Genomic DNA, 112,561 nt, shown 5'->3' on the forward strand with positions numbered 1-112,561 from the left:
GTCAAAACCCGCCGGAAGCCGCGCGCGCACTTCCGGCCAATGATCCAAAATCTCAGGACGAATCTTCATCCAAAGCTTGAATCACAACCAGATTCCTTATGTCCAGCGCTAAACCTAGCGCATATGACCCTAGCCCTCTCCCCGTAAACGGGGCGAGGGGACGTGCCATACGACAGGTTGCGGGGAACGGAGAGGTTGCGACATGGTCCCTTCGCCCCGTTTACGGGGAGAGGGTGGCGGCAGCCGGATGAGGGGCGGCCATTCGAACCAGGCGGCAAGCTGGCCGACTTTGTCACCAGTCTGAAGCGCGTCGTGTGGCGATGCGCTTAGGCGCGGTCGCCGATCAGCGAGATCAGTTGAGCCTCGGCTGCTGCGGTCGAGGCCTCCGACGCACCGACGGCCCTGCCGCCTTGCATCGTCACTCGACCTTCGGCAAACAGCCGCAAGGCTTGCGGATAGATCCGGTGTTCGACGGTGAGCACACGCGCGGCAAGGCTTTCGGCCGTGTCGCCGGAAAGAACCGGGACGGCGGCCTGGCCGATCGTCGGTCCCTCGTCCATGCCTTCGGTGACGAAATGCACTGTGCAGCCGGCAATCCGCATGCCGGCGTCGATTGCCCGCTGATGGGTGTGCAGGCCGGGAAATAGTGGCAGCAGGGAAGGGTGGATGTTGAGCATCCGGCCTTCGTAACGCTGGATGAAGGTCGGCGTCAGCAGCCGCATGTAGCCTGCCAGGCAGAGAATGTCGGGCGAAAGCTCGTCGAGAGCCGAAAATATCGCCGCCTCATGCGCGTCCTTGCTGGCATAGTCCTTGCGGGAAAAGGCGAAGGTGGCGATGCCTTCGGCGGCGGCCTTGGCAAGCCCGCCGGCATCCGCCTTGTCGGAGATGACGCCGACGATCTCGGCCGGGTAGTCGGCTGCCTTTGCCGCCGCAACCAGCGCCATCATGTTGGAGCCGCCGCCGGATATGAAGACGACGGCGCGTTTGCGCGGCGAGCTCATATGGCAAGCATGCCCTTGTAGACCGTGCCGGCAGCGCCCTCGTCGCGGGCGATCATGCGGCCGAGCGTGACGACAGTCTCGCCCTCGGCTTCGAGTGCGGCGGAAACCGCCGCAACATTCTCACCGGCGACGACGGCGATCATGCCGACGCCGCAGTTGAAAGTGCGCAGCATTTCCCTGGATTCGACACCGCCCGTCTTGGCGAGCCATGAAAACACCGGCGGCACCTGGACGGCGGCAAGATCGATCTCGGCCGCCAGGTGCTTCGGCAGCACGCGCGGAATATTTTCCGGGAAGCCGCCGCCGGTTATGTGCGCCAGCGCCTTGATGGCACCGGTCTCGCGGATCGCCTTCAGAAGCGGCTTCACATAGATGCGGGTCGGCTCGAGCAGCGCTTCGCCGAGCTTCTTGCCTTCAGCGAACGGCGCCGGTGCATCCCAATCGAGACCGGACAATTCGACGATCTTGCGCACCAGCGAGAAACCGTTGGAATGGACGCCGGAGGAGGCAAGACCGAGGATTATGTCACCCTCGGCAACATCGCCTGATGGCAGGAGCTTGCCGCGTTCGGCAGCCCCGACGGCAAAACCCGCGAGGTCGTAGTCGCCGGAGGAATACATGCCGGGCATTTCGGCCGTCTCGCCGCCGATCAGCGCGCAGCCGGCCTCGCGGCAGCCGGCGGCAATGCCACCGACGATGGCCGCACCCTGGTCGGGGTCGAGCTTGCCGGTCGCGAAATAATCGAGGAAGAACAGCGGCTCGGCGCCCTGCACCACGAGATCGTTGACGCACATGGCGACGAGGTCGATGCCAACGGTGTCGTGATAGTCGGCATCGATCGCGATCTTCAGCTTGGTGCCGACGCCGTCATTGGCGGCGACGAGAACCGGATCGGTAAAGCCTGCCGCCTTGAGATCGAAAAGCCCGCCGAAGCCGCCGATCTCGCCGTCGGCGCCGGGACGGCGGGTCGAGCGCACCGCCGGCTTGATCTTCTCGACGAGGAGGTTGCCGGCATCGATGTCGACGCCCGCATCGCTATATGTCAGGCCGTTTTTCCCAGACTGGCTCATGCTGGTCTCCGATGGCTATTTCAGGCGGCAAACGTGCCGCGTCATCTGCCGGTCGCAATTGCATGACAGGGGCGTTTATGCAAGCGTTGCATGGCAAAAGCCCCCAATTTCCCGCGTCTTTCCTGAGCCTTTGGGGGATTCGCCGCGGCAGGGTTGACCATCTTTGCGCCTGCAGCCTATGTGCTGAATGGCCGCTTCGGATCGGATGCGGCGCCAGGCGGCGGCGAGCGACCAACGGGGAAGGCAATGCCACAGCAAGTCAGTGGAAACATTCTCAAGCGTCAGATATTCTTCTGGCTGGCGGTGCTCGTCTTTTTCATCGTCTTTCTTTATGTCTTCAGCTCGATCCTGCTGCCTTTCATTGCCGGCATGGCGATTGCCTATTTCCTCGATCCGGTGGCCGACCGGCTGGAGCGCCTGGGTCTGAGCCGCATGATGGCGACCATCGGCATTCTCGTCGCCTTCGTTATCGTCTTCGCGCTGGCGCTGATGATCCTCATTCCAGTGCTGATCAGCCAGTTCAACGATTTCGCTCAGCGTCTGCCGGGTTATATCAGCCAATTACAGCAGTTCATCGCGCAGGCGCAAAATTCGCTGCTGCCGGACTGGGTCGAGAACCAGATGGGCACGATCAAGGACAATCTCTCGGGCATCCTGTCGGAGGGCATTGGCTTCCTCACCGGGCTCTTTGCGCAGATCTGGAATTCCGGCAAGGCGATCGTCGACGTCATATCGCTGCTCGTGGTCACCCCCGTCGTCGCCTTCTACATCCTTCTCGATTGGGACCGCATGGTTGCCAAGGTCGACCAATGGGTCCCGCGCGATTACGTCCGCGATGTCCGTCAGATCGCCAAGGAGATCGACCAGGCGATTGCCGGTTTCATCCGCGGCCAGGGCTCGCTCTGCCTCATCCTCGGCATCTATTATGCCGCCGGCCTCTCCCTCGTCGGGCTGAATTTCGGCCTGCTGATCGGTCTCTTCGCCGGCATGATCAGCTTCATTCCCTATGTCGGCTCGATGGTTGGGCTCGTGCTGGCCGTCGGCGTCGCGCTTGTGCAGTTCTGGCCCGATTATCCCTGGATCGGCTTGGTGCTCGTCGTCTTCTTCAGCGGTCAGTTCCTGGAAGGCAACATTCTGCAGCCGAAGCTCGTCGGCTCCAGTGTCGGCCTGCATCCGGTCTGGCTGATGTTTGCGCTCTTTGCCTTTGGCGCGCTCTTCGGTTTCGTCGGGCTTCTGGTCGCCGTGCCGGCTGCCGCTGCCGTCGGCGTCCTTGTTCGTTTCGCGCTTTCACGCTACCTTCAGAGCGATCTTTATTTTGGCGGGTCGCCCAGCGGCCGCGCCCGGAAGACGAAATCAGTTCCCAATGAATGACGTGAAGAACGCTGATCCGAAGCGCAAGGCCGGAGAGCAGCTGCCGCTGGTCTTTTCGCACGATGCCGCAAGCGGGCGCGACGACCTCCTGATCTCGGAGCGTCTCGCCGCCGCCGTTTCGATCGTCGACGCCTGGCCGGCATGGCCATCGCCGGTCGTCGTGCTCGCCGGCCCGGTCGGCTCGGGAAAATCGCATCTCGCCCGCATCTGGCGGGAATTGAGCGACGCCGTCGACATCCATCCCGAGCTTGGCTCGGATGCCGCGGTTGCCGCCGCCGCCGGGCCGGTGCTGTTCGAGGACGCCGACCGCCTCGGTTTCGACGACAACGCGCTCTTTCACGTTATCAACAGCGTGCGCGAAAACGGCACCAGCCTGTTGATCACCAGCCGTCTCTGGCCGATGTCGTGGCCGGTTTTGCTGCCCGATCTGCGCTCGCGCCTGAAAGCAGCGACCGTCGTCGAGATCGGCGAACCCGATGAGGCGCTGTTGTCGCAGGTGATCGTCAAGCTCTTCGCCGACCGGCAGCTTTATATAGATGACAAACTCGTGCTCTATATCGTGAACCGGATGGAGCGGTCGCTGAACGCGGCCCAGACGATCGTCGAAAGGCTTGACCGGCTGGCCCTGTCGCGGGGCACGAAAATCACCCGGTCTCTTGCTGCCGAAGTATTGAATGAATTGGGAAATTCGGAACCGGCCGATTGACTGTCACAGTTCCGTCGTCAAACTGATATAATTGCCTTTGGCGATTGAAAACGGGGTAAGCGGACCATGGACAGCGCAGTCGCAGAACATCAGGAACTCACTCCGGAAATCAACGACAACACCCCTCCGCTGGAAGAGCTGCTCAAGAGCCCCGAGCGCTTCATCAATCGAGAATTCTCCTGGCTGCAGTTCAATCGCCGTGTCCTGGAAGAGACTTTGAATACCGAGCATCCGCTGCTCGAGCGCGTCCGTTTCCTGTCGATTTCCGCCGCCAACCTCGATGAATTCTTCATGGTGCGTGTCGCCGGCCTCGAGGGCCAGGTGCGCCAGAATATCGCCATCCGCAGCCCCGACGGCAAGACGCCGGCCGAGCAGCTCGATTCGATCCTGCAGGAGATCGACCATCTGCAGATGGAGCAGCAGGCCTCGCTCGCGGTGCTGCAACAATATCTCGCCAAGGAAGACATCTTGATCGTGCGCCCCGGCGCCTTGAGCGATGGCGACCGCCAGTGGCTGGCCGCCGAATTCGAACAGGCGATCTTCCCTGTTTTGACGCCGCTATCGATCGATCCGGCCCATCCGTTCCCCTTCATCCCGAATCTCGGCTTCTCGATCGGTCTGCAGCTGGTCAGCAAGAACGGCCGCGAGCCGATGACGGCACTGCTGCGCCTGCCGGTGGCGCTCGACCGCTTCGTCCGCCTGCCGGATGATGGAAACACGATCCGCTACATCACGCTGGAAGATGTCGCCAACATCTTCATCCACCGGCTCTACCCGGGTTACGAGGTGCAGGGCTCCGGTACGTTCCGCGTCATCCGCGACAGCGATATCGAAGTCGAGGAAGAGGCCGAGGATCTCGTCCGCTTCTTCGAAACGGCGCTGAAGCGCCGCCGTCGCGGCAAGGTCATCCGCATCGAGACCGACTCGGAAATGCCGGCCTCGCTGCGCCAGTTCGTCGTCCAGGCGCTGAGTATCCCCGATAATCGCGTCGCCGTTCTGCCGGGTCTTCTGGCGCTGAACACGCTGTCGGAGATCACCAAGGCGCCGCGCGACGATCTGCGTTTTGCCCCCTACAATGCGCGATTTCCCGAGCGCGTCCGCGAGCACGCCGGCGACTGCTTCGCCGCCATCCGCGAAAAGGACATGGTTGTCCATCACCCCTACGAATCTTTCGACGTGGTGGTCCAGTTTCTTCTCCAGGCTGCGCGCGATCCTGACGTCCTGGCGATAAAGCAGACGCTTTACCGCACCTCCAACGACAGCCCGATCGTTCGCGCGCTGATCGATGCCGCCGAAGCCGGCAAGTCGGTGACGGCGCTGGTCGAGCTCAAGGCCCGCTTCGACGAAGAGGCGAACATCCGTTGGGCGCGCGACCTCGAACGTGCCGGCGTCCAGGTCGTCTTCGGTTTCATCGAGCTCAAGACCCACGCCAAGATGTCGCTGGTCGTCCGGCGCGAGGATGGCAAACTGCGCACCTATTGCCATCTTGGCACCGGCAACTATCACCCGATCACCGCGAAGATCTATACCGATCTATCCTACTTCACCTGCAATCCCGTCATCGCCCACGACATGGCGAACATCTTCAACTTCATCACCGGCTACGGTGAGCCGGAACAGGGTATGCAGCTCGCCATCTCGCCCTATACGATGCGCTCGCGCATCCTGCGTCACATCGAGGAAGAGGTCCAGCATGCCAGGAACGGCGCGCCGGCAGCGATCTGGATGAAGATGAATTCGCTTGTCGATCCTGACATCATCGATGCGCTCTATCGCGCCAGCCATGCCGGCGTCGAGATCGATCTCGTCGTGCGCGGCATCTGCTGCCTGCGTCCGCAGGTGCCCGGCCTTTCGGAAAAGATCCGCGTCAAGTCGATTGTCGGCCGCTTCCTCGAACACAGCCGCATCTTCTGCTTCGGCAACGGCCACGGCCTGCCGTCCGACAAGGCGCTGGTTTACATCGGCTCGGCCGACATGATGCCGCGAAACCTCGATCGCCGTGTGGAAACCATGGTTCCATTGACGAATCCGACGGTTCACGAGCAGGTCTTGTCACAGATTATGCTCGGCAACGTGATTGACAATCAACAAAGCTACGAGATATTGCCCGACGGTACGTCGCGACGCATGGAAGTGCGCAGGGGCGAAGAACCGTTCAATGCGCAGCAATATTTCATGACCAATCCGAGCCTGTCAGGCCGTGGTGAAGCTCTGAAGTCCAGTGCGCCGAAGCTGATCGCCGGCCTGCTCGAAGGCCGCAACAACAAGTAAAACTGGACCTAAATGGTTGAATCTGAAGCCCAGGGGCGCCTTCCGGGGATCGCCCCGGTCTCCGTCGTCGATATTGGATCGAATTCCATTCGTCTTGTCGTCTACGAAGGCATGTCCCGTTCGCCGACCGTCCTCTTCAACGAAAAGGTCCTCTGCGGCCTCGGCAAGGGTGTCGCCCTTACCGGCAAGATGGACGAAGACAGCGTCGGCCGGGCTCTGGCGGCGCTGCACCGTTTCAAGGCTCTGTCAGATCAGGCCCGCGCCGCCACCATGTATGTGCTGGCGACGGCGGCCGCGCGCGAGGCGAGCAACGGTCCTGATTTCATCCATCAGGCGGAAACCATCCTCAACCGCAAGGTCCGCGTGCTCTCGGGCGAGGAGGAGGCAAAATTCGCCTCGCTCGGCATCATCAGCGGTTTCTATAATCCTGACGGCATTGCCGGCGATCTCGGCGGCGGCTCGCTGGAGTTGATCGATATCAAGGGCAAAGAGGTCGGCAAGGGCATCACGCTGCCGCTCGGCGGCCTGCGCCTGTCGGAATATGCCGGCGGCTCGCTTTCCAAGGCCCAGACCTTTGCCCGCAAGCAGCTGAAGACGGCAAAACTGTTGTCGAAAGGCGAGGGGCGCACCTTCTACGCCGTCGGCGGCACCTGGCGAAACATTGCCAAGCTGCACATGGAGATCACCCATTATCCGCTTCATATGATGCAGGGTTATGAGGTGTCGTTCGAAGGAATGATGCAGTTCCTCGATCAGGTGGTGACCGCGCGCGACTCCAGGGAGCCGGCGCTGCAGGCCGTTTCCAAGCACCGCCGGTCACTGCTGCCCTTCGGCGCCGTCGCCATGAAGGAAGTGCTGAGCGCGATGATGCCGTCGGTGATTTCCTTCTCGGCGCAGGGTGTGCGCGAGGGATATCTTTATTCGCTGCTGTCGGAGGCCGAGCGCCGCCTGGATCCGCTGCTTGCCGCCGCCGGCGAATTGGCGATCCTGCGTGCCCGTTCGCCGGAGCATGCCCGCGAGCTGGCAGAATGGACCGGCCGCATGATGCCCCTCTTCGGCATCCAGGAAACCGAAGAGGAAAGCCGGTACCGCCAGGCCGCCTGTCTGCTTGCCGACATCAGCTGGCGCGCCCATCCTGACTATCGCGGCCTGCAGGCGCTGAACGTCATCGCCCACTCTTCCTTCGTCGGCATCAGTCATCCCGGCCGCGCCTTCATCGCGCTTTCCAACTATTACCGTTTCGAAGGACTGCATGACGACGGCGCCACGGGCCCGCTGGCGCAGATCGCCACGCCGCAGCTCATCGAGCGCGCCAAGCTGCTCGGCGGCATGCTGCGCGTCGTCTACCTGTTCTCGGCCTCGATGCCCGGCATCGTCAAGAACCTGACCTTCCGCAAATCATCGAGCCCGGACCTCGACCTCGAATTCGTCGTGCCTCCCGAATATCGCGATTTCGCCGGCGAACGCCTGGACGGCCGCCTGCAGCAGCTGTCGAGGCTGACGAACAAGCGGTTGGCATTTCGGTTCGAATAGGTTTGATTTGCGACCGTTGTGCCGGACCAGCCCCCTCTGCCCTGCCGGGCATCTCCCCCACAGGTGGGGAGAGCACAAGTGGCATGACCTTCCCGCATCTTGAACGTCAAGCCGAGCTGAGCCGCTGTTGTTTTGGCGAGTCGTTGCGCCCAGCCAATCTCCCCAGCTGTGGGGGAGATGCCCGGCAGGACAGAGGGGAGCACACACGGCACAGCGTCAACAAAAAGGCGGCGCCCACGCACCGCCCTCTATCTCATATCAACCCAAACTACTTCGCGTTCAGGAACTCGCCGACTTCGAGCAGGCTGAACTCGTTATTGTCGGCCTTGTCGACGGCGCGGCCGGCCGAGAAGGGCAGGTTGTTGTCGTTGCCGATGATGATGTGCGTGGCGTCGACGCGGTCGACGTTTTCGATCGTCACGAACGGCATGTCGTAGACGGCGTCCTTGCCGCCGGCCTTCTTCTTGTTGTCGGGGTCCTGGATGTTCAGCAGGTCGATATAGCCGATCTTGCGGACGGCCTTGCCGACATTGGCGTCGTTGAATTCGATCTTGTAGACCCGCTTCAGCACGGCCGGAGCTTCGAAGCAGTCCGGCTTCGGCTGCTTCGGGTCGGCGCAAGCCTTGTCCGTTGTGCCGGCACCGTTATCGCGCTCGATGACGAGAGCGGTCGTCTCGTCGAGCATGTTGAAGTCGCCGATCGAGACACCCTTGTCTTCGAACGGATAGAGCCAACTGCGGCCGGTCCACTTCTTGGAAGCGACATCGAACTCGATGACGCGGATGGCGGTGTGGCCGTCGATGGTTTCCACCGTGCCGTCATCCTTATAGATGGCGCCTTCGAGCAGGCCGTAGAGCTTGGCGCCGTCCTTCGACATGGCGAGGCCTTCGAAGCCGCCGGAGCGCTTCAGGTTGAAGACCGGCATCTTTGCGGCCGGGTTTGATGGAACCGAGAGAAGCGGATTGTCAGGCGAAAGAACCGGCTTGCCGTCGAGCGTCGTCGGGATGACGTCGGTGAGGCGGCCTGATGTGTCGAACTTCAGGATGTAGGGACCGAATTCGTCGCCGAGCCAGAAGCCGTCGGCAACCGGCTGGATCGATTCGATGTCGAAGTCGGCGCCGGTGAGATAACGCGTGTCGCTGCCTTCAAGCACGATCGGGAACGGGGCGATCTTATTGGGGTCGGAAAGGAAGAGGTTCTTGACGACTTCAGCCTTGTTGCCGGCCCAGTCGAACTTCATCTGGTGCAGGAAGAGCATGGAATCCGACGAGTTGGACTTCGAGCCGAAGCCGTTGTCGGAGAGTGTCCAGAAGGTGCCGTCGGCCATCGTCTTGACGCCCGAAAAACCCTGGATCGGCTGGCCGTCGAAGGGAAGCTTCAGATCGGTGATGCGGGTGCCGTCCTTGCCGGGAACGGTGCCGAGCGCCTCGGTGCGCTTGCGGTCCGGCGTCGTAAACTTGCCGGAATGCTTGAGGAATTCGGGGGCATCGGCCGGTGCCGGAACGACGGTGTTGGCAGGCAGGATCGCCTGGCCGGCGAGCTTGGCCGGGAACTGCTGCTGGTCGGCCGATGCGGAGCCTGCGACCAAGATGAAAAGCGATACGGAAGCAAAAAGGACGTTCTTCATAATATCCCCGTGGAACGGATTGCAAAGGCCTTCCGCTTAGCAGGGCTTCAGTGTCAGCGAATTGACGGTTGGGTGAAGCTTTGGTGACGTACTACAGCGCCGCGCGTCTTTCTCAGACGCGCAAAGGACGCTGTAACATTTTGAATTTACGCATCAGCCGTGCAGAACGACCGCCGGCGTGTTCAGCACGGTGACCGCGCGCGAGGTAAGCGCCATGACGCCGAGCGCCTGGCCGCGTCCCTTCACAGCATGGGTGCCGAGATCCTCGCAGGTGATGTCGTCGGGAAAATTCATGCGCCGGGCAAGCTCGCTGGAGATCAGAACCGATCGGTTCAGACTGCGGCAGAGCGTCTCCAGCCGGGCGGTGGTGTTCACCGTATCGCCGAAATAGCTGATCTTGTGATGGTCGACGCCGATTTCGGCGGTGATGATCTCGCCGCCGTGAAGGGCGGCGCGGAGCTTTGGCACCTGCCCGTAATTTTTCCGCCAGCCGGCGGCATTGGCTTCGATGTCGGCAAGGATATCGAAGATGCAGCGCACACAACGTGCATCCTTGACGCCGCGGGCAAGCGGCCAGGTGATGATCGCCGCATCGCCGACATAGTCGTTGATCATGCCCTTGTGGCGCCTGACGGGCTCGGCGAAGGCCGCAAACAGGGAGTTCAGCAGTTGTTGCGCCCTGAGGTCGCCATGCTTCTCGGCAAAAGCCGTCGAATCGACGAGGTCGATGAACAGGAAGACGCGCTCTTCCTTGACCGGATTGCGGTAGCGGCTGATGAGCATGCTGAGGAAGACTTCACGACCAAGCAGTTCTCGCACGCGCAAGACGAAGATCAGCATCGTGCAGACCGCAAGCGCATACAGGAACACCTCGAACGGCATGATGACGAGGTCGAGGAGCGACGCCGGCTTCAGCATGCCGAGCGACCAGAGCAACAGGCCGGCGCAGGCAAAGCCGATGCTCATCAGGATTTCGTAGATCACCAGTTCGGTGATGATGAAGGCGAAGGTCGGCAGCTTTTGGATGCGTCTATAGAGCGCCCGAAATAGCACCTTGCGCTCGAAGGCGAGAATCGGCATGCCGATGAACAGCGCGAAGATCGCCCCAATAACCGGCGTCTGATTGGAGTAGAACATCAGATCATAGACGACGCCGCTGGCCGCGAGGACGATCGCGATGAGGATCCAATTCTGTGTCGGAGATATTTCCTGCATGCCGCCTCTGCGCCGTGAGTTTTCCCGGCCATTGTTTCAGGCCGGAAAAAACCGTCAAGCGAATTCGAAATTGCAGCGCCGCGCGTCTTTTAGAGGCGGCGGCGCTTGTTCCGAAGCCAATTCGCCGACTTTGTTGGGCCACGTGATTGCCTCTGCAACACCTTGTCAATCTCAGGTCTCCGCCGTATTGCTATCAATAGTTGTGGGCGCCTTCCTGCACAGGAGTATCATGTACAGATTGATAGTTTTCTCAGTGATCACGATCGCGGCTGGCTCCGCACATGCGAGCGGGGTTCCGTTTTTCACCAGTCCTGATGTGCCCGATTATTCCGCAAAGATGATCGTGCGTGATACCTATAATGACGAAGGGGGCCGCCAACGGGTCGTCCAACATCACAACGGCTGGACGCATGTTGAAGAGGACAGACGCGAAGAAACGAACATTTATTACGGACACTTCTTCAAGAATGTTGTTCTGACGGCAACCAGGAAGAATGGTGAGATCTCGTCAATCGAGGTCAGGCAGGTCGAGCCGTCTCAGGACTATAACGGCATCACGGAGGTCAAGGAAACCGATGATGTCGAGGCCATCGGCGGTGAGCAGTGTCGTTGGCGGGAGATTATTCGGAAAATGGATAAGGACGGGTCCGGGCCCGTTTGTTTAACTTGCCTGACCGGCGACGGAATAGAGGTCGCGACGAAAGTACTTTTCTCCAGTCGAGAGGTGATGTCCGAGACGCGGTTGGTTGAACTGCAGCGCGGGCCTGTGTCGGGGGCGGCGGTACGACCACCTATGCAGCTTTTTGAAGCCGGTACCTGGCTCAAACCATTGCCAAGCTATGACGATTACACTCCAAATGCTGGAGACTTTGAGGCGAAGCTGGTCAGCCACAGATCCGAAGAGAGGCTGTTGCGTCATTATCCCTGGTGGCTCCGACAGCGTGACGGCGAGGATGGATCAATCCTGATCACCGTCTGGAACGAACTCGAAGACCAAGGGCTCCAATATTCCGAATCCAAGGGTGAGCGCAGGTTCGAAGCTATCCGCTCCTCCTCGAATCCCGGGCCGTTCTCCAAGAGATTCGACATTGTGTCTGGGATGGTCGACATGAGAAAACAGGATCGGCTGCTTGGCGAAGACTGCGCATGGTATAACCGGACACCGGATTCCGCTGATGCAGGTCTGATGCAATGTCTGACTTCGGACGGTATACCGCTGATTGATGAACACTGGTCCGGCTGGGGTGACGGCGAGATATTCAAAATAGTGGCGTTAACGCGCCGGTCTGTGAGCATGGATGAAATGCAACCACCTCGTGATTACCTCGAGCCTGCTGCCTGGGGATTTATCAGGCCCCAATACTAGAGAGATAAAGGTAGTAGCCTAAACAAGGCAATGGCTTAGCCGTGAATGGCTAAGCTTTGATATGCAGTCGTCTCAGAGGCTGACGGTCTCGACCTTCCGCCCGACGAAGCGCAGGGCGATCGCGCCCTGGATCAGCTGCAGTGCCGGCTCGCCGAAAAGATCGCGCCGCCAGCCGTGCAGGGCAGCGACTTCCGCCTTCTCGCCCTCGGCGGCGATCTTGTCGAGATCCTCGCTGTTGGCGATCACCTTCGGCGCCACGCCGTGTTTTTCCGAAATCAGCTTCAGCAGCACCTTCAACAATTCGACGGCAGCAGCGGCCCCTTCGGGCGCCTGCGCCTGGCGCGGCACATGCGGCATATCGGCCTTCGGAAGATCAAGAGCGGTGTTGACGGCCTCAATGACCGCAGCGCCGGAGACCGAGCGCTCCCAGCCCTTCGGAATGGTGCGCAGCCGGCCGAGCGCCTCGGTATCCTTGGGCTGCTGCTGGGCGATTTCGTAGATCGCATCGTCCTTCAGCACCCGCGAACGCGGCACGTTGCGGGCCCGCGCCTCGCGTTCGCGCCAGGCGGCGACATATTTGAGGATCGCCAGCTCCTGCGGCTTGCGCAGGCGCATCTTCAGCCGCTGCCATGCATCGTCGGGATGCATGTCGTAGGTTTCGCGCGACTCGAGAATGTCCATTTCCTCGGAGAGCCAGGAGGTGCGGCCTTCGCGATCAAGTTCCGCCTTCAGCGACAGGTATACGTCGCGCAGGTGGGTGACGTCGGCCAGCGCATAATCCAGCTGTTTGTCCGACAGCGGCCGGCGGCTCCAGTCGGTGAAGCGCGACGACTTGTCGATATGCACGTTCTTGATACGGCTGACCAGCTGGTCATAGGAGACGCTGTCGCCGAAGCCGCAGACCATGGCGGCGACCTGCGTGTCGAAGATCGGATGCGGTATGAGATTGCCGCGATTGAAGATGATTTCGATGTCTTGGCGGGCCGCATGAAAGACCTTCAGCACCTTCGTATCGGCCATCAGCTCGAAGAAGGGGGCGAGATCGATGCCCTTGGCCAGCGGATCGACGAGAACTTCCGTCGTCGGGCTTGCCATCTGAATCAGGCAGAGCTCCGGCCAGAAGGTCGTTTCGCGCAGGAATTCGGTGTCGATGGTAATGAAGTCGGACTTGGCCAGCTCTTTGCAGGCGGCCGCCAAATCGGCGGTGGTTTCGATCATATCATTTCATTCGCAAGGAAAAGGTCGGTTAAACCTTCCTTCTCCTTTCGGTTCGATATGTCAATACAACAGCATACGCTTCGAGCATTGCTGGCTAAGAATCACGTCCAAACTGAGGCAAGGCGCGAAGCACAGCCCAACCGCGGTGAAAGCGCACTGCCTCAGCTTACCCTGAGATAGCTCGTCATCCCCGTCTTCTGATGCTCGATGATATGGCAATGCAGCAGCCAGTCGCCGGGATTGTCGGCGACGAAGGCAAGCTGCACCTTCTCGTCCGGCTGGATGAGATAGGTATCTGACACCAGCGGCATTACCTGCTGCGTCGAGGAGGAGATCACCGTGAAGCTCATCCCGTGCAGATGGATCGGATGCGCATGCGGCGTGGTATTTTCGAGATTGAAGACATAGCTCTTGCCGAGCTTCAATTCCGCAAGCGGCGCTGTCGGATCGGGCGTGTCGCCTGGCCACGGCACCTTGTTGATTGCCCAGAAACTGTAGCCGAGCGTGCCGCAGATGCTTTCGACGCTAGCATTCTCGGCAGTGGCGCTCAGTATCAGCGGGATCTGCTCGGCGGCGGTTAGATCGGCCTTCTGGACGGGGTTGTCGACAAGCGGCCCGAGATCGCCGATGGCGCGCTTCAATGATGATCCGACCGCGCGCAGGCTGGCGATCGTCTTCGGCGTCGTGCCGCGGATATCTTCCAGCGTCGCGATCGCGCCTTCGCCGTCGGGCATGCGCACGGCAAGATCGAGCCGCTGGCCCGGTCCGATCTGCAGCAGGTCGAGGGAAAAACGCTTCGGCACCGGATTGCCGTCGATCGCAATCACGGTGGCGTCGGCGCCTTCCATCTTCAGGGAGAAGATCCGCGTCACGTCGGTGACCGCGATGCGCAGCCGAACCAGCCCGCCGGCTGGCGCGTCGTATCGCGGTTCCTGATGCCAGTTGGCGGTGCGCACCGTGCCGTAGGTGCCGGTCTTGGCCGCATCGCGCGGGCGGAAGGGGGCGATGAATTGGCCGTCGCCGCCGAGCCGCCAGTCGCGCAGGTTCAGCACCACCTCCGCATCGAACTCCGGATCGGCCGGGTTCTCGACGACGATGACGCCGGTCATGCCGTGTCCCATCTGCGTCAGCGTGTTGCAATGCGGATGATACCAGAAGGTGCCGGCGTCGGGCGGCGTGAAGGCATAATCGAAGCTGTCGCCGGTATAGACGTAGGGCTGCGTCATGAAGGGCACGCCGTCCATTCGGTTGTCGATGCGAAGCCCGTGCCAATGGATCGTTGTCGGCTCGTCGAGCCCGTTGGTCAGCCGCGCCGCATAGGGCCGGCCCTTGGTCATTCTGAGAACCGGCGGCATGCCGTCATTGCCCCAGCTCATGATATCTTTGGTCGGGCCCGCTTCCGTCAGCATGGCCTCGGTTTTCAAGGCTTTCAGCAGCTGCGGCTCCGGTGCCGCCTCCGCAAGCCCGAATCTGCCGGCGATGCCGATGCCCACTCCATAAGCGCCGGCGACGGCGGACGCCTTCAGGAGATTGCGGCGGGTGAGAAGAGGCATGGGATGCTCCGCGGTGACGATGCCGACCCTTTTAAAGTTGACTGGAGCCTTCAGCAATACGCGAAGCGAAGCCAAACTGCCGCAGTGCTCTCCGCCGCAGCCTCGCCATAAACGCCTGCCAAACGTCCGGCCGCGTGCGCCAAGCCTTGACAAATCGGAGCGTCCATGCGCTTTTCCGCCCGATTTTCTTGTCGGCGCTTGAGGGTTCTTGGAACCCTTGCTGCCGTCTCAGCATAGCCCAGGATTTGAGATCATGCATCGCTATCGCAGCCACACATGTGCCGCCCTCCGCAAGTCGGATGTCGGCTCGACCGTCCGTATTTCCGGCTGGGTCCACCGCGTTCGCGACCATGGCGGCGTTCTCTTCATCGACCTTCGCGACCATTACGGCATCACCCAGGTCGTTGCCGATCCCGACAGCCCGGCCTTCAAGATGGCGGAAACCGTGCGTGGCGAATGGGTCATCCGTATCGACGGCCTCGTCAAGGCCCGCACCGAAGATACCGTCAACAAGACCATGGCAACAGGCGAGATCGAGCTCTACGCGCAGGAGATCGAAATCCTCTCCGCCGCCAAGGAATTGCCGCTGCCGGTCTTCGGCGAGCCGGACTATCCCGAAGACGTCCGCCTCAAATATCGCTTCCTCGACCTCCGCCGCGAAACGCTGCATCGGAACATCGTCAAGCGCACCCAGGTCATCTCGGCCATGCGCCGCGAAATGGGCAATGTCGGCTTCACCGAATATACGACGCCGATCCTGACGGCCTCCTCGCCGGAAGGCGCGCGCGACTTCCTGGTGCCGAGCCGCATCCATCCCGGCACCTTCTACGCGCTGCCGCAGGCACCGCAGCAGTATAAGCAACTGCTGATGGTGGCGGGCTTCGACCGCTACTTCCAGATCGCGCCGTGCTTCCGCGACGAAGACCCGCGCGCCGACCGCCTGCCGGGCGAATTCTACCAGCTCGACCTCGAAATGAGCTTCGTCACCCAGGAAGACGTCTGGAACACGATGGGTCCGTTGATGACCAACATTTTCGAGGAATTCGCCGACGGCAAGCCGGTCACCAAGGAATGGCCGCGCATCCCCTATGACGAGGCGATCCGTAAATATGGTTCGGACAAGCCGGACCTGCGCAATCCCATCGTCATGGAAGCTGTGACCGAACATTTCGCCGGCTCCGGCTTCAAGGTCTTCGCCGGCATGATCGCCTCGAACCCGAAGGTCGAGATCTGGGCGATCCCGGCAAAGACCGGCGGTTCCAGAGCGTTCTGCGATCGTATGAATGCCTGGGCGCAGTCGACTGGTCAGCCTGGTCTCGGTTACATCTTCTGGCGCAAGGAAGGTGACAAGCTCGAGGGCGCCGGCCCGCTTGCAAAGAACATCGGTGAGGAGCGCACCGACGCGATCCGTACCCAGCTCGGCCTCGATGACGGTGACGCCTGCTTCTTCGTTGCCGGCGATCCGGCCAAGTTCTACAAGTTTGCCGGTGAAGCCCGCACCAAGGCCGGCGAAGAGCTGAACCTTGTCGATCGCGACCGTTTCGAACTCTGCTGGATCGTCGACTTCCCGTTCTTCGAATGGAGCGAGGAAGAAAAGAAGGTCGATTTCGCCCACAACCCGTTCTCTATGCCTCAGGGCGGCCTCGATGCGCTTGAGAATCAGGATCCGCTGACCATCAAGGCGTTCCAGTATGACGCCGTCTGCAACGGCTTCGAAATCGCCTCGGGCTCAATCCGCAACCAGTCGCCGGAAACCATGGTCGCTGCCTTCGAGAAAGTGGGCCTCAGCCAGCAGGATGTCGAAGACCGTTTCGGCGGCCTCTATCGCGCCTTCCAGTATGGTGCGCCCCCACATGGCGGTGCTGCCTTCGGTATCGACCGTATCATCATGCTGCTCGTCGGCGCGAAGAACCTGCGGGAAATCTCGCTGTTCCCGATGAACCAGCAAGCCCAGGACCTGCTGATGGGGGCGCCGAGCCCGGCAACCCCGACACAACTGCGCGAGCTCTCGATCCGGCCGATCCCGCCGGTCAAGAAGGACTGAGATCGCCTGATCCCGAGTGCAAACGCCCGACAATCGCCGGGCTTTTCTTTTGGTTCGGTCGCTCAGGCGCCATCATCCAGGGAATGTCGGTGCAGGCGAGGGACGGAGCATCCCGCGGGCAATTGCTTGATATCGCAGCCATTGCCATTTCTGAAGTCGCCCGCCACCGCGCCTGAATACGAAAAGGCCCGGCAGAAGGACTGCCGGGCCTTTGATCGCAAGATCGAAGCGATCAGTCGTTGGCGGTCACCTTGACGCCAAGCACCTGCGGCAGCGTATTCGGAGCGCCCATGGCGGCGCCCACGATCGTCGGGAACGGCACCGGCTTTTCAGGAGCGGCCTTGACGGTCAGGCTCTTCGGGTCGTCGAGGAAGGTGTTGACGGCAGCCGAAACGGCGTTCTGCAGTTCCGGGATATTGAGCTGCGCCAGCATGATCGGCGTCATCGCCTTCAGCGAATCCGCCATCTGCTTGCCCGATATGTTCTGCTGCGAACCGGCATAATCGAGCGCGCGCTTGGTGATCGAGGCATCTTCGAAGCGCACTTGCGCCGCCTCGAAGGACAGCTGCTGCATCAGGCCGAGCATGGCAAGGCCAAGCGCCTGCTGCGACTGTTCCTTGTTCGCACCGGCTTCGGATTGCTTCATCGCATCCTGCATCGATTTCATGAAGGCCATCGTGTAGCCGGAGAATTTGAAGCCGAGGTTCAGCTTGCCGATGTTGGTGAAGTCGAACGCCAACTCAGAAATGTCGATCGTGCCGGGGGCGAGTTCCCAGGCGCCCTTCATGGTGATGTCGCCCTGGATGTGCTGCAGGGCGAGCTTCTCGATCGCGTCCTTGCTCTGCGGATCTTCGGCTTTGCTGAGATCGGCCTTCATGCTTTTGAAGGCGCCGTCAAAATCGAAGCCGGATTCGTCTTCACGCAGTGTCAGATTGACGTCGCTTTCGAGCAGCGAGAACATTTCCTCGCCGTCCTTGACCACCTTCAGTGGGCCGGTATGGGCGGTCTCGTAAAGCATCATGGTATCGAGCGTATCGCCGCCCGCCGTTGCCGGGACCGAGATGCCGCCAAGCGTCAGTCCTTCCGCCGTCACCGTGACGCCGTCTTCCGTCTTGTTGATGTCGGGGAAGGCGGCTTCTTCGATGTAATAGCCGCCATCCTCGTCTTCTTCGACGCCCGATAGGGTGACCTCGCCGATGGGCAGGCTTTCGCCGTTGGCCGGTTTGACGCTGACATTCTTCAATGTCACGGTCGTGCCATCGATATCGACGCCGTCGGCCGAAATCGTTCCGCCCTGCGCGGCATAGGCAGCGTTGATCTTTTTCAGCAGGTCGGCGCTGTCGAGAGCGAAAGCCGAGCCGGCAAGTGAGAAAAAGGCGGCGCCCGACAGCATCAGCCGCGTTGTCCGGTAAAAATTCATGGGGTGATTCCTCTGGTGGCGTGGTGGCGGTTGGAAATCTGCAGTGACGCTACTACGGATTGGGCCCACTTTATATTTGCGGATCTCTAAATTTCTATTGAGAGGAACGGCAAACGAAGTCCAAATTGCGGCGGAGCGTTTGTCTCATCCTTTGATGTCAGTCCCAAGACTTCATCCACAGCTGCAACGGCCCGGTTTCCTTGCCCGCCGGCCGCTTCTGAGCTAGTCAGAACCTATGGGACAAGAGATTTTGCCGCCTTCAGGCGGAGACGACGATCACATCCAACCGGTCGACCTCAAGGCGGCGCTCGAGCAGCGTTACCTTGCCTATGCGCTGTCGACCATCATGCACCGCGCCCTGCCTGATGTGCGCGACGGGCTGAAGCCTGTCCATCGCCGCATCGTCTATGCGATGAACGAGATGGGGCTGAGGCCGAACTCGGCCTTCAGAAAATGCGCCAAGATCGTCGGCGAAGTGATGGGTAATTACCATCCGCACGGCGACCAGTCGATCTACGATGCGCTTGCCCGTCTCGCCCAGGACTTCTCGCAGCGCTACACGCTGGTCAACGGCCAGGGCAATTTCGGCAATATCGACGGCGATAGCCCCGCCGCCATGCGTTACACCGAATCGAAGATGACGGCGGTCTCCGAACTGCTGCTCGAAGGCATCGACCAGGATGCCGTCGATTTCCGCGACACTTACGACGAATCGAATTCCGAGCCGGTTGTCCTTCCCGGCGCCTTCCCGAACCTGCTCGCCAACGGCTCCTCCGGCATTGCCGTCGGCATGGCGACCTCGATCCCGTCGCACAATGCCCACGAGCTTTGCGATGCCGCCCTGCATCTGATCAAGCATCCCGATGCGACCGTCGAAAAGCTCGTCGAATTCATTCCCGGCCCGGATTTCCCCACCGGCGGCATCATTATCGACAGCCGCGACAGCATCATCGAGAGCTACCGCACGGGGCGCGGCGGTTTCCGCGTGCGGGCGAAATGGCAGACGGAAGATCTCGGCCGCGGCGGCTATCACATCGTCATCACCGAAATTCCCTTCCAGGTGCAGAAATCGCGGCTGATCGAGAAGATCGCCGAGCTGCTGATCGCCCGCAAGCTGCCGCTGCTGGAAGATATCCGCGACGAATCGGCCGAAGATATTCGTGTCGTGCTGGTGCCGAAGACCCGCAGCGTCGATCCGACGATCCTGATGGAATCGATGTTCAAGCTGACGGAACTGGAAAGCCGCTTCCCGCTCAACATGAACGTGCTCTCCATGGGCCGCATCCCGCGGGTCATGGCGCTGAACGAGGTGTTGAAGGAGTGGCTGGACCACCGCCGCGAAGTTCTGCAGCGCCGTTCGCGCTTCCGTCTGGCGGCGATCGATAGGCGCCTCGAAATCCTCAGCGGCCTGCTGGTCGCCTACCTCAACATCGATGAGGTCATCCGCATCATCCGCGAGGAGGACGAGCCGAAGCCGGTCATGATGGCGCGCTGGGATCTCACCGACAATCAGGTCGAGGCGATCCTCAATATGCGGTTGCGCGCCTTGCGCAAGCTCGAAGAGTTCGAGATCCGCAAGGAATTCGACGAACTCACCAAGGAGAAAGGCGAGATCGAAGCGTTGCTTTCCTCCGACGACAAGCAGTGGCAGACGGTCGCCTGGGAAATCGGCGAAGTGAAGAAGAAATTCGCCAAGGCGACCGAGGTCGGCCGCCGCCGCACCCAGTTTGCCGACGCGCCCGAGACCGACGAGGAGGCAATCCAGCAGGCGATGATCGAGAAGGAACCGATCACCGTCGTCATTTCCGAGAAGGGCTGGATCCGTGCGCTCAAGGGCCATATCGCCGATACGGCGACGCTGACCTTCAAGGAAGGTGACGGCTTGAAGATCGCCTTCCCGGCGCAGACGACGGACAAGATCCTGATCGTCACCACCGGTGGCAAGGCCTTCACGCTCGGCGGCGACAAGCTGCCGGGCGGTCGCGGTCACGGCGAGCCGCTGCGCATCATCGTCGATATGGACAACGACCAGGCGGTGCTGACCGCTTTCGTCCATGAGCCCTCGCGCAAGCAGCTGATCGTCTCGACCGCCGGCAACGGTTTCGTCGTACCGGAGGCCGAGCTGGTCGCCAATACGCGCAAGGGCAAGCAGATCATGAACGTCGCGCTGCCCGAGGAAACGCAGCTGCTCGTGCCCGTCAGCGGCGACCATGTCGCCGTCGTCGGCGAAAACCGCAAGCTGCTGGTCTTCCCGCTGGCGCAGGTGCCGGAAATGTCGCGCGGCAAGGGCGTGCGTCTGCAGCGTTACAAGGATGGCGGCATTTCCGACGTCCGCTGCTTCGCGATATCGGACGGTCTCGTCTGGGAAGACAGCGCCGGCCGCACGTTCACGAAGAACAAGGACGAGCTCGCCGAATGGCTGGCCGACCGCGCCACCGCCGGCCGCACCGTGCCGAAGGGCTTCCCGCGCAGCGGCAAATTCGCCGGCTGAGGCCTAAAAATTCCGCGCCCGACTCTTGGCGGGCGCGGCAATGCCTCTATTTCTCTCCTGTTACCAAAAATACAAACAGGCCGGCTCCGAGGGCGGACGGAATGGCCGCGGCCCGTGCGCTTGGGGAAGTGCGCGCGCCTTAACGGAGGAAAATCGATGCCCGCCAGCACCATCAAATTGCATGTCACGCACACCTATAAAGCGCCGCCTGCCGTTGTCTATGACGCCTGGCTCAACCCCGAAATAGCCCGCCGCTTCCTGTTTGCTACTGACGAGGGTCATGTCATCCGCGCCGATATCGATCCCCATGTCGGCGGCCGTTTCTTCGTCGTCGACCGCCGCCCGACCGGCGACGCCTTTCACCAGGGCGTCTTCCTGGAGCTGAAGCGCCCGCGACGCATGGTCTTCAGCCTTTCCGTCGAGGAGCACGATCACAATTGCGACCGCGTCGAGATCGACATCGAACCTCTCGGCAGCGGCAGCCGTCTGACGCTGACCCATGAAATGTGCGCCGAATGGGCCGAACACGAGGAAAAGACCCGGAAGGGCTGGGCGCATGTGGTCGAGGGGCTTGGCAGGGAACTGGAGCAGCAGCAGTTCAAGGCGACGGGCTGAGCGGTATGCTGAAATCCCGCAGGAAGCGGGTCGCACCTTCTTCGTCGATCTCGCCGGCGGCGACGTCTAATACAAATGCAATGACCTGGGCGTTGTCGGCATTGATGACGTAGTGGTTGATGTAGAGAAACGTAAACGCCGCGAGATAGCCGGTACGCTTGTTTCCATCCGCGAATGGATGGTTTTTAACAATGGCATAGAGATAGGCTGCGGCGAGTACGAAGATGTCGCCGTATGCAGCCTTGTTAAGCGGGCGTGCCAAGCTGGTTTCCAATGCATTGGCATCCCGCAGGCCAGCCAGACCGCCATGCTCTGCGATTTGCTCATCGTGCACATTTTCGATCGCTTGGCGGCTTAGCCACTTAAGCCGTGTCATTTCGCAAGTTCGCGGAGCGCCACCCGATATTTTTCCATGCCGATGCGTGCTGCCCGCATTTGCTCGGCAAGATCCGCCGATTCTGGTACAAGCTGGATATTACCCTCGATCTCTCGCAGTTCGAGGCTGTCGCCGCTGCTCAGGCCCAACCGCTGCAGCACCTCTTTAGGGATGATTACACCCTCGGAATTTCCGATCTTGCGGATCGTGACGTTCATCATTCTGTCCTCTGTGGTAACGGCGTTATAACGCGGCGCCAACCAGGCGACAATGTCCTATCCTGCCATTTGCCTGATGCTTTTCCTCCGCACCATCCAGGCCGAGTGCGCCGCGATCGCCGTCACCAGGATACCGCCGCCGACCAAGGTCATCAGCGTCGGCGTTTCCGCAAAGATCAGCCACACCCAGATCGGTGCGAGCACGGTTTCGAGCAGGTAGAACATGCCCACCTCCGGCGCCGAGAGGTAACGCGGCCCGGTTGCCAGGCACCAGAAGGCAAGCGGCATCATCACCGCGCCGTTGAAGAGGATCCAGACAGGATGCTCGATCGAAAAACCGCCTGCCGGCATGACCGAGATCAGGCCGACCGCCGCCGGCAGAACCGTCGAAAGCAGCGAGACGAAGCCCATCTCCCGGCGTGAGGCGCGGCTGACGGTGATGGCGGCGGCGATGATGAACGCGGTAAGCAGCGCCATGATATCGCCGAAGAGATGGCCGCCCGAAAGCCCGTCCCGCACGATCAGGCCGACGCCGAAAATCATCGCCGCCATGGCGATCAGCGTTGCTGGCGCCGGCCGCTCCTTGAGGAAAATCCAGGAAAGCAGCGCGGCGAACATCGGATTGAAGGCGACGATGAAAACGACATTGGCCGTCGACGTGTTGAAAACGGCGAGAATGAAGATCACCGTCGTCAGCCCGTAGAGCAGACCGGTAAAGAGGCCCGGCCAGCCCGGCACCAGCATTGGCCATCGCCCCTTGGCAATCCTGAGCGCGGTTGCGACCAGAAGCGTCACGCCAAGGGTCGCTATGCTTCTTACCGCAAGGATCGACCACAGCTCGCCGTCGGCGAGCCTCATCAGCGGGATATCCACGGAAAGCGCCAGCCCGCCGATTGTCGTCAGCAGCAGGCCCTTCCGATGGTCGGAAAGAGCGGTGGGGAACATTCAGTCGTGGGTGCTCTCGGGCATGGACGAGGGATCGAAGCGTTCCCAGCCGCGCGGGGTCAGGTGCTCCTGCGGCTGAAAGCGCGTCTTGTAATCCATTTTCCGCGACCCTTGAACCCAGTAGCCGAGGTAGACATGCGGCAGTCCCAGCGCTTTCGTGCGCCTGACATGATCGAGAATCATGAAGGTGCCGAGCGAACGGCGCTCGAGGGCCGGATTGAAATAGGAATAGACCATCGACAGCCCGTCGCTCATCGTGTCGGTCAGCGCAGCGCCAAGCAGCTCGCCCTTCGGGCGCTGCTCCAGTCCTGAGCCTTCCTCACGCAGGCGATATTCGATGATTCTCGTATTCACATGCGTGTCTTCCACCATGATTGCATAGTCGAGCACGGTCATGTCGGACATGCCGCCCTGCTGGTGGCGAAAATCGAGATAGCGCCGGAAGAGCGAATATTGCTCGCTGGAAGGCTGGGCCGCGAATTCGGTGGCGATGACGTCGGAATTGGCGGCAAGCACCCGTTTCATCGATTTGGTCGGTTCGAATTCCTGGGCGAGAATTCGCACGGAAACGCACGCGCGACAGGATTCGCAGGCCGGGCGATAAGCGATGTTCTGCGAGCGGCGGAAACCGCCCTGTGTCAGGATGTCGTTCATCTCGGCGGCGCGCGGGCCGACCAGATGGGTGAACACCTTGCGTTCCATCTCATGCGGCAGGTACGGACACGCAGCCGGAGCCGTCAGATAAAACTGCGGGGATGGCGTCGTCTGCGTATTCATTTGTCGCGGAAATTTCCCTGTCGAGACCGTGCCGTTTCCTGACAGCATGACCTAAGAATAAAAAACGTCAACAGCGGGGCGCGTTTCGCCCTTCATATCAGTCTTCTAATTTCAGATATGGAGCGCCTGCACCCATCGGCAAAGGGAGGCGGAGACTTTATTTGGTCTCCGCCCGGGGTCACAGTTAGGGTCTCAGGCCGTGCGCACCGTCGCCGTGCCCACAAGCAGGTCGTGAACGAGACGGCTGCGTTCAATGAACAGGCCGGCAAGCAGGATGAGCGGCGTCAGCACCGAGTTGAGGATCCAGAACAGTGCGAGATGCACGATTGCCGTCATGAAATCCATCGGCCGTCCGTCGACGCGCACGATCGCAATTCCCATGGCCCGCATGCCGAGCGAGGCCTGGCTCGGCCCGCCCACCGTCAGGCCGAAGTAGATGCCGGCGACGATGACGAAGAGAGCAGGGTAGAGAAAGAAGCCGAGCCCCAGCGTGACGATCGACACGAAGAACAGCACGATCGCCGCGGGAATGCAGAGCAGCGCCACGATGACGTAGTCGAGGATGAAGGCGAAGACCCGGCGGCTCAACACGCCGCTATAGGCGCGCCAGTCCTCCGGTGCGGCATAGAGCGGATTGGGGTTGTAGCTCATCTCAATCTCCTCAGGAAAAGCGATGCCGCTGATATGGTATCGGCAGGGCCAAATGCAATAATCTGCCCCAAAATCACCGCTTTGCGAGAATTTTCGCCACTTCGACCGCGAAATAGGTGAGAACACCGTCGCACCCCGCCCGCTTGAACGACAGCAGCGTTTCGAGCATCGCCCGCTCGCCGTCGATCCAGCCATTCATCGCCGCCGCCTTGATCTGCGTATATTCGCCGGACACCTGGTAGGCGAAGGTCGGCAGGCCAAAGGCCTCCTTCATCCGCCAGCAGATATCGAGATAGGGCAAGCCCGGCTTGACCATCAGCATGTCGGCGCCTTCCTCGACGTCGAGGGCCGCGTCGCGGATTGCCTCGGTGCCGTTGGCGGGGTCGATATAATAGGTCTTCTTGTCGCCTTTCAGCAGCCCGCCCGTCGAGATCGCCTCGCGATAGGGACCGTAGAAGGCGGAGGCGAATTTCGTCGCATAGCTCATGATGCCGACACTCTGGTGACCGGCTGCATCGAGCGCCATGCGGATCGCGCCGATGCGTCCGTCCATCATCTCCGACGGCGCGATGATGTCGGCGCCCGCATCCGCTTGCATCACGGCGGCGCGTGCCACCTGGTCGACCGTCTCGTCGTTGACGATCTCGCCGCCTCTGAGGATGCCGTCATGGCCGTGGCTGGTGAAGGGGTCGAGCGCGACGTCGGTGATGATGCCGATATTGGGCACCGCCTTCTTGATCGCCGCTGTCGCCCGATTGATCAAGTTGTTGGCTTCGAGGCTGTTCGAGCCGGTCTCGTCACGCAGTTCCATCTCGATATTCGGAAAGGTGGCAAGCGCCGGAATGCCGAGGCCGGCCGCTTCCCGCGCGGCTTCGACAGCCTTGTCGATGCTCATGCGGTTGACGCCGGGCATGGCCGCGATCGGATCGACGATGCCGGAACCCGGCACGATGAAGATCGGCCAGATCAGGTCGTCGACCGTCAGCCGGTTCTCCTGCACCAGCCGGCGTGTCCAATCCGCCTTGCGGTTGCGCCGCATGCGGCGATGACCGGTGATGTCGTCGACGAGATGCGTCCTGTCCTGCATGATATCTGTCCTTGGCCCATTCCATTTATCGGAGCGCTCATTATCATGGCGCCTGGAAAATCCAAACCGGACGATTGGCCGCGGCGGAAAAACCTATTCATGTCGCCCGGAAGCGTGCAGCGGTTCCGGGATAGCGACATGCATAAAAACAAGGTGCTTTTATCGCATAACCCCAAAAATCGGAGTGGATTTTCGGGGGTATGCGCCAACGCAATGTTATAGAGCGCCTTTGGCGCGTCTTGTCAGGCGCGCGGCGCTTTTGCGAAGATGCAACCCCGAACCGATGTCTGCGCTATGGAAACCGAATCCCCGACGATACCGAAACACACACTGGCGGATATCCTCTTCATTCTCTTCCTGAGACTGGTTGCCGTATCCTGCTTCTGGTTCGGCCTGCAATATTGGGCGATGCTCGTCGGTTATTCGCTGGTCGGCGCCGGCCGCTTCGATCTTTTGAGCCTGCCATGGAAGGTGGCGAGCACCAGCCTCGCCGTGCTCTTCCCCGTCGCCTCCCTCGGCCTCTGGCTCACCGTCTCCTGGGGACCGGTCATCTGGGTGCTGGCCGCCGGCGGACAAATCCTCATGTATGGCCTGCTGCCGGATATTTTCGGCCCCAACCAGCTGATCATCCTGCTGCATGTCATGGTCGCCGTCGTCTACTTGATTTTCCGCCTGCTGCTGTGGCTGGAAAAGCGCCGGCACCGCCGCCAGGTAAGTGTTGATTTACCCTGAGACAACGTGGGGTTACCGGTAAGGCTCCGTTAAGCCTGCGGTTTAAGTCGAATTTTATATGTATTCGATAGGGTCTCACTCAAGGCGGGAAGAGAACACACCGCCAAACAAACAGTGAGGCAGTCAATATGAACACGAAAATCAAGCCGCAGGCGGTATCGACCTTCCGTGACCAGCAGGACCACGACATCCGTGATCTTTACATGGAATCCCTTCATCTCGTTGAACGTCTGCACCGTCGTCTTCTCGACGTCATCAAGGACGAATTCGACCGTCAGGGTCGCAGCGACGTCAACGCCATCCAGGCGCTGCTGCTTTTCAACATCGGCAATTCCGAGCTGACCGCTGGCGAGCTGCGCTCGCGTGGCTACTATCTCGGCTCCAACGTTTCCTACAACGTCAAGAAGCTGGTCGATCTCGGCTTCATCAACCATCAGCGCTCGCGTATCGACCGTCGCTCGGTCCGCATCAGTCTGACCGAAACCGGCCAGGACATCGCCGAAACGGTGGCCAAGCTCTACGAACGCCACATCGCCTCGATCGACAAAGTCGGCGGCATCGGCACCGACGAGTTCACCCAGATGAACAAGCTGCTCCAGCGCCTGGACCGTTTCTGGAACGACCAGATCTTGTACCGCCTATAAGACCCCTGACCTCCTTCCAGGGTTGCAGAAAATCGGACGTGTTCCCTGCACGTCCGATTTGCCGTTTATATCCGCGTGGCATCTTTGCAACGCATGGCAGACAAGCACAAAGGCCTGTATTCAAGCCGTTTTTTAGCCGTTATTAACCGGCACGCTTACCCGTCATATGGTTCGTTGCGTCGTGTTTCCGGTAGCCGGCAGTCCTTCTACCCAGCCGGCAACACGAATTGGCCATATTGGTGTGGCAGCGGAAGGCTTAACAACCGGCGCTTTCAATTGACCGATCAGGAATGTTCAGGCTGCCGCATCGCGATCTTGTGATGGGGCAAGCGGAATTTTTTTGATGCGCCGGGATGACTGGGATCTGCGTTGAAGCGCAGTGATATCGCAAAGAGCCGCAGATCTCTTTATAGCGGCATTCAGTGGTTGGGACTATGTCGAAGAAAAACGGAATTGAAGCTCTCTCGCGCCGCGCTTTCCTGGCGTCCGCGGCAACGATTGGCGCCGGCGCGCTTGCCGCGCCGGCATTCGCGCAATCGGCGCTCGATACGCTGATCAATGCGCCGCGCCGCGGCAACTGGGACGACCAGTTCGACGCCAAGGCGGCGTCGCGCACGGCGACCGCCATGGTTTCCAACACGCCGATTCTCGGACCCCAATCGGTCGCAAGCGCGCAGCAGGCGATTATGCAGTATCAGCAGATTGCCGCAGCCGGTGGCTGGCCTGAGGTCAATCCCGGTGACCAGCGTCTGCAACTCGGCGTCAACTCTCCCGCCGTCCAGGCGCTGCGCCAGCGCCTGGCGATCACCGGTGATCTGCCGCGCGAGGCCGGCCTGTCCAATGCCTTCGATTCCTACGTCGATGGTGCGGTCAAGCGCTTCCAGGCCCGCCACGGTCTGCCGTCCGATGGTGTTCTCGGCGAATTCACGCTGAAGGCGATGAACATTCCTGCCGATGTCCGCCTGCAGCAGCTGAACACCAATCTGATTCGCCTGCAGACCTTCCCCGAAGACATGGGCCGCCGTCACCTGATGGTCAACATCCCGGCCGCCTATGTGGAGGCTGTCGAAGACGGCAGTGTCGCGACGCGCCACACCGCGGTTGTCGGCCGTCTCAGCCGCCCGACGCATCTCGTCAATTCGAAGATTTACGAGGTCATCCTCAATCCTTATTGGACGGCGCCGCGCTCGATCGTCGAGAAAGACATCATGCCGCTGATGCGCAAGGATCCGACCTATCTCGAAAAGAACGCCATCCGCCTGATCGACGGCAAGGGCAATGAAGTCGCCCCCGAGACCGTCGATTGGAACGGCGAAGCACCGAACCTGATGTTCCGTCAGGACCCCGGCAAGATCAACGCCATGGCGTCGACAAAGATCAATTTCTACAACAAGAACGGCGAGTATATGCACGACACGCCGCAGCAGGGCCTGTTCAACAAGCTGATGCGCTTCGAATCGTCGGGCTGCGTCCGCGTCCAGAACGTCCGCGACCTGTCGAACTGGCTATTGCGCGAGACCCCCGGCTGGAACCGCCAGCAGATGGAGCAGGTGATCGCAACCGGCGTCAACACACCGGTCAAGCTCGCCACGGAAGTTCCGGTCTATTTCGTCTACATCTCCGCCTGGGGCATGCCCGACGGCATCGTCCAGTTCCGCGACGACATCTATCAGATGGACGGCAACGCCGAGCTGGCGCTTGACACCACGGCTGGCATGGAACAGCCGGTCCAGTAAGCGGCGACTCTGCATCGTGATTTGAGAACCGCGCTTTCGGGCGCGGTTTTTTATGTCCGAGGAGACGCTCCTCGATGCGGTCGCCAAGTATCGGCGCGGCGCGGCCGCAAAAGAGCGTGAGCGCGCGCTTTGCTCAGCAAATGTCGTTCTCCGTATTGCTCTCGCCACAGCGGAAGGCTAATACCTCAGCGCATTCCAGTTGAGGAGCCCGCCCATGACCAATGCTTCCACCGAATCCTTCTTCAATCGCTCGCTTGCGGACGTCGATCCGGACATTTTCGGCGCGATCGGAAAGGAACTCGGTCGCCAACGGCACGAGATCGAACTGATCGCTTCTGAGAACATCGTCTCCCGCGCCGTGCTGGAAGCCCAGGGCTCCATCATGACCAACAAATATGCCGAGGGTTATCCCGGCAAGCGTTATTACGGCGGCTGCCAGTTCGTCGATATCGCCGAGGAACTGGCAATCGAGCGCGCCAAGAAGCTGTTCGGCGTCAATTTCGCCAACGTCCAGCCGAATTCCGGTTCGCAGATGAACCAGGCCGTGTTTCTGGCGCTGCTACAGCCCGGCGACACCTTCATGGGTCTCGACCTGAATTCGGGCGGCCACCTCACGCATGGTTCGCCGGTCAACATGTCCGGCAAGTGGTTCAACGTCGTCTCCTACGGCGTGCGCGAAGGCGACAACCTGCTCGACATGGATGAAGTCGCCCGCAAGGCCGAGGAAACCAAGCCGAAGCTCATTATCGCCGGCGGCACTGCCTATTCTCGCATCTGGGACTGGAAGCGCTTCCGCGAGATCGCCGACTCGGTTGGCGCCTACCTCATGGTCGACATGGCCCACATCGCCGGCCTTGTTGCCGGTGGCGTTCATCCGTCGCCATTCCCGCATTGCCATGTCGCGACGACGACGACCCACAAGTCGCTGCGCGGCCCGCGCGGCGGCGTCATCCTCACCAATGACGAGGATCTGGCGAAGAAGTTCAATTCGGCCGTCTTCCCGGGTCTTCAGGGCGGCCCGCTGATGCACATCATCGCTGCCAAGGCTGTTGCCTTCGGCGAGGCGCTGCAGCCGGAATTCAAGGATTATGCCGCCCAGGTCGTCAAGAACGCCAAGGCGCTGGCCGAAACGCTGATATCGGGTGGCCTCGACGTCGTCTCCGGCGGCACCGACAACCACCTGATGCTGGTCGACCTTCGCAAGAAGAACGCCACCGGCAAGCGCGCCGAGGCAGCGCTTGGCCGCGCCTACGTCACCTGCAACAAGAACGGCATTCCCTTCGATCCGGAAAAGCCCTTCGTCACCTCGGGCGTGCGCCTCGGCGCACCGGCCGGCACGACCCGCGGCTTCAAGGAAGCCGAATTCCGCGAGATCGGCAATCTGATCGTCGAGGTCCTCGACGGCCTGAAGGTCGCCAATTCCGATGAAGGCAACGCTGCCGTCGAAGCCGCGGTGCGCGGCAAGGTGGTCAATCTCACCGACCGCTTCCCCATGTATGATTACTTGGGATAAGGAGTAGGGATGCGCTGCCCCTATTGCGGTTCGGAAGATACTCAGGTCAAGGATTCGCGCCCGGCGGAGGACAACACGTCCATCCGCCGGCGGCGCATCTGTCCGGATTGCGGCGGCCGCTTCACGACGTTCGAGCGCGTGCAGTTGCGCGAGCTGATGGTCATCAAGAAGACCGGCCGCAAAGTGCCCTTCGACCGCGACAAGCTGGTGCGCTCCTTCGAAGTGGCGTTGCGCAAGCGCCCCGTCGAGCGGGACCGCATAGAGCGCGCCGTCTCAGGCATCGTCCGCCGGCTTGAAAGCTCCGGCGAGACCGAGATCTCCTCCGAGCAGATCGGCCTGCAGGTGCTGGAAGCCATGAAGAGCCTCGATGATGTCGGCTTCGTGCGCTACGCCTCGGTCTACCGGGATTTCTCGCTTGCCGAGGATTTCGAGAAGGTCATTTCCGAGATCAACGCCAAGATTGCCCGCGACCCGCTGGACAGGTGAGCCATGAGCATCACGCCGCATGACGAACGTTTCATGGCGGCGGCGATCCGCCTGTCGCGCTGGCATCTCGGCCGCACGGCCACCAACCCCTCCGTCGGCTGCCTGATCGTCAAGGATGGCGTCATCGTCGGCCGTGCCGTGACGGCGCTCAGTGGCCGCCCGCATGCCGAGACGCAGGCACTCGGCGAAGCAGGCGTGCTTGCCCGCGGCGCGACCGCCTATGTGACGCTTGAGCCCTGCTCGCATCATGGTAAGACGCCGCCGTGTTCCGAGGCGCTGATCGACTATGGCGTTGCCCGCGTCGTCATCAGCGTCACCGATCCCGATCCGCGGGTTTCAGGCCGCGGCATCGCCATGCTGCGTGAAGCCGGCATAGAGGTGGATGCCGGCGTGCTGGAGGCGGAGGGCCGGCAGTCGCTCGCCGCCTATCTTACCCGCCAGACGAAGAACCGGCCCTATGTGACCGTCAAACTTGCCGTTTCTGCCGATGGCATGATCGGCCGCGAGGGGGAGGGGCAGGTGGCGATAACAGGCCCGGAGGCCCGCGCCCAGGTGCAGGCGCTGCGCGCCGAAACCGATGCCATCCTGGTCGGCATCGGTACCGCGATTGCGGATGATCCGCTGCTGACTGTGCGTTTGCCAGGTCTTCAATCGCAATCGCCGATCCGCATCGTGCTCGATCCCTCGCTGGCATTGCCGTTGACCAGCAAGCTTGTGGAGACAGCGCGGGAAGTGCCTGTTATGGTGGTGGCGAGTGAGGAAGTGTGGCCGTTGTCATCGGATGCGGAGGGATTACCCCCCTCTGCCCTGCCGGGCATCTCCCCCACAGGGGGGGAGATCGGCAAGAGGCGCGATCCGAATTCCCCAGTTTCCGATGGTGATGGTTTCGCCTTGAGGCAAGACGTAGGGCAAGGGGCTAACCCCGACCCGATCTCCCCCCTCGTGGGGGAGATGCCCGGCAGGGCAGAGGGGGGTGCCTCACCCCCCGACATGGACTCCCGGCGCGCAGCCCTTGAGGCCGCCGGCGTTGAGGTCGTTCATTGCAATCCCTATCATCCGGAAGTCTTGCTGCCGGCACTCGCGACGCGCGGTATTTCCTCGCTTCTGGTCGAGGGTGGTGCAAAGACGGCGCGGCTTTTCCTCGAGGCTGGCCTCGTTGACCGCATCCAGCTTTATCAGGCGCCTGTCGTCATCGGCGAGCGCGGTATTGAATCGCCGCTGACGAGATCCGACATACCATCGGGTTTTGCCCATACGGGCACGCTGATGTTCGGCGGCGATCGCCTGGACGAATACGAAAGAGGGCTTTGATGTTCACTGGAATAGTCACCGATGTCGGCACGGTTGAATCCGTTTCTCCCCTGAAGGAAGGCATCCGCCTGCGGGTCGCGACCGCCTATGATCCCTCAACCATCGACATGGGTGCCTCGATCTCCCATGCCGGCATCTGCCTCACCGTCACCGGCCTGCCGCAGCAAGGCAGCAATGGCCGCTGGTTCGAGGTTGAGGCCTGGGAAGAGGCGCTGCGGCTGACGACGATCGCCACCTGGCAGGAAGGCAGCCGCATCAATCTCGAACGGTCGCTGAAGATCGGTGATGAACTCGGTGGCCACATCGTTTCCGGCCATGTCGACGGCAAGGCGGAAATCCTCTCGGTGACAGCAGAGGGCGACGCCACCCGCTACCGCCTGCGCGCGCCCGAACATCTGGCGAAATTCGTCGCCCCCAAGGGTTCGATCGCACTCGACGGTACTTCGTTGACGGTCAATGCGGTCGACGGCACGGATTTCGACGTGCTGCTCATCCGCCACACGCTCGAAGTCACCACCTGGGGCGAGCGCAAGGCCGGTGATTTCGTCAATTTCGAAGTCGACACCATGGCGCGCTACGCCGCCCGGCTGGCGGAATTCCCTGCTGGATAACGCCGCCAACCGGAATTGGACGCGGCGCTCTAACACGTAAATCGAATGATCTCGCCGTTGTACTGCGCCGGCCGGATAGCTCACCAATCCGGGGACAGCTTCGTCAGATACTGGCCGTAGGCGCTCTTGCCGAGCTTCTCGGCGAGCTTGGCGAGGTCGTCCTGCGAGATGTAGCCCATGCGCCAGGCGACTTCTTCAGGGCAGGCGATCTTGAAGCCCTGGCGTTTCTCCAGCGTGCTGACGAAGCCTGCGGCATCGAGCAGGCTGTCCGGCGTGCCGGTATCGAGCCAGGCATAGCCCCGGCCCATCAGCTCTACAAAAAGCTGGCCGCGCTCGAGATAGGTGCGGTTGACGTCGGTGATTTCCAATTCGCCGCGCGGTGATGGCTTCAGGTTGGCGGCGATATCGACCACCTGCTGGTCGTAGAAATAGAGGCCGGTCACCGCCCAGTTCGATTTTGGCTCCTTCGGTTTCTCCTCGATCGACAGCGCATTCATTTTTTCGTCAAAGCCGACAACGCCATAGCGTTCCGGATCGGTGACGTGATAGGCGAATACCGTCGCGCCTTCCCGCCGACTCGTGCCGGATTTCATGATTTCCGGCAGTCCGTGCCCGTAGAAGATGTTGTCGCCGAGAACGAGTGCCGAGCTGTCGCCGTGCAAGAAGTCGGCGCCGATGATGAAGGCCTGGGCGAGGCCGTCCGGGCTCGGCTGTACGGCATAGGTCAGCGAAATTCCCCATTGCGAGCCGTCGCCGAGAAGGCGCTTGAAGGCTTCGATGTCGTGAGGCGTAGTGATGATCAGCAACTCCCTGATGCCGGCGAGCATCAGCGTCGTCAGCGGATAGTAGATCATCGGCTTGTCGTAGACCGGCATCAACTGTTTCGAGACGGCCTGCGTGATCGGATGCAGACGCGTGCCCGTGCCGCCGGCGAGAATAATCCCCTTCATGCCCATCTCCCTAAAGACCTTTATTCAAGAGGTCTTGCATGACAATCTTCATAGACTGCTTCCACTCCGGCAGCCGGATACCATATGTTCTGGCGAGCTTGTCACCGTTGAGACGTGAATTGGCGGGACGCTTGGCCGGTGTCGGATAGTCCGCGGTCGGGATGCGCTCGACGCCGACGTTTCTGCCGCCGGATTGGGAAAGCTCCGTGAATATCTCTTCGGCGAAATCAGCCCAGCTTGCTTCGCCGCTGCCGGTCAGGTGAAAAGTGCCGCGGAGCGATGGCTCAGGGTCCGCTACAACTCGGGTTGCGATCGCAACAATCGCATCGGCGATGTCGAGTGCCGAGGTCGGGCATCCTGTCTGATCGGCGACAACGCGAAGATGATCGCGCGTCTCGGAAAGCCGCAGCATTGTTTTCAGGAAATTGGTGCCAAAGGGCGAATAGACCCAGGCGGTGCGCAAGATGACGTGGTTCGGGTTCGCCGCCGCGACGGCCTTCTCGCCTGCGAGCTTCGAACGCCCATAGACGGAGATCGGCGCCGTCGCATCCTCTTCGGAATAGGCAGAGGTCTTGTCGCCGCTGAAGACGTAGTCGGTCGAAATGTGGATGACCGGGGCCCCGATCCGCGCGGCAGCCTCGGCAACCGCCCCGGCGCCTGCTGCGTTGACGGAAAAAGCAAGCTCGGGTTCGCTCTCGGCCTTGTCGACCGCCGTATAGGCGGCGGCGGAGACGATCACATCCGGCCGCAGAGCCGAGAAGGCGGCTGCGATGCTTGCAGGATCCGCGAGGTCCATTTCCGGGCGCCCGACCGCGCTGATTTCGACGCCCATTTCGGCGCCACGTCTGAGCAGCGACTGAACGACCTGGCCCTGTTTGCCGGTGACGGCAATGCGCATCGCTTATCGTCCCTTGAAAACGCCGAGGCGTTCGCCGGAGTAGACGTTTTCGCGCAGCGGCCTCCACCACCATTCGTTTTCCAAGTACCAGTGCACGGTCTTCTCGATGCCAGTTTCGAAGGTCTCTTGCGCCTTCCAGCCGAGTTCGCTTTCGAGTTTGGAGGCATCGATCGCATAGCGTGCGTCGTGTCCGGGACGATCGGTGACGTTGTTGATCAGACGTTTATGCGGTCTCTTGTCACTGTAGACGTCGTCGAGAATAGCGCAGATGCGATGAACGACATCGATGTTCCTGCGCTCATTGCGACCGCCCACATTGTATTTTTCGCCGGGGCGCCCTCTGGATGCGATCGTGAACAGCGCGCGGGCGTGGTCTTCGACATAGAGCCAGTCGCGGACGTTCGCGCCATTGCCGTAGACCGGAAGAGGCTTGCTCTCCAGTGCGTTCAGGATCATCAGCGGAATGAGCTTTTCGGGGAAATGGAACGGGCCGTAGTTGTTGGAGCAATTGGAGACGACGACGGGCATGCCGTAGGTTCGGTGCCAAGCGATCGCCAGATGGTCGCTCGCGGCCTTGGAGGCGGAATAGGGCGAGGAGGGATCGTAAGGCGTCGTTTCCTCGAAGAGGCCCTCGTCGCCGAGCGAGCCGTAGACCTCATCGGTCGACACCTGCAGAAAGCGAAAGGCACTCTTGCGGCGATCCTCAAGCCCATCCCAATAGTGCCGTGCGGCATCCAGCAGACTGAATGTGCCGATGATGTTGGTCTGAATGAAATCGTCCGCGCCCGAGATCGAGCGGTCGACATGGCTCTCGGCCGCGAGATGCATGACGGTATCAGGGCGGAAGGACGCGAATGCTTCCTGCATCCTGGCGCGGTCGCATATGTCGGCGTGCAGGAATTGATAGTTCGGCGCCGATTCGACGGATTTCAGCGATGCCAGGTTGCCGGCATAGGTCAGCGCGTCGACATTCAGCACCTCGGCGCCGATCCCGCTGACGAGATGGCGCACCAATGCCGATCCGATGAAGCCCGCTCCGCCCGTGACCAGTATGCGCATAGTGAATCAATCCCTGGTTACTGTGCTGAATTGGAAAAATGGCTTGGCAGATCGGCGAGCCACGGCAGCGTCTTGTCCTTGTCGGACAACACAATGTCTCCCTCATCGAAGGGCCAGCGGATGCCGATCGCCGGATCGTTCCACGCGATGCCCCGATCATGCTGCGGGCTGTAGGGTGCGGTTACCTTGTAGCTGATGACGCTGTTCGGCTCGATGGTTGCAAATCCGTGAGCGAAACCGGCCGGTATCCAGAGCTGCATGCCGTTTTCCGGCGAGAGCTCCTGAGAGAGCCATTTGCCGAAGCTCGGCGATCCCTCGCGAATATCGACGACGACATCCATGATCCGGCCGGCAAGGCAGCGTACCAGCTTGCCCTGTGCGAAGGGCGGTATCTGGAAATGCAGCCCCCGAACGGTGCCCGCCTGTGCCGAAAGCGATTCATTGTCCTGGATGAATGTGACGTCTGCCACATTTTCCCGGAACCAAGCATCCTTGAATACCTCGGAGAAGTAGCCGCGGTGATCGCCGAAGCGTGGCGGCGTGATCGCAATGATGCCCTCGATGACCGTGGTCTCAATACGCATGATTTACCTTTTCTGCGGCCTTCATCAAGCGTCCGCCCTCATGACGCTCATCAGCATGTCCGCCTGCGAGCGGCTCTGCATAGCCGCAAGGCCCTTCGCGGCAATGGCATGGCGCTCGTCGGCATCTGCGACCAGCTTGTAGCAGCGCTCGATCATGTCGCCATAGGGCTCAATTGCCAAGCCGCCGATGAAGGGCTGAAGGTCCGGATCGCGGATGTTGCCTTCCGTCAGCACGCAAACGCGATTGGCGAGCAGATAGGAAATGCGCACGATCTCGAAGACGCCGCTCGCATAATGATGGATGTTGATCACGATCTTGGCGCGCGCAATCGCCGCATCGCGTTCCGTGCCATAGATGTTGAAGAGATGCGCGACCTCGAGCCCGCCGTCCTTCAGCGTCTTCAGGATATGGTGGCGGCGTTCGTTCATCGAGCCGTAGAAGAGCACGTCGATATCTTTGACGGCGGCGTGCTGTATCTGGCTGAGGCAGCGGCTATAGCCGATTTCGAGCACGCCGGCGTGATCAATGCCCTTGGCGGCGAGATTTTCCCGGTTGCGCGGGCTGTAGTCGAGAACCGGAAACGACTTCAGGATCGAGGTGTAGCGCGAATTGATCCAGATGCTTTCTTCGGACACCTGCTCGAGATTGATGACGACACTGTCCTTCGGCAGATGGCTGACGATTTCGGCCGGGAGAAGATTGCCGCCATAGATGATCGGCGCACGACCGGCGAATGCGTTCATGTCCCGGGTGATCGGTGCCGTGCCGCCGAGTTCCTCGAAGGCGCCCTGTAGGCCAAGCGCGACTTCGTCGAAGGCGTGGCTGTGATTGTAGTTGTCGGGCGTCACGATCCAGATGCAATGACGGTCCCTGTGTGCCTGCCATCCGCCGGCAAAGGGCTGCAAAAGGTTGCGGAGCGGCTGCTCGATCTTCGGCGCGGCTGGTATCGCGGGCCTTTCCGTCCGCACCGGCTGCTGCGATACCGGGGAAGCGTCTGAGGCCTGCTGGGCATAGGTGCGCATCAATTCGCGGCCGCCGATAAATTGGCCGCGCGGCATCCAGCCGGGCGGATCATCAGCCCCCCAGATCAGGTGCGGCTGCTTGATGAGCGGCTGGCGGCCTTGCTGCCACGAGGTCAGGAGAGCCTCGTCACGGCTCTGCAGAAAAGCTTCCTTGGCGGCGAAGAGGCCATGCAGCATTCGGCCGAGGCGGACACCGAACTTCCATTCGAAATCGGCAACGGTCGGTACGAAGGCGGCGATCTTCAGTCCGGAGGCGATAGCCTGCTGGACATAAAGTCCGAGCAGACGCTCGATCACGAAGGGGCGCATCTGCGCGCTGGCATCGCGGGAATAGTGAGCCGAACCGGCATAGGCGGCGCCCGCTGCCGTGCCGGTGCGGGCTTGGTTTTCCAGCGATTCGAGAATGCGTTCGCAAAAGGCGAAATACCCCGACCAGAATTTGCGGTTGCCGCAGAAATAGTTGCAGAACATGAAGGCAGTCTTGTCCTGCGGCGGCGCGATCGGATAGCCGAGCTCCTGGATATGCAGAAAGATCGGCTCCATGCCGGGGTGACCGCCAAGCAGTGAATGCTCCCAGACGTTGCTGTAGATCGCCGCGTGGCCGATCAGCGGGTTGTAAAGATAGGCGTCAGCACCTTCTGCCCTGGCCTTTTCCGCCTCCGTGACAAAAGATGGAAAGCTCGTCACCGACTTCATCTCGAATTTGCTGGAGAGCAGCCCCCAAAACACGTCTTCACCGAGGCCGATCGCCTCGTGATGCTGATGCAGGGTGAGGAAGAGTTCATATTCGCGGGTCGTAGCCTGCGTATTGAACGAGATGTCGAGCGGCATGGCAGCCGCATCGAGCTGGCTGCGCTGCGAAAGATCGAGATAAGGCTGATAGACAATGACGGATCCCGTGCCGGCAGCCTTCTCCGTGAGAAGCGCTAGGTCGGGAAGACCGGCCGGCAAAGAAGAAATGGGCTGATTGATCGTCAAGGTATGTCCTTTGCGAAGAGCGGCCGTCTGCATGGGGAATCCGCAGAACGGCAATTCGAGCCTGTTTGATGCCTACTATTTGAGATGAAGCTTGCGCCACACTGTTCGCAGAACTTTCGCTGGTCAGCATGGAGCGGGTGTGGGCGCTCGACTTCCGTGCTCAGTTTTCTCTAGCCAGCTTTATTGGCTCAGCCGCTTCTGCTGCCAGTATCGCAAAGAGCTGCGATGGCACATTTGGAATTGGGCCGCCTCGGATTATACGCCGCTTTTGTAGACCCCATCATTCGACACGGTAGCCAATTCTCATTCCCTACCGCGAAAACTGGATGATCTCGCCGTTGTACTGCGTGCGCGCCGTCTCGCGGAATCCGAGCTTGGTTGCGACCCGTAGCGACGCCTGGTTCTCGGGACTGATGATGCAGCTCATTTGTTTTTCGGGAAAATGCGTTTCCGCCCAGCTGATCAGGACTTTCAGCGCCTCAGTGGCATAACCGCGGCCGTGCGCCGAGGGCATCAGCGCCCAGCCGACCTCCATCGTCCCCTCGATCGACGGTTCCAGCTCGCGCCGGGATTCCTGGAAGCCCGCTTCACCGATGAACCGGCCGCTCTCCTTTTCGACGATCGCGAAAAAGCCGAAGCCCATGTGATGCCACATGCCGGCGACGCGCAGCATGCGGCTCCAGCTCTGCTCGCGCGTCGACGGCACGCCGGTGATGAAGCGCACGACATCCTCGTCCGCCCATAGTGCCGCATGTGCGTCGAAATCGTCGAGGCGGTGAGGGCGAAGCGTCAGCCGCTCCGTTTCGAGGATTGGAATGTCGGTCACATCGGTCCTTATAAAAAAACACGTCCTCAGGCGCCGGGCTCGCTGTCCCAATAGTCGAGATCGCCTTCCGGCCGTCCGATATGACGAAAGCGCTTGTTTTCTGCACCGTCCCTATTCGTCTTGGCAAGGAATTTTCCGGAATCGGGATATTCGACGATCTCGGTCTTCGCCATCGTCGAAATGCCGAGATAGACGAGTGTGACCATGCCGGTATTGATGATCTGGTGCGCCGTTTCAGGCCCGCCGGCCGGCGCGCCGAGTACGTCGCCCGCCTTGATCGCATGGCGCGCATCGCCGAAGCGGTATTCGCCGGTACCCGCGATCACATAGAAGAGCTCGTCTTCGACGTGGTGGTTGTGGAAGGGGCAGCCCGATTTGCCCGGCGGCACCTCGTTGTAGCTGACGCCGAGGCCGACAAGGCCGATAAGCGTGCTGAAAGAGGTGTCGGTGCTTTCATAGAGCTCGCCCTGTTTCCAGTGGTCGAGCTTGAGATCGGCGGTATTGATCACCGCCTTCGATTCCGTCATGACGTCCTCCTGTTTCAGCAAGAGAAGCCGTCATCCCAGGAGAATTCAATGATTATCTGGGCCTATCTCCGATATCCCCAGCATGGGCGGAGAGGAGACCGCGCCCATGCTTTGAGAGCCGTGCGTCGAATGGAAACGCGAGGGACGCTCGATCACTCAACCCACGCATACCCCCGACGATCGATTCCGGCCTCGGGTGGTATGCGCTGGCGCGTCAGCGGACGTAGAAGGTCAAGCTTCCGTCGGCTGCCTGCTCGGCGTTGACGATGTTGCGGACGTCGACGCCTTCGTTGTTAAGCCTGTGGGCAAGCGACCTGTTGGCGTCGATCGAGGCCTGGATGCCGTGGACGGCCTGGCTGGAACGTTCCGGTGCCGAGCGCGGACCGGTCGTCTCGTCATCGAGATTGCGCCAGTTATGGACCTGCTCGACATTGAAGTCATTGCCCTGGAAGGTCCTGAGTGTCCGCTCGATGCCCTGGGCCGTGTTCATCCCAAGGCTTTCGGCCCGGCTGACGCCGGCAAATGCGAGAGAGGAGAGGGCTGCAGCGATAGTAATGGTGACAACGCGGTTCATGATGGTATCCTTTCATCTGCTTAGACGGTCGGCTGTCGTTGCAGGGGATCGTCTGCGTCACGACATGGAATTGGCGCTCTCCGTTTCGCTATTCAATGGGTTAAGCCACTGAAAACCCATTAAGAATTGTTCATGAAAGCCGCCTTCGAATTGTCGCTTTCCAGGCGTTGAAGAAAGCTGATTTCAGAGGCTTGCCCAGCTGTGCATCTGTGGTGCTGCTATCCCCTTGCAGATATTTCCTCTTTCCTATTGCGGCATCGGGCGAAATTGCTTGCCATTCGGACGAAGGCATGTTTTGACCGCGGGCTGCCGAGTGGGTAAATGTCCCGCCAACCGAAGGTGAACCATGCCGAGAGAGACCGCTCCCCATATTTTGATCGTTGAGGCCCGCTTCTACGACGACATGGCCGACGCCCTGCTCGAAGGCGCGACTTTCGCATTGACAGAGGCCGGCGCCACCTTCGAGGTCGTCACCGTTCCCGGCGCACTGGAAATTCCGGCGGCGATTGCCATGTCGCTCGATGGAGACGACAATGGCGGAACGCATTATGACGGCTACGTCGCCCTCGGTATGGTCATTCGCGGCGAGACCTATCACTTCGATATCGTGTCGAACGAATCCTCGCGCGCCTTGATGGATCTGGCGATCAGCGAGTCCCTTGCCATCGGCAATGGTATCCTGACCGTCGAAAACGACGAACAGGCTTGGGCGCGCGTGCGCCGTTCGGAAAAGGACAAGGGCGGATTTGCCGCTCGTGCAGCTTTGACCATGATCGAGCTGAAGCAGAAACTGGGTGCATAACGAATGAACGACGACAAGACGGAACGGCCGGTCAAGACTGCGAACCAGCGGGGCGCTGCCCGTCTTGCTGCCGTTCAGGCCCTGTATCAAATGGATGTCGGCGGCACCGGCGTTCTGGAGATCGTGGCTGAATACGAGGCGCATCGGCTTGGTCAGGAAATCGATGGCGCGACCTATCTGAAGGCCGATGCCGCCTGGTTCCGTTCCATCGTCTCCGGTGTCGTGCGCGATCAGGTTCGCCTGGATCCGCTGATTGCCGCAGCCCTGCAGGATGATTGGGCCTTGTCGCGCCTCGACAGCACCGTGCGCGCCATCCTGCGCGCCGGTGTCTTCGAGATCACCGACCGCAAGGACGTTCCGGTGGCGGTCATCGTCACCGAATATGTCGAGATCGCCCAGGCCTTTTTCGATGACGATGAGCCGAAGCTCGTCAACGCCGTGCTCGACCGCATCGCAAAGCAGGTCCGCGGCGAGGCGAAGAAATAAGTCTTTAGCCGCCAAACAATCCCCCCTGCGTCTTTCTTCGCACCGCAATGGTTTTCGCCCGTTGCGGTCTTGACGCCACGTGATCGACCACGCAATCTCCGCACCGCTTAGCTGTGGCATTTCTGTGGAGCGGAAGGCGATTCGGCGGCGTATCTGCCGGAGAAGGAGTGAGCTCCGGCCTTTGGGAGGAAAGAGCGAAATGACGATTCTTTTATGCGTAATCGCATGCGGTCTGCTCTCGGTGGTTTATGCCGCCTGGGCAACCCGGTCGGTGCTTGCCGCCGATCAGGGCAATAGCCGCATGCAGGAGATCGCGGGCTATATCCGCGAAGGCGCTCAAGCCTATCTGACGCGCCAGTACAGAACCATTGCCATTGTCGGCGTTGTCGTTTTCATCTTAGCCTGGCTGCTTCTTTCCGCCGAGGCCGCGATCGGCTTCCTGATCGGCGCCCTGCTTTCCGGTGCTGCCGGTTTCATCGGCATGCACGTCTCCGTCCGCGCCAATGTGCGCACCGCCCAGGCGGCTTCCGTCAGCCTTTCCGCCGGCCTCGACATCGCCTTCAAGTCGGGTGCGATCACCGGCATGCTGGTGGCCGGCTTGGCGCTGCTCGGCGTCTCCATCTACTATACGGTCTTGACCGTCGGGCTCGGCCAAGAGAGCGGCTCGCGCGAAGTCATCGATGCGCTGGTGGCGCTCGGCTTCGGCGCGTCGCTGATTTCGATCTTCGCCCGCCTCGGTGGCGGCATCTTCACCAAGGGCGCCGATGTCGGCGGCGATCTCGTCGGCAAGGTGGAGGCCGGCATTCCCGAAGACGATCCGCGCAACCCCGCAACCATCGCCGATAACGTCGGCGACAACGTCGGCGACTGTGCCGGCATGGCCGCCGACCTTTTCGAGACCTATGCGGTTTCGGTCGTCGCCACCATGGTTCTCGCCTCGATCTTCTTCGCCGGCGCGCCGATCCTCCAGTCTGCGATGGTCTATCCGCTGGCGATCTGCGGTGCCTGCATCATCACCTCGATCATCGGCACCTTCTTCGTCAAGCTTGGCGCGAACGGCTCGATCATGGGCGCTCTCTACAAAGGCCTCATCGTCACCGGATTGCTGTCGATCGTCGGCCTTGGTGCTGCTACCTCGCTCACCATCGGCTGGGGATCGATCGGCTCCGTCGCAGGCGCCGACATATCAGGCGCGCACCTCTTCTTCTGCGGCATCATCGGCCTCGTCGTCACCGCGCTGATCGTGGTGATCACTGAATATTATACCGGCACGGGCAAGCGCCCGGTTGTCTCGATCGCCCAGGCCTCGGTCACCGGTCATGGCACCAATGTCATCCAGGGCCTGGCCGTCTCACTGGAATCGACGGCACTGCCGGCGATCGTCATCGTTGGCGGTATTCTCGCCACCTACCAGCTCGGCGGCCTGTTCGGCACCGGCATTGCGGTCACGGCGATGCTCGGCATCGCCGGAATGATCGTCGCGCTCGACGCGTTCGGACCCGTGACGGACAATGCCGGCGGTATCGCTGAAATGTCGCATCTGCCGCCGGAGGTGCGCAAATCCACCGATGCGCTCGATGCCGTCGGCAACACGACCAAGGCCGTTACCAAGGGCTATGCCATCGGTTCCGCCGGTCTCGGCGCACTGGTTCTCTTCGCAGCCTACTCCTACGACCTCAAATATTTTGCGGCGAACGGCGACAAGTTCCCTTATTTTGCCGGCATCGGCGAAATTTCCTTCGATCTTTCCAACCCTTACGTGGTGGCTGGATTGATTTTCGGAGGTCTCATTCCCTACCTCTTCGGCGGCATCGCCATGACCGCCGTCGGCCGGGCGGCCGGCGCGATCGTCGAGGAAGTGCGTCGTCAGTTCAAGGAAAAACCCGGCATCATGCAGGGCACGGAAAAGCCGGATTACGGCAGGGCGGTCGACCTTCTGACCAAGGCCGCCATCCGCGAGATGATCGTGCCGTCGCTGTTGCCGGTGCTGGCGCCCATCGTCGTCTATTTCGGCGTGCTGCTCATCTCCGGCTCCAAGGCCTCCGCCTTTGCCGCCCTCGGCGCATCGCTGCTCGGCGTCATTATCAACGGCCTCTTCGTCGCCATCTCGATGACGTCGGGCGGCGGTGCCTGGGACAACGCCAAGAAGAGCTTCGAGGACGGTTTCGTCGACAAGGACGGCTTGCGCCACATGAAGGGTTCGGATGCGCACAAGGCTTCCGTCACCGGCGATACCGTCGGCGATCCCTACAAGGATACTGCCGGCCCGGCCGTCAACCCGGCGATCAAGATCACCAACATCGTCGCGCTGCTGCTGCTCGCCGTTCTCGCCGGATGAGGCATGCCGCCCGGCTCGGCCCGGCAAACCGGAACAGCGACCATCAAAAAACCCCGCCGGAACGATCCGGCGGGGTTTTCGTATAAGGCTTATCCTATCAGCGCAGGCTGCTCGGATTCTGCGGCGTGCCGCCGGCACCACCGCCGAACAGGCTGCGGGCAGCACTCGCGGCGCTGCCGCCGGAAAGCATCTGCTGCAGGAAGGTGAGTTCCTTGCCGCCGGTCGGCGTGACCCGCCCGATCGTGTCGAACACCTTGCCGTCCTGCAGCGTATAGTTGGCGCGGCGGCTGACGACGCCGTCCTTGTCGAAATAGATGGCCAGAACGCTCTGATCGACGACCTTCAGTTTCTGGAAGGCGACGGCACGCGTGCGCCGCTGCGAGATGTAATAGAAGACTTCGCCGTCGAAGGTCGCCGTCGTCGACGGGGTGCCGAGCGAAAGCAGCACCTGCTCGCGGCTGGAGCCTTCCGGAACGAGGTTCAGCGACTGCTGGTCGGCGACGTAGCCGCCATTGAGCACGGTGCTGGTCTGGCAACCGGAAAGAGCTGATGTGGAGGCGATTATGAAGGCAATGGCCGCACTGCTGAAGAATTTCACGTCAGACTTGAAATACCGTTTATTCAACGACATCTACTCCCTTGAGTGTCGATAGCAGCCATTTGGGGCCTTGCACGCTTTCCTCCTGCAAAACCATTGTGGCCATTCCGGGTCGAATGTCCCGAATTCGCTTCGCTGACGCATCGAAGGCGTCGTCCCGAAACTGGCCATGATCGGCATTGCAATTCGCGCCTGCTTCGGTAAACCAGCTTTCGAAATCATGCAACAAGGCCAGGCGCCAGCCGGCATGAAGAATGAGGCATTTCCGGAAAAAACAATGATCTTCGGGCTCTTCCGCAAGAAAAACAACAATCAGGCGATCGTCGATCGGCAATATGCGGCGTTAGCGGCGGCTGCGCGCATGCCGGAACTCTACGAGTGGCTCAATGTGCCGGATACGGTCATGGGCCGTTTCGAGATGCTGTCGATCGCCATGATTCTGTTTTTTCGCCGCACACGTGCTTCGACCACCAGCGGCCAGGAGATCGCCCAGGAGATCGTCGATGCTTTCTTCCAGGATATCGACTATTCGATCCGCGAACTCGGCATCGGCGACAACAGCGTGCCGAAGCGTATGAAGAAGCTCGCCGGTATGTTTTACGGCCGGCTTGAAGCCTATTCGAAGGCGATGGACACAGGCGATGCCGAAGCGCTCGCTCTCGCTCTTCAGCGCAATATCTACCCCGAAACCTCGGCGCCTGCCGATATGTCCGGCCTCGCCGGATGGATGATGGCCGCAGAATCGCATCTGTCCGCCGTCCCCGAAGAGGTGATCGCTACCGGTTCGGCGACGCTCCCGCCGGTCGCCTACCCACCGGTCACCTGAAGGAGGAAACGATGAAGAACGATCGGGACGGTGTTCCCTTCTCCTATCACGTCAAGGTCGGCCACATCTCGGCCAACCCCGTCGAGGTCCATGTCGAGGCCGACACCAGCGAACTGAAGGCGCTTGCCGAGACCTGGAACGTCGTCTCCGTGGATGATTTGCGCGCCGATCTGCAGATTGCCCGCTGGAAGCGCGACGGCGTGCGCATCAAGGGCCGCGTGCAGGCGAAGATCGTCCAGTCCTGCGTCGTGACGCTGGAACCGGTCGAATCCGCCATCGACGAGAGCTTCGAGCAGATCTTCGTGCCGGAGGGCTCCAAGCTTGCCCGCCAGGCGGGCAACGACGCCGGCGAGATGTTGCTCGATCCGGATGGCCCCGATCTGCCCGAGACCTTCGTCGGCGATACGATCGACGCCGGCGAGGTGGTTGCCGAATTCGCCGCTCTCGCGATCGATCCCTATCCGCGCAAGGAGGGCATCGAATTCGCCGGCCATGTCGAGGACAGCGGCGAGGACGACAAAAAGCCCTCCGCTTTCGCAGCCCTCAAGGACTGGAAAAAGGACTGAAGCCCCTCTGGCATTTGACACAATTCAGTTGTAAGCGACGCCAAAACCGGTATTTTGGCCGAAATTTCGCCCTCGGCGAAAAGAAGGATCAGGGACGCGTGATCAGAATATCTCTCGACCTCATGGGTGGCGACTTTGGTCCCCAGGTTGTCATCCCCGGGGCCGCCAAGGCGCTGGATCGGCATCCTGATATGTCCTTCGTTCTCTATGGTCTCAAGGAACAGTGCGATCCGGTTCTCGCCAAGTTTCCGAAGCTCAAGGAAAAGTCGCTCTTTCACGACTGCGAGCTTGCCGTCGCCATGGATGAGAAGCCGAGCCAGGCGCTGCGCCGTGGCCGTTATATCTCCACCATGTGGCGTTCGATCGAGGCGGTGAAGACGGGTGACGCCGATGTCGCGGTCTCGGCAGGCAATACCGGGGCGCTGATGGCAATGGCGAAGTTCTGTCTGCGCACCATGGCCAATATCGAGCGTCCGGCGATTGCTGCGATCTGGCCGACGCTGAAGGGTGAGAGCATCGTGCTCGATGTCGGCGCGACGATCGGCGCCGATGCACAGCAGCTGATGGATTTTGCCCTGATGGGCGGCGCCATGGCGCGTGCGCTTTTCGAGGTCGAACGTCCGACGGTCGGCCTTCTGAACGTCGGCGTCGAGGAGATGAAAGGCCAGGAGGAAGTCAAGGAGGCCGGCCGGCTGTTGCGCGAGGCGAACATCGATTCGCTCGAATATTCCGGCTTCGTCGAGGGCAACGACCTTGGCAAGGGCACGGTCGACGTCGTCGTCACCGAAGGATTTTCCGGCAATATCGCCCTCAAGACGGCCGAAGGCACCGCCAAGCAGATCGGCGAATATCTGCGTGCCGCCATGTCGCGCACGCTGCTGGCCCGCATCGGCTATCTCTTTGCCAAAAGCGCCTTCGATATGCTTCGCGAGAAGCTCGATCCGAGCAAGGTCAATGGCGGCGTGTTTCTCGGCCTGAACGGCATCGTCATCAAGAGCCATGGCGGGGCGAATGCCGAAGGCATCGCAGCCGCCATCGAAGTCGGCTACGACATGGCCAAGAACGGCCTCAATCAGAAAATAGAAAACGATCTTAAGAAATACCATGCCAAGCGGCTGCCCCCGATGGGCCCGGAAGCGGCATGAGCGATAGGGTTCAATCAAAGATGATCCGTTCAGTGGTTCGCGGGTTCGGAGCCGCACTTCCGAAGCGCGTGATGACCAATCGTGACATGGAGGCCATCGTCGACACATCCGACGAATGGATCGTCCAGCGCACCGGCATCCGCCAGCGTTATGTCGCCGGCGATGACGAAACGACAGCGTCGCTGGGTGAGGCCGCCGCACGCGCAGCCCTTGCCAATGGCGGCCTGACGCCTGCCGATATCGATCTTGTCATCTGTGCCACCTCGACGCCGGATAACACCTTTCCGGCAACGTCGGTCAACATCCAGAACCGCCTCGGCATGAGCCACGGCTTCGCCTTCGACGTCCAGGCCGTCTGCACCGGCTTCGTCTACGCGGTGACGACCGCCGATGCCTATATCCGTGGCGGGCTTGCCAAGCGCGTTCTCGTCATCGGCGCCGAAACTTTTTCGCGCATTCTCGACTGGAACGATCGCACCACCTGCGTGCTTTTCGGCGACGGCGCCGGCGCGATCATACTCGAAGCGACCGAAGGCGAGGGCACAGTTGCCGATCGCGGTGTGCTGACCACGCATCTGCGCTCCGACGGCTCGCACAAGGAAAAGCTCTATGTCGATGGCGGACCGTCGACGACGGGCACTGTCGGAAAGCTGCGCATGGAAGGCCGCGAGGTCTTCAAATACGCCGTGGGCATGATCACCGATGTCATTCAGGCGGCTTTCGATGCGACCGGAACCACCGCCGATGATCTCGACTGGTTGGTACCGCATCAGGCCAATCGCCGCATCATCGACGGTTCGGCGAAAAAGCTGAACATCGATGCGGCGAAGGTCGTCATCACCGTCGACCTGCACGGCAATACGTCGGCCGCCTCGATCCCGCTGGCACTTGCCACCGCTGCCGGCGACGGCCGCATCAAGAAGGGCGACCTGGTGATGCTCGAAGCGATGGGCGGCGGTTTTACCTGGGGTGCGGTTCTGCTGCGCTGGTAGGCACGAATCCTAAAAAACTGGCGGCGAACAAGAGCTTGACCGTAAGGCGCAAGACAAATACTCTTCGTGCGATTTCACAAAATATTTTGTATGGGCGGGGAAACCATGACCGGAAAAACAGTGACGCGAGCAGACCTGGCGGAATCCGTTTTCCGAAAGGTTGGGCTTTCCCGGACCGAATCTGCCGAACTGGTCGAAACTGTCATTGACGAGATCTGCAACGCCATAGTGCGTGGTGAAACCGTCAAGCTTTCCTCCTTCGCCACCTTCCAGGTGCGCGACAAGAATGAACGAATCGGCCGCAACCCAAAGACTGGCGAGGAGGTTCCGATTTCCCCCCGCCGGGTCATGACCTTCAAAGCGTCGAACGTGCTGAAGACGCGGATCCTCAAGGCGCATGTCGCTCGCAAGATCAAGCTGAAGCCGCTGAATCCGTCTCCTTGATAATCGGCTTCCCGTTTCGAAACGGTTTTTTTCTCTCTCGCACTGACCATCCTTGTGCGCAACGTCGAGACATGACTTGAATTGTCGGCGCCAAACCGTTGAAATATGATGAGTCGCCGTAGGATCGAGCCGCGAGGTCGCGTAGCAGTATGACGTTGGACAAGAGCCCCGATGCCTTTCGCACCATCAGCGAAGTCGCAGACGATCTTGATCTGCCGCAGCATGTGCTGCGCTTCTGGGAGACGCGTTTTCCCCAGATAAAGCCGATGAAGCGCGGCGGCGGCCGTCGCTACTACCGGCCGGAGGATGTGGATCTCCTCAAGGGCATCCGGCATCTGCTCTATGATCACGGCTATACGATCAAGGGTGTGCAGAAGCTTCTGAAGACCAACGGCAACAAGTTTGTCATATCGGTCGGCCACGGCGATCTCGCCAGCGTCGAGGCGCTTGCGTCGGGCGTGCAGGAGGTGGGTGCCGGGGAACCGCGCGTCGGCATGGCTGATGAAGACCAGATTGTCGGCCGCGCCAAACCGCCGATCACCCGCAGGTTCTTCAACTTCGTCGCTGGAGACGACGAGCAGGAAGTCTCGATCGGCAAATCGAGCGTTGGCAAGGAAGACCGAGCGCTGCTGCAGGAGGCGCTCTACGACCTTCTGGAATGCAAGCGTCTGCTTGATCAGGTGCGTTGAACAGGAACTCAGGTTTCAGCAAGCCGCTTCATCGCCTGTTCGAGTTCGCTGAGCTGGAAGGGTTTTTGCAGCACGGGCAGCATGCTTGGGCCGCTGCCATCAGGCGGCGCGCCATATCCCGTTGCATAGAGATAGGGTTTTCCGCGTTCGTCGAGCAGCTTTGCGACCGGCAGCGAGCTCTGCCCGGCAAGCGAGACGTCGAGGATGGCAGCGTCGAACTCCGTATCCCTGGCGGTTGCAAGCGCCCGTTCCAGATCGGGCGCGCTTGCGCAGACCCGGTAACCCAAATCGGCGAGCATGTCCTCAAGCAGCATGGCAATCAGCGTGTCGTCTTCGACGATGAATATGTCTTTCATGATCCCGTCCACCCATTGCCCCCTTGCTAAAGCATGTCGCGCAAAAGTGTGCCGCGGTTTTGCGCTAACGACATGCGTAAAAACAAAGACCTAAAGCGCGAGGAGCAAATCTGAAAGATCGCGACGCGCCTTAGGCACGGAGATTTATGTGGACTGCCTGCACGGCTCGTCAAGACGTTGTGCCCGCCAGTACGAGAAACAGCATATTGCCGGTTGAAATTCGATGTGCAAAAGCTGGGATGCCGTTTTCCGCAACGGCTCCTGCATAATTCCTTAAACCGGCATCGATTCGAGGAATAAAATTATGCAGCAATTCAAAGCGTTACAGCGTCATTTGCGCGTCTGAAAAGATATGGCGGCGCCGTAAGAAGGGGTGTCGAATGGATTTGCTGAGTGCCACGGATTGGCTGCGTCACAGGCCGGGTTATACATATCCGCTGGCCATTGCCTTCGTTGGCCTGACGTTTCTTCTAAGGCTTGCCGCCAGCGACACTCTCTCCGGCTTTCCCTTCCTAAGCTTTCTTCCGGCGATATTGCTCGCCAGTTTCATAGGTGGCGTGGGGCCGGGCCTTGTCGCCGCCTTGGTTGCCGGTTTCATAGTCCAGCAGTTTTTCGTCGAGCCGCACAATGTCTTCTGGCCGGTCAGCGCCAGCCAATGGGTCGGCCTTTCCACTTATTTCATCAATGCCGCGATCATCGTCGGCCTGATGGAGATGATCATTATCGCACATGAGCGACAGAGCCGCCTTCGCAGCGAACTCAACAGCTTCAACACGCGCCTCGAAGAGACAGTGGTTCAGCGCACTGCTGAGCTCAGGCATGAGATGGAAGAGAATGCTGCCGCTCAGGCGCAGGTCCGCCAGTTGCAGAAGATGGAGACGATCGGCCAGCTGACCGGCGGCGTCGCCCATGATTTTAACAACATGCTGGCGATCATCATCGGCAACCTCGATCTCGCGCAGCGGCGGCTGAGCGGCAGCGAGGATCCCCGCCTGCCATACTCCATCCAGAATGCCAAAGACGGTGCGCAGAGGGCGGCGGTACTGACCGCGCGTCTTCTTGCTTTCTCGCGCCAGCAGCCGCTCGCCCCGGAGGTGATCGACCTCAACAAGCTGGTCGGCGGCATGTCTGAGCTCTTGCGGCGCACGCTCGGCGAGCAGATCCGGATCGAGACCGTGCTTGCCGGGGGTCTCTGGCCGAGCTTTGCCGATTTGAGCCAGCTCGAAAATGCCATCTTGAACCTTGCCGTCAACGCCCGCGATGCTATGCCGGGCGGCGGAAATCTGACGATCGAGACAGCCAATACCGAACTCGACGAGCGATATTCACGCATGCATTCGGAGGTCGAGGCAGGCCAATATGTGATGGTCAGCATGACGGACACCGGCACCGGCATGTCGCCGGAGGTGATCGAGCGCGCCTTCGACCCGTTCTATACGACCAAGGGACCCGGCAAAGGCACCGGTCTCGGTCTCAGCCAAGTCTATGGCTACATCAAGCAGAGCGGCGGCCACATCAAGATCTATTCGGAGATCGACAGGGGCACGACGGTGAAGATCTATCTTCCCCGTCGTGTCGCCATGACGGACGCCCGGTCGGGCGCGGCCGGCGCCCAGCCGATTCCTCACGGCAGTGTCAATGATACGATCCTGGTGGTGGAGGACGATGAGAACGTCCGCACCATGACCGCCGAAAGCCTGCATGAACTCGGTTACACCGTGTTGCAGGCGGCAAGCGGCATAGAGGCGCTTCTGTTGCTCGAAGAAAATCCGGCAGTCGACTTGATCTTCACTGATATCGTCATGCCGCAGATGAGCGGACGTCAGCTTGCCGATGTCGTCCAGGAGAAATGGCCGACGATCCGGATCCTTTACACGACGGGTTACACCCGTAATGCCATCGTCCACAATGGTGTGCTCGATCACGGCGTTTCCCTGCTCGCCAAGCCCTTCAGTCTGGAGCAGCTCGCCCATAAGATCCGCGAACTTCTGAATATACCGGCGAGGGTGGGAGACGAGCGGACGTGAAGCCGGAATACGGCCGCACGTCCACAATTCCCGATCGCGCTATTCCAGGACCTGGATAATGCGGTGCGTCTTCGGCTCGACAATCACGCGCCGCTCATTGACGACGGCATAGCCGTAGCCGTCGATATTTGGGACGGTGTGCACTTCGACGGTATCGGGCAGCGTCGTGCCGACCGCGATATCGCCGTCATAGGCGACGGACGGTGTGTTTTGCTCCATCACGTAGGTGCGCACCTCGCCGGGCAATACGACGGAGCCGGTCGCGGCGGGATCGGTGACGATGACAGTGCTCTGCGCGAAGGCGGCGGAGCTGATGGTCAGTATGGCGGCCGCAGCCAGCATGGTCTTGCGCATGGGATTTACTCCTTTTTCTACCCCAGACATCAAGGCAACGCCGGCCATGCGGCATGGTTCCCCGCGAGCTTTTCGCCGCAGCGGAAGACAGGCGCAATGAGAGTAATTAAGTTGTTACTAAATTAATTTGTGCGTCATACGGTTGAGCTGTCTGAACAAAGTTCGAAAAGACTCCAGCCGATGATGTTAGAGCCCGCTTGTTTACTTTTCGCTAACCATGTTGGACGTTTATTCTGAACGGACGACCAACCGGTCGTTGATTCGACGATCCGTCGCGTTTCGGCTTGCGAATGGATCTCTAGAGAGACGATTGCGGCGGCTCGAGACATGCGCTTGCGGAAGACCATATTGCTGTTGGCCGTGGCGGGCGTGATGGCCGGCTGCACATCGACAGGCGGCGTACGCCAGCTTTCCGGGCCAGAGACGGTGGCGCCTGAAAAGGCGCTGGTCCTGCCGCCGCCGGGCGGCCCGTCGATCGTCAGCGTCATCGAGCGCAAGCGCGGCAACGGCGTCGAGCAGACGATCTCGCTGTTTACCTCATCCTCCGTGCCCGGCCAGAATTTCCTGAAGGTCCAGTTCTTAGGCGCTTCCGGAGCCAATCCCGGTACCGGCAATGCCGGCTTCAGCATGATCAACGAGAGCGGTATCAGCCGCGAGGTGGCCCGTTCGGCGCCCGGCGTGCGGATGGCGACGTCGGCGACCTTCTTGCAGAACGCCTATGGCCCCTTCGGTTATGCCTCCGGCCGCAGCCGTGCCGGCGACACCTGCGTCTATGCCTGGCAGCAGATCCGCTCCAGCACCGCTGCCAATACCCAGGCGCGCAATTTCGGCATGATCCAGCTGCGCCTGCGCCTTTGCGATGCCAGAGCGAGCGAGCGCCAGTTGCTCGGCATCGTCTATGGCTACACCGTCACCGGCACCTTCGAGGGCGAGGTCTGGAACGCTTACGGCAATCCGCCGCCCGCCGACGCAGCACTCGGGCGCACCGGAGAGCCGATCTATCCGGACGAGGGTGGTTACCGCGCCAGCCCGATGCCGATCGGTTACGAGCCGGCGCCTGCCTTCGTCAGCCGGCCGCGGGCCGCTGCCGTTGGCAGCGCTGCGACCTCGCAACCGGCTCAAGGCGCCGCATCGGTGCCTGCACCCATCGGCCCGCGCGTGCCGCTGCCGGGCGAGGCGCCGCAGACGAGCGCAAGGCCGAATGCGGCCGCTGCGCCAATCGAACAATCGGTAAGGGCAATCGGCGTCACCGTGCCTTCGCCGGACTGCATAGGCGACGCGGCCATGACGGCCGCCTGCCGGAGATAATGAGCATGCCCGCGGGCGCCCGTTGGTGCCCCGGTTGAGCAATTTCGAAGGAACGTCGATGCGCAAAGCCCGCAGTGTCATCATATGGGCCGTGGTTTCGCTCTGCATGATCGTGCTGATCACGCTGCCGGTCAACCTGCAGACCCAGCTCATCACCAGCATCACGGTCGTGACCGTCATGGCGCTGATCAAAGTTTTGAAGGGTGAGGGGACGTGGCGCCTGGTGGCGCTCGCCTTCGGCACGTCGATCGTGCTGCGCTATGTCTACTGGCGCACCACCAATACGCTGCCGCCTCTGAATCAGTTGGAAAACTTCATTCCCGGCCTGCTGCTCTATCTGGCCGAAATGTATAGCGTCGCGATGCTGGCGCTCAGCCTGTTCATCGTCGCCACCCCGCTGCCGTCGCGCCCCTCGCGTGCCGCCAATCCCGGGCGCCTTCCTCATGTCGACGTCTTCGTGCCATCCTACAATGAGGATGCCGGTCTTCTCGGAAACACGCTGGCCGCCGCCAAGGCCATGGACTATCCGGCCGAGAAACTGCATGTCTGGCTGCTCGACGACGGCGGCACCCTGCAGAAGCGCAATTCCGGCAAGCTGCTCGAAGCCCAGGCGGCGGCTGCCCGACATATCGAGCTGAAGCAGCTCTGCGACGATCTCGATGTCCACTACCTCACGCGCGACCGTAACGAGCACGCCAAGGCGGGCAATCTCAACAACGGCATGAAACATTCGACCGGCGAACTTATCGCCGTCTTCGATGCCGACCACGCGCCGGCCCGCGATTTCCTGCTCGAGACCGTCGGTTACTTCGAAGACGATCCGAAGCTCTTCCTCGTCCAGACCCCGCACTTCTTCATCAATCCCGATCCGCTGGAGCGCAACCTTCGCACCTTCGACAAGATGCCGAGCGAGAATGAGATGTTCTACGGCATCATCCAGCGCGGCCTCGATAAATGGAACGCGGCCTTCTTTTGCGGCTCGGCTGCGGTTTTGAGCCGTAAGGCGCTCGAATCCCAGAATGGGTTTTCCGGAATCAGCATCACCGAGGATTGCGAGACGGCGCTGGCGCTCCATGGCAGCGGCTGGAACAGCATCTATGTCGACAAGCCGCTGATCGCCGGCCTGCAGCCAGCCACCTTCGCAAGCTTCATCGGCCAGCGCAGTCGCTGGGCGCAGGGCATGATGCAGATCCTGCGCTTCCGCTTTCCGCTTCTGAAGCGCGGCCTGACGATCCCGCAGCGCTTCTGCTACATGTCCTCCACGCTGTTCTGGCTCTTCCCGTTCCCGCGCACGATCTTTCTGTTTGCGCCGCTCTTCTATCTGTTCTTCGATCTGGAAATCTTCACCGCCTCGGGCGGCGAGTTCCTCGCCTATACGCTTGCCTATATGCTCGTGAATCTGATGATGCAGAACTACCTCTATGGGTCATTCCGCTGGCCCTGGATTTCCGAGCTCTACGAATATGTCCAGACCGTACATCTGCTGCCGGCTGTCGTCTCCGTCATGCTCAATCCGAGGAAGCCGACCTTCAAGGTCACCGCCAAGGACGAATCGATCGCCGTCAGCCGTCTGTCGGAGATCAGCCGCCCGTTCTTCGTCATCTTTGCGGTGCAGATCGTCGCGCTCGTCATCACCATCTACAAGATCTATGCCGAGCCCTATAAGGCCGACGTCACGCTCGTCGTCGGCGGATGGAATGTCATCAACCTGATCATGGCCGGCTGCGCGCTTGGAGTCGTATCGGAGCGCGGCGAGCGCGCCTCCTCCCGTCGCGTCCGCGTCAACCGGCGCTGCGAATTCGGCGCCAACGGCAAGTGGTACACGGCCTCGATCGAGGACGTCTCCGTGCATGGCGCGAGGCTGCACATCTTCAACAAGCATCTCGACGAGATGCTGGTCGGCGCCGTCGGCGAAATCCGCTTCCGGCCCTATAGCGGCGCGGATCTGGAAACCCTGCCGCTCATCGTCCGCAACATCGAGCCGTCGGGCGACATCAGCAATGTCGGCTGCCAATACGTGCCGAAAAGCGCGCTCGACCATCGCCTGATCGCCGATCTGATGTTTGCCAATTCCGACCAGTGGACCCAGTTTCAGGCCTCGCGCCGCCGCAATCCGGGCCTGATCCGCGGCACCATCTGGTTTCTCGGCATGGCGTTCTACCAGACGAGCCGAGGCCTCGTTTACTTCTTCCGCAGCATGCGGCCGGAGCGGGAAGCCCAGCAGCAGGCGGCAAAGGTCAACGCCGGATGAGAAGGATCGTCGTCGCCTCGCTTTTCCTGCTGAATGCCTCCGCCTTCGCCCAGGCGCAGACGGCGCCCTTCGACATGTCCGGCGAGCGGCCGCCCGGTGCGTCCGTTACCCCGAGGTTGACGCCGCCCACACAGGCCGCGCCGCCTGCGGTCATTGCGCCCGTTCCCCTCACGCCTCCAGTTCCCGTCGTACCCGCGCCTGCAACCCCGGGTGCTCCCTCTCCTGCAACCCCGGCTGCTCCCCCTCCTGTTGCTTCGCCGGTTGCCACTCAGGCGCAGCCGGCGATGCCTGCGCCCCGGCCTGCCGCAGCCGCAAACAGCGTTGCGCCGCTGCATACAGGCGATGTCCGTCGCTTTGTCGTGCCCTTTTCGAAACTCGGCCTTGGCGGCGAATACGATCGCCGGTCATGGACTGTTTATCTGACACCGGAGCAGGCGAGGGCCAAGGCAAGCTTCACCTTCGCCTACCAGAATTCGATCGTCGTTGCGCCCGAGGCCTCCGCGCTGACCGTCTATCTCAACAATCGCCCGATCGGCCAGCAGCGCGTCGGCTCGCCGGATGGCTCTTCGGCCGTCACCTTCGAGGTTCCGCCCGGTTTGCTGCAGCCGGGCGCCAACCTCGTCACCTTCGAAGCCGATCAGCGGCATCGCACCGATTGCAGCATCCAATCCACTTATGAACTGTGGTCGAATATCGATCCGGCCGGAACCTATCTGAGCTTTGCCGGCAGGGACGCCGCCCAGCTATCGAGCGCCGATGCAATCCGCGCCATCGGCGTCAACGGCGCCGGCAAGACGGAGTTCGACTTCGTTGTCCCGGCACTGGAGCAGCCGGGAACCACCAAGCCGCTGCTACGGCTGGCGCAGGGCCTGTCGGTGCTGAGCAGTATGCCGAACCAGATTTTTGCCTTCAGCACCGCGTCGCTTCCGGCCGCCGGGCCTGGTAAGCTCAGCGTGCTCGTCGGCACCGCGGCAGAACTGCGGCCGCTCTTTCCCGACCTGCCACCCGGCGCCGAAAGTGCGGCACTCGCCGCTTTCGTCACCAACCCGCGCAGCGGCTCGCCGATCCTTCTGATCAGCGGCCCCTCCTGGCAGGCGGTCTCCTCGGCGATCGACACCATCGTTTCACCGACAGACCGGTCCTCGGATGTTCGCCGCGACGTGCTGACCACCGAGCGCTGGAGTGCGCCGAACGCGCCGCTGGTCTTTTCCGATACAAACATCGCCTTGTCTCAGCTCGGTGTGAAGACCACCGAATTCTCCGGCCGGCGGTTGCGGACGAGTTTCAATATCGCTGTGCCGGCCGATTTTTATGCCAATGCCTATGGCGAGGCGAAGGTGCTGCTCGACGCCGCCTATACCGATAACGTGATGCCCGGCAGCCACATCGATATCTACGTCAACGACAACATCGCCTCCACCGTCCCGATCACCACGACATCAGGCGGCATTCTGCGTCATCTGCCGATCCGCGTGACGATGCGGCACTTCAAGCCAGGTCTCAATTCGGTGGCGATCGAAGCGATCCTGATGACCAAGGACGATGCCGTCTGCGCGCCGGGCGCGGCTACCGGCACCACCCCGCGTTTTGCCCTGTTCGATACCTCCGAGCTGCAGATTCCGGATTTCGCCCGCGTCGGTCAGCGTCCGAATCTGGCGGCAATGGCCGGCACTGCCTATCCCTATGGTCGGGTCACGGAACCGACGCCGCTCTTCATCGACCGCGTCGATGCCGATACGCTTTCGGCCGCCGCCACGCTGCTCGGCCAGATGGCGATCACCGCCGGCCATCCGATCGTCGTCGAAACCGTCGCCTCGCCGAATGCGATCGGCGATCGTGACGCAATCTTCATCGGCTCCATCTCGCAGATGCCGACAACGGCGCTGTCACAGACCAACATCTCCACGGCGAGCCAAGCCTCGTGGCGTTCGGTGGTGGATACGCAGGTGGGCGTCGTCGATACCGGTACGGCCTTCGAGGAATGGAATTCCAAGGTCAGCGGCGGTGTCTTGCGCAGCCGGATCACGGCTATCCGCGAGTGGCTGTCGCGCAATTTCGATATCTCCCGCAGTTCGCTGCAATTCATCCCGGGCGCCGAGCAGATTTTCACGCCGGCCAACGCCGACACGCTGCTGGTTGCCCAGGGCTCCAGCCCCGCAGGGTCCGGCGCCTGGACCGTGGTGGCGGCGCCGTCGGCAAAGGACCTGCGCGAAGGGCTCGAGGTTTTGACCGCGCAACTGAACTGGCCGCAGATATCGGGCCACATCACCACCTATTCGAGCAAGACAGGCAAGATCGAAACCCTGCCCGTTACCCGTTTCGATTTCGTGCCGTCCACCCCCTGGTCGATCGCCAATTACCGTCTGATCGCCGCCAACTGGCTATCGACGAATATCCTCTCCTACTCCTTCCTGCTGGTCGTCTTCGTGCTGCTGATCGGGATCACCACCTCGAGCATGCTCAGAAAACTGGGCCGGTCCAAATGAGGCAGTGGCGCGCGCTCCTGATGGCGGCAACGATCGCGCTTGCCCCGGCGGGCCCGCCCGCTGTTGCGCAGCAAGCGATGATCAATGCCGGCGCATGGTCGGCCTACAAGGCGAAGTTTCTCGATGCGACCGGCCGCATCATCGATAACGGCAACGGCAATATCAGCCACAGCGAAGGGCAGGGCTATGGCATGCTGCTCGCCTATCTCTCAGCCAGCCCCGCCGATTTCGAACAGATCTGGTATTTTACCCGCACGGAGCTGCTGCTGCGCGACGATGGCCTGGCCGTGTGGAAATGGGATCCGAACGGCAAGCCGCACGTCACCGACGCTAACAACGCCTCGGACGGCGACATGCTGATCGCCTATGCGCTGGCGCTTGCCGGCACGGCGTGGAAACGCAACGACTATATCCTCGCCGCCTCCCGAATGGCGCAGGCGTTGCTTGCCGAAACCGTCGTGCGCTCTGCCGGCCACACACTCCTGTTGCCGGGGAGCCAGGGTTTTGCCGCTACCGACCGTGAGGATGGCCCCGTCGTCAACCCGTCCTACTGGATTTACGAGGCGATCCCGGTGATGGCGGTGCTCGCTCCGTCGGACGCCTGGCAAAAACTGTCGGATGGTGGCCTAACGCTGTTGAAGACGATGCAGTTCGGCCCGCGCAAACTTCCCGCCGAATGGGTGAGTCTCAGCGGTCAGCCGCAGCCGGCGCAGGGTTTCGACGCCGAATTTGGCTATAACGCCATCCGCATCCCGCTCTATCTTGTTCGTGGCGGCGTCACCGACAAGGCGCTCTTGACCCGTCTGCAGCAGGGGATGTCGCAAGACGGCGTTCCCGCCACCATCGATCTGACCACCGGCCGGACGAAGACCGTGTTGCCGGACCCAGGTTATCGAATTGTTAATGATGTTGTGGCCTGTGTGGTCGATGGGACCAAGTTGCCGGTCTCGGCCCTGCAATTTGCGCCCGCACTCTATTATCCGTCCACGCTTCAACTGCTGGGGCTGGCCTATATTGGGGAGAAGCATCCGGAGTGTCTGTGAAGTCTTCTCTCGTGGCGGTTTCAGCGGCAGTCGTGGTGGCAACCCTCGTCACCGGATTGAAAGATCGTGTCGCTCTGCAGGAAAAGTTCGGCCTTGAGTCTGCCGGCAAGCCGGCACCGGAGCTGATGATGATGGGCCGCATCAAGCCGACTGATGCTTCCGCCGGCAATCCTGAATTCAATGCGCAGCTGGTGGCCGACAAGATCGAGGCGATCACATCTCCGTCGCCGCCAGCACCGGGCGTGCGCGAGCCGGATGCCGCAGCACCGCAACCGGCGGCACCGCCCGCGACACCTCAGACGGTCGCCCAGCCGGCGCCGGTCACGCCGCCCATCGTTTCCGCGCCGCCAGCACCGCAACAGGCGGCCGCGCCTGCGCAGCCTGCCGTCGATGAAAGTGCGCTTCGTTATTTCGCCAGCCGCGGCGACAAGGTGCGCCTGCAGGCCGAAATCTCCCGCCTTCAGGCGCTCTACCCAAACTGGGTTCCGCCGGCCGATCCGCTCGCCGTGCCGCAGAATGGCGACAAAAGGCTTGAGGCCATGTGGCAGCTCTATTCCGATGGCCGCTATGCGGAGTTGCGCAAGGCCGTCGCCGACCGCCAGGCAGCCGATGCCGGATGGCAGCCGCCGGCCGATCTGCTCGACCGGCTCGACGTCGCCGAGGCCCGTGCCCGTCTCGTCAATGCCTCGGACCTCAAGCAACATGCGACGGTCGTCGATATCGCTGCTGCAACACCGAGCCTGCTCACCTGTAGCGAGATCGATGTCCTCTGGCGTGTCGCCGAAGCCTTCATCCGGACGGAGAGGGTGCAGCGCGGCCAGGATGCCTACGCTTATATCCTGAAGAACTGCACCAATCCCGCCGAGCGGCAGGCGACGGTCGAAAAAGCCTCGACGCTGCTTGGCTACCAGCCGATGCAGGCATTGCTCACGCTGGAGAGGCCTGCTGCCGACGGCAGCAAGGAATTCGATGCGATCCGCGGCAATCTCACCCGACGCTTCGTGGCCGAGGGCAATGACGATCTGAAGCTTGTTATCGCACCCGACTACATCGCCCGTCTCGAAAAACTCGCCGAGACCGAGGGGCTCGCCTCCGACGCGCTGCTGCTCGGCTGGTATCAGCTTCGCCGCAACAACGATGCCGATGCCGAGCAGTGGTTCCGCGCTGCCCGAGCCAAGCAAGATTCGGCGGCCGCTTCGCAGGGGCTGGCGCTGGCGCTGATTGCCCGCAAGGCGCCTGAGGAAGCCGAGGACGTGATGTTCCGCTGGCGCGCCGATTCCGAGGATGCGACATCAACCTATCTCGCCGCCACCGCCAACCTGATGGCGTTACAGCCGCCGGCCGATCTGGCCGAAGACGTGCTGCACCGCATCGCCACCGAGGTCATCGCCCGGAAATATGTGCCGACGGCGCAGCAGTTCGGCTGGTATGCCCGCTCCCTCAACCAGTTCCAGACCGCCGCGCGTTGGTTCGAGACGGCGCTTGCCTGGAAACCTGATGACGAACCGTCCGCCTATGGCCTTGTCGTCACCCGCGAGCAACTGAGCGACCGCAAGGGCGTGCTCGACCTTCAGCGCGCCTGGGCCGGCCGGTCGAGCCGGATCACCAATCTCGAAGACACGTCCTCCCTAATGCCGAATGCCGTCACGCCGCCGCCGGAGAAGGGCGGGCTTGCCGCACAGCAACCGGCGCAGCCGACGCAGCGTCCCCCGACCGAGCCGCTTCCGGCCGATCGCCGCATCACCCTGCAGCCGGGGTCGGAAGTGGTCGTTCGCGCGGCGAGGCCGGCGATGGAGACGGTGACCGTCCCGCGCGGTCCGCGCCAGACGCGCGGCTGCTCGACGACAATCGATGCGGCGCAGCTTGAGCCGGCCGATGCGCTGTCGCGCGGCTGGTGCCTGATGGATATCAACCGGCCGATGGAGGCAATCTCGGCGTTCGAGGCGGCATTGCAGAGCCCCGCGCGCAAGGTCCGCGAAGACGCAGCCTACGGCCAGAGCCTTGCCTATCTCCGCGCCGGCCTTTCCACCAATGCCGCCGTCGCGGCCAGCAAGGCGCCGCAGAACCGGCAGCGCGCCGCCGAACTCCAGGTGGCGATCCTCGCCGACCGTGCGCTTTCAGCCTTCGACGCCGGGCGTTACCGCGAAACCCTCATCTATCTCGATCAGCGCGCCCAGCTGCAGCAGGAACGCATCGACCTGATGGTTCTGCGCGGCTACTGCTACCTCAATCTCAAAATGTACGGCGATGCGACCCGCATCTTTGAGGCCGCTGCGGCGACCGGCAGCCGCGATGCTGCCCGCGGTCTTGCAGACGTTAGAAACGTCACGCATCCCGACGTCAACGACTGACGTTGACGCCGCCGCCGCTCTCCGCTACTCGCCTGCGCAGGGGCGCGCCTTGGCCTCATGCCCAAAGGAAACATCCGTGTCCGCTCTCCATAACATCCTCGACAGGTCCTATGACGCCTTCCTTTTCGACATGGACGGAACGCTGCTGAATTCCATCGCCGTCGTCGAACGCGTCTGGAGCGAATGGGCAAGACGCCACGGCTTCGAGCCGGAGGTCTTCCTGAAGACGATCCATGGCATCCGCGCCTCCGACGTGATCCGCGGGCTCGGCCTGCCCGGCGTCGATCCCGCCCATGAGGCGGATCTGCTGCTCGTCGAGGAGATGGAGGATGTCTCCGGCATCGTCGAGATCCCCGGCGCCGTCCGCTTCCTCTCCGCCATTGCTGAGGGCAGATGGGCAATCGTCACTTCGGCGCCAATCGAGCTCGCCAGGCGCCGCATGGCCGCCGCCGGCATCCCGATGCCGAGGGTCATCGTCAGCGGCCAAGAGGTCAAATCAGGCAAGCCCAGCCCCGAAGGTTATCTGCTCGGCGCAAGCCGCCTCGGCGTCGATCCGAAAAAATGCCTGGTCTTCGAAGATGCCGTCGCCGGCATTCTCGCCGGCGAAGCCGCCGGCGCCGATGTTACCGTCATCACCGAAACCCATGCCACGCCCTTCGAAACACCACATTTTTCGATCGTCAACTACCAGACATGGCAGCCCCGCCAGACCGCCGAAGGCCAGTTGGCGCTGGCTGCGATCTGACCATTCGGGCAAACCGCTGCCTTTTTGTTGGAGGCAAGATTTTTCCGCTCGCCTTGCACGCGCTGAAAAACTAAAGCGCAGCCCAGTAGCGCACTTGACTGGGGGAACGACACCCTTAGTCCCGGCTCTTCTTTCTTTCGAGGCTGACAGAGAGCCAGCCATTGAACTGTGATATCTCGACTTTATTGCGGGTTTCAGGTGCAGTCTGTGAAAAGACGTAACGCAGCTGGGCTGCAAGCGGTCGACGGTCCCAATTTGGGGGCCGGAGGACGGCCAAGAATGGGCGCTGAAGCTGAAAAGGGGCCTGCCCGGCGGCTGAATGTTGGACCGCCGGGCCGGGTCCTGCTACTTGACGACATTCACATTTATGATGGTCTCGTCGACCCTCCCATTTCCGGAGGGAGATCTGACAACGACTTTGTCGCTGCCGATGTAGCCTGGTTCCGAAATATAGTAACCAACCTCGCCTTGGACCTTGACCGTTCGGCATTTCGCAAGCTCTCCCTTTTCGTAGGGAAAGACCGGCTCGCGGACGAGCTGGAAACGCCCGTGCTTGGGTTGTTCGATGACGTGAGTAGGCAGATAATCGACAAAGCTGCAGTCTTTGTTGACATGCCAGGTCTGGCCCAACTTCGTCTTCTCACCGGTGAGCACCGTTTTGGATACGGACTTCTGCCGAAAGCTGTCGGAGGTTGTGGTGCAGCCACAAAGTGCAATCATCGCCCCTGCAATTAAATAGGAAAAAATACTTTTCACTTTATACCTCAATTTTTGCGTGAAGAAACATTGAATTTCTCGGGAAGTCAAGCAGAGTACAGGCTCTGAATTGAACCTTGTTTCGCATCCAGGAACTATTGGGACGAAGGCAATGCTATAAATGCGGAACACCGCTCAACGGTCTCCCGGGGCGGTCCGACGCTGCTTATGGTGTCGCCATTCCCCATTTTGACGGAGAGGAAGCCGAAAGTATGCAGCAGCTCAGTCAAAAACAAGAGGTGGCGTATGCGGCAGTGCAGGAATATGCCGCGCAGATGGAGATTACGACCCGCGTGCTGCAGAAGTGCGCGCGTTAACCGTAAGCTGCGTCATGCTCCCACAAGGGACTGCGGGAGGCGAAGGATGAGGCCGTGCTCAGCGAGCGAGCATATCGTTGTTCTCTAGCATCCTGACTAGCTCTTGTTGGAATTCGTCTTGATTCATTCGTGCCACTAGAAGACGGAGACCTGTTGCTGACGTGCGCCGCCCAGAGAACGCAGCGGCAACATCGCGTGGGGCTTCGGTGGGACTCTTTGCACCGAACCGTGCATAACTGCCCCTTCCGTTCCATTTTTATTCTCGCGACCCTCATTTTCCCCTTGCGCTCTCAAAGCCGATTTCATAAAGCAATCAAGCCGTTTCGGCAGGTCGGGGCGTAGCGCAGCCCGGTAGCGCACTTGACTGGGGGTCAAGGGGTCGCTGGTTCGAGTCCAGTCGCCCCGACCATTTATCCCCTTGAAGTCCCAGTCAGAATGTCACTTTCTTCGTCCCGCTGGCGGCGGAAAACGGAACGAGACATTGGCAGAAATGCTAAAACGGTCGCCGAACGTGCAGAACGAAAATGTCATTTGTTCATGTTGCGGGCGAGGCTATAGCGCCGCCATTGCAAAGAACGGTGAGCCTTCGACCGCCTTCAGTGCGGTTTCTGAGCGATCGCTATCATCGATTTTGCCAGCAGCGGAATTCTCCCGACATATTCGAAATCGACGTCTTCAAAGCCTGTTTCGACCAGAAGCGTGCTGAGCGTTTCGGGAGACCAGAATTTGATATGGCCATGGTCCTTCAGAGGCATAAAATGGTCGTCCATCTTTCCGCTCACGGCCAGAGCCAGATTTTTCCAGTAGCCGTGGAAAGGCGTCGATACGACCGCGATGCCGCCAGGCTTCACCAGATCGTAAATGGTCGTCGAGAAGGCCTTGGGATCATAGACATGTTCCACCACTTCAAGGCTGATCACCGCGTCGAAGGTCCCATACCGGCTGGAAAGATCCTCGTAGCCGGAACCGATTTCCAGTGGAAGATCGGGGTGGGCCGTTCTCGCTTTCGCGATGCCGTCCTTCGACGGATCGACACCGACGACGTCATAGCCTTTTTCTGCAAGCACAGCTGCAGCACCGCCGGTGCCGCAACCGAGGTCGAAGACAGCCGTTTCATTTGCCTCCTGGAAACTGTTCTCGAGAACATCGACAACGGCCGGCAAAATATAGGAATGGGCGGTCGCCGGCTTGGCGTGTACATAGGTAGTAGCGTCTAGTTCGATAGACATTTTACCTCCTGAAAAGCTGAAGAAGTGAGCTGCCAATGGTACGGCGGACTTTGACCGGAGTGTGGTGCCGTTGTGGTATTAAGGTGATTAAGGCCGAAGGTATTCGCGGGAGGCCAGCCGCCGATTGGCTGTATCGACCATGCGCGACATCCTCCAGTGTGCCCAACGCTCGCCCTAGAGAAGATCCCGAAGCTGATTGACAGGGTGCCAAGAAGATGCTGAAAGCGGGCGCGTCCGGGTCTACCGTATTCTCGTCAGTCAATGGGCCGTTGCATCGGCTCTGGGCGCTTCGACCATTTAAACTAAATAAAGCGATGAAATACCATTTGAAGGTGCGTCGCAAATAAATCCTTTAGTTCTTTTTGGTGCTCCCTTAGTTGGGATAGACGGTATTTGTCGATTTTTGTTAAGGTTATACAAAGATTAGAAGTAAATAAACTAATTTTGAATTGAAACAAATCCGAAACCTCTTCGCATTCTCGCGAACTTGTGTAGATTAACATTATCCCTGTCACAGATAGCCTAGTGCGAGCGCATGGCAGATATGAAGCACAATCTAACTTGCAGACAGAGTCTCGCCAACGCGTTCCAGGCTCTGTCGGACGAGGCCGTCAAAGCCGGCTGGTCAGAGGGCGATGTCGCCCTCGCGCTCGCCGAACTCGCCGAGGAGCGGGTGATCGAAGTGACCGCCAAGGTGATCATGGAAGGTTTCATCCATCCCCAGCGCATCGCCGCCGGCGGTCGTAACGGCTAACCGATCTTAAACCAGCAATCCTGCGGTTTTCGCTGCCGTGACGAAGGAAGCCTGCGCTGCGCGCGGGCTGCGCAGTCCGTCGAGCGCATCCAGGCAGTGCTGGCGCGCAATGCGATAGTCGCGCCCACGCTTGCTCGGCCACCTTTTCAGATATTCGACTGCCTCCCAGACAGTCGAAACGATCAGGCTGCTGTTTGGAGAAAGGACCCGGACGGGGGAGGGAAAGCGTTTTTCACTCACGTCTGCACTCACTGATTCCTGCCACAAAACGCGCTCACAACGCGCGGGACAAAATTTTGTTCCATAATTTTGTCCTGCTGAAATTTGCGCGGTTGCTAAAGTTCAGGCCCTCGCGCATAATGGCTTTATGACGGTTGCGGAGGGCGGCCGGCGATGCAAGCGTGGATGCGTTTGCCCTCGGAGGATATGCGGCGTGATGTTACGATCATCAATTCATCCGCATGATTTACCGCTATTTTCGGAAGATCTCGATCTGCTTTCGCAGGTGCTCGACAAGGTCTGCGACGAACGCGGCCTCGTCAAAACGACGCCGGAGGCCGAGCGGATCGGTGCGGTCATCATTCAGCTCTACAGGCAGGGCGTGAAGGATGGCGGCAAACTCGCGGATCTTGCAAAAACTTATCTTTGACGATTAGTTCTGCTCGATCGAGACACCGTTCTTGCCGATGACCCCCGATATATTATGGGACAGCGAAACGCCCGGGCGCCCGATTAGCTCCGTCAATCGTCGTTGGCGGCGTTGAGGTTTTCGGGCCGGATGCCGTCATCGCTGAAGGTGCGGGCGCGTAAGCGGATGCCGGGTCCGCCTTCATCCTGATTACCGCTCGACAGGAAGATGATGCCGTTCGCCTCGAGCGTGCTGCGCACATCGAACAGCGCATGCGGCTCGCCGGCGAATTCCCCGTTTTCCAGCGCTCTCACAGTCTCGACCGGCAGGCCGCTGGCGGCCGCGAGCTCTTCGATGCTCATTCCGATCATGGCGCGCGCGCCGCGTATCTGCGTTGCTGTTATCATGGTCGAAAATCTAGCGCATTTCCAGCGCTTCTCAAGTGGCCGCGCTCTCACGTTGGGCGGTTTCGGTGCCGAAGGCACGCGCTCTTCACACTTCCCTCAATTTTACACCAAAAAGATCGTCATGCATGCGTTCGACCGCGATCCCCATTCCTCCCATCAGGGCGGCCCGGTTCCCAAAGCGACTGATCTCGATGCGCGGCGGATAAGGCGTACAGCGCGGCAGGAAACCACGGATGGCGTTTACGAGTTCCGGTCTTGCTCCGATGCTGCCACCGGTTATCACCAGTTCAGGATCGAGAGCCGCTCCGATTGCCGCAATGGCGACCGCGACCAGCCTTGCCGTCTCTTCGATTGCAGCCGCGGCGCTTGTCTCTCCTGCACTAAACGCGGCGAAGAGATCGGCCACGGTGGATGCGTTGCGCCCGCCGAAACCGACGTAGCGGCGCAACATCGCGGCGCTGCCGACCGCACTCTCAAAGGTTCCAAGCGTAAATCCGCCAGGATCAAAAACGTCTCCGCCGATCGGAAGATAGGCGATTTCGCCGGCCGCCCCACGCGCGCCGCGCAACAGAGTTCCGTTGGCGATGATGCCCATGCCGACGCCCGTTCCGAGAGCAACGAAAGCAAAATTGCTGGTTTCGATACCGTGTCCCCGCCATCTCTCCCCTTGCGCGGCCAGGTTGACATCATTTTCAACGATTACGGGTATGCCCATTCGTTCGCTGAAGACTTGCCGCAGATTGATTGCGTCGATGCCGGGGATGCTTGGCGCTACGTTGATATGTCCGGTGGCCGGATCGAGCACACCGGGACTGCCTAGAACGATGAGGCGCAGTTTGTCGGCACTCGTCCCGGCCGCAGACGCGAGTTCCACGATAAGATCGCTGAACTGATTGACGAGATGCATTCCGCCGCGCGGGTCGGTGGATACTTTGGTTTCAGCAACCACATTCCCCAACAGATCGCAAATAGCCGCAGCAATCTTGGTGCTCCCGAGATCTATAGAGACGGCCAGTCCCGCCCTGGCATTGATTTCATAGGTGATCGCATTCCGGCCCGGGCGGCCATCAGTCTGCCCGACTGGTTTCAGCCAGCCGTCATCCTCAAGGTCGCGCACGACATCGGAAATCGTCTGCTTTGACAAGCCGGTTAGCTTGGCAATATCGGCGCGAGAGATCGACCCGTTCGCGAACACGGTTCGGATGACGGCATTGGTTGAAATTTTTCGTGCGATCGGAGTCTGTGCGACAGAAGATGTCATTGCCATCCGGCTAGCTCAGTCCAATTAGTTCGGAGCACATACTTAATGGGGCGATATCGAGGTCATAACTATCGCGACTAACCGGTATTCAATACATCGAAGCAGGCAATTTGTCTATGTCCTTGACAAATGGGAGGCCAGCTGTAGGCTTTGGATTAACGTGCGATGAAAATGCGCGATGAAATAAAGAGGGTCGAGTAGAAGTATGCGCCATACGTATCGTCTGGTTAGCCGTGCGCCCGTCAAGATAGCTCGAAGAGGAACTGGCCTAGGCCTACCTGGCTATTTCCTTATTTGCGTTCCGCCGACTCCTTGAACCTAGCTGCCGAGGATTTGCTCATGATGAAGCCCTCGATTGATAGAGCCGAGAAACCTGTTTTACTGCCGATAACGGCGCCACGCCTTCCGGCGGACGTTCATCCAGACGGGTCCGCTGATCTCGCCTTGTGCGGGGCAAGCAGCTTTGGCCGTGTGAGATTTTCGCCAATCACGGGTTCTCATACTTACGAGCCAGGGCCTTTCCGTGCCTCGGAGAAACCAGGAAATGCTTCAACCCAATCCCTGATCGATCCGCATAGCAAAGGCGACGGAGCCGTCTCGCTCGAATTCGGAAAAGCCAAGGTGACGGTAAAAACCCTTGGCGCGTTCGTTGTTTGGATCGACCCCGAGATGCACGGCTCCGACCCCGTGATTCCGAAGCGCTTGAAGCTCCGTGTCGATCATCCTGCGCCCCCAACCGCTTGCCTGAAGTCCGGGAAGAATGTTGATGTGAAGATGCGCCGGGTACTGGCCTTGAAGCCACGCCGTTCCGCTGCGCGGATTTTGAATTCGTTCCATCACGTCGGCGTCGCGCGGACGGGTGGGTGCCAGTCCCGCAATCTGCTGGCGGACGAACGGCCACCAGTTTGTTTGCAAGTCTTTGTCGAACCCGCCGGTGTCCGGCACCCCTACAACGTAGCCGACCGGCCGGCCGTCCTGAACGAGAACAAAGGCAAAGTCTTTGGCGAATTTGAGGTAGGGTACCGACCAGATGTAGCCGGGCAGATGCGGGTCGCTATAAAGCGCGCTGGCATCCTGACCGCCATTCGCGGTTTTCAGGCAGATGTCGAAAAGAGCGTCGATATCCGCTTCAATCGCGGGGCGGATGAAGCAGCTGGTGTCCATCACTTTGCCACCTCCTGCGTGGCGCTTGGTCATTTTAGGTCGCGAGAGGAGCCGATGCATTGACGATTACCTCAGATTCGCCAACCAGGCAAAGCTCTGGGGGAAGAAAACGTTCGGCCGGTGCTTAGCACAAGGCCTGGGCGGAGAGTGGAGAATAAACCAGATGAGGTGGAGCAGATGAACAGAACCGTGAAATCGATCAGCATACTGCCGGCATACCGATTGAAAGCAGCTGTCGCGCTTGCTGGCGCGGCGCTTTTGAGTTTTGGCCTTTCGGCAGCCGCGCGTGCTGACGACCTGGCTGTGTGGGACGACCAAACCTATGAAGGCCAGAGTGCGGTCATAGAGCAACTTAACAAGGAGTTCGAAGCTGCCCATCCCGGCGTCACGATCAAACGCACCGCCCGCACCTTTGATGACATGAAGTTGACGTTGAAGCTCGCGGTTTCGGCAGGTGATGGCCCGGTCATCACGAAGGTCAACCAGGGTGCTGGTGACATGGGGGCGATGGTCAAGGAGGGATTGCTCCTGCCGGTCGACGACTACATCAAACAATATGGCTGGGATAAGCTCCAGTCGGATTCCGTGCTTGCTCGAGACCGCTGGGAAGATGGAAAATTTGGGGTCGGTAAGACCTACGGCATATCAGGCCTCGGCGAGATCGTTGGCCTCTACTACAATAAAAAGATCCTCGGCGATGCGGGAGTAGCGCTGCCGCAAACCTTCGAGGAGCTTCTAACCGATCTCGACAAGCTGAAGGAAAAGGGCATTGCGCCCTTCATGATGGGCTCGGCAAAGCAGCATCTGGCCTTGCACATGATCGGCGCCATCGACCAAGCGCATATCGACGCGAGCAATCGCGCCGAGCTTGACGACCTGATTTACGGCCGTGGCGGCTCCTGGAACACCAAGGGAAACATCGAATCCGCCAAACTCGTGCAGCAGTGGGCACAGGGCGGTTATTTTTTCCCCGGTTTCGAAGGCATCTCAGGTGACGACGCCGTCCAGCTTTTCATTTCCGGGCAGGGCGCGTTCCTGATCTCCGGGACCTGGTATTTCGGTGACATGCAGCACAATCCGGATATCGGCTTTATGGCCATTCCCGCCCCGAAAGGCATTTCCAAGCCCATGAGTGTCGGGGGCGTGGATCTTGCCTGGGCGATAACGAGCCTTGCCAAAACTAAGCCGACACAGGACCTAGCCGGCGCATATATCGACTATATGGTCTCAGAAAAGGCTGCTGAAACCTGGGCCAATGCTGGCTATCTCCCGGCAACTTCGCTCGCGGCTGACGCAAAGCCAAAGCTCACGCCGCTCCTCAGCTCCGGCATCGAAATGTGGAAGACACTCAACGCAAATGACGCTCTCGGCCATTACCCCGATTGGTCGAGCCCAACGATGCTGAAGACAATAGACGACAACACGCCGCTTCTCCTGTCCGGCAATATCACGCCCGAAGCCTTTGTCGATGCTATGGACAAGGATTATCAGGCCTACCTGAAGGATAAGAAATAAAGATTGCGACGCAGGTCACGACCGTCCCCTGCGGTCGTGACCTCAGTCTCGTCGATCGAGATAAATGAACATTGCGATCGGCTTGCTGCGCGATGACCACAGCTTTGGCTTTATGGAGTACTGGATGAAACGCTCCGCACTTGATGGCTCGCAACATACGAATTTTATTTATTTATTGCCTGGATTGCTGTTCTACGCGGCTTTTGTCTTTGGACCGATCCTCGCGGCTTTGGGTTTGAGCCTGACCAGCTGGGACGGCTTGGCCATGCCCAAATGGGTTGGTTTGGGCAATTACGCCGATCTCTTTTCTGACAGTCGTTTTTATACTGCCTTGCGTAACAATGCCGAGCTTATGATCTTCTACTGTGTCCTGCCGCTCGTGCTCGGTATCGCTCTTGCTGCTTGCGTCTGGAATCTGAAGCAACGCGAACAACTCGCCCTGCGCACATTCTTGTTCCTGCCTTATATCATGCCGACTGCCGTGTTGGGCATCATCTGGGCATGGCTCTACAATCCTGCATTCGGCCCATTCAATCAGTTTCTCAGAGCAGTCGGGTTGGGCGCCTTCGCACTCCCGTGGCTGGGAGATTTCAATTTTGTTCTTCCCGCGGTCGGGATCGTTGCCACTTGGTATTTCTTTGGTTTTTGCATGGTCATTTTCCTGACCGGAATCCAGCGCATCGACCCGTCTCTTTTCGACGCTGCCAATGTCGATGGTGCTTCGGCGCGAAAAACTTTTTTCTGGATAACGCTGCCGCTTCTATTGCCTGAAATAAGGGTGGTTTTGCTTTTGACGGTCATAGCGTCGATCAAAAGCTTCGACCTGATTTTTACAATGACCCGGGGCGGACCCGCCAACGCTACGCTCGTGCCGAACATATACATGTATCAGCTCGGCTTCGAGCTCAATCGGTTCGGCGCCGCGGCGGCCATCGCCATTGTCGGCGCGATACTCACATTCGTCATCAACTATGCAATTCACCGATTTGTGGGATCGCAGCATAAGGGATTGGCTTGATGAGCCGTTCATTTAACATTTCCTCCGGTCCGCTATTCCTCCGCATTGTCCTCTGGCTTCTTGCTTTCGTCACGATCATCCCCTTCCTGCTCCTGCTTCTAACCTCAATAAAGAGCAAGGCCGACGTTCTGCAGGGTGCATTCGCGTTGCCGGCATATCCACATTTCGAAAATTACGTCGATGCTTGGAATGCCGGACATTTCAACATTTACTTCTGGAATTCGATCATCGTTGTCATACCCGTCGTTGCTGCAAGCGTCATTTTAGGCCTGCTGACCGGCTTTGCCTTCGCATACCTGTCATTTCCGCTGCGGCGTACGCTGTTCGCCATCCTGACGCTCGGCATGATGGTGCCGGCGGAAGCCTTCATCATTCCGCTGTATTATGAAATGCGGTATCTCGGACTGATCAATACCTATGCGGCTCTGATTGTGCCGCAGATCGCGATGTCGATACCATTCTCAACGATCTTCCTCGCCAGCGCGATGCAGCAACTGCCGGAAGAAGTTCTCGAAGCGGCGGTTCTCGATGGCGCCGGACGCTTCTATATCCTGCGCAAGATCGTTATCCCGCTCATGGTGCCGGCAATGTCGACGCTGGCGCTGTTTCTGTTCATATGGACCTGGAACGAGTTTCTCATTCCCTTCATTCTGGTCAACGACGACGCCTATCGGACGCTGCCCCTCGGCATGCTGTTTTTCCAGGGGCGTTACACCGTCAATACGCCCGTTCTCACCGCCAGCGCGGTGATCGTGATTTTCCCGCTCATCCTGACTTATCTGGTTTTCCAGCGACGGTTCATTGCCGGCTTGACGGCAGGAGCGACGAAATAAACAGCCATATGCGAGGGTGTCGTTTCGGAGCCGCACGCCTACTTGGACAGCAAGACGTCACGCTGCCCTTCGTCTTTGTTCCCGCTTGTGGCGCACTTCCAGCGCCGCGCAGCCCCAGACCGTGCCAAGCAGCAGATAGACATGACGCCAGTGGTCGATATCGATGACGTTGCCGATTGTCGCATGGCCGAGAACCGAGATCCAGGCGATCATCAGGAAGGGCTGCCACGGCCGGTCGAGCAGCAGGTTTCGGAAGCCGAGAGCCAGCGTCCAGAGAAGCATGCCGACATAGCTGACGAAGCCGAGCCAGCCATAAGAAGTGAGCGATTTCAGCCAGATATTATGCTCGTCCTCGGGAAACATCGTGCCGAACACCAGCGGCCCGATGCCGAGCGGGCGCTCCATCATCATGGTGAAGCCGATCCGGTGGCGCTCGAAGCGGCCGAGATGTTCGCCGTCATATTGCTGCACCAGCTGGGCGCGCGCCGAAAACAGTTCGGCGACCTTGGGGATCTGCAGCGCCACCAGCAGCGAGGCGACCAACATGATGATCGCCGCCAGCGACAGGACCAGGACTCGCAGGCGAAAGGCGCCGCTGCGCTCCTTCAGCAGCATGATGAAGATCAGCAGCACCACGCCAAGCGCGAAGAGCCCCCAGGCGGCGCGGGAAAAGGAGAGGAAAATGCCGAGCGCAAGCACGAGCAGGGCGGCAGCCTTCAGCGGCGATTTCTTCAGGTCGCCGACCAGGATACCGTGGACGAGATAGAGCGATGGCGGCACCAGGAAGGGACCGAAGACGTTGGGATCCTGGAAGGCGCCCTTGGCGCGGTCGTAGAGCGTGAAGATTTCCGCGCCCGGAAAGGCATGGAAATAGCCGAGTATGCCGAGCGCGGAGGTGGCGACGGCGGCAAAGGTCCAGGCGTTGAAGATTAGCGGCAGCCGCTTGTGGCTGTCCTCGATGATTGCCGCGTAGAAGACCGCCGTCAGCGCCAGGAAGGTCGACACCGCGATATACATCGGCGCCGTTGCCAGGTCCTTCATCTGCGTCAGCGACAGCATGCCGCCGATATTGAAGGTCAGCAACAGGGCAAGCAGCGGTGCCACGCCGCGCGAAATCCGGAGGCCCAGGATGAACCAGAGGCCGATCAGCCCGGCCATCCAGAGTTCATAGGGCGCCGGCTCGTCGATCACGAAACCGGAGAGGAAGACGCCGAAGGCGACAAAAGCCGAGCCGATCAGGCGCAGCGTCATCCGCTGCGGTTGGGCGACACGGGGATAGGTCGCCTCGATCGCGCTCAATAGGCGTTTTCCGTGTTGAGCAGCCGGATCGGCGTCAGGAACAGGATCTTGAGATCGAACCAGAGCGACCAGTTCTCGATGTAATAGAGGTCGTAGGCCGTGCGGAACTTGATCTTCTCGTCATTGTCCACTTCGCCGCGCCAGCCGTTGATCTGGGCCCAGCCGGTGACGCCGGGCTTGACGCGGTGGCGGGCGAAATAACCCTCGACGACATCGCCGAAGGCGCGGTCGCGCGCCTGGGCGAGAACGGCATGCGGACGCGGGCCGACGAGCGAGAGATCGCCCCTCAGTACGTTGAAAAGCTGCGGTAGTTCATCGATCGAGGTCTTGCGGATGAAGCGGCCGACGCGGGTGACGCGCGGATCGCCCTTGGTCACCGCGGCCTTGCCCGTGGGATCGGCCATGTTGGAGTACATCGAGCGGAATTTGAAGACATTGATGATTTCGTTGTTGAAGCCGTGGCGCTTCTGCATGAAGAAGACCGGGCCTGTGGAGGTCGCCTTGATGGCGATCGCGGTTGCGACCATGATCGGCCAGAGCAGCGCCAGTGCAACGATCGTGAAGAAGATGTCGAAGCCGCGCTTGGCGACGGAATCCCAGTCGCGGATAGGCTTCTTGAATATATCGAGCATCGGCACAGAGCCGACATGCGAATAGGCGCGCGGCCGGAAGCGCAGCCGGTTGGCATGCGCGGCAAGGCGGATATCGACCGGCAGGACCCAGAGCTTCTTCAAAAGGTCGTAGATACGGGCCTCGGCCGACAGCGGCAGGGCGATGATCAGCATGTCGATGCGTGTCAGCCGTACGAATTCGACGAGTTCGGCGACAGTGCCGAGTTTCGGATAACCGGCGACCATGATCGGCGAGCGCTTCTCGCCGCGGTCGTCGAAGATGCCGCAGATGCGGATGTCGTTGTCGGCCTGCTGTTCGAGGACGCGGATCAGGTCCTTGGCCGGCTCGCCGCCACCGACGATGACGGCGCGGCGTTCCATGATGCCGTTGCGTGCCCAGTTTCGGATGGCGTAGGCGACGACAAAGCGTTCGGCTGCAAGGAAGAGCGCGCCTGCGACGAACCAAGGGATGTAGGCGTCGACCATCGCCCACGTGGTGCCGCGAATGAGCCCGAACAGGCCGACGCTCAGGAGAAGCGCGATCGTCCAAGCGGCGACGATGCGCGGCATCAACCGCAGCTTCGCCCGAAGTGCGGGAATGGTGTAGGTGTCGGCAAGCTGCAGGCCGATAACGGTCAAGGCCGAAGCGATCACCGCCATGCCCGCCAGCACCAGCGTGGAATCGTTGCCCTCGCCGGGCCAGAAATAGTGAATGGTCAGGGCAATCGCAAAGAGTGCCAGGAATTCCAGCAGCCGCAATTGCCCGATGATGATCGCGGGCGAATGAGTTCCGTCGCGGAACTGTTCGGCGATCTGGCGGGCATAGGGATTAATTTCGGTCGGCTCGGAGGAATTCTCCTGAACCGCGTCGCCGCGAACCTCGATGTCGGAGACCTGCTTGCGCAGTGCTTCCACGTCGAATTGATCGCCTTTTTCCAGCTTGTTCATGGGGCCAGTTTGTTCATGGGGCATTGTCGCTCGTTGTCACCCTGCGAAATACCAGAAAGCCCCTAAGAAATATTTACGAGGCGGCGGGCATAGCTTGGCCGGCAGCCGGGTTGACGAGCTCATGGTACAATTTCAGGACATCACGCGCCATGACGGCGGACGAAAACACCGCCTTCACCGCTTCGGGCTTCGGCATCGTCCTGGCGTGCCAGTCGGGTGTGCTCAGCGTTTCCGCCATGACGCGGGCGAGATCGTCGGAATTGCCGGGCTCCACCAGCGCTGCGCTGTCGGCGCCGAGCACCTCGGGAATGCCGCCGACACGGCTTGCGATGATCGTCTTGCCGGCGCCGAGCCCTTCGAGCACGATATAGGGCATGGCTTCGGCGCGCGAGGGAACGACGAGGTTCTGCGCCATGGAGAAGGCTTCGTGGACCCGCATTGCCGGCAGCATGCCGATGCGTTTGCCAAGGCCGCGTTCGACCATCATCTCGCGGTAGCGGTCGCGATCCGGCCCGTCGCCGATCATCAGCGCCGATAGTGGCCTGCCGAGCAGCCGCTCGGTCTTGGCGAAGGCATCGACAAACAGATCGGGACCCTTGAGGTCCCGCAGCATTCCCACATAGATGAAATGCACGGCATCCGAGCGGGTCGGGATCGTCTCGAAATCGCGCTCGCTGATACCGTTGTAGATCAGCCTCGTCTTCGTCCGCGGTCGACCGACCTTGCGCGCATAGGTATCGCGCTCATATTCGCAGATGAAGACCAGCGCATCGGTGAAATATTCCTGCAGGCGCTCCATCCTGAGGACGAACTGTCCGCTGAGCGAGGAGCGCGAATAATGCAGGCTTCCACCATGCGCGGTATAGAGGCGGGCTACGCGATACCTGTTCACCCGCAACGCTGAGCCGGCAAGTCGCGCGAGCACGCCGCCCTTGGCGCCGTGTCCGTGCAGCACATCCGGCCGCAAACTTTTGATTTTCTTGTATGTATCCCACATCGTCGCAATGTCGGACGGACTGATCGAGCGCCGGATCGGCACGCGTGTCAGGCCGAGCGAGAGATACGGACGGATATCGTCGAACAGGCTGTCCTCGTACTCGCCGCCGGTCGAACTGTCGCAGAGGATGCCGATGTCGTGGCCGGCCTTGCTATGCTCCTCGACGAGATCGCGGACATGGCGGAAAATTCCGCCGACCGGCGACCTGAAGCAATGGAGGATGCGGAGCGGCTGCTGTGCCATCACTCAGAAAAGCCGTTCGCGAACGTAGATCGTGTCACCTGCGATGATTGGCCCTGATATGTTGATGCGGCCGGTCAGCACCTGTCCATTGATCTTGCGGGTGACATCGACCACGCGCTGGTTGGCGCGGCTGGTGAAGCCGCCGGCAACCGCGATGGCATTCTGCACTGTCATGCCGGGAACATAGGCATACTGGCCGGGCTGGCCCACTTCACCCATGATGAAGACCGAACGGTAGCGATCGACATCGATCGTGACGTCGGGATCGCGAAGATAGCCCTGCTGCAGTTTTTGGGCGATCTGCCCCGAGAGTTGCTGCAGGGTTCGTCCGCGGGCAGGGACCTGGCCGATGAGCGGGAAGGCGACATAGCCGGCCTGATCTACCGTATAGGTGTTGGTCAGGCTCTGCTGGTCGAAGACGGTAATGCGCAGTCGATCGCCGCTGTCCAGCGTATAAGGCTGAATGGTCGCCTCGTTGAAGGCCTTCGGCGCAGGCTTGTACGTCGTGCAGCCGCCCAATGCTGCGGTCATGGCTGCAAGGCTCAGGGCCAAAAGGATCTTGGGCTGGACGACAGACATCCGCTTGTGCTCACAAAAATGAAGTCGGTGCAGTCGTTATCGATCCGTTAGGGTTAATGCCCGGTAAAGGGCGCTTGCAATTTCCCGGTTTCCTTCATCGATCATCTGTCATTTTCTTGGCGAGCTTGTCATTAACCGTTGAGTTACCATGGTCGTTTACGCTTACGGCACCTTTGTTGTGGAGTAAGAGCATGTCCGGCGTAGCTCGTGATCAGGATGTGGACATAGACCTTGGCCAGTTGGTCCGTGCGGTCTGGGCGCGCCGTCTGCGGATCTTGACAATCACCCTCGTGGGGGCGGGCGTCGCCTTTGCCGGCGCCAAAATCATGTCGCCGCAGTATCGCAGCGAAACACGCATCCTCATCGAACCCCGTGCGCCGGCCTTCGCCAGCACCCAGCAGATCAATGACGCCGGCGCCGGTCCGCTGATGGACGAACTGAACATCGCCAGTCAGGTGCAGCTTCTGCAATCGGCCGATCTCCTCAAGAAGGTCATCAACGACCTGAAGCTTTATAACCTGCCGGAATTCGACGATGCCGCCAGCGGCTCGGCGATGGGCAGTATCCTGGTGAAGCTGCATCTGAAGAAGAACCCGCTGGAGAACCCGCCGGAAGAGCGCGTCATCGACGCGTTCGTCGAACGCCTGCAGGTCTATCAGGTGCCGGGTTCGCGCGTCATCGGCATCAATTTCACCTCCAAGGACCCGAAGCTCGCGGCCGCCATCCCGAACGCCATGGCGAATGTCTATCTCTCGACCCAAAGCGGCGCCAAGCTCGATTCCAACTCCGAGGCGACCCGCTGGCTGGAGCCGGAGATCGAAGGCTTGCGCCAGAAGGTCAGCGAAGCCGAGAGGAAGGTCGCCGAATATCGAACGTCGCACGGGCTGTTGCAGACGAACGGCACGACCACTTTTCCGGCCCAACAATTGAACGATATCTCCGCCGAGCTGACCCGCGTGCGGGGCGACAAGGCCAATGCCGAGGCGCGGGCGCAGGCGGTGCGAAACGCACTGTCCTCGGGCGAGGCCTTCGATACGCTGCCGGACATCATGTCCTCACAGGCGATCCAGCGGCTGAAGGGCACGGAATCCGGCCTGCAGTCGCAGATCTCCGATCTGCAGACCAGCCTTCTCAACAACCATCCGCGGCTGAAAAGCCTGCGCGCTCAGCTCTCCGATATCCGCACCCAGATCCGCCAGGAGACGCAAAAGATCCTGGCGAGCATCGAGAATGAATCCAAGGTTGCGGATCTGAGGGCGAACGAACTGGAGCGCCAGTCCGACACTGCGCAAGCCAACAGCGCCCGCGCCGGCGAGGACGAGGTCGGCCTAAATGCGCTGGAGCGCGAGGCGAACGCCCAGCGCCAGTTGCTCGAAACCTATCTGGTGCGCTACCGTGAGGCCGCCTCCCGCGCCGACAGCAATTCGAGCCCGGCGGATGCCCGTATCGTTTCCAAGGCCATCGAGCCCGTCGATCCCTATTTCCCGAAAGTGGTGCCGATCGTCGTCGTCGCTGCCGTCGCGACGCTGATCATCAGCGCCATCGCCATCATGCTGTCCGAACTCTTCAGCGGCCGGGCACTCCGCCCGACAGATGCGGCTCCGGAGACAATCGAGGCAGAAGCGTTCGTCGAGGAGAAGCATGTGCCGCAGGCCGTTGCGACCGTCGCTGCCGCCAAAAAGCCCGTCCAGCCGAGCATGCTTGCCGTGGTCGCGGACGAAGAGGATGTGATCGAGCACGTGAGGGCCGCCGAGGAGGCGCCAGAGGACGAGCCGGAGGACGAGAATGAATTCTCCGTCGCCTCAGTTGCAGACTATCTCACTGGCAGCCGCGCATCACTTGCTATCGCGATATCTCCGACCGGTGACAATGGCTCGGCGGCGACGGTTTCGCTGACCCGCATGCTCGCCGACGCCGGCCGTCGCGTCATCCTGATCGACATGACAGGTTCCGGCTACCCCACAGAACTGATGGCCGAGGACCGGGCCGCTCTCGGTGTCACCGATCTGCTTTGCGGCGAGGCCGCCTTCGGCGATACGATCCACGGCGACCGCCTTTCCGATGCCCATCTCATCCCTCAAGGCCAGAGCGATGTGCGCCGCGCCATGCGCGGCGTCGACCGGCTGTCGTTGCTGCTCGATGCACTCGCCGCCGCCTATGACCTCGTGGTGGTCGAATGCGGTTCGGCCGATGTCGCCGGCGTCTCGCGGCTGACGCGCAGCCGGGACGTCGAGATCATCCTCTCGCTGCCTGAGGTCGAGGAAACCGTCTTTGTGGCTCTGATGACGGAATTCCAGGCTGCAGGCTATGAGCGCGTCGTGCTGATGTCCGGCGGCGAAGGGGCCGAGCAGACGCTCGGCCGGGCTGCTTGAACGGTTAGCCGATCCGTGCCCGAATGCCTTGGGCGAATTTATAGAGTTTCGGGCGCGCCTTGATGTGTGCCTTGCCGCGGGTGACGATCCGGTGTGCGGCGCCGGCGATCACACCGAACGGCGAAACCGGCAGCACCACGTCGTAGTGTGCGGTCTCGACCGGCGCCCAGGAACGCTTGTAGGTCTGGTCGCCGAGGCCGAAATCGAACAGCGCCACACCCTTGCCATGCAATCCCGAGATAGTCTGCCAATAGAGGAATTCGCCGGGGCTCGTATCCGGCACGAGCTCTTCATCGATCGCCCCGAACTGGCAGATGATGTGGTCACCCTTGCGCGAAATGCCTGAAATCGCGGCGATCTTACCCTCAAGCTCGCCCTTGAGCCGGAGCATATGCATCTGCAGCCCGAAGTACTGCCTGGTGTCATCCCGCTTGTCGATGAGACCGTGCAGGAAGGCCTGCGTTTTCCTTTCGGCGAAGACGTCGGGAAGGCCGAGGCTGGCGAAGCGGGCGCTCTTCAGCCGGAAGAAGATATCGAGCAGGCTATGCTGTTCTTCTGGTGTCTCGGGAATGACGTATTCGAACCCGCCGGCCGCCTCGAGGCGCTTCGACTGAACGCGGAATTTCTTGCGCCGGTTCTTGGCATTGAGTTGCTTCAGCGTGTCCTCGAAAGCGGGAAGGAACGGCAGCTGATAGGCGTGATTCTGGTTGTGCACCATCGGCAGCCCCGCGAGCGGGCTCTCGCGCCCGCGCCATTCCAGCGGAATGTTCTGCAGCAGCAGGAGATCGGCGCGGCCCTTCAGTGCACGCTGGAACTGGCCGGCGAACTCATGGGAGTCGATGGTTCTGCCGGCTTCGGCAAAGCTTTCTGCGAACAGGCCGGTATTGATATTGCTGTGATCGGCGGCGATGAATTTCGCTGTCGTGAGCCCGCGAGACTTGACGATCTCGACCGGCAGAATGAAGGCAGTCTGGCCGGCGTGGACGCCTTTGAGGATCGCAAGCGGCCGCTGGAAAGCGCTCACCCAGGCGGCGCACCAGTCGTAGCTCTGATGGAGTGATTGGAGATTGTCGCGCTCCAGCGCCCGCCATTCATCCTCAAGCAGCGGCATCGTGTCGAAGACTTCGATGTTGATTTCAGCCATGGCGAGTTTCATGCTCAGCTGGCGCAGGCGCGAAATGGCCATGTCGGCCAGCGCCTTGTCGGATGGCTGTTCATGGACGTCGAGCTTTTGCGTCTGCACGGTTTTCTCCGGTCAAGAATGCTGAACGGGAAGGTAGATACGGCAGACATATATTTGGTTTAACCGCACGCGATGGGCGAGGTTTTCCGCAGATCACGGTTATTCGGCCGTTAATGCCCCTGAAGTATGCGCGCAAAAGCTTGCAGCGGTTTTTGCGACAACGACATGCGTAAAAGCAAAGACCTGAAGCGCAACAAGCGAATCTGAAAGATCGCGACGCGCTTTAGCGCAGCGGGGGGCCGGCCATCCATTTGATGATCACCATCGCCGGCAACACCCATAGCAGTCCGGTGAGCAGGAAGTAGAGGAGATGTCCCCACCACGGCGCGTTGCCGAGCGTTGCCACCGCGATCGTATTCGCCACCAGCGCATAGACGAGCACGAGCACGATGATGAGGATCGTGCCGATGAATTTGCGGAGGCGGACGGGCATCGGTTATCTCTCGGCATGGACGGGTCGAACCGGCGCGACGGCATGCCGCAAAGGTTCGGGGCTTGTTTTGCATGAGCCGGTGGGGCAAATCAACTGCCGGATAGAAGGAGACATCATGGCCGTCGCAAACCCGACCACGGAACAGGCGATCCTGAGCGAAGTGCGCAAGCAGAACCGCGACCGCCGCGCCTTGCGCCTCTGGCTCGGTTTCGTGATTTTGGCGCTGTTCTGTCTCGTGCTCGTCGGCGGTGCCACGCGGCTGACCAATTCCGGCCTGTCGATCACGGAATGGAAGCCGATCCACGGCGTCATCCCGCCGCTGTCGGCTGCCGAATGGGAGGAGGAATTCCGTCTCTACCAGCGCATTCCTGAATTTCAGCAGCTGAACAACTCCATGACCGTCGATGAGTTCAAAGGCATCTTCTGGTGGGAATGGGCGCACCGGCTGATCGCCCGCGGTATCGGCGTGATCTTCGGGCTGCCGCTCATCTATTTCTGGCTGACGGGGCGGATCGAAAAACGTCTGCGGTGGCCGCTCGTCGGCATCCTGGCGCTCGGCGGCCTGCAGGGTTTTATCGGTTGGTGGATGGTGTCCTCGGGCCTGTCCGTCCGCACCGACGTCAGCCAGTACAGGCTGGCGACGCATCTCGTCATGGCCTGCCTGATCTTTGCCGGCTGCATGTGGATCATGCGTGGTCTCTCCAGACATTCCGACGATCCGGCGCCGGCACGAAGCTCGCGCGGTTTTGCCGCCGCGATCGCCATTTTTGCGCTGTTCCAGATCTATCTCGGCGCGCTGGTGGCGGGCCTCGACGCCGGTTTTTCCTACAATACCTGGCCGCTGATGGATGGCGCCGTCATTCCCTCCGATCTGCTGATCCAGCAGCCCTTCTGGATCAATGCCTTCGAGAACCCGAAGACGGTGCAGTTCATTCACCGCATCGGCGCCTATACGCTCTTCGCATTGACGCTGATCAACATGGTGATCGCCCTTCGTGCAGCGCCATGGACGACCCATGCACGCCGCGCCGTCCTGCTTTTCGTGCTGGTGACGCTGCAGGCAGCGATCGGCATCGCGACGCTGCTGATGCAGGTGCCGCTTCACTGGGGCCTGCTGCATCAGGCCGGCGCGCTTGTGGTTTTCGGCTTCGCCGTCGCCAACTGGCGCGGCTTTTACGGCGAATATCCGCACGGGACGATGATCGCCGAACGCGACTGAGGCGAGCGGCCCTCTCGGGGCGGATCTATCGCAGCACGCCGTCGAGCAGCGGCATGCCGATGATCGCGGCGGCGGCGATCAGGATGTAGCAGGCGATGCGGAAGGTCCGCTCTTCGGCAAGCCCGAACAGTTTCGAGCCGCCGTAAAGCCCGAACGCATAACTCGGCAGGATGACGGCGGTGAGCGCAAAGACGGCAGGCACGAACAGTCCGCCGACATAATAGCTGATGGCGCTGAAAACGGACGAGATCGAGAAGTAGAGAACGACATTCGCCCTGACGCGGGTAAAGTCGCTTTTGCCGCCAAGCCAGTAGGCGACGACCGGCGGCCCGCCGAGCTGTGCGGCGCCGCTGAAAAGCCCGGCGATCAGGCCGATGCCGCTGGTGAGCGGTGCGGACGCCTCCCCGTGATAGCGCCATCCCGATACCAGCAGCGCAAGCAGGCAGATGGCGGTGATCGTGATACTCCAGCGCAAGAGCACTGGGTCGAGCAGCGCCAGCATCGCCGTGCCGGCCGGCACGCCGAGGGCGGCCCCTGCCGCCATGATGATGACCTCGGGTCGGTTGGCGCCGCGCCAGGCGGAAGGGATCATCCCAAGCGCCGCAATGCCGTCGATGACGAGCAGGATCGGCGAGATCAGCTTCGGCCCAACGATCGCGCCACCGAGCGGAATGAAGATCAATGCGGCGCCGAAGCCCGAAAAGCCGCGGGCAAGCCCGGCGATGAAAGCAAAGGCCATCAGCGCATAGATGCCATGTTCGGGCAGGGCAGCGGTAAACCATGCGTACACGCCATCGACCAGCGCATCGAGCGTCATGACATCAGGCTCCGTGATTCGGGAATAGCGAGCGAGGAAGGTCTGCTCTCATGGCCCAATCGTCGCCGATGATCGAGCCGAGAGCGATGCTGCGGCCGCCGAGGGAGGCGGCCGCAGGGGAAAGATCATGATGAAGACATTGACACAAAGCTCGAGCGGCATCCATGCCGCCGCCGTCGCGCCTTACGAGGCGAGCATCAGGTCCATGTTCTGGACGGCGGCGCCCGAGGCGCCCTTGCCGAGATTGTCGAGCAGCGCCACGAGGTTCACCTGCGAAGCACCTGGCGTACCGAAGACGAAGAGCTTCATCGTGTCCTTGCCTTCGAGCTCGACGGCGTTGACCCGGGGCAGGGCCTTGCTTTCGGCCAGCGGCACGACACTGACGATATCCTGGCCGGCATAATGGGCGACGAGTGCGGTATGAATGCTCTCCATCGTCGTGCCCTCGGCGAGATCGTAGAGATGCAGCGGCACCTGTACGATCATGCCCTGGGCGAATTTGCCGACCGACGGCGAGAAGATCGGTGCGCGATCGAGCAAGCCGTGCACGGTCATCTCGGGCACGTGTTTATGGGTGAGCGGCAGGCCGTAGAGGAAATGCGGCGCGGTGATCGCATCCGGGTGATCCGGGTTTTCCATCTGCGCGATCATCTGCTTGCCGCCGCCGGTATAGCCCGAAACCGCGTTGACCGTAACCGGATAGCCGTCCGGCAGAATGCCGGCGGCGCGCAGCGGCCGAATGAGGCCGATCGCTCCGGTGGGATAACAGCCGGGATTGGCGACGAAACGGGCGGCTCTGATTCTGTCGGCCTGTGCGCCGTCCATTTCGGCAAAGCCATAGGCCCAGCCGGGATTGACGCGAAAGGCGGTCGAGGTGTCGATGACGCGCACATTGTTGTTGGCCGAAACCATCTGCACGGCTTCCTTCGACGCGTCGTCGGGCAGGCAGAGGATGGCGATATCGGCGCTGTTCAGCATGTCCTCGCGCATCGCGGCGTTGCGCCGCTCTGCTTCGGGAATTGACAGAAGCTCGACATCGCGGCGGCCGGCCATACGGGTGCGGATCTGCAGACCCGTCGTGCCGTGTTCGCCGTCGATGAAGATTTTCGGTGCCATGTTAAACCTGCGCTTTCAATGGGTTCTGAAGGTTTCCGGATTCAGTTTGAGGATGATAAGTCAGCCTTGTGACACGGCGATGGCGCGTCGCTCGGCATGAAGCCCCAGCATATACATCGCCACCGTTGCCCCCGCAATGGCGGTAATATCGGCATGATCATAGGGCGGCGACACCTCGACGACATCGGCGCCGCGGATATCGAGCTGGTGCAGACGCTGCAGCACCGAGAGGATCTTGGCGCTCGACGGCCCGCCTGAAACCGGCGTGCCGGTGCCCGGCGCAAAGGCAGGATCGAGGCAATCGATATCGAAGGTGAGATAGGCCGGCGCCCCCCGCGTATGGGAGATGATCGCCGAGGCGATATCGCTGGCGCTCATCTCCTCGACCTGATGACCGTAGAGAATATTGACGCCGCAATCCTCCGGCGCGTGGGTGCGGATGCCGATCTGAATGGAGCGGTCGGGATCGATGATGCCTTCGCGGGCGGCCCGCGCCACGAAAGAGCCATGGTCGATGCGCCGTTCCTCGTCGAACCAGGTGTCCTGATGCGCGTCGAACTGCACGAGCGCCAGCGGCCCATGTTTTGCTACATGGGCTTTCAGCAGCGGCCAGGTGACGTAATGATCGCCGCCGAGCGTCAGCAGGAAGGCGCCGCTGTCGAGGATGACATTTGCCTGGCGTTCGATAGCGGCTGGCGTGTCCTGATGATTGCCATAGTCGAGCAGGCAATCGCCGTAGTCGATCACCGCCATTTCGGCGAAGAGCTCGCGGTTGAAGGGGTATTGCGCATCATTGTCGAAGATCGCCGAGGCGCGCCGGATCGCCTGCGGCCCGAAACGTGTGCCCGGCCTGTTCGATGTCGCGGCATCGAAGGGAATGCCCCAGACGGCGACGTCGACGCCGGCGAGCTCCTTGGTGAAGCGGCGGCGCATGAAGGACAGCGCGCCGGCAAAGGTCGGGTCGCTGGCAGCGGAGGTGAGGCTGGTCGCCGTGAAGGCGTGGTCAATCGATCTGTTCGCCAAGTCATGCTCCTTTTTCGGCCGCAAAACCATAGTCGCGTTCGATGCGGACTCTGCATTGCAGGATTGCCGTTCGACGCGAGGTGTCGGCGGCGGGTCTCTCGCGAAGGAATTGGCCGATCCTCTGCGCGCAGAAAGGGGTAGGCGAGGTGCGGACGGATTTCAAGCAATCGTTCGGACGACGGCCGCTCGTGATCGTCGAGCGACCGTCATTCGCCCGCTGCCTATCGGGCCGGCTCCCACAGGCACCACAATCCAGCCAGCGTCGTCAGCGCGGTCGCTGAGATATAGCCCGCGAGCGGCCAGGCATTGTCGCCGCCGAGCAGAATCACAAAGAAGGTTCCGGCAAAGCCGACGATGATGCTCTGGACGCAGAAATAGAACGCGACCGCCGTTCCCGCCGTGTCGCCAAAGGCGGCGAGCGCGCCGTTGGCCGTGACCGCCGTTGCAAGGACGATGCCGATTGCGATGATCCACATCGGCATGACGAAGCTGACCAGGGAAGGCTGCAGAAACAACTCTCCGAAGACAAGCAGCGCGGCGCCGAGAAGCAGCACTGCCATGCCTCTGGCAAGGCTGCCTGCAATGCCCCAGCGCATCACGAAGCCTTTGGCGAAACGCGCCGTCACGATCATCACCAGCGCCACCGTAGCAAAGACGAAGCTGAAGCCGATGCCGGAGAAGCCGGCTTCGTCGATCAAGATACGAGGTGCCGTCGAGAAGAAGACGAAGAAGGCGCCCATCGCCGTGCTGAAGCCGCCCGTATAAACCCAGAAGGGAAGGCTTGTAAGGATCGGGCGGACATCGATCTTCGCGGTAACGGCAGGGCGGGTTTCGTGCCACCGCATGCTGGCGTTGAAAAGCGCGGCGATGGAAAGGAGACCGATGACGAGGAAGATGGCGCGCCAGCCGAAGCGATCCGATATCAGAGCTCCAGCGATCGGACCCAATGCGGGCACGAACGAGAGAATGGAGCCGAGAAGGCTATAGATCGTGCTGCTTTCGGGACGCCCGCCGTAGATGTCACGCACAGTTGCGAAAGTTGCGACGAGGGTCGCCGACGCGCCGACTGCCTGCAGCAATCTCAAGACCACGAAGAGCGGCGCCGACGAGGAGCCAGCAAGCAGAAAGGATGCAGCGGCAAAGAGTGCAGCACCTCCAAGCAGGACAGGCCGTCGTCCGATAATATCGGAAATTGGGCCGAAGACGATCTGGCCGACACCGAGCACGATCATGTAGAGGCTGAGGGTCAGTTGGATGATGGCCGGCGAAGTGCCGAGTGCCTCCGGCATCATCGGCACGATCGGCAAATAGATATCCATGGCGAGCGAGGCCAGGATGTCGAACGGTGCCATCAGCAGCAAGGCTGTCGGCAGGGAATAAGTCCAGTGCTGGATTTTGGGATAAGACATGGGAAAGAACCCGCTCAAATGATTTCATTCGGCGGCGATCTGTCTCTTCATCGGTATCGGGATTGACCGGACAGACGCCGCAACAACAGGACAAAGTTGTTGCGGCCTATTTGTCTGCGGACTTGGTTGTTCCCATCATGCGCCCCTGACTGCGGCTCCGCTCATTCCCGAAGCGCTTTGCCAAGTTTCTACCAGCAGAACTGGTATGCGACAATGGCATGCCAACACGCTTCCGATTGATTTAAGCAGCGCAAAACAAAAAGGCCGGGTTGCCCCGGCCTTCGTAAATTCCGTCTGTCCGAAGCGATTAACGCTTGGAGAACTGGAACGAGCGGCGGGCCTTTGCCTTGCCGTACTTCTTGCGTTCGACGACGCGGCTGTCGCGGGTCAGGAAGCCGCCCTTCTTCAGCACCGCGCGCAGGCCCGGTTCGAAGTAGGTGAGCGCCTTGGACACGCCATGGCGAACGGCACCGGCCTGGCCGGAGAGGCCGCCGCCGGCAACGGTTGCGACGATGTCGAACTGGCCGTCACGGGCAGCCGCAACGATCGGCTGGCGCAGGATCATCTGCAGCACCGGACGTGCGAAATATTCCGCGAATTCCTTGCCGTTGACGGTGATCTTGCCGGAGCCCGGCTTGACCCAGACGCGGGCGACGGCGTTCTTGCGCTTGCCGGTCGCGTAGGAGCGGCCGAGCGAATCGACCTTGCGGACGTGGGCCGGAGCAGCAGCTTCGGAAGCCGTGCCGAGATCCTTCAGGGAGGAGAGGTCAGCCATATCAGGCGCTCCTTACGTTCTTTTTGTTGAGCGCGGCAACGTCGAGGGCGACCGGCTGCTGGGCTTCATGGGGATGGTTGGAGCCGGCGTAAACGCGCAGGTTCTTCATCTGGCGACGGCCGAGCGGGCCACGCGGAACCATACGTTCGACGGCCTTTTCGAGGACGCGCTCCGGGAAGCGGCCTTCGATGATCTGGCGTGCGCTGCGTTCCTTGATGCCGCCGGCATAACCGGTGTGCCAGTAGTAGACCTTGTCGGAATACTTCTTGCCGGTGAAAACGACCTTTTCGGCATTGATGACGATGACGTTGTCGCCGTCGTCAACGTGAGGCGTGAAGGTTGCCTTGTGCTTGCCGCGCAGGCGCATAGCGATGATGGAAGCGAGACGGCCAACGACCAGCCCTTCGGCGTCGATGATCACCCACTTCTTCTCCACCTCTGCAGGCTTCTGGGAGAAGGTTGCCATAGTGAATACTCTCTTTTGGGACCCTTGGCCCGAAGGCTTGAAGGGCGTTTCTTGTTGCTTGGATTGGCAGGCTTGAGGCATGCCAAAAAGAAAGCAGCCCGGATAGGCTGCGTTCTGGCGCGGTGTATAAAGGGAATGTGATATTCGGTCAATATCGACTTTTCTGAGAGATCGGAAAAAAGAATAAGTGAAAACAAAGAGTTATGTATATGGTATTATAATACCTCACATTTGTCGGCCGCAGATCTGCCGTGTTTGGCCTTTTCCGCGTCGCTTTCACCGGGTTTGAACCAACGCTCCACGGCCGAAAGCCGTTTTAATGCTCGAACTCGCGCAGGCATTTGATCATTTCGCGAAGACCGCGGGTCAGATGTTTGTCTCGCCGTAGAACCATGCCGAGGCGGCGCGTGAGCTGCGGGTTCAGCGATGAAGTCGTCACAAGGCCGGCGCGGTCGCGCTTCAGCGCCAGCCCCGGCAGGATCGACCAGCCGAGCCCCACGGCCACCAGCTCCTTGATCGCCTCGATGCTGCCGAACTCCATCGCAGGTCGGATCCTGGTATCCGGTGCAGCCAGCCACGTGTCGATTGCCCGCCTGGTATTGCCTCCCTCATAAAGCAGCAGTGTCCTGTCGCGCATGAACGCGGCGTCCGGTCCGCCGTCGGGCATGAGACTGCCCGCGGGGGCAACGGCCAGCAATTCCTCCTCGTAGAACGGTTCGATCTCGAAGTTGCGTCCCGATGCCGGCAGGGCGACGACGGCGATATCGAGGCTATTGGCCTCCAGATCGCGCAGAATATCGTCGGCATCGCCGATGCGCACGGTGATTTCGAGGCCGGGCATGGATTTTCTGGCGACGGCGATGGCGCGAGGAAGCAGATGGATTGATGCCGTGCCGCCGCTACCGATGCGCACGCGGCCGCTGGCTCCATCTCTGTACGGCATCATCGCTTCTTCCGCGGCGGCCGATTCCTGGAGCAGCCGCTTTGCATGCACGAGCAGGTCGAGGCCTGCCGCGGTCGGCTGCGCCCGCCGCCCGACACGCTCGATCAGCCGGACGCCGAGCCGCTGTTCGAGCCCCTTGACCTGCAGGCTGACGGCCGGTTGCGTCAGGCCTTCCTTGTCGGCCGCAGCCGTAAAGCTTCCGAGATCGGCGACGTTGACGAAGGCGGCAAGCTGATCGAGGTGGAGAGGCATACAAAAGAATTCCTTATGCATATCATAATATCCATAAGCTTCTTTCGCGACATCTTCCAGCGCATCCTTCATCCGTTGAAGAAAGGAAGAAGAGATGGCCCTGGAATTAAGCGGGATCGTTGACACACCTCGCGATATCGTTCGGTCGAGACTTCGCGGGATAGCACGATGGTGCCTGCGGCTGCTGGCGGCCATCGAACATCAACTCGAAAAGCGCCGCAGCCGCCGCACGCTTTCGGAACTCACTGACGACGAGCTTTCTGATGTCGGTCTGACCCGTGCGCAGGCGAGGGCCGAGACATCGAAGTCGTGGTTCTGGTCCTGACGTCCCGCAGCTACGCGGGGAGTGCGGATCCTGCTCGAAATTGCCGGAGCCTTGTGGCAAAACGTCTGACTGGAATCGAGCGCAAGGAGCAGCGTCATGGCCGAAATCGTATCCTTCCCGGACGCAGCCAGAGCGGAGGGGGGAGGACTGCTGACCCGCTCTCTGCGCGACGGCGTGCTGCGGCTCGTGCTCGACAACCCTCCGGCCAATGTGCTTTCGATCGCGCTTCTCGAAGCCCTGATGGAAGAGCTCGATACGGCCGGAGCGGAGCCGGAAGTGCATGTCGTCGTCATCGCCTCGACCGGCAACGTCTTTTCCGCGGGACATGATCTGAAAGAGCTGACGGCCCATCGCGCCGATGAAGATCAGGGTGCCGGCTTCTTCGAAAAGACCTTTCAGCTCTGCGCCGATCTGATGCTGAAGATCGCCCATCTGCCGAAGCCCGTCATTGCCGAGATCGATGGGCTGGCGACGGCTGCAGGCTGCCAGCTCGTTGCCTCCTGCGATCTGGCGATCTGCACGGATAGTTCGACATTCTGCACGCCGGGCGTCAACATCGGCCTCTTCTGTTCGACGCCGATGGTGGCCGTTTCGCGTGCAGCGCACCGAAAGCAGGCAATGGAGATGCTGCTGACCGGCGAGACGATCGACGCCTCGACCGCCAAGGATTTCGGCCTCGTCAACCGTATCGTGCCGAAGCAGTATCTGGCGCAGGTGGTTTCCAAATATGCGGCTGTGATCGCCAGCAAATCGCCGCTGACGCTGAAGATCGGCAAGGAAGCCTTCCACCGGCAGCTCGAACTGCCGGTGGAGGCGGCATATGATTATACCGCCGGGGTGATGGTCGAGAACATGCTGACGCAGGATGCGCAGGAAGGGATCGGCGCCTTCCTCGGCAAGCGCAAGGCCGAATGGACCGGTGAGTGATCACGCCAGTTTCAGAACCAGCCCACCGATCGCGATGACGACGCCGGCGACGTAGCGCCAGATGCTGGCTTTTTCCTTGAAGACGGTGATCGAGATCACCAGCGCAAAGAGGATTGCGGTTTCGCGCAGGGCTGCAACGGTCGCGACCGGGGCTTTCGTCATTGCCCAGAGTGCGAGCCCGTAGGAAGCGATCGAGCCGGCGCCGCCGATGAGACCGCGCCACCAGTTGCGGCGAACGTGACGCACCACTGTGAAAGCGCCGCGCTGCGACACCGCCCAGGAAAACAGCAGTACCGGCGGCAGCAGCGACATCCACAAGGTGTAGGAAACCGCATTGCCGGAGATGCGCGCGCCGACGCCGTCGACATAGGTATAGCTGGCGATGACGCAGGCATTGGCAAGCGAGAGGACGACGGCGCGGCGGCTGCCGCGTCGCGCCTCCAGGGCGAGCGTCAGCACACCGGCGCAGATTGTCATTGTGCCGGCAAGAGCGCCGCCGGAAAGATTTTCCTTGAGGATGAAACCGCTTGTCGCGGCGATCAGGAGAGGAGCACAGCCACGCATCAGCGGATAGACGAGGCCGATATCGCCGGCCCGATAGGCGGCGGCGACCAGCTGGAAATAAGCGAATTGCAGGATGGCCGAGGCGCCAATGAACGGCCATGCCGAGGCGTGTGGCAGCGGCAGGAACGCCAGGAACGGTAGTGCCGAAACGGCGCCGCCGGCAGAGATCAGCGCCGCATCCAGGGATTTATCGCTCCCTGCCTTGACGATGGCGTTCCATGTCGCGTGCAGCAGTGCGCCGAAGAGAACGAGCAGGATAACGTCGAGAGGCAAGGGAGTAAGTCCGGATAGGATGAGAGGAAGCGGAATGCGCCTCGCCTTCGGCGTCTCAAATTCCTGAAAAGACAACTGGGATTTGCACGAAAACGTGCGGCTGCGGTCGCTTATGTCGAATAGCATCCTTTCAGGATGTGAACAATGGTGGGCATTGCAGCAATTTTTACGTGCGCGCGATATGCGTTCAATCCAAGCGATGCTTTCAACTATGAGATGCTTCTAATGCACGAGGGAACAAATGGCGGAATTATCACGAACAAAAAGAGGAAAATACCTGCGGAGTTCGGGAGGCGATCATTCTATGCTGCTGAAATATAGATATTATTCTATAGCTTTGACATACGGGAAAATTAAAGCTTTTGGTTGTGTAATCTTCAAGAAATCGCAGCGCGGAATTGAGATCAAACCTTTCGCAAGCGCGAAAGACGTACGGTTTCGGCGGCTGTCACGACGGCGAAAAAATCAAAGCTGATGATGCGGAACGAAGACCATCCCGTCAAGGTTGTCTATGCTCTGGCAGTTCAGTACCTGGCAGCGGGGATTGTCTTTCGAGGGGATATGCGTCCATTCCGCATAATCGGTCGCGTCGCAATAATTGCTGTCGCGGACATAGCGATCATAGAGCGGCAAGCCTCGCGGAGACTGGTAGCGGAAGATGGCGGCGCCTTGGTTGTGGATGGCGGCACGCACGCGGGCACAGCTCATCGTGAGCGGATTGTAGCGCGAGATCGCCAGCGCCGGCGATGCGGCGAGCACGAGCATGAGGGCAAGAGCGATTTTTTTGATCGAATCATCCTCAGGGAGTAGCCAATTCATATATACGAAAGAGACACGCCGCCGGTTTCACGAGAACGCAAAAAAACATGTCGGCTGTGCCGAAGGGCTTTCGGGAATGGAGAAGCGGACATGAATCACGACGCCTACACGGATGAATACCTCGCCGGAATTCTGCATTCGGTAAAAACCATCGCGCTGACCGGCGCTTCGCCCAATCCGGCCCGGCCGAGCAACGGCGTCATGGGCTATCTGCTGTCGCGCGGCTACGAGGTCATTCCTGTCAATCCGGGGCAGGCGGGCAAGCAGATCCAGGGCCGTACCGTTTATGCCCGGCTCGCCGACATTCCCGTGCCGATAGATATGGTCGACGTATTCCGCGCGTCGGAATATCTGGATGGGGTGGTCGAGGAGGCACTGGCGCTGAGGCCGCTGCCGAAGATCCTCTGGTCTCAACTTGGTGTGCGCGACGATGCGGCTGCGGCAAAGGCGGAGGCCGCCGGCATCCAGGTCGTGATGAACCGCTGCCCTGCGGTCGAGTATCCTCGTCTTATTGCCTGAGTTGCGGTCTGCTGAGATGGTTTTTCCACCGAACGCCCATGGGCTGAAACGGATCGCGGTTAACTTTCGTAAGCGACAGGCTATGATCCCGCCCGTCAGCAACAACGGGAGGACGACATGGCCAAGAACGATCCGGGATTCAGCACGTTGGCGATTCACGCCGGCGCACAGCCCGACCCGACGACCGGGGCGCGGGTAACGCCGATCTACCAGACGACCGCTTTCATCTTCAATGATTCCGATCATGCCGCCGCCCTCTTCGGTCTGCAGGCCTTCGGCAACATCTACACCCGCATCATGAACCCGACGCAGGCCGTGCTTGAGGAGCGCGTCGCAGCGCTCGAGGGCGGCACGGCAGCCCTTGCCGTCGCTTCCGGCCACGCGGCGCAGGTGATCGTCTTCCACAACATCATGCGCCCCGGCGAGAATTTCATCGCTGCCCGCCAGCTCTATGGCGGCTCGGTCAATCAGTTCGGCCATGCCTTCGAGAATTTTGGCTGGCAGGTGCGTTGGGCCGATGCCGCCGATCCGACAAGCTTCGAAAGCCAGATCGACGACAAGACACGCGGCATCTTCATCGAAAGCCTGGCCAATCCCGGCGGCACCTTCGTTGATATCGCGGCGATTGCCGACGTCGCACATCGCCACGGCCTGCCGCTGATCGTCGACAATACGATGGCGACACCCTATCTCATCCGCCCGATCGAGCACGGTGCCGACATCGTCGTGCATTCACTGACCAAGTTTCTCGGCGGCCACGGCAATTCCATGGGCGGCCTCATCGTCGACGGCGGCACCTTCGACTGGTCGAAATCCGGCAATTACCCGATGCTGTCGAGCCCGCGGCCGGAATATAACGGCATGGTGCTACACGCGACCTTCGGCAATTTCGCCTTCGCGATCGCTGCACGCGTGCTTGGCCTGCGCGACCTCGGGCCGGCGATCTCGCCCTTCAATGCCTTCCTGATCCTGACCGGTATCGAGACGCTGCCGCTTCGAATGCAGCGCCACAGCGACAATGCGATCGCCGTCGCCAAATGGCTGAAGGCACACAGCAAGATCGCCTGGGTGAATTATGCCGGCCTCGACGACGACCCGAACCACGCCCTGCAGCAGCGCTACTCGCCGAAGGGCGCCGGCTCCGTCTTCACCTTCGGCGTCAAGGGCGGCTATGAGGCGGGCAAGACACTGGTCGAGGGGCTGGAGCTCTTCTCCCATCTTGCCAATATCGGCGATACCCGTTCGCTCGTCATTCATCCGGCCTCGACGACGCACCGGCAGTTAACCGACGAGCAGAGGATCGCTGCCGGCGCCGGGCCAGACGTCGTGCGCCTCTCCGTCGGCATCGAGGACGTCAAGGACATCATCGCCGATCTCGAACAGGCATTGTCCAAGATCTGAGATCAGAGGGATCTACGGCGACCGTGACAAATTTCATCACCTTCGATATCGACGGCGTCGAACCCGAGTTCGGCGCCCCGGAGCCCGGCCGGATCATTTCCGGCGATCCGCATTTCCGCACATGGAATCTGGAGGAAGCCGAAGGCGGCCTCTATTCCGGCATTTGGGAGGCGACGCCGGGCAAGTGGCGGATCACCTACGAGGAATGGGAATATTTCAGTCTGCTGTCCGGCCATTCGATCGTGACGGAGGATGGCGGTGAACCGGTTCATCTGAAGACGGGCGACCGGATGATCCTCAAGCCCGGCTTCAAGGGAACGTGGGAAGTCGTTGAAACGACTCGCAAGGATTATGTGATCAAGGTTTGAGCGGGGGGCGAACGAAGCCGAGCCTGTCCCGTTTTCGGCTTCGCCTTTGTCGTCACTTTCACGGCGGTGCTCCGCAACGGCAAGCGGGCAACGACGGTGTTCGTGACGCGTTGTCCCGGATTGAAATGCTTTTAACCAATCCCATTAATCGCGCCTACATCGACAAATGCTAAACCTCATCTGCAGCGCATTGCGGACATGATGTCTCCTGCCGTCCCACAGACATGGCCTTGCAATTAATCTTTCCGGAATTTGCATGTCGTCGAATCTTGCAGGTAGGTACGTTCGCACCCAGACGTCTTCCATCATCGCAACAACGGTCTTCTTCCTTGTCGTCGCCCTCGTACTGACCGGCCTGGTGGCACATGTCGTCGTTACGATGACCCGGTCTGCGAACGAAATCGATGATGCCAGGGCCAGTCGCGCCGCCCGCGCGGCAATCGGTGCGTTTGTCAGTCGCCTGAGCGCGACAACAACGGATAATGCCGTATGGGATGATGCCTATAGCGCCGTCTCATCTTCGGCTGCCGCGGATTGGGCCTATGAGAATTGGGGGAAAACCAGCGAGGATTACGCGCTCTATGATGGCGCGATCGTGATCGGCCCTGATCGGTCTTCGATCGTCTCGGCCTATGCCAAAGGCAAGCCCTTCCAGCCGAGCGCGTTTTTCGGGCAAGGTTTTTATCAGCAGATCAATGTGGCTGCCGATCCGGAGCGGGCGCCAGTGATCAATTTCATCAAGACCGAAAACGGTATCGCTCTGATCGCATCGCAGGCAATCCAGCCTTTCCAGGCGACCGCGGAGCTTCCGAAGCTTAGCACGCTGAGTTTCTACAAGGAATTTACATCGGAAGTTATCGACACGCTTTCGAATGAACATGAACTTGAAGGCTTGCGACTTGAGACGACGCCGAAGCCTGAGTTCCTGAACACGCCGATCACCGACATGAAGGGGGCCGTCATCGGCTATCTCGTCTGGCCCAGCAAAGCGCCGGGAAGCGCCGTGTTTCATCAGGTGTACCCCTATGTTGCAGCCGCTATCGTCATCCTCGCGCTGTTCCTGATCGGCGTTCTGCTGGTTGGCGCCTCCGAGGCGCGGCGCCTGCGCCAATTGGCGCAAACAGCGATTTTCGAAGCCGACCACGATAGCCTGAGCGGTCTGTTGAACAGACACGGGCTTCTCAACCTGTTGGAAGGGCTGGAAAATTCGGCCTCTTCGCCACATCGGCTCTATCTGGTCGACCTTGATGGCTTCAAGGCCGTCAACGATGCCTGGGGCCATGCGGTGGGGGACGATTTGATCCGGCTGGTCTCGAAGGCGCTAGCCGCCTGCCACCCCGAGATCATTGCCACGGCGCGGCTCGGGGGCGATGAATTTGCGCTGGTGCACGTCGGTTCTGCCACGCGCGGAGAGATGGAAAAGACCATTCTGGCGCTGTTTGCCGAGCCCTTCAAAATCGACGGACGAACGATCGAGGTTGGCGCAAGCATCGGCGCTGCTGCCCGCAGCGGCGACGTCCCGCCCTTGGAGTTGCTCCGCAGAGCGGACATGGCCCTCTATCGTGCCAAGGCAAATGGTCGGGGCCAGGCGATCGAATACGACCCCGAACTGGACCGGGAACGCCAACGGGTCGCCGAACTGGAAGGCCTGTTGAAGAGCGCCATCAGCAGTGGCGCAATCGAAGCCGTTTTCCAACCTCTCGTCTCTGCTTCGACCGGCGCTGTGACCGGTCTTGAAGCACTGGCGCGCTGGCGAACTGCAACCGGAAATATCAGCCCGGAGATTTTCATCCCTCTTGCCGAGAGGTGCGGCCTCATCGATGCGCTCGGCGTTCATATGCTGAGAACATCGATCGAGCACGCCAAGAGCTGGCCCGATCTGGCATTGTCGGTGAACGTTTCGCCAATCCAGCTCTGCAATCCGGAATTTGCCGCTGAAGTGATCTCGGTCCTGCAGGAACTCGATTTTAATCCCAACCGCCTGACATTGGAAATCACCGAAGGCGTTCTGATGACAAATCCGGATCAGGCCCGGCGGTCGATAGACCAGCTCAAGCATGTCGGCATCAAGTTCGCGCTTGATGACTTTGGCTGCGGCTACGCAAGCATTGGCGCATTGCGGCAGTTCGGGTTCGATCGCATGAAGATCGACCGCTCGCTCGTGTCTGCTCTCGACGAAGACTCAAATGGCGCCGATGTTCTGCGGGCAACCATCTCGCTCGCGACCGCGCTGCGGATTCCCGTGACCGCGGAAGGTATCGAGACTGCTCGCCAGGCGGCGATCTTGCGCGATGCCGGCTGCGATCAGCTTCAAGGATATCTGCTGGGAAAGCCTATGTCGGCATATGACATATCCAGCAGGCTGTTAGAAGAGTCAGCCGCATGATGCCGCCAAGGTCGTGGCATAGGCTCGGTGTTGATGGCTCGTTACCGGCGTTCCAGCAGAGCGGTGACCGCTGAACGTGACTCCCTTTCACTCGCTGCCGGACGTCTTCACCGTTAACCGGTAACATTTGTCCTGCTGCCAGTCGCTGAAGGTCAAGCGCACGGAAGACTATACCGGCCGTTACGGCTGATCCGCAATCCCGGGATCGCTTCAGCGATGCCCGAAGGAGGAATCGATCACCATTGCAGATCCAGCCGGTCTAGCCCGTGGAAATGGTAGACGTCCTTCACCACGGGTGTCTTTGCCAGCTTGAGTCCGGCCAGCCGTTCGAACAGGATCGGCAGCACGACGTTGAGCTCCAGCCGTGCCAACGGCGCGCCGATGCAGAAATGGATGCCGGCGCCGAAGGAGAGGTTCGCCGCTTCGTTACGACCAGGCAGGAAGGTCAGCGGATCGGTGAATTTCGTCGGGTCGAGATTGGCGGCGGCGAGGATGAGGCTCACCTTGTCGCCGCGCTTGAAGGAGACCCCGTCGATTTCGGCTGGCTCCAGCGCCCAGCGCTGGAAGATGTGGACCGGCGCGCAGATGCGCAAGGTTTCCTCTACGGTGCGCTCCGTCGTCGCCTCGTCACGGAAGAGTTCCGCCGGATCGCAGCCGCTGTCGAGGATGGTGCGTACAGAATTGCCGATCTGGTGCACGGTCGCCTCATGCCCGGCATTGAGCAGCACGATCGTTGTCGAGACGAGCTCCTCTTCGGTCAGATACTGACCCTTGTGCTCGGTATGGATCATGTGGGTCAGCAGGTCGTCGCGCGGTTCGGTGCGGCGTTCTGTGATGACCGTTTTGACGTAGTCGGAAAATTCCTTCGCCGCCCGTTCGGCCTCGTCCTCCTGCTCGCGCGTACGGCCGAACATGTACATGCGGACATAGGCGTGCGACCAGGCGAGAAGTTGCGGTCCCATCTCTTCGGGAATACCGATCATCCGGGCAATCATCGTCACCGGGATGATGTCGGCAAAGGCCGAGAGCAGCTCGACCTCACGCTTCTCCGCGAAACCGTCGATCAGCCGATTGGCGAGTTCGGCAAGCTCCGGTTTCATCTTCTCGACATGGCGGGAAACGAAGGCGCGGTTGACGAGCGTACGCAGCCGCGTGTGCTCCGGCGGTTCGAGTTCGAGCAGGGAATAACGTTCCGAGAGATCGAAACTGGCAAGATGCGGCATCGGCTCGGCAAGGCCGAGCTCCTCGCGGCTGGCGATATGCAGGATCTGACGGCCAAAGCGGCGGTCGCGCAGCAGGCCGTTCACATGGTCGTAACCCGTGAAGAACCACTGCTTCTGCTCAAGCCAGTAGAAGGTCGGGCAATGGGCGTGAAGGGCCGCATAGACGGCATTCGGGTTACTGTAGAAGGCCGGGTTGCGGCCGTCCAGAGAGACATGACGGTTGGCGCGGTCGATCGAGAGAAAGGATGGGATCATCATGCCCCGAGGCTTAGCGGATTTGGTAAGCCTCGGAAAGATGTGGGGAGAGGGATCCCGGACTACCCGGCCCGCGACAGTGTGCCCATGCGTCGCAGCGCCTCGACCTGGTCGTCGACCGTCGGTACGAGTTCGCCGGCGGTGCTTGGCGGCGTAGCCGGGGCAGGGGCCGCGGCCTCCGCTTCGCCGAAGGTGACCGTGCAGTTGCGGCCGGCGGCCTTCGCCGCATAGAGCGCCCGGTCGGCAGCCGAGATCAGTTTGTCTATATTGGCTTCGATCGAGGAGGCGAGCGCGATGCCGATGCTGACCGTGACCGGAACGATCGCTTCGCCGGTGCTGACGGGAAGACGGCAGAATTCGGTGCGGATCGCTTCGGCGATCGCCTCGGCTTCGCTCTGATCCGTGACCGCGGCGAAGGCGGCGAATTCCTCGCCGCCCATGCGGCCGAAGATGTTGTTCGGAATATACTGGCGGGCCATGCGCGCGAATGCGGTCAGCACGGCGTCGCCGGACTGGTGGCCGAAACGGTCGTTGACGCGCTTGAAATGGTCGAGATCGAAAAGCATGACCGCGACCTGGCGTCGGTCGTCATGGGCCTTTTCCTGGGTGGCGTCGAAATAGCCGAGCAGGCCGCGGCGGTTGAGCACGCCGGTCAGCGAATCGGTCAGGGTGAGCGCACGCAGGTGCCGTTCGGAACGCTCCATGATCAGCCGGCAGGTGAACGCGAAGGCGATGGTGAGCAGGAAGGCGCTGGCCATGGCGGAAGCGCCGCCGAGATTGGTCGCTTCGATGTCGCTCGGCAGCGTCAGCGCCATCATCAGCGCCGAGCCGAAGCACAGGCAGCCCTGGATGACGAACACGCCCATCAGCTTGACGCGGGTGCGCTCGCGGCGCATGTCGCCGGCGGCGACCGCCATGGCAAGTGCCGTCGCACCCGTCGCCGAAGCAAGGTTATAGAGCACCACGCGGTTTGAATAATCGCTGTTGACCCAAGGCAGGAAGACCCCGGCGAGCCAGATGACCGGCGGCAGCAGCGCCCACCATTCGATCCGCTTGCGGTCGAGCGCCAGAAACCCCGCCACCCAGGCGCTCTGGCCGAGCAGGGCGATGGCGTTGCCTACCTCTACAGAAAGCACGCTGGGGACTTCGCCGCGCAGCGCGACCATCGCAAAACCAATGCCGGTCAGGAGGAAGCCCAAGCCCCAATAGAGATAGGCCTCGTTCCTGACGTTATGGCGCCAGGCGACGAACAGCACCAAAGCGAGCGTCATGGCCTCTGAACACCAGATGGCGAGACCTGTAGCAATATTGAACACGGCAGCAACCCCTTGTCTGTCCGCTCTTTTCTGTTGGCTTGCATCCTTGCCGAGGAAGCTCGCCACTTCCTTAATGTCGCTGCGCTGCGGCACTGTTTCGGGCCGATATCTGCCGGTAGGCTTTCCGTTGGGTAAACGTGCATGAGTATTATCGAATAGAGTAAGCCTTCCTTCATCCTGTCATGGAGAAAAGTGGGGGGAGATCATACCGAGAGCTCGCCGTTAACAGGCGTTTGAGGGAAAGAGGCTCAATGCATGTCGCCCGGAAGTGTGCAGCGGTTCCGGGATAACGACATGCATGAAAAGAAGGCGCTAAAGCCGCTTGGCCCCGCCTTCTTAACGTTATCCTCATGCGTGTCTTGAAGAGGAGGGCCGGGACACTCTATGTAGGGGTAAGATATTTTTCTTGATTCCCGGCGCCGGCCGGCGAGACGTTGACAAAGGACGCACATGAGAAACCCAGTCGATACCGCAATGGCCCTCGTGCCGATGGTCGTGGAACAGACCAACCGCGGTGAACGCTCCTACGACATCTATTCCCGTTTGTTGAAGGAACGCATCATCTTCCTGACGGGTGCCGTCGAAGACCATATGGCAACGCTCGTCTGCGCCCAGCTGCTCTTCCTCGAGGCCGAAAACCCGAAGAAGGAAATCGCCCTCTATATCAATTCGCCCGGTGGCGTCGTCACCGCCGGCATGGCGATCTACGATACGATGCAGTTCATCAAGCCCGCGGTTTCGACGCTCTGCATCGGCCAGGCCGCATCCATGGGCTCGCTGCTGCTGGCGGCCGGCCACCAGGACATGCGCTTTGCAACGCCGAATTCCCGCATCATGGTGCACCAGCCCTCGGGCGGCTTCCAGGGGCAGGCCTCGGACATCGAGCGGCACGCCCGCGACATCCTCAAAATGAAGCGCCGTCTGAACGAGGTCTACGTCAAGCATACCGGCCGGACCTACGAGGAAGTTGAAAAGACGCTCGATCGTGACCATTTCATGGATGCGGACGAAGCCCAGAGCTGGGGCGTGATCGACAAGGTTCTGACGTCGCGCCTCGAAATGGAAGGCGAACAGGCCTAGTAATTAATTGGGATGGTGTTTTTGTCGCCACAGTTCTATCCCATTTGTGATTGAACAAGGGCTTTCATCCGGCGACGAAGACGCTAATAGTAACTATTAATGCTATGTTGAATTTTTATGACATAGCATTCGGTATTCGAAGGGGAATTCGTTGCCGCCGGAACCCGGACATGATTGGTTGGGGCCGGTTCGTACCCCCTGAAGCCCTTCTCGGCAAAGGCTCCGGAAACGGAGTGCCGCCAGGAGCTGATAGAGTGGACCGCGATTTCGCCTTGAAATGCGGCGTGCTGGAAGGAAAATGATATGAGCAAGGTCAGCGGCAGCAACGGCGGCGACTCCAAGAACACTCTCTATTGTTCGTTCTGCGGAAAGAGCCAGCACGAAGTCCGGAAACTGATTGCCGGACCGACCGTCTTCATCTGCGATGAATGCGTCGAATTGTGCATGGACATCATCCGCGAGGAGAACAAATCCTCGATGGTCAAGTCCCGCGACGGCGTTCCGACGCCCCAGGACATCATCAAGGTCCTCGACGAATACGTCATCGGCCAGCGGCAGGCGAAGAAGATCCTGTCGGTTGCCGTTCACAACCATTACAAGCGCCTGGCGCACGCCTCCAAGAACGGCGAAGTCGAATTGGCGAAGTCGAACATCATGCTCGTCGGCCCGACCGGCTGCGGCAAGACCTATCTTGCCCAGACGCTCGCCCGCATCATCGACGTTCCCTTCACCATGGCCGATGCGACGACGCTGACCGAGGCCGGGTATGTCGGCGAGGACGTCGAAAACATCATCCTGAAGCTCCTGCAGTCGGCCGACTACAATGTCGAGCGTGCGCAGCGCGGCATCGTCTACATCGACGAAGTCGACAAGATTTCGCGCAAGTCTGACAACCCGTCGATCACCCGCGACGTCTCGGGCGAGGGCGTGCAGCAGGCGCTGCTGAAGATCATGGAAGGCACGGTTGCTTCCGTTCCGCCGCAGGGCGGCCGCAAGCACCCGCAGCAGGAATTCCTGCAGGTCGACACAACGAACATTCTGTTCATCTGTGGCGGCGCCTTCGCTGGCCTCGACAAGATCATTTCGGCTCGCGGCGAGAAGACCTCGATCGGCTTTGGCGCCACCGTCAAGTCCCAGGACGACCGTCGCGTCGGCGAGGTCCTGCGCGAACTGGAGCCGGAAGATCTGGTCAAGTTCGGCCTCATCCCGGAATTCATCGGCCGTCTGCCGGTTCTGGCGACGCTCGAGGACCTCGACGAGGACGCACTGATCCAGATCCTGTCCGAGCCGAAGAACGCGCTGATCAAGCAGTATCAGCGGCTGTTCGAGATGGAGGATGTGGAACTGAACTTCCACGAGGACGCTCTGCGTGAAATCGCCCGTAAGGCGATCGTGCGCAAGACCGGCGCCCGCGGCCTTCGCTCGATCATGGAGAAGATCCTGCTCGACACGATGTTCGAACTGCCGACGCTGGAAGGCGTGCGCGAGGTCGTCATATCAGAGGAAGTGGTGCGCGGTTCGGCCCGTCCGCTTTACATCTATGCCGATCGCCAGGAAGAAAAGGCCAACGCTTCGGCGTGAGCTTGATGGCTTTCGTGTGATTATTTTGGGGGCTTGCCATAGGCAGGCCCCTTTCTATTTGAAAAACCATGCGAGGCGCTGTTAGTATTTGCCGGTGGGAACCGAAATTGCTTTTGCCGATGTTGCGCAAGGGTGCGTGCCTGGCAATGATGCAATGATCCGTAAGTCTCTTGCTGGCGTTTGCATTTAGCCGGGTCGGAAGTGGTAAGCGCCGGTCCAGCCACACGCGTCATAGTGTTGGCGTTCCGTTGTAATAAAGCTGTCACATCCGAGGGACGCGGGCGTTGGCGTGCTTGAAAAGCGTAGTCAGAACCTCCACTTGTAGGAACAAGTGAGATTGCCGGCCGGTCCCAAGCGGCCGTGCAGAGAGCCCGGCAACGGGACGATGGAAAGGACATAAAATGACGAAGAAAACGTCTGTAGCGACCAGCACTGCCTACCCTGTTCTGCCCCTGCGCGACATCGTGGTTTTCCCGCATATGATCGTGCCGCTATTCGTGGGACGGGAAAAGTCGATCCGTGCGCTCGAAGAGGTCATGGGTTCCGACAAGCAGATCATGCTGGTGACACAGATCAACGCCAGCGACGACGATCCGGATCCTTCCGCGATCCACAATGTCGGCACCGTGGCGAACGTGTTGCAACTGTTGAAGCTGCCCGATGGCACCGTGAAGGTTCTGGTCGAAGGCCGCGCCCGCGCCGAGATCGACACCTATACCAGCCGCGAGGATTTCTATGAGGCGCTCGGCCACGTGCTCGAGGAGCCGCATGACGATCCGGTCGAGCTGGAAGCCCTGTCGCGTTCGGTCGTCTCCGAATTCGAGAGCTACGTGAAGCTCAACAAGAAGATTTCACCCGAAGTGGTCGGCGCCGCCAGCCAGATCGACGACTATTCCAAGCTCGCCGATACGGTCGCTTCGCATCTGTCGATCAAGATCACCGAGAAGCAGGAGATGCTGGAGACCACCAGCGTCAAGCAGCGCCTCGAAAAAGCCCTCGGCTTCATGGAAGGCGAGATCTCGGTCCTGCAGGTCGAAAAGCGGATCCGCTCGCGCGTCAAGCGCCAGATGGAGAAGACCCAGCGCGAATACTACCTCAATGAACAGATGAAGGCGATCCAGAAGGAACTCGGCGACGGCGAGGAAGGCCGCGACGAGATGAGCGAACTGGAAGAGCGCATCTCCAAGACCAAGCTGTCCAAGGAAGCCCGTGAAAAGGCCGATGCGGAGCTGAAGAAGCTGCGCCAGATGAGCCCGATGTCGGCGGAAGCCACCGTCGTGCGCAATTATCTGGACTGGCTGCTCGGCATTCCCTGGGGCAAGAAGTCGAAGATCAAGGCCGATCTCAACAATGCCGAGAAGATCCTCGAAGCCGATCACTTCGGTCTCGATAAGGTCAAGGAGCGCATCGTCGAATATCTGGCCGTGCAGGCCCGTGCCACCAAGATCAAGGGCCCGATCCTCTGCCTCGTCGGTCCTCCGGGTGTCGGCAAGACTTCGCTCGCCCAGTCGATCGCCAAGGCGACCGGCCGTGAGTATGTCCGCATGGCACTTGGCGGCGTTCGTGACGAAGCCGAAATCCGCGGTCACCGCCGCACCTATATCGGCTCGATGCCCGGCAAGGTCATCCAGTCGATGAAGAAGGCGAAGAAGTCCAACCCGCTCTTCCTGCTCGACGAGATCGACAAGCTCGGCCAGGACTATCGCGGCGATCCGTCCTCGGCCCTGCTCGAAGTGCTCGATCCGGCACAGAACATGACCTTCATGGACCACTATCTGGAAGTCGAATACGACCTGTCGGATGTGATGTTCATCACGACGGCGAATACGCTGAACATTCCAGCGCCCCTGATGGACCGCATGGAGATCATCCGTATCGCCGGCTACACCGAGGATGAAAAGCGCGAAATCGCCAAGCGGCACCTGCTGCCGAAGGCCATCAAGGAACATGCGTTGCAGCCGGAAGAATTCTCGGTCAGCGACGACGCCCTGATGGCGATCAGCCAGCAGTACACCCGCGAAGCCGGCGTCCGCAACTTCGAACGCGAACTGATGAAGCTCGCCCGCAAGGCGGTCACCGAGATCATCAAGGGCAAGGCGAAGTCCGTTCATGTGACGGCCGCCAACATCTCCGACTATCTGGGCGTCCCGCGCTTCCGCCATGGCGAAGCCGAGGGCGAGGATCAGGTCGGCGTCGTGACCGGTCTTGCCTGGACGGAAGTCGGTGGCGAACTGCTGACCATCGAAGGCGTGATGATGCCGGGCAAGGGCCGCATGACGGTCACCGGCAATCTGAAGGAAGTCATGAAGGAATCGATCTCGGCAGCGGCCTCCTATGTCCGCTCGCGCGCTGTCGATTTCGGCATCGAGCCGCCGCGCTTCGACAAGAGCGACATCCACGTGCACGTGCCGGAAGGCGCGACGCCGAAGGATGGCCCCTCGGCCGGCGTCGCCATGGCAACCGCGATCGTCTCGATCATGACCGGCATTCCGGTGGACAGGCATGTGGCCATGACTGGTGAAATCACCCTTCGTGGCCGTGTGCTGCCGATCGGTGGTCTCAAGGAAAAGCTGCTCGCAGCGCTTCGCGGCGGCATCAAGAAGGTGCTGATTCCGGAGGAAAACGCCAAGGACCTGGCGGAGATTCCTGATAACGTGAAGAACAACATGGAGATCATCCCGGTATCCCGCATGGGCGAGGTGATCAAGCATGCGCTGATCCGGCGGCCGGAGCCGATCGAATGGGATGGTACGGTGGAAACGCCGGTCATCGCAACGGTCGAAGGCCTCGATGAGACAGGCGCAACCATAGCGCATTGAGTGGCCTTTGCCACATTTATGCCCCATTGGGACAAAACACGGAAAAAGGCTGGCGGAAACGCCAGCCTTTTTTGTGAAAACGTCATGTAGACGCTTGCTTTTCCTTGATTTGCAGGGCTTTTGGGTTTTCGGCGGGCCTGATGAAACCTATTCTGCGCCTAGCTTACTTTTGAGTCGTTTCATACCATTTAGAAAGGGGTGGAAACATGAACAAGAATGAACTCGTGTCCGCAGTAGCCGAAAAGGCAGGACTGACGAAGTCTGACGCGGCTTCCGCTGTTGACGCGGTTTTCGACGTTGTCCAGGCTGAGCTCAAGAACAAGGGCGACATCCGCCTCGCGGGTTTCGGCAGCTTCACCGTTTCTCATCGTGCCGCAACGAAGGGCCGTAATCCGTCAACGGGCGCTGAAGTCGACATTCCGGCTCGCAACGTGCCGAAATTCACGCCCGGCAAGGGCCTGAAGGACGCCGTCAACGGCTGATCTGAGATTATCCACCAGTCGGAAACGAGACCGGCTGTGCAGGATTTGAGAGGGGTTCGGCTTTGCCGGACCCCTCTTGCTTGGCGGTCGGTGCGAAGCGAGCGGACAATCGCCTGACGTGATCAGGTGCAAAATGCCGCATCTGTCATGCCTGTGTCATGCCGCTCCCCCAGAAAACCTATGTTTCGAATGTTCGATACATGGGGGATTTCATGACAATTTCATCGCGCAAGGCAGCGCTTGCTGCCGTGCTTCTCGCATCCGCTGCTTTTCCGGCCGCGGCCGAACCGGTTTTCAACCGCATCGCCTCCTTCCCGGTTGCGGCGAACCTGCCGGCCGACAAGGACAAGCTGTCGGCGAGCTCCGCAGAAATCATCACCGCGACCGACGACGGCAACACGCTGATCTATAGCGACAGCCCGCTCGGCGCGATCGGCTTCATCGACATTACCGACGCCAAGGCACCGAAGGCCGGCGGCGCGGTGATGATGGACGGCGAGCCGACATCGGTCACCTCCAGCGCCGGCAAGGCGCTCGTTGCCGTCAACACCTCCGAAAGCAAGGCGAAGCCCTCGGGCCGTCTCGCGATCGTCGACGTGGCGACCAAGAAGATCGAGAATACCTGCGATCTCGGCGGCCAGCCGGATTCGATCGCCCTCAACAAGGACAAGACGCTCGGCGCCATCGCAATCGAAAACGAGCGCGACGAAGACGTCAGTGACGGCAAGATCCCGCAAATGCCGGCCGGCGACCTCGTCGTCTTCCAGGTCAAGAACGGCACCGTCGACTGCGGCACCATCAAGCACGTGGCGCTGACCGGGCTTACTGGCGTCGCCCCTGAAGATCCAGAGCCGGAATTCGTCGCCTTCAACGGCCTGAACGAAATTGCGCTGACGCTGCAGGAGAACAATGAGATCGTCATCATCGACGCCAACACGGCTGACGTGAAGACGCATTTCTCCGCCGGCAGCGTCGATCTCTCCGGTATCGACACCAAGCGTGACGGCGCCCTGAAATTCTCAGGCGAAGCCAAAGGCGTGCTGCGCGAGCCCGACGCCGTGAAGTGGCTGGACGATAACCGCCTCGTCGTCGCCAATGAAGGCGACTACCAGGGCGGCTCGCGCGGCTTCACCATCTTCGACAAGACGGGCAAGCTTCTCTACGAATCAGGCGCATCCTTCGAACGCGCCGTTGCCCATATCGGCCACTATCCGGAAAGCCGTTCGGGATCGAAGGGCGTCGAGCCCGAAGGCCTTGAAGCCGCCAAGTTCGGCGATGATCAGTATTTCTTTCTGCTCGCCGAGCGTGCCTCGGTCGTCGGCGTCTACAAAGATACCGGCGCTGGTCCCGAGCTCGTCCAGTTGCTGCCGTCGGGCATTTCGCCGGAAGGCGCGATCGCCATTCCCGCGCGTAATCTTCTTGCGACCGCCAACGAACTCGACCTCGGCAAGGACGGCGGCGCGCGTTCGCATGTGATGATCTACGAGCGCTCGGAAGGCGAGAAGGCCTATCCGCAGATCGTCTCTGCCGAAAAGGACGGCAATCCGATCGGCTTCGCAGCCCTTTCGGGTCTCGCCGCCGTTCCGGGCAAGCCGGGCATGCTCTACGCGGTAAGCGACAGCGTTCTGGGCTCGCAGCCGACGATCTACACGATCGACGCCAGCAAGAAGCCGGCCGTCATCACCGACGCCCTCGTCGTCAAGCGTGACGGTGCCCCAGCCCAGAAGCTCGACATCGAAGGCATCGCGGCTGCCGCCGATGGCTCCTTCTGGCTCGCCTCGGAAGGCTACAGCGAGCGTCTCGTTCCGCACGCGCTCTACAACGTCAATGCCAAGGGTGACATCAAGGCCGAGATCGCCCTGCCGAAGGAGCTCGTCGCCAACGAAATCCGCTACGGCTTCGAAGGCGTGACCATTATCGGCACCGGCGACGACACCACGCTCTGGATGGCGGTCCAGCGCGAGTGGAGCGACGACGAGAAGGGCTTCGTCAAGCTCGTCTCCTACAATCCGAAGAAGAAAGAATGGGGTGCCGTTCGCTATCCGCTCGACAAGACGGAAAGCGGCTGGGTCGGCCTGTCGGAAATCTCGGCTCAAGGCGACAGCGTCTACATCATCGAGCGCGACAACCTCGTCGGCGATGCCGCCAGGCTGAAGAAGCTCTACAAGATCGCGATATCGGACCTGAAGCCCGCCAAGCTCGGGGCCGAGTTGCCGGTCGTCAAGAAGACCGAAGCGCACGACTTCCTCGGCGAGCTGAAGTCTGCCACCAACGGCTATGTGCTGGACAAGCTTGGAGGCTTCACTTTCGACGCGTCGGGCAAGCCCTACGCGGTCACCGACAATGACGGCGTCAGCGACTCCTCCGGCGAGACCCTGTTCTTCCCGGTCGATCTGACCGCGACAAACTGAAAGCCGCCCCTCACCCTAGCCCTCTCCCCGTAAAAACGGGGAGAGGGGACGTGCCATGCGAAAGCTCGGCGTGGGACGGAGAGGTCGCGGCTCAGTCCCTTCGCCCCGCGAGCGGGGGTCCGAAGGACGGGTCGAGACCTGTGGCTCGACCCCGGTCAGTGGCGGCAGCCGGATGAGGGGCCATCTGGCCTCCCCAGCAAAGAACCAGCGTTCCATCCCTACCAGCGCTGATGCACATGCGGCGCGATCAGCCGCTCATAGATCTCGCGCGTTGCCGCCATGACGTCGGCCGACAGCGGCGCAAGGTCGGCGGCCGCCGCGTTGGCCTTGGCTTGCTCGCCATTGCGGGCACCGGGGATGACGACGGTGACCGCATCGCTCATCAGGATCCAGCGGAGCGCGAAGGCGGCCACGGTGGCGCCCTGGGGCACCAGCTTGCGCACCTCTTCCACCGCCTGCAGGCCGACCTCGAACGGCACGCCGGCAAATGTCTCGCCGACATCGAAGGCTTCGCCGTTGCGGTTGAAATTGCGGTGGTCGTCGCTGGCAAAATGTGTGTCCCGGGTGATCTTGCCGGAGAGAAGACCGCTTGCGAGCGGCACGCGGGCGATGATCGCCACATTCCTGCGGCGTGCTTCCTGGAAGAACAGGTGATCGGGGCGCTGGCGGAAGATGTTGTAGATGATCTGGATGCTGACGACGCCGGGATATTCGATCGCCTTCAGGCCGTCCTCGACCTTTTCGACGCTGACGCCGTAACCCTTGATCTTGCCGGCCTTCTGCAGCGCGTCCAGGCCCGCGAAGACCTCCGGTTGGTAAAGCACGTCGCGCGGCGGGCAGTGGAGCTGTACGAGGTCGAGACTGTCGACGGCAAGGTTCGTCAGGCTGCGGTCGATGAAGCCTTCGAGATTAGCCTTGGTGTAGCCTTCGGCGACATGCGGGTTGAGGCGACGGCCCGCCTTGGTGGCAACCATCGGCCGTTCGCCGCCGCGCGTCTTCAACACGTCGGCAATGATTTTTTCCGAGCGGCCGTCGCCATAGACATCCGCCGTGTCGATGAATGTCATGCCGGCATCGAGCGCGGCATTCAGCGCCGCGCGTCCGTCGGCCTCGCTGATGTCGCCCCAGGAGCCGCCGATCTGCCAGGCGCCGAAGCCGACGTTGGTGACGGTGAAGGGCATGCGGCCAAAAGCATGGTGTTTCATGAAAAAATCCTCCCTACTGCATGTCGCCGGAAGTGCGGGGACAACGACATGCATAAAACAAAGAGCCAAAGCGCGTCACATGATTCAAGCAAGATGCAACGCGCTGATGAAAGACACTGGCACTATCAGCCGGGCGACTCCGCGGCAATTGCCGATCAGGCTTTGATTGGTCGCCCCGATGAAATATCGTTCTGCTACAAGGCTTCAACCGCATGGATGGAAAAGGACAGATCATGGAGATCAAACCCGCCGGCTCTCGCCCCTCGACGAAGCCACCGGCCGACTATTTCACCGGCGCCGTTCGTCAGGATCCGCTGATGGAGACGCCGGCGCCTGCACGGGCGAGGGCGGTCTCCGTCACCTTCGAACCCGGCGCCCGCACGGCCTGGCATACACATCCGCTCGGCCAGACGCTGATCGTGACATCAGGCAAGGGCCTCGCCCAGAGCTGGAGTGGGGAGATCCGCGAGATCCGCGCTGGCGATACCGTCTGGTTCGCGCCGGGCGAAAAACATTGGCATGGTGCTGCCCCGGACACGGCGATGACGCACATCGCCATCCATGAAGCGCTGGACGGCAGCCACGTCGACTGGATGGAAAAGGTCAGCGACGAGCAATATTCCGGCAAGGCTTAAAGCTGATCAAAGCCGCTTCAGGCAATAGGAAAAATGCGCGTGCGATTCGACCGTCAGGAACTCGAATTGCCAGCCGTAATCCTTGCAGAATTTGGTGACCGCCTCGACGACGCCATAGACGATCGGCTTGACCGTATTGCCGGTGCAGAAATCATGCCCGGCAATACGCCCCGTGCGCTTCACCTTCTTTTCGCAGAGCAGCAATTCCTGCCAGGTCAGCTCGAAGGAATGATCGGTATCGATATAGGCCCAGTCGAGGAAATCGTCCGCGAATTCGGCAAGCTTCTCAAGCGATGTGCCCTGCATCAGATGCAGCCGGCCGGCCTCGATCTCGGCCGCGAAATTCGTGTGGATCGCGTCGAGCCCGGAGCTGTAGCGATCCATCGACCAGGGATCGATGAGGTAGAGCTCTGCCGGGCGATTCTTTTCCAGGATCTCCGCCGTATATTCGCCGAAGGCTGCTCCTACCTCGACGCCGATGCCGCCGTTCGGAATCCGATAGAGCAGTTCGCCGCGATCCGGCAGCAGCCGGGCGTTTTCCATGTGGTAGGCGCTGAGCGGGGTGCGCGGCATGCTCGCCCGGAGCGCCTGCCTTTCTTCACGTGTCTTCATCTTGATCCCGGGATTGCGGGCGACTGACGGCCCTGATGCGGTTTGACGGGAAGGTAGGAGCAGCCGGCACCGATGACAACCGCATGACAGGAATTTGCTTCTTTCGAACAAACCGCTAAGTTCCATCTGTGAACTGACGAAAAAGCCTCGGGAGGAGCGATTTCATGAGACGCATGTGGCCTGAAGAATTCAACGCCATCATCAGCGGAGCTGAGGAGGTGATGTTGGAAACACCAGCCGAGGCCGGCGAAGCGCCGCTGCAGCGCAAGGCGCTGAAGGCGCGAATCAGCATGCAGGATTACGAGCGGATCTGGCCGCTCGCCGAGATGCGCTTCCGGCTTGGCGAAAGGGATGGCAAGGCCATCACGCTGATCACCACCAACCCCCACTATCATCCCTGGCACCCGAAGGACGGCGGCAGCGTCGATTCCGTGTCGGACAGTGGCCGCCACTACAAGACGGATTATCTCGTCGTGCACTTCCTGCTCGACGACGTGAAGGAAACGTCTCCCGCCTGAGGTGCTGAGGCCCGGTGCGGCCGGAAGCCGCACCGGCGTCCTGTGGAAGCCAAGTTGATCCCGACACTGATGACAACAGCGGCGATATCGCTAAGCTTGGCGAAACATATCCTTACGAAATTGGAGGTTCCCGTGACGGGCAATGTGCTGGATATCCCGGTCAAGACTGTGGATGGTCGTGAGACCACGCTCAACGAATACAAGGGCAGGGTGCTCTTGGTCGTCAATGTCGCCTCGAAATGCGGCCTCACGCCACAATATGAGGGGCTGGAAAAGCTCTATGGAGAAAAGCGCGAGCGCGGCTTCGTCATCGCCGCCTTTCCCGCTAACGACTTCAAGGGTCAGGAGCCCGGCACCGACGCCGAGATCCTCGATTTCTGCACCAGCACCTACGACGTCACCTTCCCGATCTTCTCGAAGATCTCGGTCAAGGGCGAGGCCCAGCATCCGCTTTACCGGCAACTGACCAAGTCGGGTGTCGCGACGACGGGCGACGGCCCGATGCGCGAACGCTTGAAATCCCACGGCATGATCGGCAGCGATGAGGACGACATCCTCTGGAACTTCGAAAAATTTCTGATCGGTCGCGACGGCAAAGTCGCCGCCCGCTTCGCGCCTGACGTGACGGCGGATGATTCGCGGCTGGTTTCGGCGGTGGAGAAAGAACTGGCGAAGAGATGAAATGGTGGGCGATGAGTGCCCGTGGACGGCGAGGCATGCCCATCACCCCAAAAACATGGTCACATCTGCGTCAGAGAAAATGAGAAGGCGCATCGCGCGCCGCTCATAAATGAAACCCGGTTTTGGAAAAACGAAAATGTATATTCATCGCCACTTTGACCGCTGTCTCTGAAAGACGCGGGGAACCGGCTGATTGTGCTTAAGACGCCGCGCTGGCTGGCTTTGCTGATTTCCAGGCTGCAGGCTGAATTGTCGGCATCGACCGAAAAATTAATCGGCAGATCCGACGGCATTCTCAGGAGATAGGTCCTGGCTTCACGGGCCGGGGTTTCTCCCGAGGTCTTGATCGTCTGGTCCCCGGCAGACAGGAAAACCTCTTGGGCCGGCTCTTTGGCAATGCACGGGGGCGCAGCCACGCTGGCGATAAGCAGCGCAGAGATTTTGATAGCGATTTTCATGAAGTGTCTCCTGACGAAACACCTTGCGCAGATCGTGACCGGATTAGCGAACTAATTCGGAATCCCAATCTGATGAACAAGCAGCGGGAACTTTAGAAATGGTGGGCGATGACGGACTCGAACCGCCGACATCCTCGGTGTAAACGAGGCGCTCTACCAACTGAGCTAATCGCCCATCGCAAACGAAGCCGGATCGGCCTGCCGCGTTGGTGGCCGTGATCTATGCGGATCGAGGCAAAACCGCAAGAGTGTTTGTGAAGATTTTTTGATTTTTTTGGTGGTGGTCCCATGTCTTGCAATGCTGCTTAGGCTGGGCTCGGCTGTGGAAAAGTGAGGGGAGGGCGGCGAGCACTCCCGTTACGAAGGCGTTGCGACTGCGGCTGAGCATCGCTGCGGAAGACGGAAGCGCCGGCTTTTGTTCGTCTGGCACCCAACCCGCCGAAACAATTCACCGACTGTCATTGTTTTGTCTCCAAACCTGCTTGACACTAAAAGGCGAACCCCGTAGTTAGCCGCTCATCGAAACGGGCAGCCGTTTTGGAGAGGGTGCCAAGGCATCCGGACTGCTTGAAATGAATTGCGGGTGTAGCTCAGTTGGTTAGAGTGCCGGCCTGTCACGCCGGAGGTCGCGGGTTCGAGCCCCGTCACTCGCGCCATTTCAAGTCTTGTAAAACGCAAATGCGATTTGTCGTTTGTCCGGATTTCCTAATCCTCGCGGCCGTAAAATGGCCGGTCAATGCGCGGGTGTAGCTCAGTCGGTTAGAGTGCCGGCCTGTCACGCCGGAGGTCGCGGGTTCGAGCCCCGTCACTCGCGCCATCTCTTCCGAAAGCCATGCAGTTTCCAGTGGTCAGCCATGCGCGCTGAAGCGGCTTGCACGGATTTGTCGCGACATCGTTGCACCTGCTTGATAATGTCCGCGCGACACGCGTCGAATTGCCTCCGTAAAAGTCTTGCGCCGAGGCCTCGGCTGCGCTAACCACGGCTTGTTGCAACGCACATTCGCTTGCCGGGCATTTGCCCAAATGCGCCGCCTGGCGTCTCCGGCAAGCAGGGATGAACATGATGACTGAACTGCTCAGTTCTTATATTCCGATCGCTATCTTCATTGCTATTGCGCTCGTTATCGGCCTGGCGCTGCTCATTGCGCCGTTCGCCGTGGCGTTCAAAGCGCCCGATTCGGAAAAGCTCTCGGCTTACGAGTGCGGCTTCAACGCTTTCGACGACGCCCGCATGAAGTTCGACATCCGTTTCTACCTCGTGT

The 112,561-nt window shown here is 60.6% G+C and carries 103 protein-coding genes, 4 tRNA genes and 1 pseudogene (1 of these 108 cut by a window edge); 57 read left to right on the forward strand and 51 right to left on the reverse strand.

All coding sequences use genetic code 11. From position 1 onward, the window contains the following. Nucleotides 1-326 precede the first annotated feature (326 nt). Together purN and purM are read right to left on the reverse strand one after the other, a co-directional pair. Nucleotides 327-1,001 carry a phosphoribosylglycinamide formyltransferase gene (gene purN / locus ACIPSK_RS21410; RefSeq protein WP_162117175.1) on the reverse strand — a complete coding sequence of 225 codons (675 nt, stop codon included), beginning with the start codon at nucleotides 999-1,001 and terminating at the stop codon, nucleotides 327-329. Then, nucleotides 998-2,071 (reverse strand): phosphoribosylformylglycinamidine cyclo-ligase, encoded by a 1,074-nt coding sequence (gene purM, locus ACIPSK_RS21415; RefSeq protein WP_162117176.1) that lies wholly within the window; start codon nucleotides 2,069-2,071, stop codon nucleotides 998-1,000. The genes purN and purM overlap by 4 nt, the downstream gene beginning before the upstream one ends. 246 nt (nucleotides 2,072-2,317) lie before the next feature. Here purM and ACIPSK_RS21420 point away from each other — a divergent pair, with 246 nt between their 5' ends. From ACIPSK_RS21420 to ppx, 4 genes are all read left to right on the forward strand, one after another. Beyond that, nucleotides 2,318-3,442, forward strand: coding sequence for an AI-2E family transporter (locus ACIPSK_RS21420; protein WP_162117177.1), 1,125 nt, complete (start codon nucleotides 2,318-2,320; stop codon nucleotides 3,440-3,442). Next, nucleotides 3,435-4,148 (forward strand): DnaA regulatory inactivator HdaA, encoded by a 714-nt coding sequence (gene hdaA, locus ACIPSK_RS21425; RefSeq protein WP_162117178.1) that lies wholly within the window; start codon nucleotides 3,435-3,437, stop codon nucleotides 4,146-4,148. The genes ACIPSK_RS21420 and hdaA overlap by 8 nt, the downstream gene beginning before the upstream one ends. A 66-nt stretch (nucleotides 4,149-4,214) precedes the next feature. Then, nucleotides 4,215-6,419: an RNA degradosome polyphosphate kinase gene (locus ACIPSK_RS21430; RefSeq protein WP_131640375.1), complete on the forward strand. Its 2,205-nt coding sequence runs from the start codon at nucleotides 4,215-4,217 to the stop codon at nucleotides 6,417-6,419. Nucleotides 6,420-6,431: 12 nt separating this feature from the next. Beyond that, nucleotides 6,432-7,952, forward strand: a complete 1,521-nt coding sequence (ppx, locus tag ACIPSK_RS21435) for an exopolyphosphatase (RefSeq protein WP_162117179.1) — start codon at nucleotides 6,432-6,434, stop codon at nucleotides 7,950-7,952. Nucleotides 7,953-8,220: 268 nt separating this feature from the next. Here the strand turns inward: ppx and ACIPSK_RS21440 are convergent, their stop codons facing one another. Both ACIPSK_RS21440 and ACIPSK_RS21445 read right to left on the reverse strand, forming a co-directional pair. Next, entirely contained in the window at nucleotides 8,221-9,579 is a 1,359-nt protein-coding gene (locus ACIPSK_RS21440; protein ID WP_162117180.1) for an esterase-like activity of phytase family protein, read from the reverse strand. 153 nt (nucleotides 9,580-9,732) lie between these two features. After that, the gene (locus tag ACIPSK_RS21445; RefSeq protein WP_162117181.1) at nucleotides 9,733-10,794 is read right to left on the reverse strand and encodes an adenylate/guanylate cyclase domain-containing protein; all 1,062 of its coding nucleotides are present in this window, start codon (nucleotides 10,792-10,794) and stop codon (nucleotides 9,733-9,735) included. On the opposite strand from ACIPSK_RS21445, the gene ACIPSK_RS21450 reads away from it, so the two are divergent. Further along, on the forward strand, nucleotides 10,793-12,160 hold the full coding sequence (locus ACIPSK_RS21450; protein ID WP_246709745.1) for a hypothetical protein: 1,368 nt from the start codon (nucleotides 10,793-10,795) through the stop codon (nucleotides 12,158-12,160). The two genes, ACIPSK_RS21445 and ACIPSK_RS21450, sit on opposite strands and share 2 nt — an antisense overlap. 72 nt (nucleotides 12,161-12,232) lie before the next feature. Here ACIPSK_RS21450 and rnd read toward each other — a convergent pair whose 3' ends face one another. Together rnd and ACIPSK_RS21460 are read right to left on the reverse strand one after the other, a co-directional pair. After that, nucleotides 12,233-13,378 (reverse strand): ribonuclease D, encoded by a 1,146-nt coding sequence (rnd, locus tag ACIPSK_RS21455; RefSeq protein ID WP_162117182.1) that lies wholly within the window; start codon nucleotides 13,376-13,378, stop codon nucleotides 12,233-12,235. A gap of 161 nt (nucleotides 13,379-13,539) precedes the next feature. Then, on the reverse strand, nucleotides 13,540-14,931 hold the full coding sequence (locus ACIPSK_RS21460) for a multicopper oxidase family protein (protein WP_162117183.1): 1,392 nt from the start codon (nucleotides 14,929-14,931) through the stop codon (nucleotides 13,540-13,542). A 253-nt stretch (nucleotides 14,932-15,184) separates the two neighbouring features. Between ACIPSK_RS21460 and aspS the strand changes: the two genes are divergently transcribed. Next, entirely contained in the window at nucleotides 15,185-16,975 is a 1,791-nt protein-coding gene (gene aspS / locus ACIPSK_RS21465; protein WP_162117184.1) for an aspartate--tRNA ligase, read from the forward strand. 65 nt (nucleotides 16,976-17,040) lie between these two features. Beyond that, nucleotides 17,041-17,151: pseudogene (locus ACIPSK_RS21470) on the forward strand (TetR/AcrR family transcriptional regulator); the annotation flags it as partial. Nucleotides 17,152-17,207: 56 nt separating this feature from the next. Here ACIPSK_RS21470 and ACIPSK_RS21475 read toward each other — a convergent pair. After that, nucleotides 17,208-18,395, reverse strand: a complete 1,188-nt coding sequence (locus ACIPSK_RS21475) for a membrane protein (protein ID WP_017963766.1) — start codon at nucleotides 18,393-18,395, stop codon at nucleotides 17,208-17,210. A gap of 235 nt (nucleotides 18,396-18,630) precedes the next feature. On the opposite strand from ACIPSK_RS21475, the gene parC reads away from it, so the two are divergent. Both parC and ACIPSK_RS21485 read left to right on the forward strand, forming a co-directional pair. Next, nucleotides 18,631-20,886 carry a DNA topoisomerase IV subunit A gene (gene parC / locus ACIPSK_RS21480; protein ID WP_017963767.1) on the forward strand — a complete coding sequence of 752 codons (2,256 nt, stop codon included), beginning with the start codon at nucleotides 18,631-18,633 and terminating at the stop codon, nucleotides 20,884-20,886. Nucleotides 20,887-21,042: 156 nt separating this feature from the next. Then, entirely contained in the window at nucleotides 21,043-21,501 is a 459-nt protein-coding gene (locus ACIPSK_RS21485) for an SRPBCC family protein (protein ID WP_017963768.1), read from the forward strand. On the opposite strand, the gene ACIPSK_RS21490 is transcribed toward ACIPSK_RS21485, so the two are convergent. The 6 genes from ACIPSK_RS21490 to hemB all read right to left on the reverse strand — a co-directional run bounded on the left by ACIPSK_RS21490 (nucleotide 21,485) and on the right by hemB (nucleotide 25,555). After that, complete coding sequence (locus ACIPSK_RS21490) at nucleotides 21,485-21,877, reverse strand: type II toxin-antitoxin system death-on-curing family toxin (protein WP_162117185.1); 393 nt, start codon at nucleotides 21,875-21,877, stop codon at nucleotides 21,485-21,487. The two genes, ACIPSK_RS21485 and ACIPSK_RS21490, sit on opposite strands and share 17 nt — an antisense overlap. Next, on the reverse strand, nucleotides 21,874-22,095 hold the full coding sequence (locus ACIPSK_RS21495) for an AbrB/MazE/SpoVT family DNA-binding domain-containing protein (protein ID WP_018070513.1): 222 nt from the start codon (nucleotides 22,093-22,095) through the stop codon (nucleotides 21,874-21,876). The genes ACIPSK_RS21490 and ACIPSK_RS21495 overlap by 4 nt, the downstream gene beginning before the upstream one ends. Before the next feature lie 57 nt (nucleotides 22,096-22,152). Next, nucleotides 22,153-23,040, reverse strand: coding sequence for a DMT family transporter (locus tag ACIPSK_RS21500; protein WP_162117186.1), 888 nt, complete (start codon nucleotides 23,038-23,040; stop codon nucleotides 22,153-22,155). Next, complete coding sequence (locus ACIPSK_RS21505; protein WP_017959862.1) at nucleotides 23,041-23,817, reverse strand: arginyltransferase; 777 nt, start codon at nucleotides 23,815-23,817, stop codon at nucleotides 23,041-23,043. Between the two features lie 192 nt (nucleotides 23,818-24,009). Further along, nucleotides 24,010-24,468, reverse strand: coding sequence for an RDD family protein (locus ACIPSK_RS21510; protein ID WP_017963772.1), 459 nt, complete (start codon nucleotides 24,466-24,468; stop codon nucleotides 24,010-24,012). A gap of 73 nt (nucleotides 24,469-24,541) precedes the next feature. Then, nucleotides 24,542-25,555 (reverse strand): porphobilinogen synthase, encoded by a 1,014-nt coding sequence (gene hemB / locus ACIPSK_RS21515; RefSeq protein WP_017963773.1) that lies wholly within the window; start codon nucleotides 25,553-25,555, stop codon nucleotides 24,542-24,544. 294 nt (nucleotides 25,556-25,849) lie between these two features. Between hemB and ACIPSK_RS21520 the strand changes: the two genes are divergently transcribed. The 7 genes from ACIPSK_RS21520 to ACIPSK_RS21550 all read left to right on the forward strand — a co-directional run bounded on the left by ACIPSK_RS21520 (nucleotide 25,850) and on the right by ACIPSK_RS21550 (nucleotide 32,588). Beyond that, a complete protein-coding gene (locus ACIPSK_RS21520) occupies nucleotides 25,850-26,287 on the forward strand; it encodes a DUF6163 family protein (protein WP_162117187.1) in 438 nt (145 codons plus the stop codon). A gap of 128 nt (nucleotides 26,288-26,415) precedes the next feature. After that, a complete protein-coding gene (ldtR, locus tag ACIPSK_RS21525; RefSeq protein ID WP_003547156.1) occupies nucleotides 26,416-26,931 on the forward strand; it encodes a transcriptional regulator LdtR in 516 nt (171 codons plus the stop codon). A gap of 434 nt (nucleotides 26,932-27,365) precedes the next feature. Then, complete coding sequence (locus ACIPSK_RS21530) at nucleotides 27,366-28,667, forward strand: L,D-transpeptidase family protein (RefSeq protein WP_162117188.1); 1,302 nt, start codon at nucleotides 27,366-27,368, stop codon at nucleotides 28,665-28,667. A 214-nt stretch (nucleotides 28,668-28,881) separates the two neighbouring features. Then, a complete protein-coding gene (gene glyA, locus ACIPSK_RS21535) occupies nucleotides 28,882-30,180 on the forward strand; it encodes a serine hydroxymethyltransferase (RefSeq protein WP_162117189.1) in 1,299 nt (432 codons plus the stop codon). A 9-nt stretch (nucleotides 30,181-30,189) separates the two neighbouring features. Continuing rightward, complete coding sequence (nrdR, locus tag ACIPSK_RS21540) at nucleotides 30,190-30,666, forward strand: transcriptional regulator NrdR (protein ID WP_003547190.1); 477 nt, start codon at nucleotides 30,190-30,192, stop codon at nucleotides 30,664-30,666. A gap of 3 nt (nucleotides 30,667-30,669) precedes the next feature. After that, complete coding sequence (gene ribD, locus ACIPSK_RS21545) at nucleotides 30,670-31,977, forward strand: bifunctional diaminohydroxyphosphoribosylaminopyrimidine deaminase/5-amino-6-(5-phosphoribosylamino)uracil reductase RibD (protein ID WP_162117190.1); 1,308 nt, start codon at nucleotides 30,670-30,672, stop codon at nucleotides 31,975-31,977. Next, nucleotides 31,977-32,588, forward strand: coding sequence for a riboflavin synthase (locus tag ACIPSK_RS21550; RefSeq protein ID WP_162117191.1), 612 nt, complete (start codon nucleotides 31,977-31,979; stop codon nucleotides 32,586-32,588). The genes ribD and ACIPSK_RS21550 overlap by 1 nt, the downstream gene beginning before the upstream one ends. Nucleotides 32,589-32,668: 80 nt before the next feature. Here ACIPSK_RS21550 and rfbA read toward each other — a convergent pair whose 3' ends face one another. From rfbA to ACIPSK_RS21590, 8 genes are all read right to left on the reverse strand, one after another. Beyond that, nucleotides 32,669-33,538 carry a glucose-1-phosphate thymidylyltransferase RfbA gene (gene rfbA / locus ACIPSK_RS21555; RefSeq protein ID WP_026154098.1) on the reverse strand — a complete coding sequence of 290 codons (870 nt, stop codon included), beginning with the start codon at nucleotides 33,536-33,538 and terminating at the stop codon, nucleotides 32,669-32,671. Nucleotides 33,539-33,548: 10 nt separating this feature from the next. Beyond that, the gene (rfbD, locus tag ACIPSK_RS21560; RefSeq protein ID WP_162117192.1) at nucleotides 33,549-34,436 is read right to left on the reverse strand and encodes a dTDP-4-dehydrorhamnose reductase; all 888 of its coding nucleotides are present in this window, start codon (nucleotides 34,434-34,436) and stop codon (nucleotides 33,549-33,551) included. A gap of 3 nt (nucleotides 34,437-34,439) precedes the next feature. Continuing rightward, the gene (gene rfbB / locus ACIPSK_RS21565) at nucleotides 34,440-35,495 is read right to left on the reverse strand and encodes a dTDP-glucose 4,6-dehydratase (RefSeq protein ID WP_162117193.1); all 1,056 of its coding nucleotides are present in this window, start codon (nucleotides 35,493-35,495) and stop codon (nucleotides 34,440-34,442) included. 17 nt (nucleotides 35,496-35,512) lie between these two features. Further along, nucleotides 35,513-36,079: a dTDP-4-dehydrorhamnose 3,5-epimerase gene (rfbC, locus tag ACIPSK_RS21570; RefSeq protein ID WP_162117194.1), complete on the reverse strand. Its 567-nt coding sequence runs from the start codon at nucleotides 36,077-36,079 to the stop codon at nucleotides 35,513-35,515. Nucleotides 36,080-36,103: 24 nt separating this feature from the next. Next, entirely contained in the window at nucleotides 36,104-38,080 is a 1,977-nt protein-coding gene (locus ACIPSK_RS21575) for a glycosyltransferase family 1 protein (RefSeq protein WP_162117195.1), read from the reverse strand. 310 nt (nucleotides 38,081-38,390) lie between these two features. Next, on the reverse strand, nucleotides 38,391-38,906 hold the full coding sequence (locus ACIPSK_RS21580) for a GNAT family N-acetyltransferase (protein ID WP_162117196.1): 516 nt from the start codon (nucleotides 38,904-38,906) through the stop codon (nucleotides 38,391-38,393). Nucleotides 38,907-38,932: 26 nt separating this feature from the next. Next, nucleotides 38,933-39,433 carry a cupin domain-containing protein gene (locus ACIPSK_RS21585; RefSeq protein WP_162117197.1) on the reverse strand — a complete coding sequence of 167 codons (501 nt, stop codon included), beginning with the start codon at nucleotides 39,431-39,433 and terminating at the stop codon, nucleotides 38,933-38,935. 214 nt (nucleotides 39,434-39,647) lie between these two features. Then, nucleotides 39,648-40,007 carry a hypothetical protein gene (locus ACIPSK_RS21590; RefSeq protein ID WP_162117198.1) on the reverse strand — a complete coding sequence of 120 codons (360 nt, stop codon included), beginning with the start codon at nucleotides 40,005-40,007 and terminating at the stop codon, nucleotides 39,648-39,650. Nucleotides 40,008-40,353: 346 nt separating this feature from the next. Here ACIPSK_RS21590 and ribH point away from each other — a divergent pair, with 346 nt between their 5' ends. The 3 genes from ribH (at nucleotide 40,354) to ACIPSK_RS21605 (ending at nucleotide 43,633) form a co-directional block, all read left to right on the forward strand. After that, nucleotides 40,354-40,809 carry a 6,7-dimethyl-8-ribityllumazine synthase gene (gene ribH / locus ACIPSK_RS21595; protein WP_064251491.1) on the forward strand — a complete coding sequence of 152 codons (456 nt, stop codon included), beginning with the start codon at nucleotides 40,354-40,356 and terminating at the stop codon, nucleotides 40,807-40,809. 3 nt (nucleotides 40,810-40,812) lie between these two features. Continuing rightward, complete coding sequence (gene nusB / locus ACIPSK_RS21600; RefSeq protein ID WP_017959878.1) at nucleotides 40,813-41,295, forward strand: transcription antitermination factor NusB; 483 nt, start codon at nucleotides 40,813-40,815, stop codon at nucleotides 41,293-41,295. A gap of 199 nt (nucleotides 41,296-41,494) precedes the next feature. Then, nucleotides 41,495-43,633 (forward strand): sodium-translocating pyrophosphatase, encoded by a 2,139-nt coding sequence (locus tag ACIPSK_RS21605; RefSeq protein ID WP_162117199.1) that lies wholly within the window; start codon nucleotides 41,495-41,497, stop codon nucleotides 43,631-43,633. Nucleotides 43,634-43,730: 97 nt separating this feature from the next. On the opposite strand, the gene ACIPSK_RS21610 is transcribed toward ACIPSK_RS21605, so the two are convergent. After that, entirely contained in the window at nucleotides 43,731-44,264 is a 534-nt protein-coding gene (locus ACIPSK_RS21610) for an outer membrane protein assembly factor BamE (protein WP_017963789.1), read from the reverse strand. A gap of 136 nt (nucleotides 44,265-44,400) precedes the next feature. On the opposite strand from ACIPSK_RS21610, the gene ACIPSK_RS21615 reads away from it, so the two are divergent. The 6 genes from ACIPSK_RS21615 (at nucleotide 44,401) to ACIPSK_RS21640 (ending at nucleotide 48,893) form a co-directional block, all read left to right on the forward strand. After that, nucleotides 44,401-45,057, forward strand: coding sequence for a ubiquinol-cytochrome C chaperone family protein (locus tag ACIPSK_RS21615; RefSeq protein WP_162117200.1), 657 nt, complete (start codon nucleotides 44,401-44,403; stop codon nucleotides 45,055-45,057). Between the two features lie 11 nt (nucleotides 45,058-45,068). Continuing rightward, nucleotides 45,069-45,623, forward strand: coding sequence for a YceD family protein (locus ACIPSK_RS21620; protein WP_162117201.1), 555 nt, complete (start codon nucleotides 45,069-45,071; stop codon nucleotides 45,621-45,623). Between the two features lie 98 nt (nucleotides 45,624-45,721). Further along, nucleotides 45,722-46,768 carry a phosphate acyltransferase PlsX gene (gene plsX, locus ACIPSK_RS21625; protein WP_026154101.1) on the forward strand — a complete coding sequence of 349 codons (1,047 nt, stop codon included), beginning with the start codon at nucleotides 45,722-45,724 and terminating at the stop codon, nucleotides 46,766-46,768. A gap of 20 nt (nucleotides 46,769-46,788) precedes the next feature. Next, nucleotides 46,789-47,760, forward strand: coding sequence for a beta-ketoacyl-ACP synthase III (locus ACIPSK_RS21630; protein WP_162117278.1), 972 nt, complete (start codon nucleotides 46,789-46,791; stop codon nucleotides 47,758-47,760). A gap of 105 nt (nucleotides 47,761-47,865) precedes the next feature. Then, nucleotides 47,866-48,204, forward strand: coding sequence for an integration host factor subunit alpha (locus ACIPSK_RS21635; protein WP_017963794.1), 339 nt, complete (start codon nucleotides 47,866-47,868; stop codon nucleotides 48,202-48,204). Between the two features lie 149 nt (nucleotides 48,205-48,353). Next, nucleotides 48,354-48,893: a MerR family transcriptional regulator gene (locus ACIPSK_RS21640; RefSeq protein WP_017963795.1), complete on the forward strand. Its 540-nt coding sequence runs from the start codon at nucleotides 48,354-48,356 to the stop codon at nucleotides 48,891-48,893. Between the two features lie 8 nt (nucleotides 48,894-48,901). Here the strand turns inward: ACIPSK_RS21640 and ACIPSK_RS21645 are convergent, their stop codons facing one another. Further along, nucleotides 48,902-49,249: a response regulator gene (locus ACIPSK_RS21645; protein WP_162117202.1), complete on the reverse strand. Its 348-nt coding sequence runs from the start codon at nucleotides 49,247-49,249 to the stop codon at nucleotides 48,902-48,904. A gap of 380 nt (nucleotides 49,250-49,629) precedes the next feature. Here ACIPSK_RS21645 and ACIPSK_RS21650 point away from each other — a divergent pair, with 380 nt between their 5' ends. Continuing rightward, the gene (locus ACIPSK_RS21650; RefSeq protein WP_162117203.1) at nucleotides 49,630-51,276 is read left to right on the forward strand and encodes an ATP-binding protein; all 1,647 of its coding nucleotides are present in this window, start codon (nucleotides 49,630-49,632) and stop codon (nucleotides 51,274-51,276) included. A 39-nt stretch (nucleotides 51,277-51,315) separates the two neighbouring features. Here the strand turns inward: ACIPSK_RS21650 and ACIPSK_RS21655 are convergent, their stop codons facing one another. Next, the gene (locus ACIPSK_RS21655) at nucleotides 51,316-51,630 is read right to left on the reverse strand and encodes a DUF1236 domain-containing protein (RefSeq protein WP_162117204.1); all 315 of its coding nucleotides are present in this window, start codon (nucleotides 51,628-51,630) and stop codon (nucleotides 51,316-51,318) included. 327 nt (nucleotides 51,631-51,957) lie between these two features. Here ACIPSK_RS21655 and bcsN point away from each other — a divergent pair, with 327 nt between their 5' ends. The 6 genes from bcsN to ACIPSK_RS21685 all read left to right on the forward strand — a co-directional run bounded on the left by bcsN (nucleotide 51,958) and on the right by ACIPSK_RS21685 (nucleotide 61,814). Continuing rightward, nucleotides 51,958-52,938, forward strand: coding sequence for a cellulose biosynthesis protein BcsN (gene bcsN, locus ACIPSK_RS21660; RefSeq protein ID WP_162117205.1), 981 nt, complete (start codon nucleotides 51,958-51,960; stop codon nucleotides 52,936-52,938). 58 nt (nucleotides 52,939-52,996) lie between these two features. Continuing rightward, a complete protein-coding gene (gene bcsA / locus ACIPSK_RS21665; protein WP_032985274.1) occupies nucleotides 52,997-55,189 on the forward strand; it encodes a UDP-forming cellulose synthase catalytic subunit in 2,193 nt (730 codons plus the stop codon). Further along, the gene (locus tag ACIPSK_RS21670; protein WP_162117206.1) at nucleotides 55,186-57,675 is read left to right on the forward strand and encodes a cellulose biosynthesis cyclic di-GMP-binding regulatory protein BcsB; all 2,490 of its coding nucleotides are present in this window, start codon (nucleotides 55,186-55,188) and stop codon (nucleotides 57,673-57,675) included. The genes bcsA and ACIPSK_RS21670 overlap by 4 nt, the downstream gene beginning before the upstream one ends. Then, nucleotides 57,672-58,718, forward strand: coding sequence for a glycosyl hydrolase family 8 (locus ACIPSK_RS21675; RefSeq protein WP_446532966.1), 1,047 nt, complete (start codon nucleotides 57,672-57,674; stop codon nucleotides 58,716-58,718). The genes ACIPSK_RS21670 and ACIPSK_RS21675 overlap by 4 nt, the downstream gene beginning before the upstream one ends. Continuing rightward, nucleotides 58,715-61,069: a cellulose synthase gene (locus ACIPSK_RS21680; RefSeq protein WP_162117207.1), complete on the forward strand. Its 2,355-nt coding sequence runs from the start codon at nucleotides 58,715-58,717 to the stop codon at nucleotides 61,067-61,069. The genes ACIPSK_RS21675 and ACIPSK_RS21680 overlap by 4 nt, the downstream gene beginning before the upstream one ends. Nucleotides 61,070-61,145: 76 nt before the next feature. Next, complete coding sequence (locus ACIPSK_RS21685; RefSeq protein WP_162117208.1) at nucleotides 61,146-61,814, forward strand: HAD family hydrolase; 669 nt, start codon at nucleotides 61,146-61,148, stop codon at nucleotides 61,812-61,814. Between the two features lie 345 nt (nucleotides 61,815-62,159). Here the strand turns inward: ACIPSK_RS21685 and ACIPSK_RS21690 are convergent, their stop codons facing one another. Beyond that, the gene (locus ACIPSK_RS21690; RefSeq protein ID WP_162117209.1) at nucleotides 62,160-62,570 is read right to left on the reverse strand and encodes a hypothetical protein; all 411 of its coding nucleotides are present in this window, start codon (nucleotides 62,568-62,570) and stop codon (nucleotides 62,160-62,162) included. A 649-nt stretch (nucleotides 62,571-63,219) separates the two neighbouring features. Here ACIPSK_RS21690 and ACIPSK_RS21695 point away from each other — a divergent pair. Next, a tRNA-Pro gene (locus ACIPSK_RS21695) sits at nucleotides 63,220-63,296 on the forward strand. 187 nt (nucleotides 63,297-63,483) lie between these two features. Here ACIPSK_RS21695 and ACIPSK_RS21700 read toward each other — a convergent pair. Then, nucleotides 63,484-64,116 carry a class I SAM-dependent methyltransferase gene (locus ACIPSK_RS21700; RefSeq protein WP_162117210.1) on the reverse strand — a complete coding sequence of 211 codons (633 nt, stop codon included), beginning with the start codon at nucleotides 64,114-64,116 and terminating at the stop codon, nucleotides 63,484-63,486. A 535-nt stretch (nucleotides 64,117-64,651) separates the two neighbouring features. Between ACIPSK_RS21700 and ACIPSK_RS21705 the strand changes: the two genes are divergently transcribed. Then, on the forward strand, nucleotides 64,652-64,870 hold the full coding sequence (locus ACIPSK_RS21705; RefSeq protein ID WP_162117211.1) for a hypothetical protein: 219 nt from the start codon (nucleotides 64,652-64,654) through the stop codon (nucleotides 64,868-64,870). A gap of 6 nt (nucleotides 64,871-64,876) precedes the next feature. Here ACIPSK_RS21705 and ACIPSK_RS21710 read toward each other — a convergent pair whose 3' ends face one another. Next, nucleotides 64,877-65,110: a DUF982 domain-containing protein gene (locus ACIPSK_RS21710; RefSeq protein ID WP_026154105.1), complete on the reverse strand. Its 234-nt coding sequence runs from the start codon at nucleotides 65,108-65,110 to the stop codon at nucleotides 64,877-64,879. Between the two features lie 196 nt (nucleotides 65,111-65,306). Here ACIPSK_RS21710 and ACIPSK_RS21715 point away from each other — a divergent pair, with 196 nt between their 5' ends. Then, nucleotides 65,307-65,519, forward strand: a complete 213-nt coding sequence (locus ACIPSK_RS21715) for a hypothetical protein (protein ID WP_003558379.1) — start codon at nucleotides 65,307-65,309, stop codon at nucleotides 65,517-65,519. Nucleotides 65,520-65,611: 92 nt separating this feature from the next. On the opposite strand, the gene ACIPSK_RS21720 is transcribed toward ACIPSK_RS21715, so the two are convergent. The 3 genes from ACIPSK_RS21720 to ACIPSK_RS21730 all read right to left on the reverse strand — a co-directional run bounded on the left by ACIPSK_RS21720 (nucleotide 65,612) and on the right by ACIPSK_RS21730 (nucleotide 68,330). Beyond that, the gene (locus ACIPSK_RS21720) at nucleotides 65,612-65,905 is read right to left on the reverse strand and encodes a helix-turn-helix domain-containing protein (RefSeq protein ID WP_017963809.1); all 294 of its coding nucleotides are present in this window, start codon (nucleotides 65,903-65,905) and stop codon (nucleotides 65,612-65,614) included. A gap of 85 nt (nucleotides 65,906-65,990) precedes the next feature. Continuing rightward, nucleotides 65,991-67,172: an ROK family transcriptional regulator gene (locus ACIPSK_RS21725; RefSeq protein ID WP_162117212.1), complete on the reverse strand. Its 1,182-nt coding sequence runs from the start codon at nucleotides 67,170-67,172 to the stop codon at nucleotides 65,991-65,993. A gap of 543 nt (nucleotides 67,173-67,715) precedes the next feature. Continuing rightward, the gene (locus ACIPSK_RS21730; RefSeq protein WP_162117279.1) at nucleotides 67,716-68,330 is read right to left on the reverse strand and encodes a GNAT family N-acetyltransferase; all 615 of its coding nucleotides are present in this window, start codon (nucleotides 68,328-68,330) and stop codon (nucleotides 67,716-67,718) included. A 177-nt stretch (nucleotides 68,331-68,507) separates the two neighbouring features. Between ACIPSK_RS21730 and ACIPSK_RS21735 the strand changes: the two genes are divergently transcribed. The 3 genes from ACIPSK_RS21735 (at nucleotide 68,508) to ACIPSK_RS21745 (ending at nucleotide 71,696) form a co-directional block, all read left to right on the forward strand. Beyond that, nucleotides 68,508-69,845: an extracellular solute-binding protein gene (locus tag ACIPSK_RS21735; RefSeq protein ID WP_162117213.1), complete on the forward strand. Its 1,338-nt coding sequence runs from the start codon at nucleotides 68,508-68,510 to the stop codon at nucleotides 69,843-69,845. Between the two features lie 124 nt (nucleotides 69,846-69,969). Then, a complete protein-coding gene (locus ACIPSK_RS21740) occupies nucleotides 69,970-70,863 on the forward strand; it encodes a carbohydrate ABC transporter permease (RefSeq protein ID WP_162117280.1) in 894 nt (297 codons plus the stop codon). Beyond that, a complete protein-coding gene (locus ACIPSK_RS21745; protein WP_446532967.1) occupies nucleotides 70,863-71,696 on the forward strand; it encodes a carbohydrate ABC transporter permease in 834 nt (277 codons plus the stop codon). The genes ACIPSK_RS21740 and ACIPSK_RS21745 overlap by 1 nt, the downstream gene beginning before the upstream one ends. A 57-nt stretch (nucleotides 71,697-71,753) precedes the next feature. Here ACIPSK_RS21745 and ACIPSK_RS21750 read toward each other — a convergent pair whose 3' ends face one another. From ACIPSK_RS21750 to ACIPSK_RS21765, 4 genes are all read right to left on the reverse strand, one after another. After that, nucleotides 71,754-72,995, reverse strand: coding sequence for an O-antigen ligase family protein (locus tag ACIPSK_RS21750; RefSeq protein WP_162117214.1), 1,242 nt, complete (start codon nucleotides 72,993-72,995; stop codon nucleotides 71,754-71,756). Further along, nucleotides 72,992-74,554 carry an undecaprenyl-phosphate glucose phosphotransferase gene (locus ACIPSK_RS21755; RefSeq protein WP_162117215.1) on the reverse strand — a complete coding sequence of 521 codons (1,563 nt, stop codon included), beginning with the start codon at nucleotides 74,552-74,554 and terminating at the stop codon, nucleotides 72,992-72,994. Before ACIPSK_RS21755 ends, ACIPSK_RS21750 begins: the two co-directional genes overlap by 4 nt. Before the next feature lie 73 nt (nucleotides 74,555-74,627). Then, nucleotides 74,628-75,797 (reverse strand): glycosyltransferase family 4 protein, encoded by a 1,170-nt coding sequence (locus ACIPSK_RS21760; RefSeq protein WP_085991515.1) that lies wholly within the window; start codon nucleotides 75,795-75,797, stop codon nucleotides 74,628-74,630. Then, nucleotides 75,798-76,373, reverse strand: coding sequence for a polysaccharide biosynthesis/export family protein (locus ACIPSK_RS21765; protein ID WP_017963818.1), 576 nt, complete (start codon nucleotides 76,371-76,373; stop codon nucleotides 75,798-75,800). A 191-nt stretch (nucleotides 76,374-76,564) separates the two neighbouring features. On the opposite strand from ACIPSK_RS21765, the gene ACIPSK_RS21770 reads away from it, so the two are divergent. Beyond that, nucleotides 76,565-78,745, forward strand: coding sequence for a GumC family protein (locus tag ACIPSK_RS21770; RefSeq protein WP_162117216.1), 2,181 nt, complete (start codon nucleotides 76,565-76,567; stop codon nucleotides 78,743-78,745). A 4-nt stretch (nucleotides 78,746-78,749) separates the two neighbouring features. On the opposite strand, the gene ACIPSK_RS21775 is transcribed toward ACIPSK_RS21770, so the two are convergent. Next, entirely contained in the window at nucleotides 78,750-79,988 is a 1,239-nt protein-coding gene (locus ACIPSK_RS21775; protein ID WP_162117217.1) for a GNAT family N-acetyltransferase, read from the reverse strand. 223 nt (nucleotides 79,989-80,211) lie between these two features. Then, nucleotides 80,212-80,421 carry a DUF2842 domain-containing protein gene (locus tag ACIPSK_RS21780; RefSeq protein WP_012756929.1) on the reverse strand — a complete coding sequence of 70 codons (210 nt, stop codon included), beginning with the start codon at nucleotides 80,419-80,421 and terminating at the stop codon, nucleotides 80,212-80,214. Between the two features lie 115 nt (nucleotides 80,422-80,536). On the opposite strand from ACIPSK_RS21780, the gene ACIPSK_RS21785 reads away from it, so the two are divergent. Further along, nucleotides 80,537-81,640: a COX15/CtaA family protein gene (locus tag ACIPSK_RS21785; RefSeq protein WP_162117218.1), complete on the forward strand. Its 1,104-nt coding sequence runs from the start codon at nucleotides 80,537-80,539 to the stop codon at nucleotides 81,638-81,640. Nucleotides 81,641-81,665: 25 nt separating this feature from the next. On the opposite strand, the gene ACIPSK_RS21790 is transcribed toward ACIPSK_RS21785, so the two are convergent. From ACIPSK_RS21790 to ACIPSK_RS21820, 7 genes are all read right to left on the reverse strand, one after another. Then, entirely contained in the window at nucleotides 81,666-82,457 is a 792-nt protein-coding gene (locus ACIPSK_RS21790) for a sulfite exporter TauE/SafE family protein (protein ID WP_162117219.1), read from the reverse strand. 183 nt (nucleotides 82,458-82,640) lie between these two features. Continuing rightward, nucleotides 82,641-83,573 (reverse strand): N-acetyl-gamma-glutamyl-phosphate reductase, encoded by a 933-nt coding sequence (gene argC / locus ACIPSK_RS21795; RefSeq protein ID WP_162117220.1) that lies wholly within the window; start codon nucleotides 83,571-83,573, stop codon nucleotides 82,641-82,643. Between the two features lie 60 nt (nucleotides 83,574-83,633). Next, complete coding sequence (gene speB / locus ACIPSK_RS21800; RefSeq protein ID WP_003547297.1) at nucleotides 83,634-84,596, reverse strand: agmatinase; 963 nt, start codon at nucleotides 84,594-84,596, stop codon at nucleotides 83,634-83,636. Nucleotides 84,597-84,817: 221 nt separating this feature from the next. Continuing rightward, on the reverse strand, nucleotides 84,818-86,005 hold the full coding sequence (cml, locus tag ACIPSK_RS21805; RefSeq protein ID WP_162117221.1) for a CmlA/FloR family chloramphenicol efflux MFS transporter: 1,188 nt from the start codon (nucleotides 86,003-86,005) through the stop codon (nucleotides 84,818-84,820). A 307-nt stretch (nucleotides 86,006-86,312) separates the two neighbouring features. Further along, nucleotides 86,313-86,780, reverse strand: a complete 468-nt coding sequence (gene rpsI, locus ACIPSK_RS21810) for a 30S ribosomal protein S9 (RefSeq protein ID WP_017963826.1) — start codon at nucleotides 86,778-86,780, stop codon at nucleotides 86,313-86,315. Nucleotide 86,781: 1 nt separating this feature from the next. Continuing rightward, complete coding sequence (gene rplM / locus ACIPSK_RS21815) at nucleotides 86,782-87,246, reverse strand: 50S ribosomal protein L13 (RefSeq protein ID WP_003558420.1); 465 nt, start codon at nucleotides 87,244-87,246, stop codon at nucleotides 86,782-86,784. Nucleotides 87,247-87,562: 316 nt separating this feature from the next. Continuing rightward, on the reverse strand, nucleotides 87,563-88,462 hold the full coding sequence (locus ACIPSK_RS21820; protein WP_210254185.1) for a LysR family transcriptional regulator: 900 nt from the start codon (nucleotides 88,460-88,462) through the stop codon (nucleotides 87,563-87,565). 73 nt (nucleotides 88,463-88,535) lie between these two features. On the opposite strand from ACIPSK_RS21820, the gene ACIPSK_RS21825 reads away from it, so the two are divergent. Together ACIPSK_RS21825 and ACIPSK_RS21830 are read left to right on the forward strand one after the other, a co-directional pair. Further along, nucleotides 88,536-88,766 carry a DUF1127 domain-containing protein gene (locus ACIPSK_RS21825; RefSeq protein WP_162117223.1) on the forward strand — a complete coding sequence of 77 codons (231 nt, stop codon included), beginning with the start codon at nucleotides 88,536-88,538 and terminating at the stop codon, nucleotides 88,764-88,766. A 96-nt stretch (nucleotides 88,767-88,862) separates the two neighbouring features. Continuing rightward, complete coding sequence (locus ACIPSK_RS21830; protein ID WP_162117224.1) at nucleotides 88,863-89,693, forward strand: enoyl-CoA hydratase; 831 nt, start codon at nucleotides 88,863-88,865, stop codon at nucleotides 89,691-89,693. On the opposite strand, the gene ACIPSK_RS21835 is transcribed toward ACIPSK_RS21830, so the two are convergent. Beyond that, nucleotides 89,694-90,530, reverse strand: coding sequence for an EamA family transporter (locus ACIPSK_RS21835; RefSeq protein ID WP_162117225.1), 837 nt, complete (start codon nucleotides 90,528-90,530; stop codon nucleotides 89,694-89,696). Nucleotides 90,531-90,995: 465 nt separating this feature from the next. After that, nucleotides 90,996-91,319, reverse strand: coding sequence for a hypothetical protein (locus tag ACIPSK_RS21840; protein WP_162117281.1), 324 nt, complete (start codon nucleotides 91,317-91,319; stop codon nucleotides 90,996-90,998). 120 nt (nucleotides 91,320-91,439) lie between these two features. On the opposite strand from ACIPSK_RS21840, the gene ACIPSK_RS21845 reads away from it, so the two are divergent. From ACIPSK_RS21845 to ACIPSK_RS21860, 4 genes are all read left to right on the forward strand, one after another. After that, nucleotides 91,440-91,868 (forward strand): CoA-binding protein, encoded by a 429-nt coding sequence (locus ACIPSK_RS21845; RefSeq protein ID WP_162117226.1) that lies wholly within the window; start codon nucleotides 91,440-91,442, stop codon nucleotides 91,866-91,868. Nucleotides 91,869-91,985: 117 nt separating this feature from the next. Next, entirely contained in the window at nucleotides 91,986-93,269 is a 1,284-nt protein-coding gene (locus ACIPSK_RS21850; protein WP_162117227.1) for an O-acetylhomoserine aminocarboxypropyltransferase, read from the forward strand. A 23-nt stretch (nucleotides 93,270-93,292) separates the two neighbouring features. Continuing rightward, nucleotides 93,293-93,637, forward strand: a complete 345-nt coding sequence (locus tag ACIPSK_RS21855) for a cupin domain-containing protein (RefSeq protein WP_162117228.1) — start codon at nucleotides 93,293-93,295, stop codon at nucleotides 93,635-93,637. A 256-nt stretch (nucleotides 93,638-93,893) separates the two neighbouring features. Next, entirely contained in the window at nucleotides 93,894-96,023 is a 2,130-nt protein-coding gene (locus ACIPSK_RS21860; RefSeq protein ID WP_162117229.1) for a bifunctional diguanylate cyclase/phosphodiesterase, read from the forward strand. A gap of 236 nt (nucleotides 96,024-96,259) precedes the next feature. Here ACIPSK_RS21860 and ACIPSK_RS21865 read toward each other — a convergent pair whose 3' ends face one another. Then, the gene (locus tag ACIPSK_RS21865; protein ID WP_017963836.1) at nucleotides 96,260-97,504 is read right to left on the reverse strand and encodes a cytochrome P450; all 1,245 of its coding nucleotides are present in this window, start codon (nucleotides 97,502-97,504) and stop codon (nucleotides 96,260-96,262) included. Between the two features lie 59 nt (nucleotides 97,505-97,563). Next, nucleotides 97,564-98,817: a diguanylate cyclase gene (locus ACIPSK_RS21870; protein ID WP_162117230.1), complete on the reverse strand. Its 1,254-nt coding sequence runs from the start codon at nucleotides 98,815-98,817 to the stop codon at nucleotides 97,564-97,566. Between the two features lie 450 nt (nucleotides 98,818-99,267). Between ACIPSK_RS21870 and clpP the strand changes: the two genes are divergently transcribed. The 5 genes from clpP to ACIPSK_RS21895 all read left to right on the forward strand — a co-directional run bounded on the left by clpP (nucleotide 99,268) and on the right by ACIPSK_RS21895 (nucleotide 107,190). Then, complete coding sequence (gene clpP / locus ACIPSK_RS21875) at nucleotides 99,268-99,897, forward strand: ATP-dependent Clp endopeptidase proteolytic subunit ClpP (protein ID WP_017963838.1); 630 nt, start codon at nucleotides 99,268-99,270, stop codon at nucleotides 99,895-99,897. Between the two features lie 303 nt (nucleotides 99,898-100,200). Then, nucleotides 100,201-101,478 (forward strand): ATP-dependent Clp protease ATP-binding subunit ClpX, encoded by a 1,278-nt coding sequence (gene clpX, locus ACIPSK_RS21880; RefSeq protein ID WP_017963839.1) that lies wholly within the window; start codon nucleotides 100,201-100,203, stop codon nucleotides 101,476-101,478. Nucleotides 101,479-101,879: 401 nt separating this feature from the next. Next, nucleotides 101,880-104,297: an endopeptidase La gene (lon, locus tag ACIPSK_RS21885; RefSeq protein WP_162117231.1), complete on the forward strand. Its 2,418-nt coding sequence runs from the start codon at nucleotides 101,880-101,882 to the stop codon at nucleotides 104,295-104,297. Nucleotides 104,298-104,503: 206 nt separating this feature from the next. Further along, nucleotides 104,504-104,779, forward strand: coding sequence for a DNA-binding protein HupB (hupB, locus tag ACIPSK_RS21890; protein ID WP_003558438.1), 276 nt, complete (start codon nucleotides 104,504-104,506; stop codon nucleotides 104,777-104,779). Nucleotides 104,780-104,991: 212 nt separating this feature from the next. Continuing rightward, nucleotides 104,992-107,190 (forward strand): esterase-like activity of phytase family protein, encoded by a 2,199-nt coding sequence (locus tag ACIPSK_RS21895; protein WP_162117232.1) that lies wholly within the window; start codon nucleotides 104,992-104,994, stop codon nucleotides 107,188-107,190. A 218-nt stretch (nucleotides 107,191-107,408) separates the two neighbouring features. Here the strand turns inward: ACIPSK_RS21895 and ACIPSK_RS21900 are convergent, their stop codons facing one another. Further along, complete coding sequence (locus tag ACIPSK_RS21900; protein ID WP_162117233.1) at nucleotides 107,409-108,395, reverse strand: aldo/keto reductase; 987 nt, start codon at nucleotides 108,393-108,395, stop codon at nucleotides 107,409-107,411. Between the two features lie 233 nt (nucleotides 108,396-108,628). On the opposite strand from ACIPSK_RS21900, the gene ACIPSK_RS21905 reads away from it, so the two are divergent. Beyond that, nucleotides 108,629-109,030: a (R)-mandelonitrile lyase gene (locus ACIPSK_RS21905; protein WP_246709747.1), complete on the forward strand. Its 402-nt coding sequence runs from the start codon at nucleotides 108,629-108,631 to the stop codon at nucleotides 109,028-109,030. Nucleotides 109,031-109,036: 6 nt separating this feature from the next. Here the strand turns inward: ACIPSK_RS21905 and ACIPSK_RS21910 are convergent, their stop codons facing one another. Next, nucleotides 109,037-109,642, reverse strand: a complete 606-nt coding sequence (locus tag ACIPSK_RS21910; protein WP_017963844.1) for a class I SAM-dependent methyltransferase — start codon at nucleotides 109,640-109,642, stop codon at nucleotides 109,037-109,039. A gap of 164 nt (nucleotides 109,643-109,806) precedes the next feature. On the opposite strand from ACIPSK_RS21910, the gene ACIPSK_RS21915 reads away from it, so the two are divergent. Continuing rightward, nucleotides 109,807-110,160: a hypothetical protein gene (locus tag ACIPSK_RS21915; RefSeq protein WP_162117235.1), complete on the forward strand. Its 354-nt coding sequence runs from the start codon at nucleotides 109,807-109,809 to the stop codon at nucleotides 110,158-110,160. A gap of 132 nt (nucleotides 110,161-110,292) precedes the next feature. Next, nucleotides 110,293-110,841 (forward strand): glutathione peroxidase, encoded by a 549-nt coding sequence (locus ACIPSK_RS21920; protein ID WP_162117236.1) that lies wholly within the window; start codon nucleotides 110,293-110,295, stop codon nucleotides 110,839-110,841. A 59-nt stretch (nucleotides 110,842-110,900) separates the two neighbouring features. Here the strand turns inward: ACIPSK_RS21920 and ACIPSK_RS21925 are convergent, their stop codons facing one another. Together ACIPSK_RS21925 and ACIPSK_RS21930 are read right to left on the reverse strand one after the other, a co-directional pair. Next, nucleotides 110,901-111,299, reverse strand: a complete 399-nt coding sequence (locus ACIPSK_RS21925) for a hypothetical protein (RefSeq protein WP_162117237.1) — start codon at nucleotides 111,297-111,299, stop codon at nucleotides 110,901-110,903. A gap of 99 nt (nucleotides 111,300-111,398) precedes the next feature. Continuing rightward, nucleotides 111,399-111,474: transfer RNA gene (locus ACIPSK_RS21930), tRNA-Val, on the reverse strand. 404 nt (nucleotides 111,475-111,878) lie between these two features. Between ACIPSK_RS21930 and ACIPSK_RS21935 the strand changes: the two genes are divergently transcribed. The 3 genes from ACIPSK_RS21935 to ACIPSK_RS21945 form a co-directional block, all read left to right on the forward strand. Next, nucleotides 111,879-111,955: transfer RNA gene (locus ACIPSK_RS21935), tRNA-Asp, on the forward strand. Nucleotides 111,956-112,039: 84 nt separating this feature from the next. Then, nucleotides 112,040-112,116 (forward strand) — tRNA-Asp (locus tag ACIPSK_RS21940). 246 nt (nucleotides 112,117-112,362) lie between these two features. Continuing rightward, nucleotides 112,363-112,561 carry the 5' portion of an NADH-quinone oxidoreductase subunit A gene (locus ACIPSK_RS21945; RefSeq protein ID WP_010055493.1) on the forward strand. The gene runs 167 nt beyond the window's last position, so the window shows 199 of its 366 coding nt (coding positions 1-199); its start codon is at nucleotides 112,363-112,365; its stop codon lies beyond the right edge, outside the window.

The organism is Rhizobium sp. LARHSG275 (genome assembly GCF_052871115.1).

Bases quoted from the DNA above. Each gene is read 5' to 3' on its own strand.
- ACIPSK_RS21765 (WP_017963818.1), bottom strand. From the start codon at position 76,373: ATGTCTGTCGTCCAGCCCAAGATCCTTTTGGCCCTGAGCCTTGCAGCC.
- ACIPSK_RS21905 (WP_246709747.1), top strand. From the start codon at position 108,629: ATGGAGATCAAACCCGCCGGCTCTCGCCCCTCGACGAAGCCACCGGCC.
- cml (WP_162117221.1), bottom strand. From the start codon at position 86,005: ATGTCTTATCCCAAAATCCAGCACTGGACTTATTCCCTGCCGACAGCC.
- clpX (WP_017963839.1), top strand. From the start codon at position 100,201: ATGAGCAAGGTCAGCGGCAGCAACGGCGGCGACTCCAAGAACACTCTC.
- ACIPSK_RS21925 (WP_162117237.1), bottom strand. From the start codon at position 111,299: ATGAAAATCGCTATCAAAATCTCTGCGCTGCTTATCGCCAGCGTGGCT.
- ACIPSK_RS21530 (WP_162117188.1), top strand. From the start codon at position 27,366: ATGTCGAAGAAAAACGGAATTGAAGCTCTCTCGCGCCGCGCTTTCCTG.
- ACIPSK_RS21705 (WP_162117211.1), top strand. From the start codon at position 64,652: ATGGCAGATATGAAGCACAATCTAACTTGCAGACAGAGTCTCGCCAAC.
- ACIPSK_RS21520 (WP_162117187.1), top strand. From the start codon at position 25,850: ATGGAAACCGAATCCCCGACGATACCGAAACACACACTGGCGGATATC.
- ACIPSK_RS21895 (WP_162117232.1), top strand. From the start codon at position 104,992: ATGACAATTTCATCGCGCAAGGCAGCGCTTGCTGCCGTGCTTCTCGCA.
- ACIPSK_RS21825 (WP_162117223.1), top strand. From the start codon at position 88,536: ATGGCCCTGGAATTAAGCGGGATCGTTGACACACCTCGCGATATCGTT.
- ACIPSK_RS21740 (WP_162117280.1), top strand. From the start codon at position 69,970: ATGAAACGCTCCGCACTTGATGGCTCGCAACATACGAATTTTATTTAT.
- ACIPSK_RS21845 (WP_162117226.1), top strand. From the start codon at position 91,440: ATGAATCACGACGCCTACACGGATGAATACCTCGCCGGAATTCTGCAT.
- ACIPSK_RS21860 (WP_162117229.1), top strand. From the start codon at position 93,894: ATGTCGTCGAATCTTGCAGGTAGGTACGTTCGCACCCAGACGTCTTCC.
- ACIPSK_RS21780 (WP_012756929.1), bottom strand. From the start codon at position 80,421: ATGCCCGTCCGCCTCCGCAAATTCATCGGCACGATCCTCATCATCGTG.
- ACIPSK_RS21585 (WP_162117197.1), bottom strand. From the start codon at position 39,433: ATGACGGAATCGAAGGCGGTGATCAATACCGCCGATCTCAAGCTCGAC.
- hdaA (WP_162117178.1), top strand. From the start codon at position 3,435: ATGAATGACGTGAAGAACGCTGATCCGAAGCGCAAGGCCGGAGAGCAG.
- ACIPSK_RS21770 (WP_162117216.1), top strand. From the start codon at position 76,565: ATGTCCGGCGTAGCTCGTGATCAGGATGTGGACATAGACCTTGGCCAG.
- ACIPSK_RS21505 (WP_017959862.1), bottom strand. From the start codon at position 23,817: ATGAATACGCAGACGACGCCATCCCCGCAGTTTTATCTGACGGCTCCG.
- rfbA (WP_026154098.1), bottom strand. From the start codon at position 33,538: ATGAAGGGGATTATTCTCGCCGGCGGCACGGGCACGCGTCTGCATCCG.
- rnd (WP_162117182.1), bottom strand. From the start codon at position 13,378: ATGATCGAAACCACCGCCGATTTGGCGGCCGCCTGCAAAGAGCTGGCC.
- ACIPSK_RS21820 (WP_210254185.1), bottom strand. From the start codon at position 88,462: ATGCATAAGGAATTCTTTTGTATGCCTCTCCACCTCGATCAGCTTGCC.
- rfbB (WP_162117193.1), bottom strand. From the start codon at position 35,495: ATGCGCATACTGGTCACGGGCGGAGCGGGCTTCATCGGATCGGCATTG.
- ACIPSK_RS21785 (WP_162117218.1), top strand. From the start codon at position 80,537: ATGGCCGTCGCAAACCCGACCACGGAACAGGCGATCCTGAGCGAAGTG.
- rplM (WP_003558420.1), bottom strand. From the start codon at position 87,246: ATGGCAACCTTCTCCCAGAAGCCTGCAGAGGTGGAGAAGAAGTGGGTG.
- rfbC (WP_162117194.1), bottom strand. From the start codon at position 36,079: ATGCGTATTGAGACCACGGTCATCGAGGGCATCATTGCGATCACGCCG.
- bcsN (WP_162117205.1), top strand. From the start codon at position 51,958: ATGCGCTTGCGGAAGACCATATTGCTGTTGGCCGTGGCGGGCGTGATG.
- ppx (WP_162117179.1), top strand. From the start codon at position 6,432: ATGGTTGAATCTGAAGCCCAGGGGCGCCTTCCGGGGATCGCCCCGGTC.
- hupB (WP_003558438.1), top strand. From the start codon at position 104,504: ATGAACAAGAATGAACTCGTGTCCGCAGTAGCCGAAAAGGCAGGACTG.
- ACIPSK_RS21655 (WP_162117204.1), bottom strand. From the start codon at position 51,630: ATGCGCAAGACCATGCTGGCTGCGGCCGCCATACTGACCATCAGCTCC.
- ACIPSK_RS21715 (WP_003558379.1), top strand. From the start codon at position 65,307: ATGTTACGATCATCAATTCATCCGCATGATTTACCGCTATTTTCGGAA.
- ACIPSK_RS21610 (WP_017963789.1), bottom strand. From the start codon at position 44,264: ATGTCGTTGAATAAACGGTATTTCAAGTCTGACGTGAAATTCTTCAGC.
- ACIPSK_RS21670 (WP_162117206.1), top strand. From the start codon at position 55,186: ATGAGAAGGATCGTCGTCGCCTCGCTTTTCCTGCTGAATGCCTCCGCC.
- ACIPSK_RS21755 (WP_162117215.1), bottom strand. From the start codon at position 74,554: ATGAACAAGCTGGAAAAAGGCGATCAATTCGACGTGGAAGCACTGCGC.
- purM (WP_162117176.1), bottom strand. From the start codon at position 2,071: ATGAGCCAGTCTGGGAAAAACGGCCTGACATATAGCGATGCGGGCGTC.
- hemB (WP_017963773.1), bottom strand. From the start codon at position 25,555: ATGCAGGACAGGACGCATCTCGTCGACGACATCACCGGTCATCGCCGC.
- ACIPSK_RS21700 (WP_162117210.1), bottom strand. From the start codon at position 64,116: ATGTCTATCGAACTAGACGCTACTACCTATGTACACGCCAAGCCGGCG.
- ACIPSK_RS21645 (WP_162117202.1), bottom strand. From the start codon at position 49,249: ATGAAAGACATATTCATCGTCGAAGACGACACGCTGATTGCCATGCTG.
- ACIPSK_RS21445 (WP_162117181.1), bottom strand. From the start codon at position 10,794: ATGCAGGAAATATCTCCGACACAGAATTGGATCCTCATCGCGATCGTC.
- ACIPSK_RS21430 (WP_131640375.1), top strand. From the start codon at position 4,215: ATGGACAGCGCAGTCGCAGAACATCAGGAACTCACTCCGGAAATCAAC.
- ribH (WP_064251491.1), top strand. From the start codon at position 40,354: ATGCCGAGAGAGACCGCTCCCCATATTTTGATCGTTGAGGCCCGCTTC.
- ACIPSK_RS21640 (WP_017963795.1), top strand. From the start codon at position 48,354: ATGACGTTGGACAAGAGCCCCGATGCCTTTCGCACCATCAGCGAAGTC.
- ACIPSK_RS21450 (WP_246709745.1), top strand. From the start codon at position 10,793: ATGCCGCCTCTGCGCCGTGAGTTTTCCCGGCCATTGTTTCAGGCCGGA.
- ACIPSK_RS21635 (WP_017963794.1), top strand. From the start codon at position 47,866: ATGACCGGAAAAACAGTGACGCGAGCAGACCTGGCGGAATCCGTTTTC.
- ACIPSK_RS21830 (WP_162117224.1), top strand. From the start codon at position 88,863: ATGGCCGAAATCGTATCCTTCCCGGACGCAGCCAGAGCGGAGGGGGGA.
- ACIPSK_RS21630 (WP_162117278.1), top strand. From the start codon at position 46,789: ATGATCCGTTCAGTGGTTCGCGGGTTCGGAGCCGCACTTCCGAAGCGC.
- ACIPSK_RS21675 (WP_446532966.1), top strand. From the start codon at position 57,672: ATGAGGCAGTGGCGCGCGCTCCTGATGGCGGCAACGATCGCGCTTGCC.
- ACIPSK_RS21440 (WP_162117180.1), bottom strand. From the start codon at position 9,579: ATGAAGAACGTCCTTTTTGCTTCCGTATCGCTTTTCATCTTGGTCGCA.
- ACIPSK_RS21590 (WP_162117198.1), bottom strand. From the start codon at position 40,007: ATGAACCGCGTTGTCACCATTACTATCGCTGCAGCCCTCTCCTCTCTC.
- purN (WP_162117175.1), bottom strand. From the start codon at position 1,001: ATGAGCTCGCCGCGCAAACGCGCCGTCGTCTTCATATCCGGCGGCGGC.
- ACIPSK_RS21500 (WP_162117186.1), bottom strand. From the start codon at position 23,040: ATGTTCCCCACCGCTCTTTCCGACCATCGGAAGGGCCTGCTGCTGACG.
- ACIPSK_RS21550 (WP_162117191.1), top strand. From the start codon at position 31,977: ATGTTCACTGGAATAGTCACCGATGTCGGCACGGTTGAATCCGTTTCT.
- rfbD (WP_162117192.1), bottom strand. From the start codon at position 34,436: ATGCGCATTGCCGTCACCGGCAAACAGGGCCAGGTCGTTCAGTCGCTG.
- ACIPSK_RS21730 (WP_162117279.1), bottom strand. From the start codon at position 68,330: ATGGACACCAGCTGCTTCATCCGCCCCGCGATTGAAGCGGATATCGAC.
- ACIPSK_RS21725 (WP_162117212.1), bottom strand. From the start codon at position 67,172: ATGGCAATGACATCTTCTGTCGCACAGACTCCGATCGCACGAAAAATT.
- ACIPSK_RS21745 (WP_446532967.1), top strand. From the start codon at position 70,863: ATGAGCCGTTCATTTAACATTTCCTCCGGTCCGCTATTCCTCCGCATT.
- ACIPSK_RS21460 (WP_162117183.1), bottom strand. From the start codon at position 14,931: ATGCCTCTTCTCACCCGCCGCAATCTCCTGAAGGCGTCCGCCGTCGCC.
- ACIPSK_RS21790 (WP_162117219.1), bottom strand. From the start codon at position 82,457: ATGACGCTCGATGCGCTGGTCGATGGCGTGTACGCATGGTTTACCGCT.
- ACIPSK_RS21900 (WP_162117233.1), bottom strand. From the start codon at position 108,395: ATGAAACACCATGCTTTTGGCCGCATGCCCTTCACCGTCACCAACGTC.
- aspS (WP_162117184.1), top strand. From the start codon at position 15,185: ATGCATCGCTATCGCAGCCACACATGTGCCGCCCTCCGCAAGTCGGAT.
- ACIPSK_RS21615 (WP_162117200.1), top strand. From the start codon at position 44,401: ATGATCGGCATTGCAATTCGCGCCTGCTTCGGTAAACCAGCTTTCGAA.
- ACIPSK_RS21475 (WP_017963766.1), bottom strand. From the start codon at position 18,395: ATGAATTTTTACCGGACAACGCGGCTGATGCTGTCGGGCGCCGCCTTT.
- glyA (WP_162117189.1), top strand. From the start codon at position 28,882: ATGACCAATGCTTCCACCGAATCCTTCTTCAATCGCTCGCTTGCGGAC.
- ACIPSK_RS21490 (WP_162117185.1), bottom strand. From the start codon at position 21,877: ATGACACGGCTTAAGTGGCTAAGCCGCCAAGCGATCGAAAATGTGCAC.
- nrdR (WP_003547190.1), top strand. From the start codon at position 30,190: ATGCGCTGCCCCTATTGCGGTTCGGAAGATACTCAGGTCAAGGATTCG.
- parC (WP_017963767.1), top strand. From the start codon at position 18,631: ATGGGACAAGAGATTTTGCCGCCTTCAGGCGGAGACGACGATCACATC.
- ACIPSK_RS21420 (WP_162117177.1), top strand. From the start codon at position 2,318: ATGCCACAGCAAGTCAGTGGAAACATTCTCAAGCGTCAGATATTCTTC.
- lon (WP_162117231.1), top strand. From the start codon at position 101,880: ATGACGAAGAAAACGTCTGTAGCGACCAGCACTGCCTACCCTGTTCTG.
- ACIPSK_RS21605 (WP_162117199.1), top strand. From the start codon at position 41,495: ATGACGATTCTTTTATGCGTAATCGCATGCGGTCTGCTCTCGGTGGTT.
- ACIPSK_RS21495 (WP_018070513.1), bottom strand. From the start codon at position 22,095: ATGAACGTCACGATCCGCAAGATCGGAAATTCCGAGGGTGTAATCATC.
- argC (WP_162117220.1), bottom strand. From the start codon at position 83,573: ATGGCACCGAAAATCTTCATCGACGGCGAACACGGCACGACGGGTCTG.
- ACIPSK_RS21915 (WP_162117235.1), top strand. From the start codon at position 109,807: ATGAGACGCATGTGGCCTGAAGAATTCAACGCCATCATCAGCGGAGCT.
- ACIPSK_RS21650 (WP_162117203.1), top strand. From the start codon at position 49,630: ATGGATTTGCTGAGTGCCACGGATTGGCTGCGTCACAGGCCGGGTTAT.
- ACIPSK_RS21510 (WP_017963772.1), bottom strand. From the start codon at position 24,468: ATGAGCTACAACCCCAATCCGCTCTATGCCGCACCGGAGGACTGGCGC.
- clpP (WP_017963838.1), top strand. From the start codon at position 99,268: ATGAGAAACCCAGTCGATACCGCAATGGCCCTCGTGCCGATGGTCGTG.
- ldtR (WP_003547156.1), top strand. From the start codon at position 26,416: ATGAACACGAAAATCAAGCCGCAGGCGGTATCGACCTTCCGTGACCAG.
- ribD (WP_162117190.1), top strand. From the start codon at position 30,670: ATGAGCATCACGCCGCATGACGAACGTTTCATGGCGGCGGCGATCCGC.
- bcsA (WP_032985274.1), top strand. From the start codon at position 52,997: ATGCGCAAAGCCCGCAGTGTCATCATATGGGCCGTGGTTTCGCTCTGC.
- nusB (WP_017959878.1), top strand. From the start codon at position 40,813: ATGAACGACGACAAGACGGAACGGCCGGTCAAGACTGCGAACCAGCGG.
- ACIPSK_RS21865 (WP_017963836.1), bottom strand. From the start codon at position 97,504: ATGATGATCCCATCCTTTCTCTCGATCGACCGCGCCAACCGTCATGTC.
- ACIPSK_RS21850 (WP_162117227.1), top strand. From the start codon at position 91,986: ATGGCCAAGAACGATCCGGGATTCAGCACGTTGGCGATTCACGCCGGC.
- ACIPSK_RS21735 (WP_162117213.1), top strand. From the start codon at position 68,508: ATGAACAGAACCGTGAAATCGATCAGCATACTGCCGGCATACCGATTG.
- rpsI (WP_017963826.1), bottom strand. From the start codon at position 86,780: ATGGCTGACCTCTCCTCCCTGAAGGATCTCGGCACGGCTTCCGAAGCT.
- ACIPSK_RS21620 (WP_162117201.1), top strand. From the start codon at position 45,069: ATGAAGAACGATCGGGACGGTGTTCCCTTCTCCTATCACGTCAAGGTC.
- ACIPSK_RS21910 (WP_017963844.1), bottom strand. From the start codon at position 109,642: ATGAAGACACGTGAAGAAAGGCAGGCGCTCCGGGCGAGCATGCCGCGC.
- ACIPSK_RS21485 (WP_017963768.1), top strand. From the start codon at position 21,043: ATGCCCGCCAGCACCATCAAATTGCATGTCACGCACACCTATAAAGCG.
- ACIPSK_RS21720 (WP_017963809.1), bottom strand. From the start codon at position 65,905: ATGATAACAGCAACGCAGATACGCGGCGCGCGCGCCATGATCGGAATG.